105 protein-coding genes, 2 tRNA genes, 2 pseudogenes and 1 riboswitch (1 of these 110 cut by a window edge) are annotated in these 111986 nt (G+C 71.9%); of the genes and pseudogenes, 62 read left to right on the plus strand and 47 right to left on the minus strand.

Going from position 1 to position 111986, the window contains the following annotated elements; genetic code table 11:
• The first annotated feature begins 53 nt into the window (after positions 1-53).
• The 7 genes from ligA (at position 54) to gatB (ending at position 10145) form a co-directional block, all read left to right on the plus strand.
• Complete coding sequence (ligA, locus tag ACFOX0_RS03325; RefSeq protein ID WP_377541965.1) at positions 54-2192, plus strand: NAD-dependent DNA ligase LigA; 2139 nt, start codon at positions 54-56, stop codon at positions 2190-2192.
• A 177-nt stretch (positions 2193-2369) separates the two neighbouring features.
• Entirely contained in the window at positions 2370-4559 is a 2190-nt protein-coding gene (locus tag ACFOX0_RS03330) for a putative bifunctional diguanylate cyclase/phosphodiesterase (protein ID WP_377541967.1), read from the plus strand.
• A 181-nt stretch (positions 4560-4740) separates the two neighbouring features.
• Positions 4741-5046 carry an Asp-tRNA(Asn)/Glu-tRNA(Gln) amidotransferase subunit GatC gene (gene gatC / locus ACFOX0_RS03335; RefSeq protein WP_377541968.1) on the plus strand — a complete coding sequence of 102 codons (306 nt, stop codon included), beginning with the start codon at positions 4741-4743 and terminating at the stop codon, positions 5044-5046.
• On the plus strand, positions 5043-6518 hold the full coding sequence (gene gatA / locus ACFOX0_RS03340; protein ID WP_377541969.1) for an Asp-tRNA(Asn)/Glu-tRNA(Gln) amidotransferase subunit GatA: 1476 nt from the start codon (positions 5043-5045) through the stop codon (positions 6516-6518). Before gatC ends, gatA begins: the two co-directional genes overlap by 4 nt.
• Positions 6519-6527: 9 nt before the next feature.
• Positions 6528-7919, plus strand: a complete 1392-nt coding sequence (locus ACFOX0_RS03345) for an AAA family ATPase (protein ID WP_377541970.1) — start codon at positions 6528-6530, stop codon at positions 7917-7919.
• Positions 7919-8548, plus strand: coding sequence for a DUF4276 family protein (locus ACFOX0_RS03350; RefSeq protein WP_377541971.1), 630 nt, complete (start codon positions 7919-7921; stop codon positions 8546-8548). The genes ACFOX0_RS03345 and ACFOX0_RS03350 overlap by 1 nt, the downstream gene beginning before the upstream one ends.
• Positions 8549-8642: 94 nt before the next feature.
• Positions 8643-10145, plus strand: coding sequence for an Asp-tRNA(Asn)/Glu-tRNA(Gln) amidotransferase subunit GatB (gene gatB / locus ACFOX0_RS03355; protein WP_377541973.1), 1503 nt, complete (start codon positions 8643-8645; stop codon positions 10143-10145).
• Between the two features lie 28 nt (positions 10146-10173).
• Here gatB and ACFOX0_RS03360 read toward each other — a convergent pair whose 3' ends face one another.
• From ACFOX0_RS03360 to ACFOX0_RS03370, 3 genes are all read right to left on the minus strand, one after another.
• Positions 10174-11406, minus strand: a complete 1233-nt coding sequence (locus ACFOX0_RS03360) for a Clp protease N-terminal domain-containing protein (protein ID WP_377541974.1) — start codon at positions 11404-11406, stop codon at positions 10174-10176.
• Positions 11407-11581: 175 nt separating this feature from the next.
• Entirely contained in the window at positions 11582-13255 is a 1674-nt protein-coding gene (locus tag ACFOX0_RS03365; protein ID WP_377541975.1) for a metallophosphoesterase, read from the minus strand.
• Positions 13256-13309: 54 nt separating this feature from the next.
• Positions 13310-14494 carry a PQQ-dependent sugar dehydrogenase gene (locus ACFOX0_RS03370; protein ID WP_377541976.1) on the minus strand — a complete coding sequence of 395 codons (1185 nt, stop codon included), beginning with the start codon at positions 14492-14494 and terminating at the stop codon, positions 13310-13312.
• A gap of 100 nt (positions 14495-14594) precedes the next feature.
• Here ACFOX0_RS03370 and ACFOX0_RS03375 point away from each other — a divergent pair, with 100 nt between their 5' ends.
• Genes ACFOX0_RS03375 through ACFOX0_RS03385 form a run of 3 tightly spaced genes read left to right on the plus strand, consistent with a single transcriptional unit; the run spans position 14595 to position 16370 of the window.
• Positions 14595-15170 carry a hypothetical protein gene (locus ACFOX0_RS03375; protein ID WP_377541977.1) on the plus strand — a complete coding sequence of 192 codons (576 nt, stop codon included), beginning with the start codon at positions 14595-14597 and terminating at the stop codon, positions 15168-15170.
• Entirely contained in the window at positions 15167-15406 is a 240-nt protein-coding gene (locus tag ACFOX0_RS03380) for a hypothetical protein (protein WP_377541978.1), read from the plus strand. Before ACFOX0_RS03375 ends, ACFOX0_RS03380 begins: the two co-directional genes overlap by 4 nt.
• A 37-nt stretch (positions 15407-15443) precedes the next feature.
• On the plus strand, positions 15444-16370 hold the full coding sequence (locus tag ACFOX0_RS03385; RefSeq protein ID WP_377541979.1) for a 2-hydroxyacid dehydrogenase: 927 nt from the start codon (positions 15444-15446) through the stop codon (positions 16368-16370).
• A 45-nt stretch (positions 16371-16415) separates the two neighbouring features.
• Here the strand turns inward: ACFOX0_RS03385 and ACFOX0_RS03390 are convergent, their stop codons facing one another.
• Positions 16416-16784: a PH domain-containing protein gene (locus ACFOX0_RS03390; protein ID WP_377541980.1), complete on the minus strand. Its 369-nt coding sequence runs from the start codon at positions 16782-16784 to the stop codon at positions 16416-16418.
• 175 nt (positions 16785-16959) lie between these two features.
• Between ACFOX0_RS03390 and ACFOX0_RS03395 the strand changes: the two genes are divergently transcribed.
• Positions 16960-19605, plus strand: coding sequence for a putative bifunctional diguanylate cyclase/phosphodiesterase (locus tag ACFOX0_RS03395; RefSeq protein ID WP_377541982.1), 2646 nt, complete (start codon positions 16960-16962; stop codon positions 19603-19605).
• A gap of 87 nt (positions 19606-19692) precedes the next feature.
• Here the strand turns inward: ACFOX0_RS03395 and ACFOX0_RS03400 are convergent, their stop codons facing one another.
• Both ACFOX0_RS03400 and ACFOX0_RS03405 read right to left on the minus strand, forming a co-directional pair.
• Positions 19693-20961, minus strand: coding sequence for a serine hydroxymethyltransferase (locus tag ACFOX0_RS03400; protein ID WP_449288845.1), 1269 nt, complete (start codon positions 20959-20961; stop codon positions 19693-19695).
• Positions 20962-21067: 106 nt separating this feature from the next.
• A riboswitch (ZMP/ZTP riboswitch) is annotated at positions 21068-21152 on the minus strand.
• Between the two features lie 86 nt (positions 21153-21238).
• Entirely contained in the window at positions 21239-22267 is a 1029-nt protein-coding gene (locus ACFOX0_RS03405; protein WP_377541983.1) for a LacI family DNA-binding transcriptional regulator, read from the minus strand.
• 178 nt (positions 22268-22445) lie between these two features.
• Between ACFOX0_RS03405 and ACFOX0_RS03410 the strand changes: the two genes are divergently transcribed.
• Positions 22446-23828 carry a pyridoxal phosphate-dependent decarboxylase family protein gene (locus tag ACFOX0_RS03410; RefSeq protein WP_377541984.1) on the plus strand — a complete coding sequence of 461 codons (1383 nt, stop codon included), beginning with the start codon at positions 22446-22448 and terminating at the stop codon, positions 23826-23828.
• A gap of 37 nt (positions 23829-23865) precedes the next feature.
• Here the strand turns inward: ACFOX0_RS03410 and ilvD are convergent, their stop codons facing one another.
• The gene (gene ilvD / locus ACFOX0_RS03415) at positions 23866-25713 is read right to left on the minus strand and encodes a dihydroxy-acid dehydratase (protein ID WP_377541985.1); all 1848 of its coding nucleotides are present in this window, start codon (positions 25711-25713) and stop codon (positions 23866-23868) included.
• Between the two features lie 227 nt (positions 25714-25940).
• On the opposite strand from ilvD, the gene ACFOX0_RS03420 reads away from it, so the two are divergent.
• The 4 genes from ACFOX0_RS03420 to ilvC all read left to right on the plus strand — a co-directional run bounded on the left by ACFOX0_RS03420 (position 25941) and on the right by ilvC (position 31827).
• Positions 25941-28136 carry a putative bifunctional diguanylate cyclase/phosphodiesterase gene (locus ACFOX0_RS03420; protein WP_377542509.1) on the plus strand — a complete coding sequence of 732 codons (2196 nt, stop codon included), beginning with the start codon at positions 25941-25943 and terminating at the stop codon, positions 28134-28136.
• A 199-nt stretch (positions 28137-28335) separates the two neighbouring features.
• Positions 28336-30192 (plus strand): acetolactate synthase large subunit, encoded by a 1857-nt coding sequence (locus ACFOX0_RS03425; RefSeq protein ID WP_377541986.1) that lies wholly within the window; start codon positions 28336-28338, stop codon positions 30190-30192.
• Positions 30193-30253: 61 nt separating this feature from the next.
• Positions 30254-30769, plus strand: a complete 516-nt coding sequence (ilvN, locus tag ACFOX0_RS03430) for an acetolactate synthase small subunit (protein WP_377541987.1) — start codon at positions 30254-30256, stop codon at positions 30767-30769.
• Positions 30766-31827 carry a ketol-acid reductoisomerase gene (gene ilvC / locus ACFOX0_RS03435; protein WP_377541988.1) on the plus strand — a complete coding sequence of 354 codons (1062 nt, stop codon included), beginning with the start codon at positions 30766-30768 and terminating at the stop codon, positions 31825-31827. Before ilvN ends, ilvC begins: the two co-directional genes overlap by 4 nt.
• On the opposite strand, the gene ACFOX0_RS03440 is transcribed toward ilvC, so the two are convergent.
• Entirely contained in the window at positions 31811-32236 is a 426-nt protein-coding gene (locus tag ACFOX0_RS03440) for a YrhK family protein (protein WP_377541989.1), read from the minus strand. The two genes, ilvC and ACFOX0_RS03440, sit on opposite strands and share 17 nt — an antisense overlap.
• Before the next feature lie 307 nt (positions 32237-32543).
• Here ACFOX0_RS03440 and serA point away from each other — a divergent pair, with 307 nt between their 5' ends.
• A complete protein-coding gene (gene serA, locus ACFOX0_RS03445) occupies positions 32544-34145 on the plus strand; it encodes a phosphoglycerate dehydrogenase (RefSeq protein WP_377541990.1) in 1602 nt (533 codons plus the stop codon).
• 219 nt (positions 34146-34364) lie between these two features.
• Here the strand turns inward: serA and ACFOX0_RS03450 are convergent, their stop codons facing one another.
• Positions 34365-35405: a citrate/2-methylcitrate synthase gene (locus ACFOX0_RS03450; protein WP_377541991.1), complete on the minus strand. Its 1041-nt coding sequence runs from the start codon at positions 35403-35405 to the stop codon at positions 34365-34367.
• Here ACFOX0_RS03450 and ACFOX0_RS03455 point away from each other — a divergent pair.
• The gene (locus ACFOX0_RS03455) at positions 35395-36498 is read left to right on the plus strand and encodes a citrate/2-methylcitrate synthase (RefSeq protein WP_377541992.1); all 1104 of its coding nucleotides are present in this window, start codon (positions 35395-35397) and stop codon (positions 36496-36498) included. The genes ACFOX0_RS03450 and ACFOX0_RS03455 overlap by 11 nt on opposite strands.
• A gap of 409 nt (positions 36499-36907) precedes the next feature.
• On the opposite strand, the gene ACFOX0_RS03460 is transcribed toward ACFOX0_RS03455, so the two are convergent.
• Positions 36908-37756 (minus strand): FAD:protein FMN transferase, encoded by an 849-nt coding sequence (locus tag ACFOX0_RS03460; RefSeq protein ID WP_377541993.1) that lies wholly within the window; start codon positions 37754-37756, stop codon positions 36908-36910.
• Between the two features lie 181 nt (positions 37757-37937).
• Between ACFOX0_RS03460 and ACFOX0_RS03465 the strand changes: the two genes are divergently transcribed.
• Both ACFOX0_RS03465 and ACFOX0_RS03470 read left to right on the plus strand, forming a co-directional pair.
• A complete protein-coding gene (locus tag ACFOX0_RS03465) occupies positions 37938-38969 on the plus strand; it encodes a 3-isopropylmalate dehydrogenase (protein ID WP_377542510.1) in 1032 nt (343 codons plus the stop codon).
• A gap of 170 nt (positions 38970-39139) precedes the next feature.
• Positions 39140-40234: a branched-chain amino acid aminotransferase gene (locus ACFOX0_RS03470; RefSeq protein ID WP_377541995.1), complete on the plus strand. Its 1095-nt coding sequence runs from the start codon at positions 39140-39142 to the stop codon at positions 40232-40234.
• 52 nt (positions 40235-40286) lie between these two features.
• On the opposite strand, the gene ACFOX0_RS03475 is transcribed toward ACFOX0_RS03470, so the two are convergent.
• Together ACFOX0_RS03475 and ACFOX0_RS03480 are read right to left on the minus strand one after the other, a co-directional pair.
• Positions 40287-41051 (minus strand): tyrosine-protein phosphatase, encoded by a 765-nt coding sequence (locus tag ACFOX0_RS03475; RefSeq protein WP_377541996.1) that lies wholly within the window; start codon positions 41049-41051, stop codon positions 40287-40289.
• Positions 41052-41419: 368 nt separating this feature from the next.
• Positions 41420-41851, minus strand: a pseudogene (locus tag ACFOX0_RS03480) (PRC-barrel domain containing protein); the annotation flags it as partial.
• 556 nt (positions 41852-42407) lie between these two features.
• On the opposite strand from ACFOX0_RS03480, the gene cimA reads away from it, so the two are divergent.
• Positions 42408-43997, plus strand: a complete 1590-nt coding sequence (gene cimA, locus ACFOX0_RS03485) for a citramalate synthase (protein ID WP_377541997.1) — start codon at positions 42408-42410, stop codon at positions 43995-43997.
• 82 nt (positions 43998-44079) lie between these two features.
• On the opposite strand, the gene ACFOX0_RS03490 is transcribed toward cimA, so the two are convergent.
• The 3 genes from ACFOX0_RS03490 to ACFOX0_RS03500 are packed head-to-tail and all read right to left on the minus strand — an operon-like array spanning position 44080 to position 44764.
• A complete protein-coding gene (locus ACFOX0_RS03490; protein ID WP_377541998.1) occupies positions 44080-44238 on the minus strand; it encodes a hypothetical protein in 159 nt (52 codons plus the stop codon).
• Positions 44239-44288: 50 nt separating this feature from the next.
• Positions 44289-44615, minus strand: a complete 327-nt coding sequence (locus ACFOX0_RS03495; protein WP_377541999.1) for a helix-turn-helix domain-containing protein — start codon at positions 44613-44615, stop codon at positions 44289-44291.
• The gene (locus ACFOX0_RS03500) at positions 44612-44764 is read right to left on the minus strand and encodes a hypothetical protein (RefSeq protein WP_377542000.1); all 153 of its coding nucleotides are present in this window, start codon (positions 44762-44764) and stop codon (positions 44612-44614) included. The genes ACFOX0_RS03495 and ACFOX0_RS03500 overlap by 4 nt, the downstream gene beginning before the upstream one ends.
• 202 nt (positions 44765-44966) lie before the next feature.
• On the opposite strand from ACFOX0_RS03500, the gene ACFOX0_RS03505 reads away from it, so the two are divergent.
• Both ACFOX0_RS03505 and ACFOX0_RS03510 read left to right on the plus strand, forming a co-directional pair.
• On the plus strand, positions 44967-45830 hold the full coding sequence (locus tag ACFOX0_RS03505; protein WP_377542001.1) for a stomatin: 864 nt from the start codon (positions 44967-44969) through the stop codon (positions 45828-45830).
• A gap of 89 nt (positions 45831-45919) precedes the next feature.
• The gene (locus ACFOX0_RS03510) at positions 45920-46474 is read left to right on the plus strand and encodes a Uma2 family endonuclease (RefSeq protein ID WP_377542002.1); all 555 of its coding nucleotides are present in this window, start codon (positions 45920-45922) and stop codon (positions 46472-46474) included.
• 47 nt (positions 46475-46521) lie between these two features.
• Here ACFOX0_RS03510 and ACFOX0_RS03515 read toward each other — a convergent pair.
• Positions 46522-46653, minus strand: a pseudogene (locus tag ACFOX0_RS03515) (helix-turn-helix domain-containing protein); the annotation flags it as partial.
• Between the two features lie 81 nt (positions 46654-46734).
• The gene (locus tag ACFOX0_RS03520) at positions 46735-47751 is read right to left on the minus strand and encodes an endonuclease/exonuclease/phosphatase family protein (RefSeq protein WP_377542003.1); all 1017 of its coding nucleotides are present in this window, start codon (positions 47749-47751) and stop codon (positions 46735-46737) included.
• A 376-nt stretch (positions 47752-48127) separates the two neighbouring features.
• On the opposite strand from ACFOX0_RS03520, the gene ACFOX0_RS03525 reads away from it, so the two are divergent.
• The 5 genes from ACFOX0_RS03525 to ACFOX0_RS03545 all read left to right on the plus strand — a co-directional run bounded on the left by ACFOX0_RS03525 (position 48128) and on the right by ACFOX0_RS03545 (position 52666).
• Positions 48128-48646, plus strand: a complete 519-nt coding sequence (locus ACFOX0_RS03525) for a hypothetical protein (RefSeq protein WP_377542004.1) — start codon at positions 48128-48130, stop codon at positions 48644-48646.
• A 153-nt stretch (positions 48647-48799) separates the two neighbouring features.
• A complete protein-coding gene (locus ACFOX0_RS03530) occupies positions 48800-49870 on the plus strand; it encodes an AAA family ATPase (RefSeq protein WP_377542005.1) in 1071 nt (356 codons plus the stop codon).
• The gene (locus ACFOX0_RS03535) at positions 49867-50844 is read left to right on the plus strand and encodes a DUF58 domain-containing protein (protein ID WP_377542006.1); all 978 of its coding nucleotides are present in this window, start codon (positions 49867-49869) and stop codon (positions 50842-50844) included. The genes ACFOX0_RS03530 and ACFOX0_RS03535 overlap by 4 nt, the downstream gene beginning before the upstream one ends.
• The gene (locus tag ACFOX0_RS03540; protein WP_377542007.1) at positions 50841-51800 is read left to right on the plus strand and encodes a VWA domain-containing protein; all 960 of its coding nucleotides are present in this window, start codon (positions 50841-50843) and stop codon (positions 51798-51800) included. The genes ACFOX0_RS03535 and ACFOX0_RS03540 overlap by 4 nt, the downstream gene beginning before the upstream one ends.
• A gap of 11 nt (positions 51801-51811) precedes the next feature.
• A complete protein-coding gene (locus ACFOX0_RS03545; RefSeq protein ID WP_377542008.1) occupies positions 51812-52666 on the plus strand; it encodes a S1C family serine protease in 855 nt (284 codons plus the stop codon).
• A gap of 24 nt (positions 52667-52690) precedes the next feature.
• On the opposite strand, the gene ACFOX0_RS03550 is transcribed toward ACFOX0_RS03545, so the two are convergent.
• Positions 52691-52924 (minus strand): helix-turn-helix domain-containing protein, encoded by a 234-nt coding sequence (locus tag ACFOX0_RS03550; RefSeq protein ID WP_377542009.1) that lies wholly within the window; start codon positions 52922-52924, stop codon positions 52691-52693.
• Positions 52925-53175: 251 nt separating this feature from the next.
• On the opposite strand from ACFOX0_RS03550, the gene arfB reads away from it, so the two are divergent.
• On the plus strand, positions 53176-53601 hold the full coding sequence (gene arfB, locus ACFOX0_RS03555; protein WP_377542010.1) for an alternative ribosome rescue aminoacyl-tRNA hydrolase ArfB: 426 nt from the start codon (positions 53176-53178) through the stop codon (positions 53599-53601).
• Positions 53602-53829: 228 nt separating this feature from the next.
• Here arfB and ACFOX0_RS03560 read toward each other — a convergent pair whose 3' ends face one another.
• From ACFOX0_RS03560 to ACFOX0_RS03570, 3 genes are all read right to left on the minus strand, one after another.
• On the minus strand, positions 53830-54939 hold the full coding sequence (locus ACFOX0_RS03560) for an acetate kinase (protein WP_377542011.1): 1110 nt from the start codon (positions 54937-54939) through the stop codon (positions 53830-53832).
• Positions 54940-55015: 76 nt separating this feature from the next.
• On the minus strand, positions 55016-57091 hold the full coding sequence (gene pta / locus ACFOX0_RS03565; RefSeq protein ID WP_377542012.1) for a phosphate acetyltransferase: 2076 nt from the start codon (positions 57089-57091) through the stop codon (positions 55016-55018).
• 72 nt (positions 57092-57163) lie between these two features.
• Positions 57164-58516 carry an APC family permease gene (locus ACFOX0_RS03570; RefSeq protein WP_377542013.1) on the minus strand — a complete coding sequence of 451 codons (1353 nt, stop codon included), beginning with the start codon at positions 58514-58516 and terminating at the stop codon, positions 57164-57166.
• Positions 58517-58580: 64 nt separating this feature from the next.
• Between ACFOX0_RS03570 and ACFOX0_RS03575 the strand changes: the two genes are divergently transcribed.
• Both ACFOX0_RS03575 and ACFOX0_RS03580 read left to right on the plus strand, forming a co-directional pair.
• The gene (locus tag ACFOX0_RS03575) at positions 58581-59315 is read left to right on the plus strand and encodes an arsenate reductase/protein-tyrosine-phosphatase family protein (protein ID WP_377542014.1); all 735 of its coding nucleotides are present in this window, start codon (positions 58581-58583) and stop codon (positions 59313-59315) included.
• 10 nt (positions 59316-59325) lie between these two features.
• Complete coding sequence (locus tag ACFOX0_RS03580) at positions 59326-59721, plus strand: VOC family protein (protein WP_377542015.1); 396 nt, start codon at positions 59326-59328, stop codon at positions 59719-59721.
• A gap of 34 nt (positions 59722-59755) precedes the next feature.
• Here ACFOX0_RS03580 and ACFOX0_RS03585 read toward each other — a convergent pair whose 3' ends face one another.
• The 7 genes from ACFOX0_RS03585 to ACFOX0_RS03615 all read right to left on the minus strand — a co-directional run bounded on the left by ACFOX0_RS03585 (position 59756) and on the right by ACFOX0_RS03615 (position 66741).
• Positions 59756-60169, minus strand: a complete 414-nt coding sequence (locus tag ACFOX0_RS03585; RefSeq protein WP_377542016.1) for a PIN domain-containing protein — start codon at positions 60167-60169, stop codon at positions 59756-59758.
• Positions 60166-60429 (minus strand): hypothetical protein, encoded by a 264-nt coding sequence (locus ACFOX0_RS03590; protein WP_377542017.1) that lies wholly within the window; start codon positions 60427-60429, stop codon positions 60166-60168. The genes ACFOX0_RS03585 and ACFOX0_RS03590 overlap by 4 nt, the downstream gene beginning before the upstream one ends.
• 75 nt (positions 60430-60504) lie before the next feature.
• A complete protein-coding gene (locus ACFOX0_RS03595) occupies positions 60505-61635 on the minus strand; it encodes a hypothetical protein (protein WP_377542018.1) in 1131 nt (376 codons plus the stop codon).
• A 250-nt stretch (positions 61636-61885) separates the two neighbouring features.
• Positions 61886-63958 carry an amylo-alpha-1,6-glucosidase gene (locus ACFOX0_RS03600; protein ID WP_377542019.1) on the minus strand — a complete coding sequence of 691 codons (2073 nt, stop codon included), beginning with the start codon at positions 63956-63958 and terminating at the stop codon, positions 61886-61888.
• The gene (locus tag ACFOX0_RS03605; protein WP_377542020.1) at positions 63955-64371 is read right to left on the minus strand and encodes an SCP2 sterol-binding domain-containing protein; all 417 of its coding nucleotides are present in this window, start codon (positions 64369-64371) and stop codon (positions 63955-63957) included. Before ACFOX0_RS03605 ends, ACFOX0_RS03600 begins: the two co-directional genes overlap by 4 nt.
• Before the next feature lie 90 nt (positions 64372-64461).
• A complete protein-coding gene (locus tag ACFOX0_RS03610) occupies positions 64462-65352 on the minus strand; it encodes a 3-methyladenine DNA glycosylase (RefSeq protein WP_377542022.1) in 891 nt (296 codons plus the stop codon).
• Between the two features lie 75 nt (positions 65353-65427).
• The gene (locus ACFOX0_RS03615; protein WP_377542023.1) at positions 65428-66741 is read right to left on the minus strand and encodes a hypothetical protein; all 1314 of its coding nucleotides are present in this window, start codon (positions 66739-66741) and stop codon (positions 65428-65430) included.
• 182 nt (positions 66742-66923) lie between these two features.
• Between ACFOX0_RS03615 and ACFOX0_RS03620 the strand changes: the two genes are divergently transcribed.
• The 3 genes from ACFOX0_RS03620 to ACFOX0_RS03630 all read left to right on the plus strand — a co-directional run bounded on the left by ACFOX0_RS03620 (position 66924) and on the right by ACFOX0_RS03630 (position 68062).
• Positions 66924-67730, plus strand: coding sequence for a fumarylacetoacetate hydrolase family protein (locus ACFOX0_RS03620; RefSeq protein ID WP_377542024.1), 807 nt, complete (start codon positions 66924-66926; stop codon positions 67728-67730).
• Between the two features lie 99 nt (positions 67731-67829).
• Positions 67830-67901, plus strand: a tRNA-Gln gene (locus ACFOX0_RS03625).
• A gap of 88 nt (positions 67902-67989) precedes the next feature.
• Positions 67990-68062: transfer RNA gene (locus ACFOX0_RS03630), tRNA-Glu, on the plus strand.
• Positions 68063-68324: 262 nt separating this feature from the next.
• Here ACFOX0_RS03630 and ACFOX0_RS03635 read toward each other — a convergent pair.
• Entirely contained in the window at positions 68325-69011 is a 687-nt protein-coding gene (locus ACFOX0_RS03635) for an IclR family transcriptional regulator (protein ID WP_377542025.1), read from the minus strand.
• 49 nt (positions 69012-69060) lie between these two features.
• Between ACFOX0_RS03635 and leuC the strand changes: the two genes are divergently transcribed.
• The 3 genes from leuC (at position 69061) to ACFOX0_RS03650 (ending at position 71933) form a co-directional block, all read left to right on the plus strand.
• Positions 69061-70515 (plus strand): 3-isopropylmalate dehydratase large subunit, encoded by a 1455-nt coding sequence (leuC, locus tag ACFOX0_RS03640; RefSeq protein ID WP_377542027.1) that lies wholly within the window; start codon positions 69061-69063, stop codon positions 70513-70515.
• A gap of 17 nt (positions 70516-70532) precedes the next feature.
• Positions 70533-71120, plus strand: a complete 588-nt coding sequence (gene leuD / locus ACFOX0_RS03645; protein WP_377542029.1) for a 3-isopropylmalate dehydratase small subunit — start codon at positions 70533-70535, stop codon at positions 71118-71120.
• A gap of 210 nt (positions 71121-71330) precedes the next feature.
• On the plus strand, positions 71331-71933 hold the full coding sequence (locus ACFOX0_RS03650) for an HU family DNA-binding protein (RefSeq protein WP_377542030.1): 603 nt from the start codon (positions 71331-71333) through the stop codon (positions 71931-71933).
• Between the two features lie 102 nt (positions 71934-72035).
• Here ACFOX0_RS03650 and ACFOX0_RS03655 read toward each other — a convergent pair whose 3' ends face one another.
• The 5 genes from ACFOX0_RS03655 to cofC all read right to left on the minus strand — a co-directional run bounded on the left by ACFOX0_RS03655 (position 72036) and on the right by cofC (position 77900).
• Positions 72036-72941, minus strand: a complete 906-nt coding sequence (locus ACFOX0_RS03655; RefSeq protein ID WP_377542031.1) for an NUDIX hydrolase — start codon at positions 72939-72941, stop codon at positions 72036-72038.
• The gene (locus ACFOX0_RS03660; RefSeq protein WP_377542032.1) at positions 72929-74458 is read right to left on the minus strand and encodes a CYTH and CHAD domain-containing protein; all 1530 of its coding nucleotides are present in this window, start codon (positions 74456-74458) and stop codon (positions 72929-72931) included. The genes ACFOX0_RS03655 and ACFOX0_RS03660 overlap by 13 nt, the downstream gene beginning before the upstream one ends.
• Before the next feature lie 26 nt (positions 74459-74484).
• Complete coding sequence (locus ACFOX0_RS03665; protein ID WP_377542511.1) at positions 74485-76671, minus strand: RNA degradosome polyphosphate kinase; 2187 nt, start codon at positions 76669-76671, stop codon at positions 74485-74487.
• Positions 76672-76919: 248 nt separating this feature from the next.
• Positions 76920-77117 (minus strand): cold-shock protein, encoded by a 198-nt coding sequence (locus tag ACFOX0_RS03670; protein WP_377542034.1) that lies wholly within the window; start codon positions 77115-77117, stop codon positions 76920-76922.
• Between the two features lie 132 nt (positions 77118-77249).
• Entirely contained in the window at positions 77250-77900 is a 651-nt protein-coding gene (gene cofC / locus ACFOX0_RS03675) for a 2-phospho-L-lactate guanylyltransferase (RefSeq protein WP_377542035.1), read from the minus strand.
• A gap of 170 nt (positions 77901-78070) precedes the next feature.
• Here cofC and ACFOX0_RS03680 point away from each other — a divergent pair, with 170 nt between their 5' ends.
• The 5 genes from ACFOX0_RS03680 to ACFOX0_RS03700 all read left to right on the plus strand — a co-directional run bounded on the left by ACFOX0_RS03680 (position 78071) and on the right by ACFOX0_RS03700 (position 83015).
• Positions 78071-78817 carry a lysophospholipid acyltransferase family protein gene (locus ACFOX0_RS03680; protein ID WP_377542036.1) on the plus strand — a complete coding sequence of 249 codons (747 nt, stop codon included), beginning with the start codon at positions 78071-78073 and terminating at the stop codon, positions 78815-78817.
• A complete protein-coding gene (locus ACFOX0_RS03685; RefSeq protein ID WP_377542037.1) occupies positions 78814-79812 on the plus strand; it encodes an NAD(P)H-dependent glycerol-3-phosphate dehydrogenase in 999 nt (332 codons plus the stop codon). Before ACFOX0_RS03680 ends, ACFOX0_RS03685 begins: the two co-directional genes overlap by 4 nt.
• Before the next feature lie 10 nt (positions 79813-79822).
• A complete protein-coding gene (locus ACFOX0_RS03690) occupies positions 79823-81013 on the plus strand; it encodes a cystathionine gamma-lyase (RefSeq protein ID WP_377542038.1) in 1191 nt (396 codons plus the stop codon).
• A 14-nt stretch (positions 81014-81027) separates the two neighbouring features.
• Positions 81028-81828: a putative protein N(5)-glutamine methyltransferase gene (locus ACFOX0_RS03695; protein WP_377542039.1), complete on the plus strand. Its 801-nt coding sequence runs from the start codon at positions 81028-81030 to the stop codon at positions 81826-81828.
• 158 nt (positions 81829-81986) lie between these two features.
• Positions 81987-83015, plus strand: a complete 1029-nt coding sequence (locus ACFOX0_RS03700) for an ROK family protein (protein WP_377542040.1) — start codon at positions 81987-81989, stop codon at positions 83013-83015.
• Positions 83016-83128: 113 nt separating this feature from the next.
• Here the strand turns inward: ACFOX0_RS03700 and ACFOX0_RS03705 are convergent, their stop codons facing one another.
• Both ACFOX0_RS03705 and ACFOX0_RS03710 read right to left on the minus strand, forming a co-directional pair.
• Positions 83129-83341: a DUF397 domain-containing protein gene (locus tag ACFOX0_RS03705; RefSeq protein ID WP_377542041.1), complete on the minus strand. Its 213-nt coding sequence runs from the start codon at positions 83339-83341 to the stop codon at positions 83129-83131.
• Position 83342: 1 nt separating this feature from the next.
• Positions 83343-84191, minus strand: a complete 849-nt coding sequence (locus ACFOX0_RS03710; protein WP_377542042.1) for a helix-turn-helix domain-containing protein — start codon at positions 84189-84191, stop codon at positions 83343-83345.
• A gap of 243 nt (positions 84192-84434) precedes the next feature.
• Here ACFOX0_RS03710 and ACFOX0_RS03715 point away from each other — a divergent pair, with 243 nt between their 5' ends.
• The 3 genes from ACFOX0_RS03715 to ACFOX0_RS03725 all read left to right on the plus strand — a co-directional run bounded on the left by ACFOX0_RS03715 (position 84435) and on the right by ACFOX0_RS03725 (position 86817).
• Positions 84435-84662, plus strand: coding sequence for a hypothetical protein (locus ACFOX0_RS03715; protein WP_377542512.1), 228 nt, complete (start codon positions 84435-84437; stop codon positions 84660-84662).
• Between the two features lie 149 nt (positions 84663-84811).
• Entirely contained in the window at positions 84812-86374 is a 1563-nt protein-coding gene (locus tag ACFOX0_RS03720; RefSeq protein ID WP_377542043.1) for an O-antigen ligase family protein, read from the plus strand.
• Positions 86371-86817: a hypothetical protein gene (locus ACFOX0_RS03725; protein ID WP_377542044.1), complete on the plus strand. Its 447-nt coding sequence runs from the start codon at positions 86371-86373 to the stop codon at positions 86815-86817. Before ACFOX0_RS03720 ends, ACFOX0_RS03725 begins: the two co-directional genes overlap by 4 nt.
• Positions 86818-86902: 85 nt before the next feature.
• On the opposite strand, the gene ACFOX0_RS03730 is transcribed toward ACFOX0_RS03725, so the two are convergent.
• Both ACFOX0_RS03730 and ACFOX0_RS03735 read right to left on the minus strand, forming a co-directional pair.
• A complete protein-coding gene (locus ACFOX0_RS03730; RefSeq protein ID WP_377542045.1) occupies positions 86903-87541 on the minus strand; it encodes a DUF3515 family protein in 639 nt (212 codons plus the stop codon).
• A complete protein-coding gene (locus tag ACFOX0_RS03735) occupies positions 87542-87775 on the minus strand; it encodes an Lrp/AsnC ligand binding domain-containing protein (RefSeq protein ID WP_377542046.1) in 234 nt (77 codons plus the stop codon).
• 118 nt (positions 87776-87893) lie between these two features.
• On the opposite strand from ACFOX0_RS03735, the gene ACFOX0_RS03740 reads away from it, so the two are divergent.
• Positions 87894-88832, plus strand: a complete 939-nt coding sequence (locus ACFOX0_RS03740) for a thiamine-phosphate kinase (RefSeq protein ID WP_377542047.1) — start codon at positions 87894-87896, stop codon at positions 88830-88832.
• 23 nt (positions 88833-88855) lie between these two features.
• Positions 88856-89335, plus strand: coding sequence for a GNAT family N-acetyltransferase (locus ACFOX0_RS03745; protein WP_377542048.1), 480 nt, complete (start codon positions 88856-88858; stop codon positions 89333-89335).
• Between the two features lie 84 nt (positions 89336-89419).
• Here ACFOX0_RS03745 and rpmB read toward each other — a convergent pair whose 3' ends face one another.
• Positions 89420-89611 (minus strand): 50S ribosomal protein L28, encoded by a 192-nt coding sequence (gene rpmB, locus ACFOX0_RS03750; RefSeq protein ID WP_377542049.1) that lies wholly within the window; start codon positions 89609-89611, stop codon positions 89420-89422.
• Between the two features lie 188 nt (positions 89612-89799).
• Here rpmB and ACFOX0_RS03755 point away from each other — a divergent pair, with 188 nt between their 5' ends.
• Together ACFOX0_RS03755 and recG are read left to right on the plus strand one after the other, a co-directional pair.
• Positions 89800-91599 (plus strand): DAK2 domain-containing protein, encoded by a 1800-nt coding sequence (locus tag ACFOX0_RS03755; protein ID WP_377542050.1) that lies wholly within the window; start codon positions 89800-89802, stop codon positions 91597-91599.
• A complete protein-coding gene (recG, locus tag ACFOX0_RS03760) occupies positions 91596-93803 on the plus strand; it encodes an ATP-dependent DNA helicase RecG (RefSeq protein WP_377542051.1) in 2208 nt (735 codons plus the stop codon). Before ACFOX0_RS03755 ends, recG begins: the two co-directional genes overlap by 4 nt.
• A 158-nt stretch (positions 93804-93961) precedes the next feature.
• Here recG and ACFOX0_RS03765 read toward each other — a convergent pair whose 3' ends face one another.
• Positions 93962-94816 (minus strand): hypothetical protein, encoded by an 855-nt coding sequence (locus ACFOX0_RS03765; protein WP_377542052.1) that lies wholly within the window; start codon positions 94814-94816, stop codon positions 93962-93964.
• Positions 94817-95106: 290 nt separating this feature from the next.
• Between ACFOX0_RS03765 and ACFOX0_RS03770 the strand changes: the two genes are divergently transcribed.
• Positions 95107-95259: a hypothetical protein gene (locus tag ACFOX0_RS03770; RefSeq protein ID WP_377542053.1), complete on the plus strand. Its 153-nt coding sequence runs from the start codon at positions 95107-95109 to the stop codon at positions 95257-95259.
• 96 nt (positions 95260-95355) lie between these two features.
• Here ACFOX0_RS03770 and ACFOX0_RS03775 read toward each other — a convergent pair whose 3' ends face one another.
• Positions 95356-96090, minus strand: coding sequence for an AfsR/SARP family transcriptional regulator (locus tag ACFOX0_RS03775; RefSeq protein WP_377542054.1), 735 nt, complete (start codon positions 96088-96090; stop codon positions 95356-95358).
• Between the two features lie 18 nt (positions 96091-96108).
• Here ACFOX0_RS03775 and ACFOX0_RS03780 point away from each other — a divergent pair, with 18 nt between their 5' ends.
• From ACFOX0_RS03780 to nfi, 3 genes are read left to right on the plus strand one after another with little or no spacing between them, the layout of a single operon-like run.
• Positions 96109-100884, plus strand: a complete 4776-nt coding sequence (locus ACFOX0_RS03780) for an RHS repeat-associated core domain-containing protein (RefSeq protein ID WP_377542055.1) — start codon at positions 96109-96111, stop codon at positions 100882-100884.
• Positions 100885-100899: 15 nt separating this feature from the next.
• Positions 100900-101316, plus strand: a complete 417-nt coding sequence (locus tag ACFOX0_RS03785; RefSeq protein ID WP_377542056.1) for a toxin-antitoxin system YwqK family antitoxin — start codon at positions 100900-100902, stop codon at positions 101314-101316.
• A 1-nt stretch (position 101317) separates the two neighbouring features.
• Positions 101318-102025 (plus strand): deoxyribonuclease V, encoded by a 708-nt coding sequence (gene nfi / locus ACFOX0_RS03790; protein ID WP_377542513.1) that lies wholly within the window; start codon positions 101318-101320, stop codon positions 102023-102025.
• On the opposite strand, the gene ACFOX0_RS03795 is transcribed toward nfi, so the two are convergent.
• The 4 genes from ACFOX0_RS03795 to ACFOX0_RS03810 all read right to left on the minus strand — a co-directional run bounded on the left by ACFOX0_RS03795 (position 102020) and on the right by ACFOX0_RS03810 (position 104957).
• Complete coding sequence (locus ACFOX0_RS03795) at positions 102020-102436, minus strand: NUDIX hydrolase (protein ID WP_377542058.1); 417 nt, start codon at positions 102434-102436, stop codon at positions 102020-102022. The genes nfi and ACFOX0_RS03795 overlap by 6 nt on opposite strands.
• Before the next feature lie 20 nt (positions 102437-102456).
• Positions 102457-103269, minus strand: coding sequence for a hypothetical protein (locus ACFOX0_RS03800; RefSeq protein WP_377542059.1), 813 nt, complete (start codon positions 103267-103269; stop codon positions 102457-102459).
• Between the two features lie 67 nt (positions 103270-103336).
• Positions 103337-103537 carry a DUF397 domain-containing protein gene (locus ACFOX0_RS03805; RefSeq protein WP_377542060.1) on the minus strand — a complete coding sequence of 67 codons (201 nt, stop codon included), beginning with the start codon at positions 103535-103537 and terminating at the stop codon, positions 103337-103339.
• Between the two features lie 40 nt (positions 103538-103577).
• Positions 103578-104957: a hypothetical protein gene (locus tag ACFOX0_RS03810; protein WP_377542061.1), complete on the minus strand. Its 1380-nt coding sequence runs from the start codon at positions 104955-104957 to the stop codon at positions 103578-103580.
• Positions 104958-105170: 213 nt separating this feature from the next.
• On the opposite strand from ACFOX0_RS03810, the gene ACFOX0_RS03815 reads away from it, so the two are divergent.
• Positions 105171-106415, plus strand: a complete 1245-nt coding sequence (locus ACFOX0_RS03815) for a helix-turn-helix domain-containing protein (protein WP_377542062.1) — start codon at positions 105171-105173, stop codon at positions 106413-106415.
• 51 nt (positions 106416-106466) lie between these two features.
• On the opposite strand, the gene ACFOX0_RS03820 is transcribed toward ACFOX0_RS03815, so the two are convergent.
• Entirely contained in the window at positions 106467-106712 is a 246-nt protein-coding gene (locus tag ACFOX0_RS03820; protein ID WP_377542064.1) for a winged helix-turn-helix domain-containing protein, read from the minus strand.
• On the opposite strand from ACFOX0_RS03820, the gene ACFOX0_RS03825 reads away from it, so the two are divergent.
• Complete coding sequence (locus tag ACFOX0_RS03825; RefSeq protein ID WP_377542065.1) at positions 106711-107121, plus strand: hypothetical protein; 411 nt, start codon at positions 106711-106713, stop codon at positions 107119-107121. The genes ACFOX0_RS03820 and ACFOX0_RS03825 overlap by 2 nt on opposite strands.
• A 136-nt stretch (positions 107122-107257) precedes the next feature.
• On the plus strand, positions 107258-107491 hold the full coding sequence (locus ACFOX0_RS03830; protein WP_377542066.1) for a hypothetical protein: 234 nt from the start codon (positions 107258-107260) through the stop codon (positions 107489-107491).
• A 110-nt stretch (positions 107492-107601) separates the two neighbouring features.
• On the opposite strand, the gene ACFOX0_RS03835 is transcribed toward ACFOX0_RS03830, so the two are convergent.
• The gene (locus ACFOX0_RS03835) at positions 107602-108621 is read right to left on the minus strand and encodes a cell wall anchor protein (RefSeq protein WP_377542067.1); all 1020 of its coding nucleotides are present in this window, start codon (positions 108619-108621) and stop codon (positions 107602-107604) included.
• A gap of 397 nt (positions 108622-109018) precedes the next feature.
• Between ACFOX0_RS03835 and rsmD the strand changes: the two genes are divergently transcribed.
• The 6 genes from rsmD to ACFOX0_RS03865 all read left to right on the plus strand — a co-directional run.
• Positions 109019-109582, plus strand: a complete 564-nt coding sequence (rsmD, locus tag ACFOX0_RS03840) for a 16S rRNA (guanine(966)-N(2))-methyltransferase RsmD (protein ID WP_377542069.1) — start codon at positions 109019-109021, stop codon at positions 109580-109582.
• A complete protein-coding gene (gene coaD, locus ACFOX0_RS03845; protein WP_377542070.1) occupies positions 109579-110070 on the plus strand; it encodes a pantetheine-phosphate adenylyltransferase in 492 nt (163 codons plus the stop codon). Before rsmD ends, coaD begins: the two co-directional genes overlap by 4 nt.
• Positions 110071-110314: 244 nt before the next feature.
• Positions 110315-110812 carry a hypothetical protein gene (locus tag ACFOX0_RS03850; protein ID WP_377542071.1) on the plus strand — a complete coding sequence of 166 codons (498 nt, stop codon included), beginning with the start codon at positions 110315-110317 and terminating at the stop codon, positions 110810-110812.
• Positions 110813-110956: 144 nt separating this feature from the next.
• The gene (locus ACFOX0_RS03855) at positions 110957-111520 is read left to right on the plus strand and encodes a YceD family protein (protein ID WP_377542072.1); all 564 of its coding nucleotides are present in this window, start codon (positions 110957-110959) and stop codon (positions 111518-111520) included.
• Between the two features lie 5 nt (positions 111521-111525).
• A complete protein-coding gene (rpmF, locus tag ACFOX0_RS03860) occupies positions 111526-111699 on the plus strand; it encodes a 50S ribosomal protein L32 (protein ID WP_377542073.1) in 174 nt (57 codons plus the stop codon).
• A 116-nt stretch (positions 111700-111815) separates the two neighbouring features.
• A protein-coding gene (locus ACFOX0_RS03865; RefSeq protein WP_377542514.1) for a phosphate acyltransferase PlsX crosses the window boundary here: on the plus strand, positions 111816-111986 show its 5' portion. It continues 837 nt past the right edge of the window; only the first 171 of its 1008 coding nucleotides appear in the window; its start codon is at positions 111816-111818; the stop codon falls past the right edge of the window.

Below are 111986 nucleotides of genomic sequence, written 5' to 3' on the forward strand. Positions count from 1 at the left end.
CGTACCGGCGGGATAACGTGCACCGGTAGCGTGCACCGGGGAGGTCGCCAGCCATGTCCGAGGAAGCCATTCCGCAGCAGGTCAGCGCCGCGCAGGAGGCGGCGGCCGGTGCCGAGCCGACGGCCGCCGCCCGGGAGCGGCACGCCACCCTGAGTGCCGACCTGACCGACCACCAGTACCGCTACTACGTGCTGGACTCGCCGGTCATCTCGGACGCCGAGTTCGACACGTTGCTGCGGGAGCTGGCCGCGCTGGAGGAGGAGTTCCCCTCCCTGCGCACCCCGGAGTCGCCCACCCAGCGGGTCGGTGGCACCTTCTCCACGCTGTTCACCCCGGTCGAGCACGCCGAGCGGATGATGTCGCTGGACAACGCCTTCGACCCGGACGAGCTGGCCGCCTGGGCCGAGCGGGTGGAGCGGGACGCCGGCGGCCCGGTGCCGTACCTGTGCGAGCTGAAGGTCGACGGGCTGGCGATCAACCTGACCTACGAGAAGGGCCGGCTGGTCCGGGCGGCGACCCGGGGCGACGGGCGCACCGGCGAGGACGTCACCGCCAACGTCCGCACCATCCGCACCATCCCCGAGCGGCTGACCGGCGGCAAGGGTGCGCCCAAGGTGCCAGAGCTGCTGGAGGTGCGCGGCGAGATCTACTTCCCGGTGTCCGACTTCGCCGGGCTGAACGCGTCCCTGGTCGAGCAGGGCAAGGCGCCGTTCGCCAATCCGCGCAACGCCGCCGCCGGCAGCCTGCGGCAGAAGGATCCCCGGATCACCGCGAGCCGCCCGTTGCGGATGGTGGTGCACGGCATCGGCGCCCGCAGGGGCTACCGCCCAACGGCCCAGTCCGAGTCGTACGCGGCGTTGCGGGCCTGGGGGCTGCCGACCAGCGACCGCTGGCGGGTGGTGCCCGACCTGGCCGGCGTCCGGGACTACATCGACCACTACGCCGCGCACCGGCACGACGTCGAGCACGAGATCGACGGGGTGGTGGTCAAGGTCGACCCGGTGGCCATCCAGGGCCGGCTCGGCTCGACCAGCCGGGCACCCCGGTGGGCGATCGCCTTCAAATATCCCCCTGAAGAGGTGACCACCAAGCTGATCGACGTCGACGTGAACGTGGGGCGGACCGGCCGGGTCACCCCGTTCGCCGTGCTCGAACCGGTGAAGGTCGCCGGTTCGACGGTCGCCTTCGCCACCCTGCACAACGCCCGCGAGGTGGAACGCAAGGGCGTGCTGATCGGCGACACGGTCACCATCCGCAAGGCCGGCGACGTGATCCCGGAGGTGCTCGGCCCGGTCGTCGACCTGCGCCCGGCCGACGCCCGGCCGTTCCGGATGCCGGACCGCTGCCCGGCCTGCGGCACCGCGTTGGCGCCCGCCAAGGAGGGCGACGTCGACATCCGGTGTCCCAACTCCCGGACCTGCCCGGCGCAGTTGCGCGAGCGGGTGTTCCACCTGGCCGGACGCGGTGCGCTGGACATCGAGGTGCTCGGCTACAAGGCGGCCGGCGCGCTGCTCGACTCGAAGGCGATCACCGACGAGGGCGACCTGTTCGACCTGGACGCCGAGCGGCTGGCCGCGGTGCCGTTCTTCGTCAACAAGGACGGCAGCCTGGGCAGCAACGCGGTCAAGCTGCTGGAGAATCTGGACGAGGTGAAACAGCGGCCGCTCTGGCGGGTGCTGGTCGCGCTGTCGATCCGGCACGTCGGGCCGACCGCGGCGCAGGCGTTGGCCCGACACTTCGGGTCGATGCCGGCCATCGAGGCCGCCGGGGAGGAGGAACTCTCCTCGGTGGACGGGGTCGGGCCGACCATCGCGGTGAGCCTGCGCGAGTGGTTCGCCGTCGACTGGCACCGCGACGTGGTGCGCAAGTGGACCAAGGCCGGGGTACGGATGGCCGAGGAGCGCCGGGACGAGGGCCCGCGCCCGCTGGAGGGGCTGACCGTGGTGGTGACCGGCACGCTGTCCGGCTACACCCGGGACGAGGCGGCGGAGGCGATCCAGTCGCTCGGCGGCAAGGTCTCCGGCTCGGTGTCGAAGAAGACCGGCTTCGTCGTGGTGGGGGAGAATCCGGGTTCCAAGGCCGACAAGGCGGCCACGCTGAAGGTGCCGACGCTGGACGAGGCGGGCTTCGGGGTGCTGCTCTCGGCCGGCCCGGACGCCGCCCGCGAGGTGGCGCAGCGTAGCGAAGAATGAGGCGACGGTAACTCTCCGTATCGTCCGGTGTCGGAGCGAGATGTGCCGTATTCCAAGTTAGTCACGACTGACCGTTTCCCGGCTGTCGGGCTCCTGAGCAGGGACTATTCGGGCGTTTGATGGATGCAGGCGCCTGCGGGAGGTAGCGGGCGCCCCGGAACGTCGGGAGGTCGTCTGATGGAGGCCGCGGCCCTGCGGAACTCCGTTCCTCCTGGCCGGGCGGGAACCTTCCTCGGCTTCGTCGCGACGGTGGTGGCGCTGGCCGTCCTGGTCTCCGCCGTACCGCTCGGTGCGCTGCCCGGCCAGACCCCGCACCTGCCGGTGGCCTTCTGGGTCATGGTGGTGCTCGCCGTGGGCTGCGACGCGCGGCCGTTCACCCCACCCGGCCGGCGGCAGAGCCCGGCCGTGTTCCCGTCGGTCTGCTTCACCTTCGCGATCCTGGTCGGTTGGGGCCTCGGGCCGGCGATCGCGGTGCAGGCCGCGGCGGTGCTGGTGTCCGGCGCCCGGATGCGGCACGCCGCCTGGCGGACCGCGTTCAACATCGCCCAGTACGCCTGCGCGCTGGCCGCCGCCGCGGCGGTGACCCGGCTGGGCGGCTACCCGGACTTCGCCGGTGGGCGGGCGCCGGGCTGGCCGGACGTGGCGGTCCTGACCGCCGCCGTGGCGGCCTGGTTCGTGGTCTCGTACGGCCTGGTCACACTGGCCATCCGGTTCCGGTTCGGCACCGGCTGGTGGCGGGTGGTCCGCCAGGGGTTGGTCTTCGAACTGCTCGCCACCGGCTCGCTGCTGCTGCTCGGCCCGGTGCTGCTGGCCGCGGCGCGGCAGAGCGCGGCGCTGATTCCGTTGGTCCTGGTGCCGCTGTTCGCGGTGTCCCGGATGTCCCGGCTCTCCGGCGAGCAGGAGCGGGTGGCCCGGCTGGACCCGCTGACCGGACTGGCCAACCGGAAGGCCCTGGTCACCGAGATCGTGGAACAGCTCCCGCTGCACAACGAGCAGGTGCCGGTGACGGTCCGGGTCCCGGCCCCGGCCGGTCGGGCCGGCTCCGGCGGCGCGGAGCGCACCGGCCGGCGGTTGGCGCTGCTGCTGCTCGACCTGGACCGGTTCAAGAACGTCAACGACGCGCTCGGGCACGCCGTGGGCGACCGGTTGTTGATCGAGGTCGGTCGGCGGCTCACCGAGGTGGTCCGCCCCGGCGACCTGGTGGCCCGGCTCGGCGGTGACGAGTTCGCCATCGTGGCGCCCCGGTTGGCCGACGCCGAACACGCCCGCGAGCTGGCCGACCAGGTGGTCGCCGCGCTGGCCGAGCCGGTGCCGCTGGACGGCCTGCCGCTGGACGTCGGCGGTTCCATCGGCGTGGCGCTCTATCCCGACCACGGACGGGACTTCGAGACCTTGATGCGGCACGCGGACGTGGCGATGTACGACGCCAAGCACCGCGGCGACACCGTCGCGGTGTACGCGCCGGAGTCCGACCACAATTCGCCGGAGCGGCTCAGCCTGCTGGCCGACCTGCGCCGGGTCCTGGAGACGCCGGGCGGCGGGCCGGGGGCGGGGTCGGGCGGTGCCCCGGGCGACGACGCCGGTGAGATTACCATGTACTACCAACCGCAGGTCGCCATCGACACCGGCGAGGTGGTCGGGGTCGAGGCGTTGCTGCGCTGGCGGCACCCGGCGCGCGGCATGGTCGACCCGGAGGAGCTGATCCGGGTCGCCGAGCAGAGCGCGGTGATGCGGCTGCTCACCCGGCGGGTGATCGACGACGTGGTGGAGCAACTGGCCAAGTGGACGGCGGCCGGGCTCGACCTGCGCGCGGCGGTCAACGTCAGCGTCCGGGACCTGCACACCGGTGAGATCGTCGAGCAGATCGCCGACCGGCTGGCCCGGTACGGCGTACCCACGGCGAGCCTCCAGTTGGAGATCACCGAGGGGGCGCTGATGGCCGACCCGCGGCGGGTGCTGGCCACCATCTCCCGGCTGGACAAGCTCGGGGTGGCCATCTCGCTGGACGACTTCGGTACCGGGTACTCGTCCATGCAGCACCTGCGCCGGCTGCCGCTGTCCGAGGTCAAGGTCGACCGGTCGTTCGTGCTCGGGATGGCGGTCGACGCCGACGACGCCGCCATCGTCCGCTCCATGATCGAGCTGGCCGGCGCGCTCGGGCTGCGGGTGGTCGCCGAGGGGGTGGAGGACGAGCGCACCTGGCGGCTGCTGCGGGAGGTCGGCTGCGACGTCGCCCAGGGCTGGTTCTACGCCCGGCCGATGCCGGCCGACGACCTGATCGCCTGGCTGGCCCGGTACCGCCCGCTGCCCGGCCCGGCGAACCCGACCGGCGCCCGGCACGGCCGGCCGAGCGGGCCGGGGGACTGAGCGGCCCGGCGCCCGACACGGCCGGCCGAGCGGCGCCGGGGGCCGAGCGGACCGGACCGGGGAGGGTGGGGCGGGACGCGGCAGGGGACACAAATAGACTCGCTCCGGTCACGGCGCGCACGGCAGGCTGTGCCGGGACCCGGTGGAAGAAGACCGTTCAGCACGAACCGAAGGGGGCACGATGGCCGCCATCTCCCGCGAAGAGGTAGCGCACCTGGCGCGCCTGTCGCGGCTCGCCGTCACCGAGGAGGAGTTGGACACGTTCGCCGGCCAGCTCGACGTGATCCTGCAGTCGGTGGCCCGGGTCGGCGAGGTGGCCGCCGCGGACATCCCGCCGACCTCGCACTCCGTGCCGCTGAGCAACGTGCTGCGCGAGGACGTCGTGGTCCCCGGACTGAGCCGGGACGAGGCGCTGTCCGGCGCCCCGGACGCCGACCAGGACCGGTTCCGCGTACCCCGAATCCTGGACGAGGATGTGGCGTCGTGACCGATGTGACCAGAATGACCGCCGCGGACATCGCGGCCGGCGTCGCGGGCGGCGAGCTTTCCGCCGTCGAGGTGACCCGGGCCCACCTGGACCGGATCGCCGCGGTGGACGACCGGGTGCACGCCTTCCTGCACGTCGACGCCGACGGCGCGTTGGCCGCAGCGGCCGACGTGGACCGGCGGCGGGCCGCCGGCGAGCCGCTCGGCCCGCTGGCCGGCGTCCCGGTCGCGGTCAAGGACGTACTCGCCACCAAGGGCGTGCCGACCACCGTCGGGTCGAAGATCCTGGAGGGCTGGCGCCCGCCGTACGACTCGACCATCGTGCGGCGGCTGCGCGAGGCCGGCTCGGTGATGCTGGGCAAGACCAACATGGACGAGTTCGCGATGGGTTCGTCCACGGAATACTCGGCCTACGGGCCGACCCGCAACCCGTGGGACCTGACCCGCATCCCGGGCGGCTCCGGCGGCGGCAGCTCGGCCGCGCTGGCCGCGTACGAGGCGCCGCTGGCGATCGGTTCGGACACCGGCGGGTCGATCCGCCAGCCGGGCGCGGTCACCGGCACGGTGGGCGCCAAGCCCACCTACGGCGGCACCTCCCGGTACGGCCTGGTGGCGTTCTCCTCGTCGCTGGACACCCCCGGCCCGTGCGCCCGGACGGTGCTGGACGCCGCGCTGCTGCACGAGGTGATCGCGGGGCACGATCCGCGCGACTCGACCTCCATCCCGCAGCCGGTCCCGGACGTGGTCGCGGCGGCCCGGGCCGGCGCCGGTGGCGACCTGACCGGGGTGAAGCTCGGCCTGGTCACCGAGTTCTCCGGCGAGGGCGCCGAGCCGGGTGTGCTGGCCGCCTTCCGGGAGGCCGTCGACGCCCTCACCAAGCTGGGCGCCGAGGTGGTCGAGGTGTCCTGCCCGCACTTCCAGTACGCGCTGCCGGCCTACTACCTGATCGCGCCGAGCGAGTGCTCGTCCAACCTGGCCCGGTTCGACGGCGTCCGGTTCGGGCTGCGCACCGGGGACGACGGCAACCGGTCGCTGGAGGAGGTCATGTCGCTGACCCGGGAGGCCGGCTTCGGCCCCGAGGTCAAGCGGCGGATCATGATCGGCACGTACGCCCTGTCGTCGGGCTACTACGACGCCTACTACGGGCAGGCGCAGAAGGTGCGTACGCTGATCACCCGCGACTTCACCAGTGCGTTCGAGCAGGTCGACGTGCTGGTCTCGCCGACCACGCCGTTCGTGGCGTTCCCGTTCGGCTCGCGCACCGGCGACCCGTACCAGATGTACCTGGCGGACCTGTTCACCATCCCGACCAACCTGTACGGCGGGCCGGGCATCTCGGTGCCGTGCGGCCTGTCCGACGGGCTGCCGGTGGGTCTGCAGATCATGGCCCCGACGATGGCCGACGACCGGATGTACCGGGTCGCCGCCGCGCTGGAGTCGACCGTCGGCACCCTCACCCCACCGGCACTGTGAGGTGGTGGGATGTTGACGCGGATCGAAATCGACGGCTTCAAGTCGTTTCGTGGCTTCGCGCTGGACATTCAACCTTTTCTAGTAATCATCGGGAAAAATGCGGCAGGCAAGTCGAATCTCTTCGATGCGATTCAGTTTCTTAGCCGCCTAGCGGGAGATGGAGTGCTGGAAGCGGCTCAGCACATGCGGGGGGATGTGGTGGATCTTTTCCATCGGCACACTGACGGCAGCTCTGTCGACGTTATGACTTTTGCTGCAGAGGTGTTGCTGGATGGATGGGTTACTGACGCCTTCGGTGACACTGCTGAAGTCAATCACTCAAGGCTAAGGTACGAGCTGACGATTCAGCTGCGGCCGAGTGGACAAAGCGGGTCGAAACGTCCGTTCGTGGTCCGAGAGGTGGTTCGCCGCATCCGCCGCACCGACGACAGATGGATACAGCGATTCAGCTCCAGTCAACGAAAGCGGTTAGTTGCCTATCGGTCAGGTGCAGACCCTCTCGAGACTGAAGAGGATGAGCAGGGGCGCCCAGTCTTTAGCATTCGACAGCAGGGAAATCAGGGGCGTAAGCGTAAACTTCCGGCGACGGCTGCAACGGCGACCGTGTTATCCAGCCTGACGACCGCCACCGATTTTCCTCTTCTCTATGCTCTGAAGCGCGAGATGCAATCTTGGCGCTTGCTGCATCTAGATCCAAGTGCGCTTCGCGCGCCAGATTCGTATGACGATCCAGATAGCCTTGCCGCGAATGGTGGGCATCTGGCTAACACGTTGCGAAGGCTTGCCGACGAAACCGGTAACGATGATCGTCCGGAGGGCGTACTGAACGATCTCTCCGCGGACCTGGCCGCCGTGATTCCCGGGATCATCCGGGTCCAGCTGGCCGAAGATGATGCGCGAAGGCAGCGTCAGGTGGAGGTACTAACTCGAGAGGAAGCACCATTCTCGGCGCGAGTCGCGAGCGACGGGACTCTTCGTGCTATTGCGCTGCTCGCGGCATTGTATGATCCGCGTGGTGCTGGCCTTATTTGCTTCGAAGAGCCAGAAAACGGAATCTTTCCTCAACGGCTCGCGCAATTTGTTCGATATCTGCGGAATCTTGTTGATGCTGCGCTCGATGCCGATGTCGAGCGTACTTCATTAACGCAGCTAATCCTCAGCAGTCATTCGCCTGCGATTCTTCGAGCATTAGAGCCGGCAAACACGCAGCTTCGTGCGGATGCCGTTTTCATGGACGTTGTTAGTCGGGTGGCGCGGGGCGAGCCACGGAGTCGTGTTAGTCGATGGCGCTCCATTGCGGGAGCGCAGCAACTGACTATTGATGATGCCATTGACATCGGCAAGGTTGTCTCCCCTCGCGAAATTGCCGAATTTGAAGTTCTCGCAGAGCTGGGAACCTGATGCGGTATTTGACGTCTGCGCTTGTGTCTGAAGGTGTAACCGACGATCAGTTTCTACCGAGGCTACTTGCTCGGGCACTGGCCGAGATTTGTGTTACTGAGTTTGAAGATTCCGTCGAAGTCGCAGACGTTCAACCTTTACGCGACAGGCGGGGGCCATGTTCGGTCGGAGAAGTCATTGAACTTGTCGAACAAAATTCTGCAAGCTTCTTGATCATCTTCTTCCATCACGACCAAGGGGGGAGTGCCGAGCGTGTGGAACGCGAATGGTTGCAGCCATTACGGAACCAATGGGGAAGTCGGCCCGAACGGTTGGTGACTGTGATTCCTGTGCGAGAGACGGAGGCGTGGCTCCTTGCGGACGGAGAGGCGTTGCGTAACACACTCGGCGTTCGATGGTCGGATGCTGACCTGGGCCTTCCCCGGCGTGCGCGGGACGTGGAGCAAATTTCCGATCCAAAGAAGGTGCTTGATCAAATCATGTGCCGGGTAAGTCGGCCTGTCAGAAGCCATTACGGGCAGCTCGGTGAACTCATCTCATTGGAAAAGCTGCGTGAGGTGCCGGCATATCGGCGTTGGTGGGATGACAGTCGAGTAGCACTCGAGGCCCTCGGCTTTCGCCCGATCTGACCTGCTGCTACGGAGTGCGCGGCCTGCATGCAGGCCGCGGTATCTATAGGACTAGTCTGGTGAGCGTCTACTGAACGCCTTGGGGCTGGAGCTTATGACCACCACACTGCCCGCGTACGACGACGTCGTGGCGCGCTACGAGCCGGTGATCGGCCTGGAGACCCACGTCGAGCTGGGTACGAACACCAAGATGTTCTGCGGCTGCCCGACCGACTTCGGCGGCGAGCCGAACACCCGGGTCTGCCCGGTCTGCCTCGGCCTGCCCGGCTCGCTGCCGGTGGCGAACAAGGCGGCCATCGAGGCGATCATCCGGATCGGCCTGGCGCTGAACTGCTCCATCGCGGAATGGTGCCGGTTCGCCCGGAAGAACTACTTCTACCCCGACATGCCGAAGAACTTCCAGATCAGCCAGTACGACGAGCCGATCTGCGTGGACGGGTACCTGGACGTCGAGGTGGACGGCGAGCTGGTCCGGATCGAGATCGAGCGGGTGCACCTGGAGGAGGACACCGGCAAGTCGCTGCACGTCGGCGGCGCCACCGGTCGGATCCACGGCGCGACCGAGTCGCTTGTCGACTACAACCGGGCCGGCATCCCGCTGGTCGAGATCGTCACCAAGCCGATCACCGGCACCGGGGACAAGGCCCCGGCGGTGGCCCGGGCGTACGTCACCGAGCTGCGGGACGTCCTCCGCACGCTCGGCGTCTCCGACGTGCGGATGGAGGAGGGTTCGCTGCGTTGCGACGTGAACACGTCGCTGATGCCGGCCGGCGGCACCGAGTGGGGCACCCGGACCGAGACCAAGAACGTCAACTCGCTGCGTTCGGTGGAGCGGGCGGTCCGCTCGGAAATGCTCCGGCAGGCCGCGGTGCTGGACGGCGGCGGCCGGATCACCCAGGAGACCCGGCACTTCCACGAGGACACCGGGGACACCACGCCGGGCCGGTCCAAGGAGACCGCCACCGACTACCGGTACTTCCCGGAGCCGGATCTGGTGCCGCTGGCGCCGGACCCGGCCTGGGTGGCCGAGCTGAAGGCCGGCCTGCCCGAGCTGCCCCGGCTGCACCGCAAGCGGCTGCAGACCGAGTGGGGCCTGTCCGACCTGGACATGCAGTCGGTGCTGAACGCCGGAGCGGTCGAGCTGATCGAGCGGACGATCGCCGCCGGCAGCACCCCGGCCGGGGCCCGCAAGTGGTGGCTGGGTGAGTTGTCCCGGCGGTCCAACGAGGCCGGCGTCGAGCTGTCCGAGGTGGGCGCCACCCCGGTCCAGGTGGCCGAGCTGCAGCGGCTGGTCGACGAGGGCCGGCTCAATGACAAGCTGGCCCGTACCGTGCTGGAGGGGGTCGTCGCGGGCGAGGGCTCGCCGGCCGAGATCATGGCCGCCCGGGGACTGGAGGTGGTCTCGGACACCGGCGCGCTGACCACCGCCGTGGACGAGGCGATCGCCGCCAACCCGGCCATCGCCGACAAGGTGCGCAGCGGCAAGGTGGCCGCCGCGGGCGCGCTGGTCGGCGCCGTCATGAAGAGCACCCGCGGCCAGGCCGACGCCAAGACCGTCCGGGAGCTGGTGCTGGCCCGACTCGGCGTCGAGGGCTGACCGAGAACACTGACGCCTGCGCCGGGGCTCAGCCGGACCACACGGCGGAGAGTTCGGCGAGCTGCCGTTCGGCCCGGTCGCGGACCGCGACCGGGTCGACGCTTACCCGACGCAACAGTTCACCGGCCTCCGCGTCAGGCTGCTCGACCAGCGCGTAGAGCAGGTGGGTGGTCCCGGAGCCCGGATGACGCCGTTCCAGTGCGATCTCGTCGGCCCGGGCGAACGCCTTCGCGGTGGCCGCGCTGAGCAGCGGGTCGCCCGGCCGCGCCGATTCCAGCGCCTCGACCAGGATGGCCGGATCGGCGAGTTCCACCGGCCGGATGACCGTAGCATCGGCCAGCACCGCGACGGCGCGGACGCCGAGCTCGACCAGAATCCGTGCCCCGGCATTGGCCGCCTGGTATTCCGGCAACAGGTGCCGCCCCATTGCCCGGAGTTGTTCGTCCACCCACAGAACGGCGAGGACGGTGTGCTGGACAGTGACGGTCGGGTCGTCGAGCCGAACCGCCTGTCGCCGTTGCTCCGCCACGATCGGCTCGTACAACGGCCCCTGGCGGGAGACCCGCAGCAGCCACCGCCCGGCTTCCCGCCGCCACCGCTTCCGCCGGTCGATACTGCTGGACCGGCCGTCGTCGAGTGCCGACTCGAAGACGACCGGCTCGCGTTCGGCGCCGGACCGGTTCAGGTTGGGATCGGCGTCCAGCTGATCGCGCAGGCGCACGAGGTCGATTCCCTGCCGGCCCAGCTGCGCGACGGCGCGATTGCTGGGATCGTCGACGAGCCCGAGCATCAGGTGCAGCGCGTTGGCGACAGGCACCGCCGCCGTGTAGGCGCGCAGCAGCGTGGCGGCCAAGGCGGCACGCACTCCCGGGGCCCAGTCCGGTCGGCCGAGTTCCCGCCCGGCTCGGGAGGATCCGAGGAGAAGACGTAACGGCTGGTGATGGGTCCGGATCACCCGCCAGCGGGCCTCCCGCAACGCCGCGTCGATTTCGAACTCGAGCCCGGGCACCAGGATGGTCGGGAGCCGGCTGTCGTCGCCGGTCGCCGGATCACCGCGGAAGTGGATCCGTTCTCTGGCGTACCGCTCCGGCCACCGGAACTTCTCGAAGCCTTCCAGGCCCCGCAACGCCTGCCACAGGTGGTGCGTACCGATCTGCCGATCTGGGCTGAGTGCAACCGCCGAGTAGGCATAAGACAGCGCCTGGTGGGCGACGTGGCCCAGCCTGACCGCGCCGACCCGACCGAGCGGCTGATTGACCATCCTGGACCTCCGGTGGGGCGACCCGTCGACGACCCGGCCCGGTGTGGACGGCCCGCGGCGCGGGTGCCGTACACGGTAGTCCTGGGGATCAACCGGAGTCGACGCTCAACCTCGGGGCGCCGTACGCGCTCGGCCCGGCGGCGCGGGCGTTCGGCCCTCACCGGCCGACAGCCGGTCAGCGGGTGGGCGATGCCGAGCCGGTCGGACTGGTCGGCGTGGCCGGGCCGGGCGGCGCGGTCGATGGGCCGCGGGTCGGCGTCGGCGTCACCGGGGCCTTCAGATCACCCTTGGCCGGGTCGTTGATCACGTGCCGTTCCAGGCTGACCTGGGACTGGCCGGTCCCACCGACCTGGATGTCGTCGTACGCCTGGAGCATCTTCTTCTGGTCGAAGTAGAGCACCGACATGGTCAGCGGGGTCGGCTTCTCGCCCTCCAGGCCGCGCAGCCCGGCGCCCCCGGTGGAACCCTGCACCATCAGTTGGGTCGGCTGCCCGCCGGGCACCTCCGGCAGCCGCAGCACCTGCCGGGCGTGGGTGTGCCCGGCCAGCACCAACGGACAGGTCCCGCTGAGTGGACCGGCGGTCGCCGGGTCGTGCACCAACGCGATGTTGACCGGCGGTCGGGTGGCCCGCACGGTGGCCGCCAGCTTCTCGCCCGAGCCGATCAACTGGTCGGCCACCTGGCCGGTCAGCCCGGACCCGGCCGGTGAGGTCTCCTTGTCCGGGGTGAACCGCGGGTCGCCGATGCCGGCGATGGTCAGGCCGGCAACGGTGGTGGCCGAGTTGTCCAGCACGATCGCGTTGGGTTGCTTCCGCACCGCCGCCGCGGTGGTCGGCGAGTCGTGGTTGCCGCGAATGTAGACGTACGGCTTCTTGAGCAGGCCGATCGAGCCGACGAAGGACGCCTCCGGCTCGCTGCCCCAGTCGGTGATGTCGCCGGTGTCGATCACGACGTCGATGTTGAACTGCTCGACCACGGTCCGGATGAGCTGCCACGCCGACGGGTTGAGGTGCATGTCGGAGATGTGCAGCACCCGGGTGGTGCCCGGGGTGGGCTCGTACACCGGCAGCGCGGAGAGCGTGGTGTAGAGCTTGCTGACGTTGCCGACCAGGCGTTGGAGCTGTTCGGCGTACCGGCTGTAGTTGCTGCTGATCTGCCGCGCGTCGCCGATGATCGCCGGCGCGTTGACCAGCAGCCCCTCGTAGCGCGGTTCCTCGATCGCCTGGGGGTGCACGGTGGCTCCGGCGATGCCCAGGCTGCCGCCGGTGACGAGCAGCGCGAGCAGGCCCGACCAGGCCACCCGGCGGCTGTTCCGGAACACCAGGGCGGCCAGCACCAGGGTGGCCAGCAGCGCGGCGGCGACGGTCCGCAGGCCGAGCCGGATGGTCGCGCTGGTGACGTCCTGCACCGCCGTCTGGCTGACCTGGTTGATCGCGTCCGGATTGTTGATCAGCGCCTCGGTGCGCCGCTGGTCGAGCGCGCCGAGCTGGATCGTCAGGTGGGCCGGCCCGTCGTGGCTGTCGAGCTGCAGCGCGCCGAGCGGCGGGATCCGGACGGTGGTCCCCCCGCCGATGGTCGGGGTGATCGCCAGCTCGGCCCGGAACGGCCCGATGTCGGACTCCACCCGACCGCCGAGCAGCGCGCCGGTCACCACCCCGACCAGCGTCACGAGCAGGACGGCCAGGCCGATCCGGACGCGCCGGCCGTGGGTCGAGACGACCGCCCGGCCGACGGCGCGACCGCCGCCGCCCAGGGCTCCCGTGGCGCGGTCCAGCGCCCGGCGCACGCGCCGACCGGCGGGGTCCGGTGCGGCCCCGCCGGTCTGCTGGTCGTTCCGGCGCTCGTCCATGTGTAAATTCTGACCTGCCCCCGTTGAGATCTTGGCAAACGTCGAGAACCGGTGTCAGCTCTTGCCGGCGCCGCCGCCGGAGAGGACCAGCCGGATGATCCGGTCGTCGTCGGACCGGGGCTTGCCCCGGCCGTCGTGGTTCGAGGTGGTGATCCACAGCGAGCCGTCCGGCGCGACGACGACGGTGCGCAGCCGACCGTACTGGTTGGTGAACAGCGCGCGGGGTTTGCCGAGGACGCTACCGCTGGCGGTCAGGTCCACCAGCCACAGCCGCTCGCCGCGCAGGCAGGCGGTGACCACCGTCCGGTCCACGACGGCCACTCCGGAGCAGGACGCCTCGGTGGTCCGCCACACCTGCAACGGCTTGACGAACTTCGCGTCGCCGCCGGGTCCGGTCGCTGTCTCGTCGTTGCCCTCGACCTCCGGCCAGCCGTAGTTCTTCCCCGGCTCGATCAGATTGATCTCGTCCCAGGCGTTCTGGCCGAACTCCGAGGCGTACAGCCGTTTCTGCGCGTCCCAGGCGATGCCCTGCACGTTGCGGTGGCCCAGCGACCAGACCAGCGAGTTGGAGAACGGGTTGCCCGGCGCCGGCCTGCCGTCCGGCCGCATCCGCAGGATCTTGCCGCCGAGGCTCTTCGGGTCCTGGGCGTTGCCCCGCTGTGAGGCGTCCCCGGTGGTGGCGTAGAGGAAGCCGTCCGGCCCGAACGCCAGCCGGCCCCCGTTGTGGATGCCGGACAGCGGGATGCCGGTCACGATCGGGGTCGGCGGGGCGCCGAGGGTGAGCTTGGCGATCCGGTTGTCGGTGCCGGTGGAGTAGTAGACGAAGACGGTCCGGTCGGTCTGGTAGGCGGGCGAGACGGCGATCCCCATCAACCCGCCCTCGCCGTCCGCGTCGACCTCGGTGAGGGTCTGCACGGTGCTGACCTTCAGGCCGTCCGGGCCGGACTCCGGACCGACCTTGAGGATCTTGGCGCTGTCCCGCTCGGTGACCAGCGCGCCGCCGTCCGGCAGGAAAGCCACCCCCCACGGCACGCGCAGCCCTTTGGCCAGCACCGACGCCACCACCTGCTGGTCGGCGCCGGTGGTCGCGGACGGGGTGGGGAAGCGGGGCGGTTCGCCCGCCGGGTCCGGCGGGGGCCTACCGAACGAACAACCGGAGACGGCCAACACGGCCGCCGCGCACAGCGCGACGGCCGCACGCGTCCGGCCGGAGCGAGGGTACGGGGGACGAGCCTTCACACCGTTCACCCTAGTCGCCCCCACCGTTCCCCGACGTCACCCAGCGGTCACTTGTCGAGTAACTGAGTAATGGTGTAATCATGTAATTAGGAGGTGGATGATGAGAGAGAAGCACTTCGCAGGGCCTGGATGGGGACGGCCGGCGGGAGGGCGTGCCGAGCCGCCGCCGGCCGACGACGTCGCCGGTTGGGTCGCCGGTGCCGTCCCGGACGGCTGGTTCGCCGAACCGCCCCGGGTGGTGGTGGACCGGGACGAGATCCTGATCGTGGGTCGGCTCGGCGCGCCGACGCTGGCCGAGGACGCGACCGCTGCCGACCGGTCCGCGGCCGAGGCCGGCCGGATCAGCCAGCACCGGGAGGACACCCGGGAGCAACGCATCAAGATCGCTCAGCAGCTCGAACACCGCTACCAGCGCAAGGTCGCCTGGGGCGCCGAGTGCGGCGACAGCCGGGAGCTGTTCACGAACCTGTCCGTGCCGGTGATGACCCGACTGCGGCAACCCGAGCGGCAGGTGCTGGACACCCTGGTCGACGCCGGGGTGGCCCGGTCCCGGTCGGACGCGCTGGCCTGGTGCGTACGCCTGGTCGGTGAGCACACCGGCGACTGGCTGACCGAGCTGCGCGGCGCCCTCGGCGCGGTCGACGAACTGCGCCGCCGCGGCCCCGACGTCGGTTGAGACGCCGGCCGGCCGGCGACACGTACGCCGGCCGGCCGGCGCCCAGCCGGTGGTGGCCGGCGGGTGGCGCGTCAGCCGTGCCGGCCGGACCGGTTGACGGGCGTCCGGGGCCGCATGACCTGGAGACCGTCGAGCTGGACGAAGGTTTCCCGCTTGGCCACCTCCGCGAGCGGGGACTGGTCTACACCGTGCCGCAGCGCGGGACGTACGTCGGGCGGGAAGCCCTCACCACCTGAACGCGGCGGCGCGGCGCAGTGGCTATCGTCGGTCGGCGTGAAGGTATGGATTCCGCACGAGACGGGCCGGGAACTGCTCGGCGACATCCCCGACGGTGTCCTGGTGGAGGTCGCCGAGGACCCGACCAGGCCGCCGTCCGATCCGGCCGGGGTGCAGTTCTGGGTGCCGCCGTTCCTGGCCCAGGCGGACGCGGCCGATCTGGCCGTCGGGCTGCCCGACCTGCGGCTGGTCCAGTTGCTCTCGGCCGGGGCGGACGCCTGGATCGGTCGGCTGCCGGCCGGGGTCACCCTCTGCGACGCGCGCGGCGTGCACGACTCGTCCACCGCGGAGTGGGTGGTCACCGCGATCCTGGCCCACCTGCGGTCCTTCCCGGACTTCGCCCGGGCCCAGGCCCGGCACGAATGGGCCGACGTCGACTTCCTGCCCACCGACGAACTGGCCGGCAAGCGGATCCTGATCGTCGGCGCCGGGTCGATCGGGGCGGCGCTGGCCGCCCGGCTGACGCCGTTCGAGGTGGAACTGACCCGGGTGGCCCGCACCGCCCGGCCGGCCGAGGGCGTGTACGGCGTCGACGACCTGCCCGGGCTGCTGCCCGCCGCCGACGTGGTGGTGCTGATCGTGCCGCTCACCGACCGGACCCGCGGCCTGGTGGACGCCCGGTTCCTGGCCGCGATGCGGGACGGCGCGCTGCTGGTCAACGGCGCGCGGGGGCCGGTGGTGGACACCGACGCACTGGTGGCCGAGACCTCGTCGGGCCGGCTCGGCGCCGCTGTCGACGTCACCGATCCCGAGCCGCTACCGGCCGGGCATCCGCTCTGGGACCTGCCGAACGTGCTGATCACCCCGCACGTCGGCGGCGCGGTACGCGGGCTGCTGCCCCGTGCCTACCGGCTCGTCGGGCGGCAACTGCGCCGGTACGTGGCCGGCGAACCGGCGCTCAACGAGGTCGTCGACGGCTACTGAGCCGGTCGGCCGCGAATCCGTCGGGCACCCACGCGCCAGGTTCCGCTAACGGTCCAGGTTGCGGCCGCTCGCGGCGACCAGGCGGGGCAGGTCGGCGACCCGGACCGCGGGCAGCGGGGTGCGTCGGCCGTCGGTGAGCAACGCCACCGCGCGGCCCTGCTCGTCGCCGGCCAACTCGCGTACCTCCGGCCAGCCGATCCGGCGCTGCGCGAACAGGGCCCGGACGCGCAGGCCGGTCCCGTCCGCGTCGGTGCCCGCCCGCCAGGACCAGACCCCGATCGCGACCGGGATGAGCAGGATCGGGGTGAGGAACCAACGGACACTGGCCAACGGCAGGGCACCCAGGAAGGCGATGATCGCGGCCACCCAGATCGCCTGGCTGTGCCGGAAACGGACGAGATCGGCGCTGCTCACCTGGCAATTTTCGCATCCGGTCCGACCGTCGGAGCCGCGGGTGGTGCGCCGCCCGCCCTGGAGGCGGAAGAATCACTGTTGCGTAACCGAAACCCCGATCGATCGTTGAGGTGGTGGCCCGGTTCTCGGCCGGTGTCGCCCGTACCGTCCGTGAACCCCTCACAAAGGCCCCTTCGTGTCCGGAGCGCAGCACCCCGAGGCGCCGGCCCGCTGGTTCCTGCCGCGGCCGTTGGATGTCGTCACCGTCGTGGTGGCGGCCGTCGGGGTGCCCGTCGCCGCACTGGTCGGGCTGTCGGCGTACCGGGTGGTGGCCGGCACGGTCGGCGTGGCCGCCGGGATCGCCACCGTCCGGCTGGTCCGGCTGGCGCTGGCCATCCACGCCGACCAACGCAGCTTCGGCCCGTGCCGGGGCGCCGGCTACCTCGGGATGGGCGCGCTGGCCACCGCCCTGACCGCCGGCGCGCTGCCGCTGGTCGCGCCCGGCGGCCGGGCCTCGCTGGCCTTCGTCGGACTGTCCGCCGCCGTCGCCATGTATTTGCTGGGCATGCTGTTGCTGCCCGGCGCCGCCCGTACCGTGGCGACCCGGCTGCGTCGGGGGTTCGACGGTCTCAGCCTGGCCGCGAGCCTGGCCTTCGCCGGCTGGGTGGTGCTCCCGCCGGTGGCCCGCCCACCGCTGGTGCTGGCCGCCGCGTTGATCGCGGCCGGGGCGCTGTCGATCTTCACGGTCACCGCGCTGCGCGCCTTCGCGCACCGGCCGGCCGCCTGGCTGTGCGGGTCGGGTGCCGGCGTCGCCGTGCTCGGCCTGACCGGCCTGGTGACGGCGTCGGCGCTGGGTCGCCCCGGCTGGTTGCCGCCGGTCGCGGCGGTGGCGATGTGCCTCGGCCCGGCGCTGACCGTCGTCGGCGCCCGGGCCGCCGAACCGGTGGGCCGTCCGGTGCCACCCGACGCGCCGGAGGTGCAGCTGGCGGCGTACCCGCTGCTCACCGGCCCGGCGGTGGTGGCGACACTGGCGGCGGTCTACCACCTGACCCGGTACGGCGGCTTCGACCGCACCGCCAGTCTGATCGGGCTCGCCGCCATCCCGGCCCTGGTGGTCCGGGAGATCCTCGCCGTCCTGGACGTGCGCCGGTACGCCCGGCGGCTGGCCGCGCAGGAGGCGCACTTCCGGTCGCTGGTGTCCGGCGCGAACGACCTGATCCTGATGGTCGGCGACGACCTGCTGGTGCGCTGGCAGTCACCGGCCGCCGCCCGACTCTTCGGGCTCTCCGACGCCGAGGTGGTCGGCCGACCGTTCGCCGACCTGATGCACCCCGACGACGCCGGGGACGTCACCGCCGCGTTCACCCGGGTGCTGGCCCGCCGGCCCGGCGCGGCGCCCACGCCTCCGCTGGTCACCGCCCGACTGCGGGACGGCCACGGCGACCTGCGGCAGACCGAGTCGACGATCAGCGACCAGCGGCAGGTGCCGGAGGTGGCCGCGCTGGTGGTGCACGTCCGCGACGTCGGCGAACGGCACCGGCTGGCACACACCCTGCACCAGCTCTCCTTCACCGACCAGCTCACCGGGCTGGCCAACCGTCGGGAGCTGATGCGGGCCATCGTCACCCAGCGGGCGGTCGCCGGGCACACCGGCGCGGTGCTCGTGATCGAACTGCACGGGCTGGCCGGCATCAACGACGTCCGGGGCCGGACCGTGGGGGACACCGTGCTGGTCGAGGCGGGTCGACGGCTGCGGGCGGTGGCCGGCCGGGACGACGTGCTGGCCCGGCTGACCGGTGACGAGTTCGCGGTGTTGACGGTGGACGGGCCGATGCCGGCGTACGCCCTGGGCACCCGGCTGGTCGGCGCGCTGACCGAGCCGTACCGGTTGCCCGGCGCCACCGTGCACCTCCAGGCCAGCATCGGCCTGGCCGAGCTGTCCGGCGGCGACGACGTGGAGAACGTGCTGCGCCGCGCCGGCCTGGCCCGCCGACGGGCCGGCCAGCTCGGTCGCAACCGGGTCGAGTGGTACGACGCCTACCTGGAGCAGGAACTGGTCCGCCGGCTGGACGTCGAACGGGAACTGCCCGGCGCGGTGGCCCGGGGCGAGTTCGATCTGGCCTACCAACCGATCGTCGAGCTGCGGGACGGGCAACCTGCCGGCGTCGAGGCGTTGTTGCGTTGGCGCAGTCCGGTCTTGGGTACGGTGCTGCCCGCCGAGATCTTCTCGTCGGCCCGGGACCTCGGCATCACCGAGGAGATCGGGCAGTGGGTCCTGCATACCGCCTGCCGGCAGCTCGCCCGCTGGTCGGCCGGCGGCCGAACCCTGTGGATGTCGGTCAACGTGCTGCCCGAGGAACTGGTCGCGCCGGGTTTCGTCAGCCGGGTGACCGAGACGCTGGCCGCGCACCGGCTGGCGCCCGAACGCCTGGTGGTGGAACTCGCCGAACCGCGACTGACCGATCATCCGCAATCCGTGGTCAGCCAGCTCGCCGGGCTGCGCGCGCTGGGCGTACGGACCGCGCTGGACGACTTCGGCAGCGGCCAGGCGTCGCTGGTGCACCTGCGCCGGCTGCCGGCGGACTTCGTCAAGATCGACAGACGGCTGGTGACGGACCACACCAGCTGGCAGGGCTCCGACCGGCCGTTGATCGACGTGGTGGTCAGCCTGGGCCGTCGACTCGGCCTGGAGATCGTCGCGGAGGGACTGGAGTCGACCGCCCAGGTCGACCAGGCGCGGGCGGCGGGATGCCGCTACGGGCAGGGCTTCGCCCTCTCCCACCCGGCCCCGCCGGAACGGGTGGAGGCGTACCTGGAGGAATTTCCCACCGCGTCCCGCTGACGGACCCTCGTGATCGCGCCGAGCCCGACCGGAGCGGGCCGGAATCCGGCCGGCCGGTACGGGCCCGGCGCGATCGACGACGGGGACTCAGTCGCGGGCGAAGCCCGGCATCGGGTAATCCGCCAGCAGGTCGGCGACCTCACCGGCGATGCGGTCGAGGCCCGCCTCGTCGTCCTTGATCGCCGCGTCGATGGCGGCGTCCATCCAGGCCGCCACCTGCGGCATCCGCTCCTCGGTGAGGCCGCGGGTGGTCAGCGCGGCGGTGCCGAGCCGGATCCCGGACGGGTCGAACGGCTTGCGGGTGTCGTACGGGACGGTGTTGTAGTTCAGTTCGATGCCGGCCCGGTCCAGCGCCTGCGCGGCCGGCTTGCCGCCGATCCCCTTGCCGGTCAGGTCGGCCAGGATGAGGTGGTTGTCGGTGCCGCCGGAGGAGAGGGCGAAGCCGCGTTCGGTCAACGCGGTGGCCAGCGCCTTCGAGTTGGCGACGATCTGGTGGGCGTACTCCCGGAAGGCCGGCTCGGCCGCCTCGCGCAACGCGACCGCGATGCCGGCGGTGGTGTGGTTGTGCGGGCCGCCCTGCAGGCCGGGGAAGACCGCCTTGTCGACGGCGGCGGCGTGCTCGGCGGTGGTCATGATCATCGCACCGCGCGGGCCGCGCAGGGTCTTGTGCGTCGTGGTGGTGATCACGTCGGCGTGCCCCACCGGCGACGGGTGCGCGCCACCGGCGACCAGACCGGCGATGTGCGCGATGTCGGCCACCAGCACCGCGCCGATCTCCCGGGCGATCTCCGCGAAGCCGGCGAAGTCGATGATCCGGGGCACCGCCGTACCACCACAGAAGATCACCTTGGGCCGCTCCCGGAGCGCGGTGTCCCGCACCTCGTCCAGGTCGATCCGGCCGGTCTCCTTCGAGACGTTGTACCGCACCGGGGTGAACCACTTGCCGGTGGCCGAGACCGACCAGCCGTGGGTGAGGTGACCGCCCATCGGCAGCGACATCCCCATCACCTTGTCACCGGGGGAGAGGAACGCCAGGTAGACGGCCAGGTTGGCGGGCGAACCGGAGTACGGCTGGACGTTGGCGTGGTCGACGCCGAACAGCTCCCGGGCCCGCTCGATCGCCAGCGTCTCGATCTGGTCGACGAACTGCTGACCCTCGTAGTACCGGCGGCCGGCGTAGCCCTCCGAGTACTTGTTGGTCAACACGGTGCCGCTCGCCTCCAGCACCGCCTGCGAGACGTAGTTCTCCGAGGCGATCATCCGCAGCTTGTCGTGCTGGCGCCGCGCCTCACCCTCGATCAGGGCGGCCAGTTGCGGGTCCGCGGCGGTCAGGCCGGGCATCGGGGGTACGTGCACGAGGTCTCCTCCTGGCTTGTCGACACTTGCCGGCGGCGAGCATAGGCCCGCCGCGCGGGAGCGGAACGCCGGCCGGTGTCCGCCGGACGGCCTGGTCATGCTGGTCGACGTGCACCCAGGCGCGCGGTGCACGCTTCCGGTCGCTCCCCGGTGGTCGCTTCCACCTCGCCGCGCCAGTCGCGAGTACGCCGCCGATGCTATCCGGTCCGCCCCGCGCCGTCCGGCCCGGCACGGCACGGGGCGACCGGCGTGTCCGCCCGGCGGGGCGGCGGGGTGGTCAGCCGGGGTGCGGGCGGCGGGGTGGGGCGGTGCTGCCGCGCGGGCTCAGCCGCGCGGTCTCGTCCTGGTACGGGCCGACCGGCTCGCCGGCGATCGCGGCCAGCAGACGGCGGGCGGCGTGCGCGCCGTACGCCGGGATGTCCCGGCCCAGGGCGGTCAGCGGCGGGTGCACCAGCCGGCACAGCGGCGAGTCGTCCCAGGCGACGATGGACAGGTCGGTCGGCACCACGATGCCCATCTCCTGCGCGACCGACAGGCCGGCGACCGCCATGACGTCGTTGTCGTAGATCACCGCGGTCGGGCGGTCGGCGGAGCTGAGCAACCGGCGGGTGGCCCGGGCGCCCTCCTCCCCGGTGTAGTCCGACGGCACGGAGACCGCGTCGGCGACGCCGAGGCGTTCGCAGATGACGGTGAACGCTGCCGACCGGATCTCGGTGTGCAACAGGCCGGCCAGGCCGCCGACCCGGGCGATCCGCCGGTGTCCGAGCGCGATCAGGTAGCGGACCGCCTCCTCCAGCGCGGCCGCGTCGTCGGACCACACGTTGGCCAGCCCGCCGCTGTGTCCCGGACCGCCGATCACCACCGCGGGCAGGCCCAGCTCTTCCAGCACCGGCACCCGCCGGTCGTCGATCCGCAGGTCGCAGACGAGTACGCCGTCCACCCGACGCTCGCCCCACCACCGGCGGTAGACGGCGATCTCCGCGTCCGGGTCGGCGACCACCTGGAGGGTCAACGCGTAACCCCGGTCCGACAGGGTCGCCTCCACGCCGCTGATCAGCTCCATGAAGAACGGCTCGATGCCGAGGACCCGGGCCGGTCGGCACAGGGTCAACCCGACCGCGTTGGCCGAGGCGCCGGAGAGCGCCCGGGCGGCGCTGCTGGGGTTGAAGCCGATCTCCCGCGCGATGGCCTGGATCCGTCGCCGGGTGGCCTCGGAGACCCCCGGTTGCCCGTTCAGGGCGTACGAGACCGCACCCTTGGAGACCCCGGCCCGCCGGGCCACATCCGCGATCGTGGGCCGCTTCAACGATGCTCCTTCGCTCGGTGCGCGACGTCCGGCCGGTTCTGACTCCCGCACGGTACCGAGGCCCGGATGTCGGGGCGCACCTACCTGTTCGGTCAAGGGTAGGCAGACCGGCGGGCCGGGGCCACGATGCCCGTATTGGCCACCGCCGGTACCCGGCCGTGCTGGCTAGCCTCCGACCATGCACCCACTACTCGCCGACGACCTGGCGTCCCTGCCGGACCTGCTGGAAACCACCCGCGGCGTCGCCGAACGGGCACTCGCCGGACTGGACACCCGCCCGGTGGTGGGCGACCCGCAGGCTCCGCCCGCGGATCCGCTGCCACGCGAGGGTGTCGGGCTGGCCGGCGCCCTGGCGCGGTTCACCCGGCGGTGGGAGCCGGGCTTCTCCGCCAGCGCCGGCCCGCGGTACCTCGGTTTCGTCACCGGCGGCGCCACCCCGGCCGCCGTCGCGGGGGACTGGCTCACCAGCGCCTACGACCAGAACGCCGCCTCCGGCGAGGACTCCTCGGCCGCGGCGCTGGAACGGGAGACGGTCCGTTGGCTGGCGGAGATCGTCGGTCTCGGCGACCGGCACGTCGGCAGTTTCGTCACCGGCGCGACGATGTCCACCTTCGTCGGCCTGGCGATCGCCCGGGAGTGGCTCGGTGAGCGGCTCGGCGTCCCGGTGGCGGAGGCGGGCGTGTCGGCGTTGGGTTCGGTCCCGGTGCTCTCCGGCACCCCGCACTCGAGCGTCTACAAGGCGCTGTCGATGCTCGGCCTCGGCCGCCGCAGCGTACGGCTGGTGCCCGTACCGGCCGGGCGGGAGGCGGTCGACGTCGACGCGCTCGGCGAGGCGCTGGCGGCGCTGGACGGGCGGCCGGCCGTCGTCGTGGCCAACGCCGGCACGGTGAACACGGTCGACTTCGACGACCTGCGGGCGATCGCCGCGCTGCGCGAACACCACCCGTTCTGGCTGCACGTGGACGCCGCGTTCGGCGGTCTCGCGGGACTGTCCCCGGCGTACGCGTCGTTGCTGGACGGGATCGCCGAGGCCGACTCGGTCTGCGTCGACCTGCACAAGTGGCTCAACGTGCCGTACGACGCGGCGGTGCAGTTCACCCGGCACCGCGACCTGCAGACGCGGGTCTTCCAGAACACCGCCGCGTACCTGGGCGAGCTGACCGACGAGCCGGACTTCCTGCACCTGACCCCGGAGAACTCCCGGCGGTTGCGCGCGCTGCCGGCGTGGTTCTCGCTGACCGCGTACGGGGCGGACGGGCATCGCGACATCGTCGAGCGCAACGTCGCCTCGGCGCGCCGGCTCGGCGAGCGGCTGGCGGCGCTGCCCGGCGTGCGGCTGCTGGCGCCGGTGCGGCTCAACGTGGTCTGCTTCGCGCCGTCCGGCGACCCGGCCGCCGTGGTGCGGGCCGTGGCAGAGTCCGGGGAGACGTTCCTGACCCCCACCGTGTACGCCGGCACGCCCGCGCTGCGGGTCGCGTTCAGCAACTGGCGCACCGACGAGGCCGACGACGACCGGATCTTCGAGGCCCTGCGGGCCGCGCTGGCGAAGGCCGCGGCATGACGGTACGGCTGGGCCGGGTCGGCTCGGGCGCCGCTGCTCAGTCCGGGACGCGGCGGTAGGCGCCGTCGCTGGCCGAGGTGGCCATCGACGCGTACGCCCGCAGCGCCGCGGAGACCGGCCGCTCTCGGTCCACCGGCGTGTACGGGCGGTCCCGCTTCTCCTGGGCCACCCGGCGGGCGGCGAGGGCCTCGTCCGGCACGTTCAGCCCGATGGACCGGGCCGGGATGTCGATGACGATCTCGTCACCGTCCTCGACCAGGGCGATCAACCCGCCGGCGGCCGCCTCGGGGGAGGCGTGCCCGATCGACAGGCCGGAGGTACCGCCGGAGAACCGGCCGTCGGTGACCAGCGCGCAGGCCTGGCCGAGTCCGCGGCCCTTGAGGAACGACGTCGGGTAGAGCATCTCCTGCATGCCCGGGCCGCCCTTCGGGCCCTCGTAGCGGATCACCACCACGTCCCCGGCGACCACCCGCTTGCCCAGGATGGCGTCCACGGACGCCTCCTGCGACTCGAAGACCTTGGCCGGGCCGCGGAAGGTGAGGCACTCGGCGGGCACCCCGGCGGTCTTCACCACGGCGCCGTCCGGGGCCAGGTTGCCGTACAGGATGGCCAGGCCGCCGTCGGCGGAGTAGGCGTGCTCGCGGTCCCGGACGCAGCCGTCGGCGGCGTCGGTGTCCAGGCTCGCCCACCGGTTGGTGGTGGAGAACGGCTCGACGGTGCGCACCCCGCCCGGGGCGGCGTGGAACAGCTCGACGGCCTCCGGCCGGGCGGCGCCGCCGCGGACGTCCCAGTCGGCCAGCCAGGTCGCCAGCGAGTCGGCGTGCACGGCGCGCACGTCCCGGTTCAGCAGCCCGGCCCGGTCCAGCTCGCCCAGGATGGCCGGGATGCCGCCGGCCCGGTGCACGTCCTCCATGTGGTACTTCGGCGAGTTCGGCGCGACCTTGGCCAGGCACGGCACCCGGCGGGAGATGGCGTCGATGTCGGCCACGGTGAAGTCCAGTTCGGCCTCCCGGGCCGCGGCCAGCAGGTGCAGCACGGTGTTGGTGGAACCGCCCATCGCCACGTCCAGGGCCACCGCGTTCTCGAACGCGGCCCGGGAGGCGATCGAGCGGGGCAGCACCGAGGCGTCGTCCTCGCCGTACCAGCGGTTGGCGATCGCCACGGCGGTGCGGCCGGCCTCGACGAACAGCGACCGGCGCGCGGCGTGGGTGGCCAGCGTCGAGCCGTTCCCGGGCAGCGCCAGGCCGATCGCCTCGGTCAGGCAGTTCATCGAGTTGGCGGTGAACATGCCCGAGCACGACCCGCAGGTCGGACAGGCGGAGCGCTCGATCTCGTCGAGCTGGTCGGCGGTGACCGCCTCGTTCGACGAAGCGATCATGGCGTCGATCAGATCGATCTTGTCGTGCACGACGCCCTCGACCGCGACCGTCTTACCCGCCTCCATCGGGCCGCCGGAGACGAACACGGTGGGGATGTTCAGCCGCAGCGCGGCCAGCAGCATCCCCGGCGTGATCTTGTCGCAGTTGGAGATGCAGACCAGCGCGTCGGCGCAGTGCGCGTTGACCATGTACTCGACCGCGTCGGCGATCAGCTCCCGGCTGGGCAGCGAGTAGAGCATGCCGCCGTGCCCCATGGCGATGCCGTCGTCGACCGCGATGGTGTTGAACTCACGACCCACCCCGCCGGCCTCGGCCACCGCCCCGGCGACCAGGCCGCCCATGTCCTTGAGGTGCACATGCCCCGGCACGAACTGGGTGAAGCTGTTGGCGATGGCCACGATCGGCTTGCCGAAATCGTCGTCGGTCATCCCGGTGGCCCGCCAGAGCGCCCGGGCGCCGGCCATCGTCCGGCCGTGGGTGGAGGTCTTCGACCGCAGGTCAGGCATGACACCCAGTCTTGCACCGTCGACGCCGCGCGGACCACCGCCGCGGCCGGGCTTCCACCACTCGGGACGCGGCCGGCCCGCGGCCGGGTCCGGGGCACGGCATGGACCCCGGCCCGGTGCGGCGCGGCTGGAGCCGATCGGGCACAGTTGATGTCGTGCGGCTCCCCTCGGTGGTGGCGATCTTCGCGGCGGTGGGTGGGCTGGCGGCCGGTGCCGGGACGGTGCTCATGATCGTCGCCGCGGTCCGGCAGGCCGGCCCGCGCCGCCGGGCCCAGCTGTGGTTGGCGGCCGGCGCGGCGCTGGCCACGGTCAGCCTGATCGTGGGGCTGGCCGGGCTGGCCACCGTCGCCACCGACTGGCAGCACCACCCGACGCAGCGGATGACGCTGGCCAGCCTGGTCGCGCTCGGCTTCGCGGCCGGCGGCGTCGCGCTCTGCCTGGGCCAGCTGCGGCTGCCCGGGGTCGGCGACACCGGCGTGGCGACCATGCACCTGCTGCTCGACGCGCTGGTCATCGCGGCGGCGCTGTGGTTCGTCGGGTGGGTGCTGGTCAGCGAGCCGACCCGGCTGCTCGGCGCGGACACCCCGACCGGCTGCCCCCCGATCCTGCTGGCCACGATGAGCGCGGCGGGTGCGGTCGGGCTGACCGGCATCGTCGGGATCCGGGCACCGCGGCCCCGGCGCCGACTGCTGTTGACCGGCTGCGGCACCACCGCCGCGGCCGTCGGCGGGCTGGCCCTGGCCGCCGGCATCTGCCAGCTCGGTCCGGTGGTCGCCCTGGCCGGCGTACCACCGGTGGCGGCCGGCCTGCTGGTGGTGGCCTGGGCCAGCCGTACGCCCCGGGTGGCCGGCGTGCCGGACATCGACCTGATCTGGCGCGGCAGCGTGTACGCGTTCTTCCCGATGACGGCGATGGTCGGCGCCGGCCTGCTGTACCTGCTGCGCGACGGTGCCTTCACCCTGCCGGGGGTGGCCGCGGCCGCGGTGGAGGGGTTCGCCCTGGTGGCCCGGCAGTCGTTGGCCCTGCGGGACGTGCGTGGCTACGCCGGCCGGCTGGTCGAGCGGGAGGCGCACTTCCGGGAGCTGGCGCACACCGACCCGCTGACCGGGTTGGCCAACCGCCGCGGGCTGCTGCGGGCCCTGCACGAGGACACCTCGGAGCAGCCCCGGGTCCTGCTCGGGCTGGATCTGGACGGTTTCAAGACCGTGAACGACCTGCGCGGGCACGACGTCGGGGACGCCGTACTGGTCGAGGTCGGTCGGCGGCTGCGGGCCAACCTGCGCCCCGGTGACGTGGCCGCCCGGCTGGGTGGGGACGAGTTCGCCGTGCTGATGCGGGCCGGTCCGGCGGAGGCGGGCCGGGTCGCCGAGCGGCTGCTCGGGGTGCTCGGCGGGGCGTACCCGCATCCGGACGGCCAGCTCTACCTGTCGGCCAGCATCGGGGTGGCGGACCAGTCGACCGGGCCGGACGTCGAGGCCCTGCTGCGCCACGCCGACCTCGCCCTGCGCCGGGCCAAGCAGTGCGGCAAGAACCGGGTCGAGCGGTACGACGTGAGCTACGACCAGTTGCTGCGCCGGCGTACCCGGTTGGAGCAGGAGTTGCGCGGCGCGGTGGCCCGGGACGAGCTGCGGCTGGCGTTCCAGCCGGTGGTGGCCATCCCCTCGGTCCGCCCGGTCGGCGCCGAGGCGCTGCTCCGCTGGCACCACCCCGAGCTGGGCAACGTCCGGCCGGACGAGTTCATCCCGCTGGCCGAGGAGTGCGGCGTGATCGCCGAACTCGGCGCCTGGGTGCTGCACCGGGCCTGCCACCAGCTCTCCCGCTGGCTGGCCGACGGGCACGACGTGTGGGTGTCGGTCAACGTCTCGCCGCGCGAGCTGCACGCCCCGGAGTACGTGGTCCAGGTGGCCGAGGCGCTGCGCGCGCACCGGGTGCCGCCGCAGCGGTTGGTGCTGGAGGTCACCGAGCACGCCGTGGCCACCGACCTGGACGAGTTGATCCGCCGGCTGACGGCGCTGCGGCTGACCGGCGTACGGATCGCGCTGGACGACTTCGGCGCCGGCTACTCGTCGCTGGGGCAACTGCGCCGGCTGCCGATCGACATCCTCAAGATCGACCACAGCCTGGTCGCCGAGGAGGAGCCGGCCCGGGCCGACGGCCGGCCGGACCGGCCGTTCGCGCCGATGGTGGACGTGGTGATGCGGCTCGGCCACCAGTTGGGGCTGGAGGTGATCGCGGAGGGGGTGACCAACCCGCGGGAACTGGCCGCGGTGGTGGCGGCGGGCTGCCGGTTCGGCCAGGGCCACCTGTTCGGCTGGGGAGTGCCGGCCGAGCACCTGGAGGCCCGGTTGGAGGCGGTCACCGCCAGCCTTCCGGCTCAGAATGTGAGATCAGTTGACTCATCGCGTGAGATGCGGCAGGCTTGACCCATGCCTGGCACCAGCTCGTTCCGAGTACTTACCTGAGCGCACTCTCGCTGACGAGAGTGCGCTGGCCCCGTGCAATCTGCACGAGGGCTTTTTTGTTGCCGTCACACCCGTAGCCCGCCGCCGTCACCTACCACCGACGTCGACCGTTTGAGCACCGCCGGACATCGTCGAACCCGAGCCGAAGGCCTGAACCGCCATGACGCGACCAACGCCAGAGACCCTCGCCCAACGGGCGCACCACGGGACCCACCCGCCCGCGCCGACCCCCGCCGCCGTCGCGCCGGCCGCGGCCGTACGCGCCACCGCGCCGGTGCAGGTCTCCGGGGCCGGTTCGCTCGTGAAGTCCCTCGAGGCGCTCGGGGTCGAGGTGGCGTTCGGCATCCCCGGCGGCGCGATCCTGCCGGCGTACGACCCGCTCTACGACTCCACCGTGCGGCACATCCTGGTCCGCCACGAGCAGGGGGCCGGACACGCCGCCACCGGCTACGCGCAGGCCACCGGCCGGGTGGGCGTCTGCATCGCCACCTCCGGGCCGGGCGCCACCAACCTGGTCACCCCGATCGCCGACGCGTACATGGACTCGGTGCCGATCGTCGCGATCACCGGCCAGGTGGCCAGCCCGACGATCGGCTCGGACGCCTTCCAGGAGGCGGACATCCAGGGCATCACCCTGCCGATCACCAAGCACAACTACCTCGTGCAGACCGCCGAGGAGATCCCGCAGGTGCTGGCCGAGGCGTTCCACCTGGCCGCGACCGGCCGGCCCGGCCCGGTCCTGGTGGACATCCCCAAGGACATCCTCCAGGCGCAGACGACGTTCAGCTGGCCGCCGACGCTGGACCTGCCGGGCTACCGGCCGACCCTGCACCCGCACGGCAAGCAGATCCGCGAGGCCGCCCGGCTGATGACCACCGCCCGCCGCCCGGTGCTGTACGTCGGCGGCGGCGTGCTCAAGGCCGGCGCCACCGAGGCGCTGCGCAAGCTGGCCGAGCTGACCGGCATCCCGGTGGTGACCACCCTGATGGCCCGCGGCGCGTTCCCCGACTCGCACCCGCAGCACCTGGGCATGCCGGGCATGCACGGCACCGTCGCCGCCGTCTACGCCCTGCAGAAGGCGGACCTGATCGTCGCGCTGGGGGCCCGGTTCGACGACCGGGTGACCGGCAAGCTCGACTCGTTCGCCCCCGGCGCGGCGGTGGTGCACGCCGACATCGACCCGGCCGAGATCGGCAAGAACCGGCACGCCGACGTGCCGATCGTCGGCGACGCGCGGCACGTCATCGACGAGCTGATCGCGGCCAGCGCCAGCGAGCAGGCCGCCGGCCGGATCGGTGACCGCACCGACTGGTGGGCGCAGCTGGACGACCTGCGCAACCGCTACCCGCTGGGCTACGACGAGCCGGCCGACGGCACCCTCGCCCCGCAGTACGTGATCAAGCGGCTGGGCGAGCTGGTCGGCCCGGACGCCGTCTACGTGGCCGGCGTCGGCCAGCACCAGATGTGGGCCTCGCAGTTCATCTCCTACGAGAAGCCGCAGACCTGGCTGAACTCCGGTGGTCTCGGCACGATGGGCTACGCGGTGCCGGCGGCGATGGGCGCCAAGGTCGGACTGCCGGGCACCACCGTGTGGGCGATCGACGGCGACGGCTGCTTCCAGATGACCAACCAGGAGTTGGCCACCTGTGCCCTGGAGGGCATCCCGATCAAGGTCGCCGTGATCAACAACGGCAACCTCGGCATGGTCCGGCAGTGGCAGACGCTGTTCTACGGCGAGCGCTACTCCAACACCGACCTGGGCACCCACAAGCACCGCATCCCGGACTTCGTGAAGCTCGCCGAGGCGCTCGGCTGCGTGGGGCTGCGCTGCGAGAACGCCGACGACGTGGACAAGACCATCGAGGCCGCGATGGCCATCGACGACGCGCCCGTGGTGGTCGACTTCGTGGTCGGCAAGGACGCGATGGTGTGGCCGATGGTGGCCGCCGGCACCAGCAACGACGAGATCATGTTCGCCCGGGGCGTCCGCCCCACCTTCGACGAGGACGAAATTTAGTCATGACCGAATGCACCGAGCGCAGCGAGGGCCATGAGGGCATGACGAAGGAGACTCAGCCATGACTATCCATACCTTGTCCGTCCTCGTGGAGAACAAGCCGGGGGTGCTGGCCCGGGTGGCCGGGCTGTTCTCCCGCCGCGGATTCAACATCGACTCGCTCGCCGTCGGCGAGACGGAGAACCCGGACGTCTCCCGGATCACCATCGTGGTCAACGCCGAGTCCTCGCCGCTGGAGCAGGTCACCAAGCAGCTCAACAAGCTGGTCAACGTACTGAAGATCGTGGAGTTGGATCCGGCGGTGTCGGTGGCCCGCGAGTTGCTGCTGGTCAAGGTCCGGGCCGACCGGGCGGCCCGGTCGCAGGTGATGGAGACGGCCAGCCTGTTCCGGGCCCGGGTCGTCGACGTCGCGCCGGACACCCTCACCATCGAGGCCACCGGCACCGCCGACAAGCTCGACGCGTTGCTGCGCGATCTCGAACCGTTCGGGATCAAGGAAATGGTGCAGTCCGGCCTGGTGGCCATCGGACGGGGATCCCGTTCGATCACCGCCGGCCCGGCGCTGCGTGCCGCATGACCGCGACGGCCGCGACGGCCGTCGTACGAGAGGGAATGAGTCAGATGACCGCTGAGGTGTTCTACGACGACGACGCCGACCTGGCCGTGATCCAGGCGAAGCGGGTCGCGGTGCTGGGCTACGGCAGTCAGGGCCACGCGCACGCGCTGTCGCTGCGCGATTCCGGTGTCGACGTGGTGATCGGCCTGCCGGAGGGCTCGAAGAGCCGGGCCAAGGCGCAGGAGGAGGGGCTGCGGGTGCTCAGCCCGGCCGAGGCCAGCGCCGAGGCCGACGTGATCATGGTGCTCGCGCCGGACACGGCGCAGCGGTCGGTCTACGCCGAGGCGATCGCGCCGCACCTGACCGCGGGCAAGGCGCTGTTCTTCGGCCACGGCCTCAACATCCGGTACGGCTTCATCGAGCCGCCGGCCGACGTGGACGTGGCGATGGTCGCCCCGAAGGGCCCAGGTCACCTGGTCCGCCGCCAGTACGTGGACGGCAAGGGCGTGCCCTGCCTGGTCGCCGTCGAGCAGGACGCCACCGGTCAGGCGCTCGCGCTGGCGCTGTCCTACGCCAAGGCGATCGGCGGCACCCGGGCCGGCGTGATCAGGACCACCTTCAAGGAGGAGACGGAGACCGACCTGTTCGGCGAGCAAGCGGTGCTCTGCGGCGGCGCGTCGGCGCTGGTGCAGACCGGCTTCGAGGTGCTCACCGAGGCCGGCTACGCCCCGGAGATCGCCTACTTCGAGTGCCTGCACGAGCTGAAGCTGATCGTCGACCTGATGTACGAGGGTGGCATCGCCCGGATGCGCTACAGCATCTCCGACACCGCCGAGTACGGCGACTACTCGCGTGGCCCGCGGGTGATCGACGGCCGGGTCAAGGAGGAGATGCGCAAGATCCTCGGGGAGATCCAGTCGGGCGAGTTCGCCCGCGAGTGGATCGCCGAGGACGACGCGGGCCGGCCCAACTTCACCAAGCTGCGGGCCGAGGGTGCGGCGCACCCCATCGAGGAGACCGGTCGCCAGCTGCGCGGCATGATGAGCTGGGTGGATCGCCCGATCACCGAGACGGCCTGACCGTTCGCCCGGACGGACCGTGCCCGGCGCTGCCACCGCGCGGGGCACGGTCGGCCGGCCGGCCGACGGGTCGGCGTGGCACGGCCCGCACCGTGTGCCCGGTCCGCCCCGGTGGGCCGGGTAGCGGTTCGCGGTTGGCACCCCCGGTCGCCGGGTCGATGTCGTGCCGCTGGAGGGTTCGCCGGCCCACGGCCCTGGCCATGTCGCCCAGGGCTCCGAGGAACATGGCGGAGCTGCCGACAAGGAAGAGATAGCGGGCGACGGGTGTGGCGTCCAGCACGTACAGCAGGCTGCCGAGGATGAAGAGGACGTTCCCGGCCAGGCCGATGACCAGGTGGACGGTCGGGTAGCGACGGACGAACGCGAGCAGCTTGCGACGCCGTCCGGTGGTCAGGTTTTGTTGTGGCATACCGAATCCTCGGCGCTCCTTCGACGGTCGGTAGGGGACTGTTCCGCGGCCGGAATCTGTGCCGCTACCCGGGTGTGGGACGGTCAAACGCGCGCTGGATTCACGTGTCCTGAGCTCATATGGGGGACACCGGGCCGATTTGTGAGGGCACTCACGGCCGCTGTCCCGTCGAGGGGTTCCGGCGGCGGCCTACGATCGCGGATAGGCGCGCCGGCCGGAGTCGACCGCCGAGTGGCATGGATCACCAAGGGGCGCAGAGCGGCGCTCCGCCGCCCGAGAACCTTTCTGACGACATCTACGAGGACCAATGACTCCTGTCGTACTGATCGCCGAAGAACTCGCTCCCGCCGCCATCGAGGTACTGGCGCACGACTTCGACGTACGACACGTCGACGGCACCGACCGGCCGGCGCTGCTCGCCGCGCTCGCCGAGGCCGACGCCGTCATCGTGCGCAGCGCCACCCAGATCGACGCCGAGGCGGTGGCCGCGGCACCCCGCCTCAAGGTGGTCGCCCGGGCCGGCGTGGGTCTGGACAACGTCGAGGTGCCCGCCGCCACCGCTCGCGGCGTGATGGTGGTCAACGCGCCGACCTCCAACATCGTCTCGGCCGCCGAGCAGGCGGTCGCGCTGCTGCTCGCGGTGGCCCGCAACACGGCCAGCGCCAGCGCCGCGCTGAAGGCCGGGGAGTGGAAGCGGTCCAAGTACACCGGCGTGGAGATCCAGGGCAAGACCGTCGGCGTGGTCGGCCTCGGCCGCATCGGGGTGCTGTTCGCCCAGCGGATCGCCGCCTTCGGCACCCGGCTGATCGCCTACGACCCGTACATCCAGCCGGCCCGCGCGGCGCAGCTCGGGGTCCGCCTGGTCGGCCTGGACGAGCTGCTGCGAGAGAGTGACTTCATCTCGATCCACCTGCCCAAGACCCCGGAGACGGTGGGCCTGATCGGGGCGAAGGAACTGGCCCTGGTCAAGCCGGAGGTGCGGATCGTCAACGCCGCCCGCGGCGGCCTGGTCGACGAGCAGGCGCTGGCCGACGCGATCGCCGAGGGCCGGGTCGCCGGCGCCGGGGTCGACGTCTACGCCAAGGAGCCGTGCACCGCCTCGCCGCTGTTCGCGTTCGACAACGTGGTGGCCACCCCGCACCTGGGCGCCTCCACCGCCGAGGCGCAGGACAAGGCGGGTCTGGCCGTGGCCAAGAGCGTCAAGCTGGCGTTGCAGGGCGAGTTCGTCCCGGACGCGGTCAACGTACAGGCCGGCGGGGTCGTCGCCGAGGACGTGCGGCCGTTGCTGCCGCTGGCCGAGAAGCTCGGCAAGGTGTTCACCGCGGTGGCGGGTGGGGTCGCCGCCAGCGTGACCGTCGAGGTCCGCGGCGAGATCGTCGCGAACGAGGTGTCGGTGCTGAAGCTCGCCGCGACCAAGGGCCTGTTCACCTCGGTGGTCGAGGAGCAGGTGACCTACGTGAACGCACCGCACCTGGCCGCCGACCGGGGGGTCGAGCTGGCGCTGGCCGTGCTGGCCGACACCGTCGAGCAGCCCACCCTGGTGACGGTCCGCGGCGCGCTGCCGGACGGCCGGACGGTCAGCGTCTCCGGCACGGTGGTGGCCGGTGGAGCCCGCGACGTCGTCAAGCTGACCGAGGTGGACGGCTTCGACCTGGAGCTCGGCGCCGAGGGCGTGCTGCTGTTCCTCCGGTACGCGGACCGGCCGGGCGTGGTCGGCGCCGTGGGGTCGATCCTGGGCGAGTCCGGGGTCAACATCGCCGCGATGCAGGTGGCCCGGCGGGAGGCCGGCGGCGAGGCGCTGATGACCCTGACCGTGGACTCGGCGGTGGCGGTCGACCTGCTCGACTCGGCCGCCGGTTCGATCGGCGCGGTCGCGGCCAGCGCGGTGGACCTGCGCGACGAGTACTGAGCGACGAATCGGGGACCCCGTCGCCCGCTGGCCGGGTGGCGGGGGCCCGCGCGTCCGGAACCCTACTGTCCTAGGATGCCGTAGGGCTGGTGATGGGGAAGTCGCGGTACCGCCGCAGCGGCGACCCCGGCGGCGGGTCCGCGACAATCTCGGCCGGACCCGGGGACGGGCTCCCGCTCGGCGCTGTCTGCCGCACCGGGAGCCCGTTTCCGCATCCCGTCAGGCCAGGGCGGGGACCGGTTGCGGCGGAACCGGGCCGACGTAGCGCGCCGCCGGGCGGATGATCTTGCTGTCGGCAGCCTGCTCCAGGATGTTCGCGCACCAGCCGATCACCCGGCTGGACGCGAAGGTCGGGGTGAACATCTCGCGGGGCAGGCCGCACAGCTCCATCACCACGCCGGCGTAGAACTCCACATTGGTGTGCAGTTCCCGGCCCGGCTTGAGTTCGGCGAGCAGTTCCACCACCCGGCGCTCGACCTGGACGGCGAAGTCGACCAGGTCCCCGCCCAGCGACCGGGCGATGTCGCGCAGCAGCACCGAGCGCGGGTCCTCGGTGCGGTAGACCGGGTGGCCGAACCCCATGATGCGGTCGCCGGCCAGCACCCGCTCGCGGATCCACCCGTCGATCCGGTCCGGTGTGCCGATCGCGTCCAGCGTGTCCAGGGCCCGGCTGGGCGCGCCGCCGTGCAGCGGTCCGGACAGCGAGCTGAGCGCACCGCAGACGGCGCCGACCAGGTCGGCGCCGGTGGAGGCGATCACCCGGGCGGTGAACGTCGAGGCGTTGAAGCCGTGGTCGATCGTCGAGATCAGATACTGCTCGACGGCGCGGGCGTGCGCCGGCCGGGGTTCCTCGCCGGTCAGCATGTAGAGGTAGTTCGCGGCGTACGACAGGTCCTCGCGCGGCTCGACCGGTTCCCGGCCGGTGCGCAGCCGGTGCAGGGCGGTGAGCAGAGTGGGGGTCAGCGCGCAGGCGAACAGCGCGTCGGCCCGGCGAGCCTCGGGGGTGAGGTCCAGCACCGGGCGTACGCCCCGGGCCGCCCCGGCCAGCGTCAGGGCGGTCCGCAGCCCTTCCAGCGGCGCCGGCCGGGCGCCGGCCCGGGCGATCGGCCCGAGCAGCGAGCGTACGGCGTCCGGGATCCGGCGCAGCGGGGCGATCGGCGACGGTCGGGGGAGTTGGTTCGACCCGGCGGAGGTGGAGCGGCTGGCCTCCCGGGGAGCCGGCCGTCGGGCCCCCCGGGCCGCCGACCCGGTGATCCGCACTGCGGTGACGCTGATCCGGGACGGCCTCCACTACCGTGGCCGGGACGCCACCGAGTTGGCCCGGTCGGCGAGCTTCGAAACGGTCGCGCACTGGCTGTGGGTGGGCCAGTGGCGGCCGGACCTCCGGTTCACCGCCCCGCCCGAGGCGGTCGAGCAGGCCCGGACCGCCCTCGCGGCGCTGCCCGACGCGACGCGCGTCACCGATCGACTCCGGGTGATCGCCGGCGTCGTCGCGTCGACCGACCCGATGCGGTTCAACACCGAACCGGACGCGGTCGCCGCCACCGGCGGTGCGCTACTGGCGGCACTGGTCGACGCCCTACCGCCGGTGGAGCCGGCAACCGCACGGTCCTGGACCGCAGGGCATGGCCGAACGCGCACCGGCGTCCGCCGGGCCGCTGGTGCTCCGCCCGACACCGACACGCCCTCTCTGGTCGGCGGGTTGGCCACCCGGCTGTGGCCCCGGCTCACCGCCGAGTCGCCGACGCCCCCGGCCGTGGCCGTGCTCAACGCCGCTCTCGTGCTGCTCGCCGACCACGATCTCGCGGCGTCCACGGTGGCCGCCCGGGTGGCCGCCTCCACCCGGGCCCATCCGTACGCGGTGGTGGCCGCCGGCCTCAGCGCCTTCGAGGGGCCGTTGCACGGTGCCGCGGCCAGCCACGCGTACCGGTTGCTCGGTGCCGCCATCGTCAGCGGCGACCCGGTCGGCGTCTACTCGGAGGCGCTGCGCACCGACGGGCGGGTGGACGGATTCGCCCAACCCGCGCACCCGCTCTACCCCGACGGTGACGTCCGCGCCCGGACCCTGCTGGCGATGCTCGACGCGGTACCGGCCGCCGCCGAGGTCCGGGCGGCGATCGACGGGCTGCTCGATGCCGCCACCCGTCGGTCACCCCGACAGCCCACGGTGGAGTTCGCCCTGGCCGCGCTGGTGCACAGTTGCGGGATGACGCCGGACGCCGGCGAGGGCATCTTCGCCGTGGCCCGGACCGCCGGCTGGCTCGCGCACGCGATGGAGGAATACCGGGAACCGGGCCTGCGGTTCCGGTTCCACGGCACCTACACCGGTGATCGGCCGTCGCCGGGCTCGTGACCTGCCCGAACGTCCATTCGGGAGGACCGGGGGCGGGACCGGTGGCCCGCCGCACCGGCGAGGGCGGCGCACCGGCCCGGCGGCCGTCGGCGGGTGTGCGGAATGGACGCCACGCGACACGCGAAACCCGGTATCTCTTGCGTAGAGTTGCGTCGATTCGATAGCGTATCGACAAGGTTACCCGGTGAGTTCTCCGGCGCGGAACTCGTCTTCGGGTGACGGTGCGCCGCGTCGAGGCGCAACCCGGGAGCCACCGAGTGCGCGAGCCACGCGCACTGGTCGCTGATCGACCCTCACGTTCGTTGCCGAGACCGTGGGGGTCGATCGCGGTCCCGCCGGGTCCGCCGCCGGTTGCCGGGCCGCCCCGACACCGGTTGTCGGGACCGCCGCCGGTGTCGGAGATGAGCGGTCAGCGGGGGCCGGCGAACAGTGCCCGGTAGCCGTCCGCGGTGGGAAACCAGTCCAGTCCGGCCGGCCCCGCGGCGAACAGGGCGGTCGCGTAACCGTCGGCGACGGCCAGATCCGGCCCGGCCACCGTCGCGGCCGACAGCCGGGCCACCGGCTCGCCGGTGTGCGGGTCGACCACATGATTCCGCCGGCCGGCCACGCCCGAGGTGCCCACGGCGCCGGCGGTCATCTCCAGCAGCATCGGCGAGCGCCGGCCGCCGGTCGGGTGGTGGACGGCGACCCGCCACGGGCCCCCGTGCGGCGCGTGCCCCCGGACTACCAGATCCGCGCCGCTGACCACGGCGTAGTCCTGGACCCCGGCGGCCCGCAGCCGGCTGGCGGCCCGCTCGACGGCCCAGCCACCCAGCAGTCCGCCCGGGTCGAAACCGCCGGGCACCGCCCAGGCGTCGAACCACCCGTCGGTGGCCGCCCGCATCGCGGCGCAGCGGGCCACGATGTCGGCCAGCGGGGGATAGGAGTCGGCGGAGATCTCGCCCCGGCGCAGCCGGGACACCAGGCTGTCCGGGTGCAGCGGGCTGTAGGTGACGTCGATGGCCCGCAGTTCGGCGACCGCGTCGGCGATCGCCTCGCCGGTGCCGCGTCGGCCCAGGTCGGCCGGGGCGTTCAGGACCAGCAGGTACTGGGCGGTCGAGGTCTGCAGGCTGTGCCGGGCCACGATCCGGTCGGCCGAGTTCGGCAGCGGGATCAGGCTCTCGGCGGGGCGGCCACCGGTGCCGGCACCCAGCCGCAGGTCGGGCCGGTCGTTCGCCGGTGCTTCCCGCAGACCGGTCCTGGCTCGCTGGATCAGCATCGCTCGCCCCCTCTGGCAACGGTCCCACCGTAGGCGGCGAACATGACCGGAGGGTGGAGTGCCGCTGTGAAACTCCTGTACACCGAACCGTCGTCCAGATGATGGGAGGCGCGTACCGTTCTTCGGGAGGGCCGGCTACGGTGTCGGGACGGTGAACGGCGGCGAGGGAGACGACGTGGCGGTGGCGCGGATCGCGGTGGTGGCCGGCGACGGCATCGGTCCCGAAGTGATCTCCCAGGCGCGCAAGGTGATCGACGCCGTGCTGCCCGGCGTGGAGACCACCGACTACGACCTGGGAGCGGCCCGCTACCACCGGACCGGCGAGGTGCTGCCCGACCAGGTGCTCGCCGAGTTGGCCGGGCACGACGCGATCCTGCTCGGCGCGGTGGGCGACCCCACCGTCCCGCCGGGCGTGCTGGAGCGTGGCCTGCTGCTCAAGCTGCGGTTCGCCTTCGACCAGTACGTCAACCTCCGTCCCTCCCGGCTCTGGCCCGGCACGACCAGCCCGCTCGCCGGCCTCAAGCCCGGCGAGATCGACCTCGTGGTGGTCCGCGAGGGCACCGAGGGGCTCTACACCGGCGCGGGCGGCGCCCTGCACCGCGACACGCCCGCCGAGGTGGCCACCGAGGAGAGCCTGAACACCCGGCACGGCGTCGAGCGGGTGATCCGCGACGCGTTCGCCCGGGCCGGCCGCCGCGAGCGGCGCAAGGTGACCCTGGTGCACAAGACCAACGTGCTGACCCACGCCGGTTCGCTGTGGCGGCGGGCCTTCGAGGCGGTCGCGGCCGAGCACCCGGACGTGGAGACGGAGTACCAGCACGTCGACGCGGCGGCGATGTTCCTGGTCACCCGCCCCCAGCGGTACGACGTGGTGGTCACCGACAACCTGTTCGGCGACATCCTCACCGACATCGCCGCGGCCGTGACCGGGGGCATCGGGCTGGCCGCCAGCGGGTGCATCAACCCGGAGCGGACTTATCCGTCGATGTTCGAGCCGGTACACGGTTCGGCGCCGGACATCGCCGGCCAGGGCGTGGCCGACCCGGCCGCCGCCGTACTCTCGGCGGCGCTGCTGCTGGACCACCTCGGGCACCCCGAGGCGGCCGAGCGGGTGTCCCGGGCCGTCGCGGCCGAGCTCGCCGGTCGTACGCCCGGCGCGGCACTGCGTACCGCCGAGGTGGGCGACCGGCTCGCGGCGGCCGCGGCGGGCTGAGCCCGTCCCGGTCGATCCGCGCGGTCCCGGCGGTGCGGGTGGGTCAATCGACGGATGTCATTCCGTCGACCGGAGGCTGCCGCTGAACGAGCGTTCGGGGTAAGTTTCAGGCACCAGTCCGTCCGGTGTGCCGGTGACGCATGCCGGTTTCCCTCAGGGAGGTCAGCGCAATGAGCGGTGGTGACAAGCTCGACTTCGAGATTCGTCCGAATCCTCAGCCGGTAGCCGCCGCCGAACGGGCCGCCCTGATGGCCAATCCGGGCTTCGGCCGGGTGTTCACCGACCACATGGTGACCATCCGCTACGCCGAGGGCAAGGGCTGGTACGACGCCCGGGTCGAGGCCCGCGGCCCGATCCCGATGGACCCGGCAACCGCGGTGCTGCACTACGCGCAGGAAATCTTCGAGGGGCTGAAGGCGTACCAGGCGGTGGACGGTGGGATCACCATGTTCCGCCCCGACGCCAACGCGGCGCGGTTCGCCGACTCGGCACAGCGGATGGCCATGGCGCCGCTGCCGGAGCAGGTCTTCCTCGACTCGCTGCACCACCTGATCGACATCGACCGGGCCTGGATCCCGTCCGGCGAGGGCGGCAGCCTCTACCTGCGGCCGTTCATGTTCGGCAGCGAGGTGTTCCTCGGGGTGCGGCCCGCCAACGAGTACCTCTACGTGGTGATCGCCTCGCCGGTGGAGTCGTACTTCTCCAGCGGGGTCAAGCCGCTCACCGTCTGGGCCTCGCCGACCTACACCCGGGCTGCGCCCGGTGGCACCGGGGCGGCCAAGTGCGGCGGCAACTACGCCAGCTCGCTGATCGCCAAGGCGCAGGCGGCCGAGAACGACTGCGACGACGTGATCTTCCTCGACGCGGTGGAGCGCCGGTACGTCGACGAGATGAGCGGGATGAACATCTTCTTCGTCTACGACGACGGCACCCTGGCCACCCCGACGCTCGGCACGATCCTGCCCGGCATCACCCGCGAATCCGTGCTGACCCTGGCGAGGGAGGCCGGCCACCAGGTGGTCGAGCGCCAGGTCGGCTTCGACGAGTGGCGGGCCGACGCGGCGAGCGGTCGGCTGCGCGAGGTCTTCGCCTGCGGTACCGCCGCGGTGATCACCCCGATCGGTACGGTGCGCCACCCCGGCGGCGAGTTCGCCATCGCCGGCGGCGAACCCGGCAGCGTCACGATGGGCCTGCGGCAGACCCTGGTGGACATCCAGCGCGGCCGGACCGAGGACACCCACGGCTGGGTGCACCGGATCGCCTGACCCGACCACTCGACCGGCCCGCGCCACCCGGCGCGGGCCGGTGGCGTCCGGCTCAGTCCAGCAGGTGGGTCCGCAGGTCGGTGAGCTGTTGCCGGGTCAGGCCCGCGTCGAGCAGGTAGCTCTCGACCGAGCCGTGCCGCCGGCGCAGGCCGGCGAGGAACAGCGTCATCGCCTCGGCCGGCGAGGCCAGGAACGGCTGCGGGGGCGGGACGCTGTCCGGCAGGTTGTCCCGCAGCCAGGCGCTGAACCGTTCCGACGCGGCGGTGCTGCGCGCGTAGTCGTCGGCGATGTCGATGTCGTCGACGCCGAGCAGGGACAGGGTCAGGCCGCAGACGATGCCGGTGCGGTCCTTGCCGGCCACGCAGTGCACCACCACCGGCGCGCGCTCGGGGTCGGCGATGATGCCCACCGCCCGCGCGATCCCGGCGTACCCGGTCTCGGCCATGTCCAGGTAGCGGTCGGCGAGGTAGTGGGCCAGGCTCGACCCCTCGTCGTACGGGGTGTCCTCCCACTGCGCGTGCTCGGGGTGGATGTGCCGGTAGGCCAGCCCGTCGTAGGCGGGCACCCGGCCGTCCCGGTCGACCTCCGTCGGCCGGCGCAGGTCGATGACGGTACGGATGCCCAGCGCGGCGAACGCGTCCCGGTCCTCGTCGACCCGGTGCAACGAGTCCGACCGGTACAACCGCCGCCACCGCACCCGCCGACCGTCGAGGCCGGGATAGCCGCCGACGTCGCGGAAGTTGAACAGGGCCGAGAAGGGGAGGCTGCGGTCCGCCGTCGTGTCCACCCGGACAGGGTAGCGGCCCGCCGCAGCCAAAGCCGATCATCGATGTCCGGACACGTTCGTGGCGCCGGACGGACCAGCAGGGGAAACCTGGTCCGACCGGCGCCACGCTCAGTGAACCGTTTTCAACCTGGACCGCGCGGCGCGCAAGCGGCTGAGGACGGTCCGCAAGGGGAGGTTGAAAAAGGTTCAGTTGGGTGGGGACAGGGTCACATACGGGGCGGGGGGATCGGGGAACCGGGCTGGCCGTACGTGTCGCCAGGAGTGAGCGACTCGCCGCGGCCCACGGTAGGGTCCCCGGGCTGGGGCACCCCGTCCCGGTACTCGGTGGTCCCGTGGGCCGGCTGCGACTGTCCCGGCACGGCCGTGCCGCTGCTGCCGTAGCTGGTCGAGCCCTGGCCGTAGGTGTCGCCGTAGTAGCCGCCGAGCCGGTCCCGGTACGCCGGGTCGCTGTGGCTGGTCTCGTCGAACTCCGGAGCGGCCTTGATCTGGTCCTTGGTCCGGTCGACGTACACCCTCTCCTCGTCGTGGTCCACCCGGTCGATCACGCCGGCGGGCAGCATGACCTTTCGACCGAAGATCCACGGTCCGGTGTCGACCACCAGGTAGCTGCTGCCGACCTCGCGGCTGTCGCTGTCGATCTTGCCGATCGAACCGTCGGTGGCCTCGACCTTGTAGCCGACCAGCTCGGCGCCGGTGGCCGTGGCCTCGTCCCGGAAGTTCCACGCCTGGAACCCGGCCGTCCCGCCGGACGGGTAGCCGCCCTCGGACGTGCCATGGCCGACCAGCGGGTCGCCGTGCACCGGCTGGTCAGCGGCGGGGTCGCCGGACAGTGCGCGGTGGTGGGTCGAGTCGCCGACGACCGCCGGCTCGGTGGTGGGGTTACCGGAGATGGTCGGGTCGGTGATGCTCTCCGGGGTGTGCCCCGAGTGGCCGTGCTGCGCGTTCTCGTGCTGCGGGTCGAGCCTGTCCATGGGCGCTCACTTCCTTATGGGTCGCCTGCCGTCCAGCGGGTCCATTGCTTGCTGTTCAGCAAAGACGTACCCAGGCGCCCGGTTTCCATACCAACTCGACCCGTCCGTGCCCCGCCGTCCGGCCCGGCCCGAGTGGACGTCCTGCTCGCGTCCCGGAATGTGGATTTCTGTCCCGCACAGCGGTAGGGCGTGGCAGAGTACCGATCGTGACCCACCGCGTACTCATTATTGGCAGCTAGCGCGCCCGGCCCTCCGCCCGCCGAGCGCGCAGACCTCCCGCATCGCGGGGGGTCTTTTGTTTGTCCGGCTCCCGGCGGTGGGTGACGGATCGGCGGACCGGTCGTTCGCGTTGCGGACCTCGGCCACCCGGTGGCCACGAGATCTCGGCCGCCCCGGCGGCATGAAAGGAACCTCGATGTCATTCCAGGTCTACGACACGACGCTGCGCGACGGTGCTCAGCGCGAGGGGATCAGCTATTCCGTCGTCGACAAGCTGGCCGTCGCCCGGCTGCTGGACGACTTCGGGGTCGGCTTCATCGAGGGCGGCTGGCCCGGGGCGATGCCCAAGGACACCGAGTTCTTCCGCCGGGCCCGCACCGAGCTGCAGCTGCGGCACGCCGTACTGGTGGCCTTCGGCGCCACCCGTAAGGCCGGCGTCGCCGTCGCCGCCGACCCCCAGGTCCGGGCGCTGCTGGACGCCGAGACCCCGGCCGTCTGTCTGGTCGCCAAGTCCGACATCCGGCACGTCGAGCGGGCGCTGCGCACCACCGGCGAGGAGAACCTGGCCATGGTCGCCGACACCGTCGCGCACTTCGTGGCCGAGGGACGGCGGGTCTTCCTGGACTGCGAGCACTTCTTCGACGGCTACCGGTACGACCCGACGTACACCGCGGCGGTGGTCGGCGCCGCGCTGGAGGCCGGCGCCGAGGTGGTGGTCATGTGCGACACCAACGGCGGGATGCTGCCCTCCCGGGTGACCGCGACCATCGGCGAACTGGTCGACCGGCTCGGCGTGACGCCCGACCGGCTCGGCATCCACTGCCAGAACGACACCTCCTGCGCGGTGGCCAACACCGTCGCCGCGGTGGAGGCCGGCGTGCGGCACTTCCAGTGCACCGCCAACGGCTACGGCGAACGGCCCGGCAACGCCGACCTGTTCGCCGTGGTGGCCAACCTGCAACTCAAGCTCGGGCTGCCGGTCCTACCGGACGGCTGCCTGGAACAGATGGTGCGCGTCTCGCACGCCATCGCGGAGATCGCCAACATCGCCCCCGAAACCCACCAGGCGTACGTCGGGGCCGCCGCCTTCGCCCACAAGGCGGGGTTGCACGCGAGCGCGATCAAGGTGGATCCGGTGCTCTACAACCACGTCGACCCGTCGGTGGTGGGCAACGACATGCGGATCCTGGTGACCGAGATGGCCGGCCGGGCCAGCATCGAGCTGAAGAGCCGGGAACTCGGCCTCGACCTGGCCGGCCATCCGGAGGCACTGTCCCGGGTCACCAAGCGGGTCAAGGAACTGGAGGCCGGCGGCTGGTCGTTCGAGGCCGCCGACGCGTCGTTCGAGCTGCTGGTCCGCTCCGAACTCCCGGACGCCGCGCTGCCGCTGCCGTTCGCGCTGGAGTCGTACCGGGTGCTGGTCGAGCACCGCGAGGACGGCGCGGTGGTCTCCGAGGCCACCGTCAAGATCCGGGTACGTGGCGAGCGGGTGATCGCCACCGCCGAGGGCAACGGCCCGATCAACGCCCTGGACGAGGCGCTGCGGGTCGGCCTGGCCCGGCACTACCCGCAACTGCGGGACTTCGAGCTGGCCGACTACAAGGTGCGCATTCTGGAGGGCAGCCACGGCACCGGTGCGGTGACCCGGGTGCTGGTGGAGACCGCCGGCAGCGGCGGCCGGGACTGGACCACGGTGGGCGTGCACCCGAACGTGGTCGAGGCGAGCTGGCACGCCCTGGTCGATGCCCTCACCTACGGCCTGGCCCCCCAACCGGCGCAGCTCTGACCGTGACCGTGGGGCCGCTCCGACGTGTTGGTCGCGGCGGAGCGGCCTCCGGCGGTGTGCCGATGAAGCTGTCGGGCGACGTTCAATGCGCGATCGTCGCGAACGGTGTCCAACGGGCCTGGTGATCCTCGGCCATCGCGGACCGAACTCGGGTGGTGAATTCTGCGCGGACTGCTTCTGAATGGGCCGCCAGCGGTGCGCCGGCCGCGATCATCTTCAGTTCGCGGACGTCGCGGAGCACGGGCCAGTCGGAGTCTCGGGTGACGTCGTGCTCACGTCGGCCCGGTCAGGTCAGGCGACGTTCAACTGGATGTTGCCGATCCGGGCCACGACGTCGAGATGCCCCCCAAGCCCGGTGACGTACGCGCGCAGCGTCTCGAGGTTGGTGACCCCGCCGTTCTCGATCTGGCTGATCCTGGCCTGCGAGAGTCCGGCCGCTTCCGCCAGTTGTGTCTGGGTCATGCCGAGCCCTTTGCGGATGTCCGCCAGTTGCGCGCCGCTGATCGAGGCGAGCATCCGCTCTCGCACCGCTGCCCGCCGGGAGATCCGCTCGGCCGTGTCCCAGGTCGGGTCGACCGCTCGCGCCTTGGCCTTGACGTCGCGCCAGCTCGTGCTCATGCCTGTGCTTCCTTCAGCTTGGTCAGGTGCTCCTCGAACCGACTGTCGGCCAACGGCACAGCTGTCTGATACCAGGAATTCCACTGCCCGGCCTTGTCTCCCGCCACCAAGAAGATCGCCTCGCGCATTGGATCGAACGCGAAGAGCATCCGGACCGTTCGCAGTATAAGCATCGCTAATATTTGAGGCGAGCTTGTCCTGGCATTGCTCTCGGAGCTGGTGACGCATATCTACGGCACGCGACCTACAGCCAGCGCGGCTCTGATCCCCACCGCAGGCCGAATCGATCTCTGCTTGACCGGCGCCCGTACGATGCGAGCCGCACATGAACATGAAACATGAGGAGACACCGTGCCACCTCTGTTCTGGCTCGCCCTCGTCGTCGCAGTGGCCGGGGTCATCGCCCTGGCCGCCTCGCTGGTCAGCCGCCAGCGCGGGCTGACCCTGCTGTCCCGGCCCGCCGCGGTCGCCCTGCTGGCGCTGGCGGCGCTGCTGACGGTCTTCGCCTCGGCCAACACCGTCCCGGTACGCAACGTCGGCATCGTGACCTCGTTCAACAAGCCGACCGGGGAGGTCACCGGCAGCGGGCTCAAGTGGGTGGCTCCCTGGAAGAAGGTCGGCGAGTGGGACGCCAGTCGGCAGAAGTACGACCACATCGGCGCGGACAAGTGCGTGAACGTTCGGACCGGCACCCTGGCCAACGCCTGCGTGGAGGCCCTGGTCGAGTGGCAGGTGCGGGCCGCCAACGCCCCCGAGCAGTTCATGGACTACAAGGGTGACTTCACGGCGTTCCGCAACCAGCGGGTCGGTGTGCAGCTCGACAGCGCCTTCAACGACGCGTTCAAGACCTACAACCCGCTGGAGAAGATCGACCTCAAGACCGGCAACCTGAACGTCGACCTCCAGCCGTTCATGGACTCGGTGAAGCAGTTCGCCACGAACCGGCTGGGGGAGGACGTCGAGATCCTGACGGTGACCATCATCCGGGTCAACCACGACGACAAGACCGAGGCGAACATCAAGGTCTTCCAGGACAAGCTCGCCCAGGCCCGGAACCTCGAACAGGACAGGAAGAACGCGGAACTGCAGAAGCAGGTGACCGAGACCAACGCCAAGGTCGACAAGGTGACCCGCTGCCTGGAGATCGCCGAGAAGACCAACCAGTCGCCCGGCCTGTGCCTCAACCCCGGCATCGTCATGGGCGCCGGCAAGTAGGCAGCGGGCGCATCCCCGGCCGAAGGTCATGCCGGGAGACGGCCGTCCGTGAGAAGGTTGGGGCTGATGTCTGTGCGGAGGCGGTCCGAATGAGTGCAGCGGTGCTTGAGCATGTGGGGCCGTGGAGCGAGGCTGACTATCTGGCTCTCGGCGAGACAACCGACCGGATCGAGCTCATCGATGGGAGCCTGCTGGTGAGCCCAGCGCCCAGCAAACGCCACCAGCATCTCTCACGCCGGCTCGCCAACGCCCTCGACGCGTCTTCCGCCGAGACGGGTCAGTGGGTGTATGAGGCGGTCAACGTCCGTCTGCGCACGGGTCGAATCGTCATTCCGGATGTCGTTGTCGCGGACACCGATGACGAGGGCGTCGTGATTGACGCGGTCGATGTACTGCTCATCGCGGAGATCGTCTCGCCCGGCAACGCCGCGGCCGACCGCCTGGTGAAGATGCACCTGTACGCGGCCGCCGGCATCGGGTGGTACATGCTGATCGAGCAGGACCCGGACGGGCTGACCCTGCGCCTGTACCGCCTGGACGGCTCTCACTACATCGAGCACATGATCGCCAAGAGCGGTGGGGAGCTCGTGTCGGATCTCCCCTTCCCGATCCGCCTGGCTCCCGCGGCCCTTCTCCGACGTTAGTCACAACCTTCGCCGCGTGCGGCGTTCCGGTCCGCCGTCGCGGCTCAGGAGCGCCGGACGCGGCGAAGCGCCGGCACGCTCGCGAGCAGCTCCTGCTTCCCGGCCTCGACGGCCTGCTCACCCCCGGCCCGCTCGACGTGGCCGCTGCGGATGTCCTTCCAGCGGACGTAGCTGCTCATGCCTCCTCCTCGGCGCGTTCCTTCAGGTCGTTCTCATGGCGTTGTTCCGCCAAGGGGAATCGCCTCGGCGTACCTAGTCTCTCAGCCGGCGGGCAGGGGCAGTTCGGCGTAGACCGGGCGGTGGTCGGAGCGTGGCAGTGCGTGCACCGACACCGCCCGGACCGCGATCCGCCGGTCGACCAGCACGTGGTCGATGGTGACCGGCGGGATCAGGTCCCCGTCGTACGGGCCCCAGGTGCCGGTCAGGCCGGCGCCGAGCGAGTCGGCCGCGTCGACGTACCCGGTGGCGATCAGGTCGCGCAGCGGCTTGTGGTCCAGCGTCGAGTTGAAGTCGCCGGCCAGGATGCGCAGCGGCCCGTCCGGGGTGGCGGGCGGCTCGGCGTACAGGTCGGCCCGCCAGGCGCCCAGCGCGGACAACGCGTACGGCGCCGTCGGGTGCGCCGACTCGACCAGCACCGGCGGCGCACCGGGCACGCCGACCGTCGCGTACGCCTGGGTGAAGTTGAAGCCGCCGACGTGCTGGCGGATCCCGACGGCGCTCAGCGGGTAGCGGCTGTAGAGGCCGGAACCGGCGACGCCGGGGATGGGGTTGAGCTGCCGGTGCGGCAGCAGGCCGGCCAGGCCGGCGCGGTCGAGCGCGGCCTGCGCGTCCGGGGTGAACTCCTGCACGGCCAGCAGGTCCACCCGCAGCTCGCGGACCAGGGCCACCAGGGCGTCCGGGTCGGCACCGCCGACCAGCAGGTTGGCGGTGAGCACCCGCACGGTCGGCCCGCCGGCCGGCGGCTGGTCGTCCGGCAGCGCCCGCGGCAGCACCGCCGCGATCAGCGCCGCGGCGGCCAGCAACGCGACGCCCGCGGCGGCCCAGCGCCGCAGCGCGAGCGCCAGCACCAGCGGCACCAGCGCCCACCCCGCCACGTACGGGGTGAAGGCCAGCAACTGCACCAGGCCGCCCCGTTCCAGCCCGCCGATCCGGATCACCGCCCAGCCGAAACCGGGTGCCACCAGCAGCCAGCACAGGACGGCCGGTACGGTCCGGCGCCACCGTCCCCCGGCCGGCGGCGCGGTCCCGTGCGCCGGCTCGATCACGTCCACGCTCATGTCGGTGAACGTAGTCGAGAAGTGTGTGGGTTTCGTGTAGGCGCGGTGTCCGTCCCGTGCGAGCCTCCGGAAAACGGTGCGCGAAAAACGAATTCAATACGCTTCCCTCGGCCCGGACCGTCTCTTTTCGTGGGCGGGTCGAGCCGCGATTTGTTGTCGTTGACGTGCTTCTTTGCCGGTGTTATGTTCAGCCTCGACTCCAGGTTGGAAACCCTTCCTGAGCTGCTGCTTCACCCGTTCGCCGCGACGCGGCCTTCACAATTTCCCGTGCTTTCCGGCTGGCCTGGCGCATTTCTCGCCGACCGTGTGAACAAAACTCCGAAAATTGTTCCGGCGACTGGTCGTCCGGATCGGGTGCAGAAGGAGGGTCTGATTGATGCGTACATTCTTCCGTCGCAGGTCGGTCGCGGTGGCGGTCGGGGTGCTGGTGCTCGCGCTGACGGGTGGCGGTGTCGCCGTGGCCTCGGCCAGCGAAACCAGCCAGCCCGCGTCCGGAGCTCCCGCGCCGCCGCCGCTGACCCCCCAGAAGGCCCTGCAACTCCAGCCACCCGAGTTCGGGACGAGTGGCCCGACGCTCCGCCGTCCGTTCCACCCGCAGCCCAGGGGGGCGACCCTGTCCGCCCTGGTCGACCGGGACGGCACCCTGGTCCGGGGCTTCCACGCGGTCTCGGCGGTCCGGGTCGGGGTCGGCCAGTACCAGGTCAGATTCGACCGGGACGTGAGCGTTGCGGTGTACGTCGCGACGCTCGGCCTGCCCGGCAACCAGTTCGTCCCGCCACCGGGCGAGGTCGGCGTCACCGGTCGGGTCAACGACGTGAAGGGGGTCTTCGTGCAGACGTACAGTTCCGTCGGAGTGGCCTCCGACCTGGCGTTCCATCTCGTCGTCGTCGCCTGACGACGGCACCGGTCCGTCGTCGGTCCGGCCCCACGGCCCGGACCGACGGCGGATCGCCGTCTTCGGGGCCTCGTCGGCACCGGGGGCCGACGACGGGAGGGCAAGCCGACAAGTTCTCATGTTTGCTCACCGTCAGGGCGGGAAGGTTGCGCCGTGACGGACATCTCGGACACCTTGGCCAGCCCGCCCAACCCGACCGAGACCGAACCGCCCCCGGCCGGGCCCGGGGCGCCGGCCACCGACCTGGAACAGGCCCTGTTCGAGGTCAAACGGGTCATCGTCGGACAGGACCGGCTGGTCGAACGCCTGTTCACCGCCCTGCTCGCGGACGGACACTGCCTGCTGGAGGGCGTACCCGGGGTGGCCAAGACCCTCGCGGCGCAGACCCTCGCCACGGTGGTCGGCGGCACCTTCGCCCGGATCCAGTTCACCCCGGATCTGGTGCCCTCGGACATCGTCGGCACCCGGATCTACCGCGCGTCGAAGGAGGACTTCGACGTGGAACTGGGCCCGGTGATGGCGAACCTGGTGCTCGCCGACGAGATCAACCGGGCGCCGGCCAAGGTGCAGTCCGCCCTGCTGGAGGCGATGGCCGAGCGACAGGTCTCGATCGGTGGCCGCAGCTACCGGGTGCCGGACCCGTTCCTGGTGCTGGCCACCCAGAACCCGATCGAGTCCGAGGGCGTCTACCAGCTCCCGGAGGCGCAGCGCGACCGGTTCCTCATGAAGATCACCGTCGACTACCCGTCCGACGTGGACGAGTTGGCCATTCTCTACCGGATGAGCGCCGACCGGCCGACCGCCCGCGCCGTGCTCGACCCACGCCGGCTGCGCGCCCTGCAGGACCGGGCCAGCCAGGTCTTCGTCCACCACGCCCTCGCCGAGTACGTGGTCCGCCTGGTGCTCGCCAGCCGCGACCCGGTCCGGTTCGGCGTCGGCGACATCGCGCCCCTGCTGGCGTACGGGGCGAGCCCGCGGGCCACCCTGGGCCTGGTGTCGGCCGCCCGGGCACAGGCCCTGCTGCGCGGTCGGGACTACGTGTTGCCGGAGGACATCCGGGATCTCGCGGCGGACGTGATGGCGCACCGGCTGGTGCTCTCCTTCGACGCCGTCGCCGACGGGGTGTCGCCGGACTCGGTGGTCCGGCGGCTGGTCGAGGCGGTGCCGCCGCCGCAGATCGCGCCCGCCCAGGACGCCTCCGTACCCGACCTGGTGGTCGCGTGACCGGCGACCCGACCCTGCGCGATCTCGTCCCCGAGCGGCAGGTGCGCCGGCTCGAACTGACCGTCAGCCGCCGACTCGACGGGCTGCTGCACGGCCAGTATCTCGGGCTGCTGCCCGGCTCCGGCAGTGAGATCGCCGGCAGCCGGGAGTACCGGCCGGGCGAGGACGAGGTGCGCCGGATGGACTGGGCGGTCACCGCCCGTACCCAGCTGCCGCACGTGCGCGAGGTGGACGCCGACCGGGAACTGTCCACCTGGCTGCTGGTCGACGCCACCCCGAGCATGGACTTCGGCACCGCCGACCTGGAGAAGCGGGAACTCGCCGTGGCCGCCGTCGCCGCCGTCGGTTTCCTCACCGCCGGTGCCGGCAACCGGCTCGGCGCGTACGTCATCGGCGCCGGCGGGGTACGCCGCCACCCGGCCCGTACCGGCCGGTCGTACCTGCTGGGGTTGTTGCGGACGCTGCTCGCCGCGCCGCGTGGCGCGCCCGGCGGGCGGACCCCCGGGTTGGCCGACGCGATCGACCAGTTGCTGCGCGGCACCCCGCGCCGCGGCCTCGCCGTCGTCGTTTCCGACTTCCTGGACGGGCTGCCGGACGACGGCGTGTCGCCGCCCGGCTGGGAGGCGGCGATGCGCCGGCTCGCCGTCCGGCACCAGGTGCTGGCCGTCGAGATCAGCGACCCACGGGAATGGGAACTCCCGGACGTCGGGGTGATCACCCTGGTCGACCCGGAGACCGGCGAACGGCGCGAGGTGTCCACCGGCGACCCGCGGCTGCGGGACCGGTACGCCGAGGCGGCCGCCGCCCAGCGCGAGCTGGTCCGGCGGGCGCTGCGCCGGGCCGGCGCCACACACCTGCCGCTGCGCACCGACCGGGACTGGGCGGCGGACATCGTCCGGCACGTACACACCCAGCGGCGGCTGACCGTCGCCGGCCGTGGCCATTCGGTGGGCGTTCCGGGAGGGCGGCGATGACCTGGCAGTCGCCGGAACGGCTCTGGCTGCTGCTCGGCGTGGCCGGCCTGATCGCCGTATACCTGATCCTGCAACGCCGGCGCAGCCGGTACGCGGTCCGGTTCAGCAACCTGCGGCTGCTCGGCCGGGTCGCCCCGCACCGACCGGCCTGGCGCCGGCACCTGCCGGCCGGGCTGTTCCTGGCCATGCTGGCGTTGCTGGTGGTCGGCTTCGCCCGGCCCACCGCCGACGTGCGGGTGCCCCGGGAGCGGGCCACCGTGATGGTGGCGGTGGACGTCTCCACCTCGATGCTGGCCGGCGACGTCGAACCGGACCGGCTCAGCGCCGCCAAGTCCGCCGCGCAACGCTTCGTCGACCTGCTGCCCGACGAGTTCAACGTGGGCCTGGTGGCGTTCGCCGGCAGCGCCGCCGTGCTGGTGCCGCCCGGCACCGACCGGCAGGCGCTGCACGACGGGATCAAGCGGTTGGAGGAGGGCAGCACCGGCGTCCAGGGCACCGCGATCGGTGACGCCATCCAGACCAGTCTGGAGGCGATCCACGGGCTGGACGCGCAAGCCGCCCAGCAGCCGCCGCCGGCCCGGATCGTGCTGCTCTCCGACGGCGCCAACACCTCCGGCCGCGACCCGCAGGAGGCGGGAGCCGACGCGGTCAAGGCCAAGGTGCCCGTCTACACCATCTCGTTCGGTACGCCCGGCGGCTTCATCGACCGGGGTGGGCGACCGATCCGGGTGCCGGTGGACGGGGAGACCCTGCACGCCGTCGCCGAGCAGACCGGTGGCGCCTACCACGAGGCGGCGTCCCGCAGCGAACTGAAGGACGTGTACGAGGACATCGGCACGTCGGTCGGCTACCGGATCCAGAAGCAGGACATCTCGGCCCGGTTCATCGGCCTGGCCCTGCTGCTGGCGATGGCCGCCGGGACCGGCTCGATGGTGTGGTTCTCCCGCCTGCCCTAAAGGAGTGACCGATGGCAGTGCAGACCGGACTCGGCGAACCCAGAGGCCCCTGGTTCATCTCACCGGACCTCGACCAGCACGGCAACGTCCGGTGTCCCGTACCGGATCCCGGTTCCCGGGGTCGGCGGTGGCGCCGACGGCTGCTGTTCGCGCTCGCCGTGGTCGCCCTGTCCACCGTCTCCGGCGGGCTGGCCGGCGGCTACGTCGCCCAGCAGAACCACACCCCCGGCCCGGCCGCCTCGGCCGCCGCCCCGGTGCCGCCGGATCTGGTCAACGCCGCCGCCAAGGTGACCCCGGGCGTGGTGTCGGTGCTGGTGAACGGGCCCGGCGGCGCGGCCACCGGCTCCGGCTTCGCCATCGACGACCTGCAGCACATCATCACCAACGACCACATCGTGGCCCGTGGCAACGGTTCCGCGGTGACCGTGGAGACCCCGGACGGCCGGCGGATGGAAGCCACCGTGGTCGGCCGGGACGCGAACAGCGACATCGCCGTGCTGAAGGTGCCACCGGACGCCCACCTGAGTCCGTTGCAGTTGGCGAAGCCCGGTGGCACCCGGGTGGGCGAGTCGGTGCTGGCGGTGGGTTCGCCGCTGGGCCTGCCCGGCACGGTGACCGCCGGCATCGTCAGCGCCCTGGACCGGCCGGTGAAGCTGGGCAACGCCCGGCACACGGCGGTGCAGACCGACGCCTCGATCAATCCGGGCAACTCGGGCGGCCCGCTGGTCAACGCGCGCGGCGAGGTGGTCGGGGTGAACACGGCCATCGCCACCATCGACGGCAACGGTTCGATCGGGATCGGCTTCGCCATCCCGATCGAACAGGCTCAGCAGGTCGCCGACGGCATCATCGGCAAGGGCGGCTGAACCCCGGGTACGCACCGGGACGGGCTACGCCACCTTCAACTGTTCGTCACCGAAGTCGGCGATGAGCTTGAGCGTCCCGCCCAGGGCTGCTACGTAACGGTTGAGAACTTCCTGGGTGGACACGTGCCCACCCTCGATCTGGGAGACCCGGGCCACCGAGATGCCCATCCGGGCGGCAACCTGGTCTTGCGTCAGCCCTCGCCGCTTGCGCATGTCCGCCAGGCGCCAGCCCCGGGCCTCATCCAGCATCTGCCTCATCGCCGCGTCGAACGCCTCCCGACCGCACTCCCTCGCGTCCGACCGATGACCGCCGGCCGCTAGTGAAGCAGCAACGTCGGGGACTTTGCTGCCTCGCTCGCAGGACGAAGCAGCAATGCCGGGGATTCTGTCGCTTCGAGCGCGGCGTGGCGCGCCGCCGTGCGCGCGGCGCAGTGCAGTGCGGGGTGCGGGAGGGCGGCGGGGAGTCGGTGGGCCGGAGGAGAGGCCACCCGTTCGGTTAGCCTGGCGGTGTGGCGGATGATCTGCGGGTGAGTGACCGGCTGGTCATCCCGGCTGCCGAGCTGCGGGAGCGGTTCTCCCGGTCGTCCGGGCCGGGCGGCCAGGGGGTGAACACCACCGACTCCCGGGTGGAGCTGAGCTTCGACGTCGGTTCGTCGCCGACTCTGCCGGACTGGCTGCGGGACCGGATCCGGGAGCGCCTCGCCGGCCGGCTGGTCGACGGGGTCGTCACCATCACCGCCAGCGAGCACCGGGCGCAGCTGGCCAACCGGGAGGCGGCCCGGGAACGGCTGGCCGCCCTGCTGCGCGAGGCGACCGCCCCGCCCCCGCCACCCCGCCGGCCCACCAAGCCGAGCCGGGGCGCCAAGCAGCGCCGACTGGACGACAAGAAACGCCAGTCACTGCGCAAGCAACAACGCCGCGTCGACGGCGACTGACGCCCTCTCGCGCCCGTGGCCACCGGGTTTCATGATCGCTGACAGTTTTTCGGTTGCCACCCCGGCGTGTCGTACCGGAAATCCGTCAGTGATCAGGAGCTGCATTCGCCGGGCGGTCAGAGCAGGCCGTCGGGGCGGACCCAGGCGAGGAAACGGGAGCGGAATCGGACCGGTTCGTCGGCCGTCGACGGTCGGGACGAGCGGCCACTCACCCCGGGGGCTGGCCGCCTACCGGAGTGCCTGCCGGGCCTGCTCGGCAATCTCCAACTCCTCGTCGGTGTGCACCACGCAGACGGTTACCGGTGAGTGCGGCGGGGAGATGACAGACTCGCCCCGCGCGTTGCGGTCCGGGTCCACGGCGATGCCGAGCCCGGTCAGGCCGTCCAGGGCGGCGGCCCGCACGGCGGGGGAGTTCTCCCCGACGCCGGCGGTGAACGAGATCGCGTTGAGCCGACCGAGCAGCGCCAGGTACCCGCCGACGTACTCCTTGACGCGGGTGACGTACACGTCGAAGGCCAGCGCGGCGGCCCGGTCCCCGGCCTTGCGGCGGCGCAGGATCGCCCGCATGTCGTTCTCGCCGGTCAGGCCGCGCAGCCCGCCCTCGTGGTTGAGCAGGTCGTCGATCTCGTCGACGGACAGGCCACCGACCCGGTGCAGGTGGAACACCACCGCCGGGTCGATGTCGCCGCTGCGGGTGCCCATCACCAGGCCGGGCAGCGGGGACATGCCCATCGAGGTGGCCACGCTGCGCCCGCCGCGCACCGCGCAGGCGCTGGCACCGTTGCCCAGGTGCAAGCTGATCACGTTGATTTCGGCCGGCGGGCGGCCGAGCAGCAGAGCGGTACGCCGGGAGACGTACGCGTGCGAGGTGCCGTGGAAGCCGTACCGGCGGATGCGCCACCGCCGCGCCACCTCGACGTCGATCGCGTAGCTGGCCACCGCCTCGGGCATGGTGGCGTGGAAGGCGGTGTCGAAGACGGCCACCTGCGGTACGTCCGGCAGCAGTTCGCGGGCCACCTCGATGCCGGCCAGGTTGGCCGGATTGTGCAGCGGGGCGAGCGGGATCAGCCGGCGCACCGCAGCACACACCGCGTCGTCGACCACCGTCGGGGCGGTGAACTCGGCGCCGCCGTGCACCACCCGGTGGCCGACCGCGGCCAACCCGGACAGGTCCAGCCCGGACAGTACGGCCCGCAGCGCGGCGGCGTGATCGGCCGCGTCGCCGCCCGGCTCGCCGATCCGTTCGACCAGGCCGTGCGTGACGGGATCGGTCCCGTCGAAGAGGCGGTACTTCAGTGACGACGAACCGGCGTTGAGGACGAGCACCCGGTCGGTCACGCCGGTCCTCCGCTGCGCTGCGGACCGCCGCGAGACACCGACGCACCGCGCCTGATGGTTCGCTCCCTACGGTCGCTCACGCCGTCGCCGCCTGGATCGCCGTGATGGCCACCGTGTTGACGATGTCCTTGACGGTGGCGCCCCGGGACAGGTCGTTCACCGGCCGGCGCAGCCCCTGCATGACCGGGCCGACGGCGACCGCCCCGGCCGAGCGCTGCACCGCCTTGTAGGTGTTGTTGCCGGTGTTCAGGTCCGGAAAGACGAACACGGTGGCCCGGCCGGCGACCGTGTCGCCGGGCAGCTTGGCGGCCGCCACCGCGGGGTCGATCGCGGCGTCGTACTGGATCGGGCCGGCCACCGGCAGGTCGGGCCGGCGCTGCCGGACCAGTTCGGTGGCCGCGGCGACCTTCTCCACGTCGGCACCGGCGCCGGAGCTGCCGGTCGAGTACGACAGCATCGCCAACCGCGGCTCGATGCCGAACCGGGCCGCCGTGTCGGCCGAGGAGACGGCGATGTCGGCCAGCGCGGCGGCGTCCGGGTCCGGGTTCACCGCGCAGTCGCCGTACACCAGCACCCGGTCGGCGAGCAGCATGAAGAAGACGCTGGAGGCCACCGAGACGCCCGGCACGGTCCGGATGATCTCGAACGCGGGACGGATCGTCGCCGCGGTGGTGTGCGCGGCGCCGGAGACCATCCCGTCGGCGTGTCCGGCGGCGACCATCAGCGTGCCGAAGTAGTTCACGTCGCGGATCACGTCGCGCGCCAGGTCCAGGCTGACCTGACGGTGTTTGCGGGCCTCGGCGTACGCGGCGGCGAAGTCGTCCCGCCAGGGGCTGGTGGCCGGGTTCACCAGCCGCGCCGACGCCACGTCGACGCCGAGTTCCCGGGCCCGACGGGTGATCTCGTCGGGGTCGCCGAGCAGGGTCAGGTCGGCCACCTGGCGGCGCAGGATCGTCTCGGCGGCCCACAGGATCCGTTCCTCGGTCCCCTCGGGCAGGACCAGGTGTCGCCGGTCGGCCCGGGCCCGGTCGATCAGGTCGTTGGAGAACATCAGCGGGGTGACCCGGTTCGAGCGGGTGACCTCCAGCCGGCGGGCCAGTTCGGCGGTGTCCACCGCCGCCTCGAACGCGCCCAGCGCGGCCTCCACCTTGCGCGGGTTCGCCGCGCTCAGCCGGCTCTCGATGCGGCTGGCCGCGGCGATCGTCTGGTAGCTGTCCGTGTCGGTCAGCAGGGTCGCCAGCCCGGTGTTCAACCGCTCGATGACCCGGACCGCGCGCCGGTCCGGCGGCTCGCCGAGGGTGAGCACCAGGCCGGCGAGGGTGACCTGGCCGGCGGCGTGCGCGGCGCTGGCGGCCACCAGCAGGTCGGCCCGGTCCCCCGGGGTGATCATCAGCGCGCCGTCGGTCAGGTGGTCGAGCAGGACCGGCACGTGGGCGGCGCCGACGACGAAGCCCCGCACGTCCCGGTCCAACGCGGCGGGCCCGCCGGTCAGCACCGTCGCGTCCAGGGCCGCGGCCACCTCGGCCACCGTCGGCGCGGACACCGCCGGCACCTCCGGGATCGCGTACACCGGCACCGGTAGCCCGTCCGGCACCGGGACGCCGGGGCCGACCCGGTTGGCGACCACGGCCAGGACGGTGGCGTCCAGGTCCACCAGGGAGTGGTAGGCGCTGCGGACGCCGGCCGCGACGGAGCCGGCCGGTTGGTCCAGCCCGTCCACCACGGCCACCACGACGCTGCCGAGCTCGGTCGCCAGCCGGGCGTTGAAGGCCAGCTCGCGGGGCAGCTCACCGGGATGGTCGCCGCCCGCGCCGTCGGCGAAGTCGCTGCCGACCACGACCACCGCGGCGCAGTGGCGTTCCAGGGCCCGGTACCGCTCGACGATGCGGCCGATCAGCTCCTCCCGACGCCCGTCGGCCACCATCGCGGCCGCCTCGGCGTCGGTCACCCCGTACGCGTCGGCGTACGGAACGGGTGTCGGGTACCGGTCGATCAGCAGTCGCAGCAGCGGGTCGACGCCCTCGGCGGGCGCCAGCGGCCGGAAGACCCCGATCCGGGCGGTCCGACGCGACAACAGCTCGGTCAGCCCGAGCGCGATCGTCCCCTTGCCGCCACCTGGGCCCAGACCGGCGACGTAGACTCCGCGTGCCACTCGATCAACCTACCCGAGAACGGTTGGCGAGGACCGGGACCATCCGGACGGCACGCCCGCGGAGGCACCCGCTCATGAGCCATCTTCTGAGATATCCCGCGCGGCTCCGGGCGGGCCGTCGGCAGGTGATCGAGATGCGCCCGCCACGTCGCGGGACAGGATGACGGCGCGGCCGGTGAGGCCGACGGCGAACATGGCGAGGCCGGCGGCGACCGATTGCCAGGGCAGGGTGGCGACCAGGGTCAGGCAGCCGGCCACGCCGAGCACGTTGAGCCAACGCGGCCAGCGCCGCTGGTCGGCCGGTTGGGTGAACGCGGCGGCGTTGGCGATGGCGTAGTAGACCAGCACCCCGAACGACGAGAAGCCGATCGCGCCGCGCAGGTCCACTGTGGCCACCAGCGCACCGACCACCACGGCGAGGGCCACCTCGGCGTGGTGTGGCACCCGGTGGCGCGGGTGGACGGCGGCCAGCCAGCGCGGTAGGTCACCCTGGCGGGCCATCGCCAGACCGGTCCGCCCGATGCCGGCGATCAGGGCCAGCAGCGCGCCGAGGGCGGCGAGCGCACCCCCGACGCGTACGACCGGGGTCAGCGCGCCGGCGCCGGCGGCCTGTACGGCGGTGGCCAGCGGCGCGGCGGCGGTGGCCAGCCGGTGCGGGCCGGCGGCCAGCAGGGCGGCGGTCCCGACGACGAGGTAGACGGCCATGGTGATGAACAGGGCGAGCGGGATGGCCCGGGGGATGGTGCGGCGCGGGTCGTGGACCTCCTCGCCCATGGTGGCGATGCGGGCGTACCCGGCGAAGGCGAAGAAGAGCAGGCCGGCGGCCTGGAAAATGCCGTAGGCGCCGCCGCTGCCCAGGGCCGGCCAGCCGGCCAGGTTCGCCGTGCTCGCCCGGCCGCCCACCGCGATGCCGACCACCACGACGGTCAGGGCGGTCAGGCTCGCGGCGACCAGCACCCGGGTCAGCGCGGCGGTCCGGGTGACGCCCCGGTAGTTCAGCGCCGCCAGGCCCACCACGCCCGCGACCGCCACGGCCCGCTGCGCCCACCACGGGCCGGGCACCGCGTACGAGGCGAAGGTGAGCGCCATCGCCGTACACGACGCGGTCTTGCCCACGACGAAGCCCCAGCCGGCGGTGAAACCCCACCAGTGGCCGAGACGTTCCCGCCCGTAGACGTAGGTGCCGCCGGAGGTCGGGTAGGTGGTCGCCAACTGCGCCGAGGCGACCGCGTTGCAGTAGGCGATGACCGCGGCGATCACCAGCCCGATCAACAGGCCGGTGCCGGCCACCCGGGCCGCCGGCCCGAACGCGGCGAAGACGCCGGCTCCGATCATCGAGCCCAGTCCGATGACCACCGCGTCGCCTGTGCCCAGCCGACGCGCCAACCGGTCCCTGGCACCCGGCCGGGACTGCGACTCGGCCATCCCGCTCCCATCCCCGCTTCCGGTACCGCTATTCCATCAAAATGATTTGATGTAGTCTGCTGCCATGACGTCGACGGGTCAAGCAACTCCGACGTTCCTGCGGCTCGCCGCGCACCCGCTGCGCTGGCGGTTGCTGGCCGCGCTCGCGGGCGGCGACCATCGGGTACGGGAGTTGGTGACGCTGGTCGGCGAGCCGCAGAACCTGGTCTCCTACCACCTGCGGCTGTTGCGCGAGGGTGGCCTGGTCACCGGCACGCGCAGCAGCTTCGACGGTCGGGACAGCTACTACCACCTCGACCTGGACCGGTGCGCGGCCGCGCTGGCCGAGACCGGCGCCGCGCTGCACCCGGCGCTGCGCCCGCCCGCCTCCGCCTCCGTCCCGGCCCGGGCCGCCGTGCTCTTCGTCTGCACCGGCAACAGCGCCCGCTCGCCGATCGCCGAGGCGCTGCTGCGCCACCACACCGGCGGCCGGGCCGAGGTGACCAGCGCCGGCAGTCGGCCCAAGGACCGCCTGCATGCCGAGGCGGTCCGGGTGCTCCGCGACGGGTACGGCATCGACCTCACCGCCCAGCGCCCCCGGCACCTGGACTCGGTCGCCCGCCGCCGGTTCGACTACGTGATCACCCTCTGCGACAAGGCCCGCGAGGCCTGCCCCGACTTCCCCGGCCGTCCCCGACGGGTGCACTGGAGCGTCGCGGACCCCGCCACCGCCGCCGGGACGGACTTCCGGCGCACCGCGACCGACATCGACACCCGGATCCGGCACCTGGTGCCCGTCCTGGGCGCAACCGTTCAGTGAGGAGAAGGCCATGACGGAGACCGACCGGTACGCCAGTGTCCGCTACCTCGTCGACGACGTCCAGGCGGCCGTCGACTTCTACACCACCCACCTCGGCTTCACGGTGAACACCAACGCCGTACCCGCGTTCGCCGACGTGGTCCGCGGTCCGCTGCGGCTGCTGCTGTCCGGGCCGGCCAGTTCGGGTGCCCGGGCCACCCCCGAGGACGCCACCGGCGCCGGCCGGAACCGGATCCACCTGATCGTCGACGACCTGGCCACCGAGGTCGACCGGCTGCGCGGCGCGGGACTGGCGTTCCGCAGCGAACTGGTCTCCGGCCCCGGCGGACGGCAGATCCTGCTCGCCGACCCGGCCGGCAACCTCGTCGAACTGTTCCAACCCGCCCACCGGACCGCCATACCCTGACCGGAGCAGCGGCACGAGCGGGTCCGGCCTCGCGTCAGATCTTGACGACGGTGACGCGGCTACCGCACAGCGCGCGGAGGTCGTCCGGGTCTGAGGTAACGATTGTGGCTGGCTCGGGGGCGGCGAGGGCCGTGGCGCCGAGCATGGCGTCGATGGCGTACTTGTGGCCGTGCAGACCGGCGTTGGCGAGCAGGGCAGCCGCGTGGCGGGCGATGGGTTCGGTGACCGGCTCGACTATGAGGCGGGACAGGGTCCAGTCCAGCGCCGGTCGGTTGATCCGCGGGTGGACCACCTCAACGAGGGTGGCCGCTGACGTGATCACGCGTAGGTCGTCGGCGCGGGCAAGAGCAAGCCAGCCGGTGATCGTACGGTTGCGCAGGACAGCTTGGGCCAGGCCTTCGCTGTCAAGGACGAGGGTGCCTCCGGGAACGGCGGGGGACCGGGTCACGCGGCGTCTGCCGTGTTGCGTGGCTGCTGGCGGCGAGCCTGCAGGAGTTGGTCGCGCAGAGCCTGGATCTCGTCGTCCGTGATGGGACCGTGTTCGGCCTCGGCCACGGCGACGAGTTCGTTGAGGTTGTCCCGTTCAATTTGGCGGGCGACGGCGGCGGTGACGTAGGCGGACAGTCCCGAAGGACCGCTCCGGGCCTTGGCGGCGTCCGCGATGTCACGCGGCATGGTGATCGAATATTTGCTGGTGGGATCAGTCATGCCACTAATCCTACCGCGCATCCTCCCCGTTGTTGCATGATCGCGGCGGATGCGGAACTCCCCGGCGCGCCGGAGTCAGGCGAACAGCAGGACGGACTTGCGGGTGGCGCCGCCGAAGGTGAGGGTCCGGGCCGGGTTGCCCGCTCCGGCGGTGACCGCCGCGGCGAACGTGATGCTCGTCCCGGCCACCATCTGGTGGTTCTCGTTCGGGCTGGCCACCACGAACTGTCCGCCGTAGTTGGCCGGGTCCACGCTCACCGTCAGTTGCGCCAACAGTTGCCGGTACGGCGCGGGATTGCCGGGGTACTCGTAGACCGCCTCGATCCGGACCAGGTCCCCGGGCAGCAGCCCGCGCAGGTCGAGCTTGACCTGGTGGGCCACGTAACCACTGCCCGGCAGCGAGTACGCGTAGTTGCCGTCGCTCCAGCGCAGGTTGTGGAAGGCGCCGTCGGTCGGGATGGTGAAACCGCGGGCCGCGGTGACGAGATTGGCTGCTTTCACGTCGAGTTCCCCTGGTGCCGAAGTTCCGATCATGGTGGCGAAGTCGGCGGCGGTGCCACGGAAGGCGTTGGCGTCGCAGGTCCGCTGCGCCCCGATCCGCGCGGTGCTGGTGTACTGCCAGATCCGGGGCAGGGTGAGCGGGCTGCCGTACGCCGTCCAGCCGGGCCCGGTGTCGCCGCCGGCCCGTTGGTAGGCCGTCGTGAAGTTCTCGTCCAGGTTGTACGGATAGTTGGCGTTCCACCGGGGGAAGTCGCCGAGCGGGCTGGTGCCGTACTGGCCCTTCGAGGCGTACATCAGGGCGGTCTTGGCCGTCCGGGCCTCCAGCTCGTTGGCGACCTGGACCCCGACGGACGGGGAGACCTGGTCGTACGGCCAGCGTTCCAGGTCGACCTGCCAGAAGAAGCCGGGGAAGGCGGACCACCACGGCACCTGGCTGTTGGCGTAGCTGACGAGCGTCCCCGCCTGCGTCGCGGCCGGCACCCCGGAGCGGACGACGACGTACATGCCGAGGAACGGGATCCGGGCGTCGCGGGCGGTGGCCAGGATCCAGCCGCAGTGCTGACTGCGGAACACCGCGGACGGCGACTGTTCGGTGCCCTTGCAGGTCAGGAACGTGATGCCGAGTCCGGCGGCGTCGGTCACCCGGGCCCGGGTCAGGCCCCTGCCGACGTCGTAGTCGCTGGTGTCCCAGCCGAAGAGCGTCACCGCGCACACCTCCGGCGCAGGTCGCGAACGAGTGGGGTGTCGACAGGCCCCGTCGCCGGTCGTGCGCCGTCCACCACCGGTCGGCCGGTAACTGGTGGCCGGTGGCCCGTGGCCGGTGGCCGGTGGCCGGTGGCCCGGTCGGTGGAACGTGTAAACGAACCATACGCGTCCAGGTCACGCGACATAACCCCTGGTCAGGGGGTTTTCATTGTCCGCGTGACGACACCGCGGCGTCCGCGCCGGGGACGCCTCAACGCAACACCGGTACGCCCTCGCGGCGGCGACCCAGGTCCGCCTGACCCCGGCCGAGCGCGTCGGCGAGCCCCCACCGACCGGGAATGTTGAGCAGGTCGATCCGGTCGATGCTGGCGGGCACCGCGGGCTGGGTCACCAGGTATTCCTCGACCGGTTTCAGCCCGAGCAGGGTCCGCAGGAACATGAGCGTCGCACCGGTCGACCAGGCCTGCGGGCTGCACGCGCTCGGGTACTCGACCGGGTGCTTGGTATCGGACCGCTCGTAGCCGCCGAAGCACTCCGGCAGCCGACCGCCGAAGGTGTAACCCGCCTCCAGCACGCTCTCGGTGACCAGGGCGGCCTCGGCGGTGAAACCGTACCGGCGCATGCCCAGGGTGATGAACGAGTTGTCCCACGGCCAGACCGCGCCGGTCTGGTAGCCGATCGGGTTGTACCGCGCCGCGCTGGTGGCCAGGCTGCGGATCCCCCAGCCGGTAAACATCCGCGGCCCGACCAGATGCTCGACGATCCGGCCGGCCCGGGATTCGTCGACGATGCCGCTCCACAACAGGTGCCCGATGTTCGAGGCGAGCGCGTCGACCTGCCGGCCGTCGGAGTCCAGCGCGACCGCGTAGTAGCCCAGCCGCCCGATCCAGAAGTCCTCGTTGAACCGTTCCTTCAGCGCCTCCGCCTGCTTCTCCAACCGGTCGGCCATCGTCGGGTCGCCCCAGAACAGCCGGGCCATCCGGGCCGCCCGCATCCGGGCGTCGTACGCGTAACCCTGCAGTTCGCAGGTGGCCCGGGGCAGTCCGGGCAGCGACCCGTCGGCGTAGCTGATGGCGTCCGGTGCCTCCTTCCACCCCTGGTTGATCAGGCCGGCCCGGCCGCGCGGCTGGTACGCCAGGTAGCCGTTGCCGAGCAGGTCGCCGAACTCGTCGAGCCAGTGCAGCGCGGCACGTGCCTCCGGCTCGAGTTCCCGGACCAGGTCCGCGTCGCCGGTCCACCGCTCGTACTCGTCCAGCAGGATCAGCCACAGCGGCGTGGTGTCCGCGCTGCCGAAGTACGGCGACAGCGGCCGTTCCTCGAACGCGGCGGTCTCGCCGTACCGGAACTCGCGTTGGATCTTGCCCGGTTCCTCGTCCCGGAAGTCGTCGAGGTTGTTGCCCTGCACGATGCCGAGGAACGTCAGCGTGCTCTTGGCCATCTCGGGTACGAACGGCAGGGCCTGGAAACTGGTGATGATGCTGTCCCGGCCGGTGATGGTCATCGCCCAGGGCAGGCCGCCGGCGGGGAAGGCCGCGTTCGGGTTGGTCAGGGCACGGAACCGCAGCGCCGCGAGGTCGACGACGCTGCGCTGGTAGGTGACCGTCAACGGCTTCCAGTCGCAGTCCAGCCGGGGCATCTGCCGCACCCACTCGTCGAGTTCCTGGCGCAGCTGGTCGTTGGACCGGTCCCGCCGCGCGCCGAGCAGGTCCCGGATGTCCCGCCCGCCCGGGGCGAGCGCGAAGGTGACGACGCGGAGCTTGAAGCTGGTCTTGGCGTGCGCCTCCAGGTGCACCGGGATGCTGAGCCCGCGCCGGTCCGGCTGGTTCTGGGCCGAACACGCGACGTTCGCCTCGCGGCGGAACCGGCCCCGCTGGTAGCCCAGCGTCAGCCGGCCGTTCTCCACCCGGGCGTAGTGCTCACCGACCTGCGGGTTGCCGTCCCGGATCCGGGCCAGGTCGCGGAAGTCCGCCGCCACCTCGACGCGCACGTCCAGGTCGACCGGTTTCCGGTCGTGGTTGAAGATGGTCACCTTCTCCAAAAAGCCGCCGCCGATGGAGCGTTCCCGGATCACCGAGACCTTCGCGTCGACGTAGTGCGTCGGCGCGCCGGGCACCAGGAAGAACCGGCTCTCGAAGTACGTCGTGTCGTCGACCGACAGCGAGTTCAGGGGTTCGCCGTTGATTCGCAGCAGCCAGCGGGACAGGTAGCGGGTGTCGAAGGTGAACAACCCGGTGGCCGTGCTGGGCGAGGCGTCGATGTCGCCGTTGCAGTCGCTGACCACGAAGGTCTGACCGTCCAGGATGCTGATCCTGTCCGCCATCATCGTGGCCGCCCCTGGCTCCGGACCAGCTCCCGGTCCCGTCGGTTCGGCGGCGCGGTGCGCGGCACGTCGCGCGGGTGCCGCGAGCCGGGCGGGCCCGGTAGCAACCGCTCGAGCAGGACGAGGAACCGCAGCTGCCCCTCCAGGAGCAGGTCGTTGCGCAGCCACGCGGCAAGTGGTTTCACCTCGCCGAGGGCGATCCGGTCCATCACGGCCGGTTCGATGCGGATCACGGCGTTGGCGTCGACGTGCTCCTGGCTCACCCGTACGTCACCTTTGTCGATCGTGACCAGCCAATGGTTGCTGCGTTCACCGTCGGTGATGTCGAACCGGACAGTGCCGGTGGTCTTCTTCAACCGCGGCACGTTTCCCCACCGGCTGAGCCGGTCGAAGAACTCACCGGTGGTGTCGTTCATCGCACCGCCCTTCCATCCCGAATGGCCCGGACGGCAGGGCGGGTTCCCGTTCGACGGCGGATTCCACCTCCACCGGGCACGCCGGTTCGGTCAGTCGATCCCGACCAGAGCCGCGCACACCTCGATCAGCCGGCCGCGGAGCCGGCCGGCGCGCGCCGCGAACTCCCGTTGACCGGCGACGTACTCGGCCTTGCCCTCCGGCGTCTCGATGGCCACCGGTCGTTCCCCGTAGGAGGAGAAGTCGTACGGGGACGCCCGCATGTCGAGCAACCGGATGTCCCTGGCCAACTCGAAGCAGTCGAGTGCCAGTTCCCCGGGAACCGCGGGACCCAGCTTGGTCGCCCACTTGTGGCAGTCCATCGAGGCGTGCAGGCAGCCCGGCTGGTCGAGTTCCACCTGGCTCTCCCTGGTGGGCCGGAGCCGGTTGAGACCGACCGCTTCCGGCGTGAAGAACCGGAACGCGTCGAAGTGCGTACAGCGGATCTGGTGCGACTCGACCACCGCGTCGGTGCCCTCCTGGCCGAGTCGCAGGGGGAGCGGGTGCCGGTGCTCACGCTGGCGGTACACCATCGCCCACTCGTGCAGGCCGAAGCAGCCGGTGAAGGCCGGCCGCGAGGCGATCGCGGACAGCAGTCGACGGATGAAGCGCACCGACTCGGCCCGGTCGGCGAGGAACGCCTCGACGTCGAGGCGCACGACGCCGTCCGCGTCGGTGGCGTACCAGCGCCACCGGCGGTGTGCGGCGGGACCGTCCGGCCCGGGCGCCAGGGCGAGGCCCACGCCCGGGTGCCAACGTCGGAGCACGGCGGGGCGGGTGCCGTAGTAGTCGTACAGGAAGTCGTCGATCGCGTGCCGCTCGCCCGTCGCCCGGCGGGCCCGATGGCCGGCGGTGAGGGCGTCGGCCCGCTCGGCGTGCGCGGCCTGCCGGGCCCGCCAGGCCGCGGCGTCGAGCACGACGGTCGGTGCGGGCGCGGTGGTCACCCCACCAGCGTAGAGCCGTCCTCCCGCCGGTCACCGGACCGGTGCTGGGCGCGGAACGGCGGATGGCGGGGTGGTTCAGGTCAGGTTGACCCGGACCCCGGCGGAGAAGACCTCGCTGCGCAGTTCGATCCAGGTCGGTTGTCGGCCGGCGACCGGGAACACCACCGGCACCACGTACCGGTCGCCGGGCGGGACGGTCTCGGCGAACAGGTCCCGGCCACCGTTGACGGCCCGGGTGGCCGCCTCGTCGGCGGTGACCCAGTCGCCGGTGGGCAGGTAGGCCCGCTGCATCGGGGCGTACCACTGCTGTCCGCGCGGCGAGACGTTGCGCAGGCCGACGGTGGCCACGCACTGCCGTGCCCCGGGCGGGCAGCTCATCCGGTAGACGGTGAACTCGAATCCGGTCTCCCGCAGTGGTGCGCCGACCGGGCCGGACACCGCCGAGCCGACCCAGGCGCCGCTGGATGGTTGCCGGTTGGCGTTCATCGCGGTGACCCGGCTGGTGGCGGTCCACAGCGCGGCCACCGAGGCACCGACCAGCAGCACCAACGCCACCGCCATCATCGCCCACAGCGGCGGGCGGCGGCGGGGTGTGGGCGCGCGCGGCGCCGGATCGCGCGGCTTCGGATAGACGTTCGGCTCGACGTGGGCGAGCAGTTCGTTCGCCGCCGCCCGGTCGTGCCGCTGCCGCCGGCGTCGGGCCCGCAGGGTCAACGCGACGGCGGCGGCCAGCAGCACCAGGATCGCCGCCACCCCGGCCGCCGTCGTGCCGCGCCACCACGGCGTCGAGGCGGTCCGGACCGCCGTCGGCGCGCTCCAGGTGGCGGTCGCGCAGTCGTCCGGCACCAGCCCGAACCCGGTGAAGGCACAGGCCGGCGCGGTCACCGCCGGGGTCGCCGCGGCGTTCATGGTGGCGCTGACCGTGGTGGCGGTGAACGGCGGGATCCGCAGCCGCCAGCTCAGCTCGGTGACCCCGGGCCGGACGGCCGAGTCGGTGGCCCGGCCGTCGTCGCTGATCGCCAGCGGGGTCACCCCTGGCGGCAGTTCCTGCCGGACCGTGGCCCACACCGGCGCGACGCCGCCGTTGCGGACCTCGATCTCGTACCCGGGAAGCGACCGGCCGGCCGGCGTCACCGCGACGGTGACGTTCGTCGGAGGCGGCGGCGGGGCCGCCGACGCGACCGGGCTGGGCGGGGCCGGCGCGCCGGCCGAGGACGCCGGCGCGGTCGGCTGGTCCGTCGGGGTGGCGGGCACCACCGCCGCCGCCGGCGCCGCGGGCGCCAGCAGCGTCACCGCCGCGACCACCGCCGCCACCAGCGCCGTCAGCGCCGGCCGGCCGGCGGTGCCCGGCGCGATCGTCGGTACGCGTCGCCTGCTCGACCTGGACATCTCGCGACCTCCCCTTCGCGACCTTTGCGACGCCGACGCTAGGCGCCGGCCGTCGGGCCTCGCGGGGGAAGGCGGGAAACCGGGCCACGGGCGCGCGGCCGGGGGTATGGTCCCGGGCGCCACCGCGCCCGCCGGGCCGTGGCCAGGCCGACTTCCGACCCGGGTACGACTAGATTGGCCAGGTGCGATTCTCACGTTTTGTTCACTCCGGCGGAGTGTCTTTCGGTGTGGTCGAGGGCGAGCGTTCCGCCACCGGCCTGGGCGGGCTCACGGTGGCGGAGGTCGCCAGCACGCCGTTCGAGGACGTCCGGTTCACCGGTCAACGGTGGGCCCTGGCGGACGTACGGCTGCTCGCCCCGATCTTCTCCAGCAAGGTGATCGGGGTCGGCCGCAACTACGCCGAGCACGCCGCCGAGCACGGTGCCGAGGTGCCGAAGGAACCGCTGATCTTCCTCAAGCCGTCCACGGCGGTGATCGGCCCGAACGACGCCATCCGGCTGCCCGTGCAGTCCAAGCAGGTCGAGCACGAGGCGGAACTCGCCGTGGTGATCGGACTCACCCCGGGCCGGCGGCTGAACCGGGCCGAGGCGGCCAAGGCGGTCTTCGGCTACACCTGCGCCAACGACGTCACGGCCCGCGACCTGCAACGCTCGGACGGGCAGTGGACCCGGGCCAAGGGCTTCGACTCGTTCTGCCCGATCGGTCCGTGGATCGAGACCGAGCTGGACGTCGCCGATCTCGAGGTGCGCTGCGAGGTGGGCCGCGACCCGGAGCAGATGGAGACCCGACAGCTCGGCCGGACCCGGGACATGGTCTTCGACGTGCCCGGCCTGGTGTCGTACGTCTCGCACGTGATGACGCTGCTGCCCGGTGACCTGATCCTCACCGGCACCCCGGCCGGGGTCAGCCCGCTGGCCGCCGGGGACATGGTGACGGTGAGTGTCGAGGGTATCGGTGAGCTGTCAAACCCGGTGGTCGCGCTGGACTGAACGGGCGGTGACGGGCGGGGCCGAGGGGGTCGGTGGTAACCCGATTTGGCCTCGCCCACCGGGTCCGGTAAAGTTCATCCTCGGTGCGACAAGCACCGATGGGGTATGGGGTAATTGGCAGCCCAACTGATTCTGGTTCAGTTAGTCTAGGTTCGAGTCCTGGTACCCCAGCTTCCGGAGCCCTCACAGGGGCCCCGGGTGCTGGCTCTGGTAGAGTTCGGCAGCGTTGATCGAGAGATCAACGAGCAGGAAAAGTTCTGGCCCCGTCGTCTAGTGGCCCAGGACGCCGCCCTCTCAAGGCGGTAGCGCCGGTTCGAATCCGGTCGGGGCTACAGGTTCCAAGCCCGCGTCACTCACGTGACGCGGGCTTTTTCATGATGCACCCCGATAACTCTCATGATGCACCCCGGTAACTCTCCGTGTCCGGAGAACACCAAATTGTTGTTCCCAAACGCGGGCGGCGAGGCTCGGCAGCACGCTGACCAGGTCAGGGGTTGGCGGCAGGGTGACCCGCGTCGGGATCAAGCCTGACCGCCCAGAGCGGGTCACCCTGCCGCCAACCCCACCCGAAGACCAGGGCGAGCAGAGAAAAGATCAGAGACCACTAAGACGCTGCCCCGCCCGCACCACAGCCATCGCGTGCCGCTCACCCGGCCGGCGGCCGAGCCGTTCGATCGGTCCGGAGACGCTGACCGCCGCGATGACCCGACCGGTACGGTCCCGGATCGGCGCCGAGACGCTCGCCACACCGGCCTCCCGTTCGGCGACGCTCTGCGCCCAGCCGCGTCGGCGTACCTCGGCCAGGGTGCGGCCGGTGAACTTGCACCGGGGCAGCAGCGGCATGACCGCCTCGGGCGGCTCCCAGGCGAGCAGCACCTGAGCCGCGGAGCCGGCCGTCATCGGGAGCACCGAGCCGACCGGCACGGTGTCCCGCAGGCCACTGGAGCGCTCGGCGGCGGCCACGCAGAGCCGCTCGTCCGCGCGCCGCAGGTACAGCTGCGCGCTTTCGCCGGTGGCGTCCCGCAGCGCGGCCAGCAGCGGCTCGGCCGCGGTGAGCAGCACGTCCGGGGCGGCGTTCGCCAGCTCGCCCAACCGGGGGCCGGGGCGCCAGCGGCCCTGGCTGTCCCGGACCAGCATCCGGTGGATCTCCAGCGCCTGCGCCAGCCGGTGCGCGGTGGCCCGGGGCAGCTTGGTGCGATCGACGAGTTCGGCCAGGCTGGCGCCGTCGACGCAGGCGGCCAGGATGACCACCGCCTTGTCGAGAACGCCGACACCGCTCATACTGTGTCCCACGAACCGAAACATACCTCCCAGAATTTAGGATGTCCAGATGGTGGGAGTCACTCCACAGCCGTCCTCGCCGAGGACTTTGGCCGAGAAGGTCTGGGACGCGCACGTCGTCCGGTCCGCCGAGGGTGAGCCGGACCTGCTCTACGTCGACCTGCACCTGCTGCACGAGGTGACCAGTCCGCAGGCGTTCGACGGGCTCCGGTTGGCCGGCCGGACGGTCCGGCGTACCGACCTGACCGTGGCGACCGAGGACCACAACACCCCGACCGGGTACGCCGACCGGTCCGCCGAGGGACGCCGGGGGGACCTGCTGACCGTGCAGGACCCGACCTCGCGTACCCAGTTGGAGACGCTGCGCCGCAACTGCGCGGAGTTCGGCGTCAAGCTGCACGCCCTGGGCGACGACCGGCAGGGAATCGTGCACGTCATCGGCCCGCAGCTCGGACTGACCCAGCCCGGTATGACCATCGTCTGCGGCGACTCGCACACCTCCACCCACGGCGCCTTCGGGGCACTGGCGTTCGGGATCGGCACCAGCGAGGTCGAGCACGTCCTGGCGACCCAGACCCTGCCGCAGATCCGGCCGAAGACGATGGCCGTGACGGTGACCGGCGAACTGGGCCCCGGCGTCACTCCGAAGGACCTGGTGCTGGCGCTGATCGCCCAGGTCGGCACCGGCGCGGGCCGGGGCCACATCGTGGAGTACCGGGGGGAGGCGATCCGCCGGCTCTCCATGGAGGGGCGGATGACCATCGCCAACATGTCGATCGAGTGGGGCGCCAAGGCGGGCATGATCGCGCCGGACGAGACCACCTTCGAATACCTCAAGGGCCGGCCGCACGTCCCCGCCGGGGCCGACTGGGACGCGGCGGTGGAACACTGGCGCGGCCTGGTCACCGACCCGGACGCCCGGTTCGACGCCGAGGTTCACCTGGACGCGAGCCGGATCACCCCGTTCGTCACCTGGGGCACCAACCCGGGCCAGGGCAGCGCGCTGGCCGACACCGTGCCGGACCCGGAGTCGTTCGCCACCGAGGCGGAACGCACCGCCGCGCGGCGGGCGTTGGAGTACATGGCGTTGCGGCCCGGCACCCGGCTCCGGGACGTACCGGTGGACGTGGTGTTCCTCGGCTCGTGCACCAACGGGCGGCTGGAGGACCTGCGGGCCGCCGCCGACGTGCTGCGCGGTCATCGAATCGCCGACGGGGTACGGATGCTGGTGGTGCCCGGCTCGGCGGCCGTCCGGGAGGCGGCCGTGCAGGAGGGCCTGGACAAGGTCTTCACCGATGCCGGGGCGGAATGGCGGTTCGCCGGCTGCTCGATGTGTCTGGGCATGAACCCGGACACCCTGCGGCCCGGCGAGCGCTCCGCCTCCACCTCCAACCGGAACTTCGAGGGCCGGCAGGGCCGGGGCGGGCGCACCCATCTGGTGTCGCCGCCGGTCGCCGCCGCCACCGCCGTGGCCGGCCGGCTGGCCGCCCCCGCCGACCTGTAGACAGGGAGCCACAGACGATGGAGAAGTTCACCGTGCACACCGGTACGGCGGTCCCGCTGCGCCGGTCCAACGTGGATACGGATCAGATCATCCCGGCCGTGTACCTCAAGCGGGTCACCCGGACCGGATTCGCCGACGGGTTGTTCAGCGCCTGGCGGGAGGACCCCGAATTCGTGCTGAACGATCAAGCGTATTCGGGTGCCTCGATTCTGGTGGCCGGCCCGGAGTTCGGCGTCGGGTCGTCCCGGGAGCACGCCGTCTGGGCATTGAAGGACTGGGGATTCCGGGCCGTGCTGGCGCCCGGCTTCGGCGACATCTTCCGCGGCAACTCGCTCAAGGAAGGGCTCCTGCCGGTCGAGCTGCCATTGACGGCGATTGAGGAACTCTGGGACCGGGTGGCGGCCGATCCGACCCTGCCGATCGAGGTGGACCTGTCCGCCCGCGAGGTCCGGGCCGCCGGGTCGACCTGGCCCTTCCCGCTGGACGACTTCAGCCGCTGGCGGTTGCTGGAGGGCCTCGATGACATTGGACTGACCCTGCGCCACGAGGCGGCGATCGCCGCCTTCGAACAGCGTCGGTCGGCTCTGCTGCCGGTGGTGGGATAGCCGCCCGGATCGGGCCCGGGATACCTCCCGGGCCCGCCGGATTTCCTTGCCAACCCACACCTTCCGGCGCTCTCCCCAACACCGGCACGAACGAATCCGTTACGACACAACGGATTTTTTCGAGCAGATGTTTGTGTCTGGGTGTCATAGGGCATACCGTGCGCGCAGAATGGCTCGCGTTGAGTCCAGTTGCACATTGGGAGGGAAGTCGTGAACAAGGCCGAGCTCATCGAGGCGCTCTCGGAGCGTCTCGGGGACCGGAAGACGGCAATGTCGGCGCTCGACGCGGTTCTCGCGGAGGTTCAGGCCGCGGTCACCAAGGGCGACCGTGTGGCGATCACCGGCTTCGGAGTGTTCGAAAAGCGCGTCCGAGGCGCGCGAACAGCGCGCAACCCGCGTACCGGTGAGGCGGTGAAGGTCAAGAAGACATCCGTGCCGGCCTTCCGGCCCGGCGCCGGCTTCAAGGAGATGGTCGCCAGCGGCAAGGTGCCGAAGGCCACCGCCGCCGCGAAGAAGACCGCGACGGCCGCGAAGGCGACCAAGACGACCGCCGCCAAGAGCACGGCGGCCAAGAAGACCACCACGAAGGCGGCGCCGAGCAAGACGGCGGCCGCGAAGAAGACCACGGCCAAGAAGACCACCACCAAGGCCACCGCCGCCAAGAAGACCGCGGCGGCCAAGAAGACCACGGCGGCCAAGAAGACCACCACCAAGGCCACCACGGCGAAGAAGACCACGGCGGCCAAGAAGGCCCCCGCCAAGAAGGCCCCCGCCAGGAAGGCGCCGGCCAAGAAGTCAGCCGCCCGTCGCTGACCCGGCCCTCGGAAAGGGCGTCCACCGGCCCGGTGGACGCCCTTTCCGTGTCCGGCCACCCCTCCGGGTGGACACGGCGGCCCGAAGGCCGCACAGCGGACGTCAGACGGGCGTGAGGCGGTCGGCGGCCACCAGCCGCTGCCCCGAGTACGCCAACAGCCAGCCGGCGCCCTTGCCGGTGGCGTGGTCGTCGCCGGCCGGTCCCAGCCGGTCCAACGCCTGCGGCATCACCTTGCCCTGGCTGCAGATCGCCACCCGCACCCCGGTCGCGGTCAACTCCACCAACCGGGCGGCGGCGGACAGCGCGTTCTCCTCGACGTCCTGGCCCGGCTTCGGCTCGTCGAAGCAGGAGTCCACCTCGATCGGCAGGTCCAGCAGTTCGGCCAACGGGTCCAGGGTCTGCACGCAGCGCAGCGCCGAGGCGGAGACCAACCGCTGCGGCCGGACCACCGCCAGCAACGGCGCCACCGCCCGGGCCTGGGCCCACCCGGCCGCGTCCAGCGGCCGGGCGGTGTCCGGCCCGGTCCAGGCGCCGCGCCGGTGCGCGCTGGCGTGCCGGACCAACGCCTGCACCGAGGTGACCGGCGGCAGCGCGGCGAACGCCCGCAGCACCCGGGCGTCGTGCGGGTACGTCACCAGGTCGACGGCCGCCCCGACCGGCAGCCACCGGACCTCGTCGACCTCGGTCTGTGGTTGGAAACCACCGTCACCCACGGCCGCCATCGACCAGTAGTCGACGACCTTCGGCCGGCCGAGACTGAAGTACCGCGCCTCGGGCAGCCGTACCTGGGGCACCGCCCGGACGTCGGCCTCCTCGGCCACCTCCCGGACGGCGGCCAGCAACGGGTGCTCGCCGGGATCCAGCTTGCCCTTGGGCAGCGACCAGTCGTCGTAGCGGGGCCGGTGCACCAGGCACACCTCGACGGAGCCGGTCGGCGGGTCGACACCGGGCGGACCCGGGCGCCACACCACACCGCCGGCCGCCCGGACCGGGGTCACCGCAACCACCTCGTCCGCCCCTTCTTCGTCGCCCGGCGCCAGGCGTCGGGAAAGGCCGCCCGGGCCGAGCGGACCGCGTTCCGTTCCCGCTCGTACAGCCGCCCGGCGGTGACCGCGAGTTCGTGGTCCGCCGGATGTTCCCGGGCGACGTCCAGCCAGGCCTGCGCCGCCACCACCGCGTCCTGGTGCTCACCGAGCAGGTTCTGTACCCGGGACAACGACCTGGCCAGCTTGGCGGCACCGCCGCCGACGAGCGGGGCCACCGCGTCCACCGCGTACCGGGCCTTCTTGCCGTTGATCCGCACCGCGTGCCAGTCGGTGTCCGGAGCGAGCGGGTCCAGCGAGCCGGCACCGGGCCCGTCGGCCCGGCCGGCGGCCAGCCCGCGCCAGGGCTTGGCGACCAGCCGGGGCAGCACCTCGGCCGCCGGACCGCCGGCGGCCGCGGTGAGTTCGGGCGCCCGGGCGGCCGCGACCAGCGTCTCGACCAGGGCGAGGTAACGGGCCGAGCGGAGCGCCTCGGCCACGGCCGCCGCCGCCCGGTCCTGCCGGGCCACCAGCGCCGCGTCGATCCGGTCCACCGCCGCCGGGTCCAGCGGGCAGGCCGGGTCGGCCGCCGCGGTGCGTCGCAACCGGGCCCGCAGCACCTCGGCGTCCCGGGCCGCGCCCAGCACGTCGGCCAGCCACTTCAGCTCGTCGCGCAGCGACCGGGCCCAGTCGGTACGCAGCAGCGGCCCGAAGGTACGCAGGTCGCTGCGCAGCCGTCGGCAGCCCACCCGCATCTGGTGCACGGCCGTGTCGTCGTCGCCGACCGGGGCGCGCAACCGGACCAGCGGGTCGTGCGCCAGCAACCGACCGACCGACCGGCGTACCGCCGCCGTCACCACCTGCGCGGCGGTCGGCTCGGCCGGTGGGTCGGCGGGCGCGACCAGCTCCGGCTCGCCGGCCGCGGCCGGACCGAGCGCCCGGACGTGCTTCGGGGTGAAACCGCCGGCCCGGGCACCGGCTCCGGTCAGCGCCGCCGCCACCGCGTCGAGCAGGTCCCGGTCGCCACCCTTGCGTTCCACCTCGATCTCCCGGAACCGGCGGACCACCCGCCGACCGGACAGCACCGACACGGCGTCGTCGGCGATCTCGGCGAGCACCCGGTCGTCGGGGTCCCGGATCTCGTACGCGTGCCGCTCGGTGCGCACCACCGCGGCCGGTTCCAGCGCGGCGCCCCGCGAGAACACGGTGACCAGTTCCACCAACTCCGCCGGCGGCGTCGACCGACGGCCGGTGCGGGAGATCTCGTGCCGTACGCCGACCGGGCCGGCGGGCAGCTTGACCGTCCACGGCTCGGCGTCGCCCCTGCGGTGCCGCAACGACACCCCGGCCCGAGCCAGTCGTAGGTCGGCGGTGTCGTAGTAGGTGGCGGTCAGGGTCACCGCCGGCAGGCCGGCCAGGCTGCCACCCGGGGGGAGGCAACCGCTCAGGTCCGGCAGGGTGAAGTCCGGCCCGACCTGGTACTTGCGTTCCTCCTCCACCATCGCGCCAGCCTACCCGCGCCGCCGGGTCAGCCGGTCCGGCCGACGACGCGGCGCAGCAGGGCCTCCTGCAGGTGCGGCAGCGGCTGCTCGGGCGGGCCGGTCCGGTGCCGCCAACCGCCGTCCCCGGCCAGCTCGAACGCCTCGACGTCCGGGCTCATCGCGGTCGTCATCAGATGGTCGAGTTCGGCCCGGGCGACCGGGTCGGTGACCTGGACCAGGGCCTCGACCCGGCGGTCCAGGTTGCGGTGCATCAGGTCGGCCGACCCGATCCAGAACTCGTCCTCGCCGTCGTTGCCGAACCGGAACACCCGGGAGTGCTCCAGGAAGCGGCCGAGGATCGAGCGCACCCGGATGTTCTCCGACAGGCCGTCCACCCCGGGCCGCAGCGTGCACATCCCCCGGATCAGCAGATCCACCCGCACCCCGGCCCGGGAGGCCCGGTAGAGCGCGTCGATGACGTCCTCGTCCACCAACGAGTTGACCTTGATCTGGACCAGCCCGGGTACGCCCCGCCGGGCGTTCGTGATCTCCCGCTCGATCCGTTCGACCAGCCCCCGCCGTACGCCGTGCGGGGCGACCAGCAGCCGGCGGTAGACGGTCTGCCGGCTGTAGCCGGTCAGCACGTTGAACAGGTCGGTCAGGTCGGCGCCGATCGCCGGATCGGCGGTGAGCATGCCGAAGTCCTCGTACAGCCGGGCCGTCTTGGTGTGGTAGTTGCCGGTGCCGATGTGGCAGTAGCGGCGGATCTGGTTGCCCTCCTGGCGGACCACCAGCGCGGTCTTGCAGTGCGTCTTCAGCCCGACCAGGCCGTAGACCACGTGACAGCCGGCCCGCTCCAGCATCCGCGCCCAGCCGATGTTGGCCTGCTCGTCGAACCGCGCCTTGACCTCGACCAGCACCACCACCTGCTTCCCGGCCGCGGCGGCCTCGATCAGCGCGTCGACGATCGGGGAGTCCCCGCTGGTGCGGTAGAGGGTCTGCTTGATGGCCAGCACCTGCGGGTCGGCGGCGGCCTGCTCGATGAACCGCTGCACGCTGGTGGAGAACGAGTGGTACGGGTGGTGCACCAGGATGTCCGCGTCCCGCAGGGTGGCGAAGACGCTGCGCGGCACCTCCCCCTCCACCAGCCGGGGATGGGTGGCCGGCACGAACGGCCGGTCGGCGAGGTCCGGCCGGTCGGACTCCTCGTACACCTGCCACAGCGACGACAGGTCCAGCAGTCCGGGCACCCGCAGCACGTCGTGGCTGTCCATGTCCAGCTCGCGGACCAACAGTTCGAGCACGTGGTCGGAGATGGACGAGTCGACCTCCAGGCGTACCGGCGGGCCGAACCGGCGTCGGGCCAGCTCCCGTTCCAGGGCCTGGAGCAGATCCTCGTCCCGGTCCTCGTCCACCTCCACCTCGGCGTTGCGGGTGACCCGGAACAGGTGGCACTCGACCACCTGCATCCCGGAGAAGAGTTGGCCCAGGTGGGTGGCGATGAGGTCCTCGACCGGCAGGAAGCGCGCGCCGGGCGCCTCCCGCTCCACCTGGACGAACCGGGGCACGTTGTTGGGCACCTTGACCCGGGCGAAGAACTCCGGCCCGCCGCCCGGGTCGCGCACCGCCACCGCCAAGTTGAGCGACCGGCTGGAGATGTACGGGAACGGGTGCGCCGGGTCGACGGCGAGCGGGGTCAACACCGGAAAGATGTGCTCGCGGAAGTAGGTGCGCAGCCGCTCCCGCTCGGCCGGCGCCAGGTCACCCCAGCGCAGCAGGTGGATGTCCTCGGCGGCCAGCGCGGGCTGCACCTCGTCGACGAAGCAGCGGGCGTGCCGGGCGACCAGTTCGGCGGCCTTCTCCGAGACCAGCTCCAACTGGGTCCGCAACGGCATCTGGTCACCACCGCGGACCGGCAGGCCGGCCTGCCGGCGGCGCTTCAGCCCGGCCACCCGGACCATGTAGAACTCGTCCAGGTTGCTGGCGAAGATGGCCAGGAACTTGGCCCGTTCCAGCAGCGGCGTGCCGGGATCCTCGGCCAGGGCCAGCACCCGGGCGTTGAAGTCGAGCCAGGACAGCTCCCGGTTGAGGAACCGGTCGGCCGGCAACGGCTCCGGCTCGGCCTCCTCGGCCCGGTCCTCGAAGTCCTCCTCCAGGCCGGAGCTGGCGTCCGCTCCCGGCGCCTCGGCCGGTTGCCCGGCCGGCGGGGCGGGTCGCTGCGGCGGGTCGGGCAGCGACGCCGGGTCGGGCAGCGGCGCCGGGTCGTCGCCGTTCGCGCTGGCGGACCCGGCCGCGGACCGGCCGTTCGGCGGTGCGGGGTCGGCGGGTGTCGGGCGGGCGGGGCGGCGGCGCGGCGGGGTCACCCGCCCATCATCACCCAACCAGGGTGAACGGAAAATGAACTCGGGCTCGATAGATCGATCAACCGTCGTCTGGGTCGCGCGGCCGGGGCCGGCGGGGGCGGCCGCGGGCGAACCGCCGGTCAGCGGAACGTGGGCAGCGTGATCCTGGTTACCGTGCCGTCCGGGTCGCGTTCGATCCGGACCCGCTGGCCGAGCCGGAGCAGTCGCAGGCCGGAGGCGTCGAAGGCGGCGGCCGGGAAGGCGAGTTCGGCGCCGTCGTCCAGCAGCAGCGTGCCGGAACGGGTCTGCTCGTCGTACGTCGCCACGGTGCCCTGCATGCGCAGCACCGTACACCGTCGGCCGCCCGCCGGGGCGGCGTCAGTGAACCTTTTTCAACCCCCCTTGCGCTCCGGCATCGGCCGAGGTCGAAGACGCGGCTTGCGCACCGCGCGGTTCAGGTTGAAAAAGGTTCAGTGGTCGACCGCGCGGACCGGGGCGAGCCGGCGGGCCAGCGCGGCGGTGTGCCGGCCGAGGCCGAGTACCGCGGCCGCCGCGAGATCGGCCGGGACGTCGACGTCCCGGCGCAGGGTCGGCCAGGGTCCGGCCAACGCGACGGCGCCCGACTCGGCGTGCGCGGTGGCTGAGTCCTCGCCGAAGCGGGGCTCCAGCGGCACCCCCTCGGGTGCGGTGAGCAGCACCGTGCCGGTGCCCGGGGTGTCGGTCACGAACCGGCGTACCCCGGCCGGGCCGTCGGCGGCGGCCCGCAGCGCCGCCGCCAGCTCCAACGGGCGCAGCGCCGGCAGGTCCGCGGTGAGCGCGGCCACCGGCCCGTCGGTGACCAGCGATCCACCGAGCGTGAAGGTCTCGTTGAGCCCGCCGCCGGGCGGGTCCGCGTGCACCTGCGCGCCGAGCGCCGACAGCGCCTCCGTCGCCTCCGCGTCGTCCGTCAGCACCAGCACCGCCGCGACCTGCGGACAGGCGCGTGCCGCCGCCACGGTGTCCTGCGCCAGCGCCAGGGCCAGGGCCTGATGGGGTACGTCGTCGAGGGTGCCGCGCAGCCGACTCTTGGCCACGTCGAGCCGCTTGACCGGCACCAGCACCGTCCAGTTCTGCTCGCCCACCCGGCCAATCCTGCCAGTCCCGTCCGACGCCGGCCGCCCGCGCCCGGCTCCGGCGGGCCGCCCACCCGCGCCCGGGCCGGCCCTGCGCTGGCCGTACCGGGAGCGAACAGGCATGATTTCGCTGCGGGCCGTCCCGGTCCGCGCGGGCGGCGGTACGTGGAGGAGGAACGGTGGTAAGGCGCAGGCTGGGGTTCTGGCGGCGGCTGGCCGTGGTGGTGGTCAAGCCGGTGCTCACCGTGTGGACCCGCCGTGCCTGGACCGGCATGGAGCACCTGCCCGCCGAGGGTGGGGTGATCATCGTGCCGAACCACATCTCGCACGCGGATCCGCTGACGTCGGCGCACTACATCTACGACGCGGGCCGGTGGCCGCGGTTCCTGGGCAAGGCGAGCATCTTCCGGGTGCCGGTGATCGGCTGGATCATCCACAAGTGCGAGCAGATCCCGGTGGAGCGCGGCACGGTGGACGCCGCCCGGTCACTGGACCGGCTGGTCGAGGCGATCAACGCCGGCGGGGCGGTGGTCATCTACCCCGAGGGCACGACCACCCGGGAGCCGGACCTGTGGCCGATGCGGGGGAAGACGGGGGCCGCCCGGCTGGCGCTGGCCACCGGCGCGCCGGTGATCCCGGTGGCCCAGTGGGGCGCGCAGGACCTGTTCGACCCGCGGACCAAGAAGATCGGCCTGCGGCCGAGGATCCCGGTGACGGTGCAGGCCGGGCCGCCGGTCGACCTCAGTCGGTGGATGGGCGCGGCACCGACCAGGACCACCCTGGACGAGATGACCGACACGATCATGCTCCGGCTGCGGGACATGGTCGCCGAGATCCGCGGCGGTACGCCGCCGCCGTTGTGGTCCCGCCCGACCCACGCCGCCGAGAGCGGAGAGGGCTCGCAGCGGAGCGGAGAGGCGGCATGAGCGGGCAGGTGGCCGTCCTCGGGGCTGGGTCGTGGGGGACCGCGTTCGCCAAGGTGCTCGCCGACGCGGGCCGGGACGTGGTCATCTGGGCCCGCCGGGACCAGGTCGCGCAGGAGATCCGGACGGACCGCCGCAACTCGCAGTACCTGCCGGACCTGGTCCTGCCCGAGCGGGTGACCGCCACCGACGACCCCGGTAAGGCGATCACCGGTTCGGACCTGGTGGTGCTCGCCGTACCGGCGCAGACGTTGCGCGGCAACCTGGCCGAGTGGGTCGGGTTCATCGCCCCGGACGCCACGCTGGTCTCCCTGATGAAGGGCATCGAGCTGGGCACCACCAAGCGGATGAGCGAGGTGATCGTCGAGACGGCCGGGGTCGCGGCGGACCGGGTGGCCGTGGTCTCCGGGCCGAACCTGGCACCGGAGATCGCCGCGGAGCAGATCGCCACCACCGTGGTGGCCTGTCCGGACATGGACCGGGCCCGGTTCGTGCAGAACGCCATCACCACGCCCTACTTCCGGCCGTACACCAACGACGACGTGATCGGGGTGGAACTGGGCGGCGCGGTCAAGAACGTCATCGCCCTGGCGTACGGGATCGCCGCCGGGATGGGGTTGGGCGACAACACCCGCGCCTCGCTGATCACCCGTGGCCTGGCCGAGACCGCCCGGCTGGGAGTCGCGCTCGGCGCCGACCCGCTCACCTTCGCCGGCCTGGCCGGAATGGGTGACCTGGTCGCCAGCTGCTCGTCCCCGCTGGCCCGCAACCGCACCTTCGGCGAGCACCTGGGCCGGGGCGAGACCCTGGAACAGGCCCAGACCGCCACCCGGCAGACCGCCGAGGGGGTCAAGAGTTCGCTGGCGGTCCGGGACCTGGCCCGGGCGCACCGGGTGGAGATGCCGATCACCGAACAGGTCGAGCTGGTCTGCCACGAGGGGCTCGACCCGCGGATAGCGGTGTCCGCGCTGATGAGCCGCACCACCAAGCCGGAGTGACGGGACCACGATGACCGGACCGGACGAGCGAACCCCGGCCGCCGCACCGGCCGGGCCGACCCCGGCCGCGGCGACCGGACCGACGACCGCCCCCGACGGGTACGGCGACGGCACCCGGTGCGTACACGCCGGGTTGCCCGCGCCGGAGCCCGGGCAGCCGTTCCTGCCCGGACCGGTGTTCGCCGCGCCGTACCACCTCGGCCCGGCCGGACCGCCACCGCCCGGCGGCAACGGATACGGCCGGCCGGACAACCCGACCCGGCGGCTGTTGGAGGCGGCGATCGGGGAGCTGGAGGGCGGCGACTGTCTCGCCTTCGCCTCCGGCCAGGCGGCGGTCACGGCCGCCCTGCTGTCGGTGCTACGCGCCGGGGACACGGTGGTGCTCCCCGCCGACGGTTACTTCGAGGTACGCCGGTTCGCCGCCAGCACGCTGACCGCGCTGGGCGTACGGGTGCTGCACGCGCCGACCGTCGGGCCGTATCCGGAGCTGTCCGGCGTACGGCTGCTCCTGCTCGAGACGCCGGCCAACCCCGGCCTGGACGTCTGCGACGTGGCCGGGTTGGCGCGGCGGGCCCACGCGGCCGGCGCGCTGGTCGCGGTCGACAACACCACCGCGACCCCGCTCGGCCAGCGTCCCCTGGACCTGGGCGCCGACCTGGTCGTGGCCTCCGGGACGAAGGCGCTGACCGGCCACTCGGACCTGCTGCTCGGCTACCTGGCCACCCGCGAACCGGCGCTGCTGGACGCGGCCCGGGCCTGGCGGTCCGGCAGCGGCGCGGTCCCCGGTGCGTTCGACGCCTGGCTCGCCCACCGGTCGCTGGCCACCCTGGACCTGCGACTGGCCCGCCAGTCGGCCAACGCGGGCGCCGTGGCGGCCCTGCTGTCCGGTCGGCCCGACGTGGCCGCGGTGCGCTGGCCCGGCCTGCCCGGTGATCCCGCGTACCCGGTGGCGGCGGCGCAGATGCGCCGGATTCCCGGGATCGTCTCGTTCGACCTGGGTTCCGCCGACCGGGTCGCCCGGTTCCTGGACCGGTCCCGCCTGGTGTTCGCGGCGACCTCGTTCGGCGGGCTGCACACCACCGCCGACCGGCGGGCGCAGTGGGGGGACGACACCCCGCCCGGGTTCGTCCGGTTGTCCTGCGGCGTCGAGGACACCGCGGACCTGGTCGCCGACCTGACCGCGGCGCTGGAGACCGGCTGACCGCGGGGGCGCCCGTGGGCGCCAACCCCACGGACACCGGGACATCGCACCGGGCCGACGTCGTGGCCCGGCTGCGGGCGGCCGGTTGCGTCTTCGCCGAGGACGAGGCCGAACTGCTGCTGGCGGCGGCCGGTGGCCCGGCGGAGCTGGCCGACATGGTGCAGCGGCGGGTCGCCGGGCTGCCGTTGGAACACATCGTCGGCTTCGTCGAGTTCTGCGGCCGACGGGTCGGCGTGGAGCCGGGCGTGTTCGTACCGCGGCAACGCACCGCGCTGCTGGTCTCCGCCGCGGTCGCGGTGGCCGGCGACCGGCCGGCCGTGGTGGAACTCTGCTGCGGCTCCGGCGCCGTCGCCTGCGCGGTGGCCGACCGCGTCGCCCCGAGCTGGCTGGCCGCCGTCGACCTCGACCCGGTCGCGGTCGGTTGCGCCCGGCGCAACCTGGCCGCCGTCGGCGGTCAGGTCTTCCAGGGCGACCTGTTCGACCCGCTGCCGGCCGACCGCCGGGGTCGCGTCGACCTGGCGCTGGCGGTCGCCCCGTACGTGCCGTCGGCGGCGATCGCGTTGCTGCCGCCCGAGGCCCGGCTGCACGAACCGGCCCTGGCGCTCGACGGCGGCGCGGACGGGCTCGACGTGCTGCGCCGCATCGTGGGCCGGGCGCCGGACTGGCTCGCCCCGGGCGGGTGGCTCGCGGTGGAGGTGGGCGACAGCCAGGTCGAGCCGCTCGGCACGCTGCTGCGTCGCACCGGGCTGGAACCGACAGTGGTACGGGAACCCGACGGCGTCGGCGTGGTCGTCACCGCCCGCCTGCCCGGCTAGGACTCGGCCCGGTGGCCCACCGCGCCGATGACCCGGTCGAACCCGTTCGTCAGGGAGTGGCCTGGGACCGGGCAGTGGGCCGGTCGGGCCGTTACGATGCGGGTCTCGGCGCGGATCCGCCCCTGGCCGCGGCGGACGGCGCAGTGGAGGACGCGACGATGGGCAGCGTGGAACCACCGGTGGTGGTGGGCTTGGACAACGGCGGTACCAGCAACAACGCCACGGTGCTCGACATGTCGGGCCGGTTCCTGGTGGACCGGCTGGTGGAGCGGCCGAGTCGGGTGCTGGACGGGCCGGCGGCGGCCGTCGAAGCGCTGGCCGACGCGCTGGAGCAGGTGCTCGCGGTCACCGGGACGGACCGGTCCCGGGTGGCCGCCGTGGGACTGGACTCGCCCGGTCCGGCCAGCGCCACCGGCGTGATCTCCTCCAAGGGGTCGACCAACTTCTCGGAGCCGGCCTGGCGCGGCTTCGACTTCCGGGGCGCGCTGCAGAAGCGCCTCGGCATCCCGGTCGTCTACCACAACGACGGGAACGCGGCGGCGTTGTACGCCCACCACGTCCACTTCGGAACCGACGCCGCCGCGCGGTCGTCGGTCTCCGCCATCGTCGGCACCGGGCTCGGCGGCGGGCTGGTCGAGCAGGGCCGGGTGGTCCGGGGCGCCGCCGGGATGGCCGGCGAGCTGGGCCACGTCACCATCCCGATGGAGGGTCTGCTCGACGAGGGCCAGCCGGTGCCGGTCTGCGCCTGTGGCAACGCCGGGGACGTGGAGAGCGTGGCGTCACTGGCCGGCATCACCCGCAACCTGCTGCCGTACTGGCTCGGCCGTTTCCCGGGGCATCCGCTCGCACAGGCCCGGTCAGTGGTCGAGGCCGCCCGGCTGGTCCGGTCGTACGGCGTCGACGGGGATCCGCTGGCCGTCCGGATCTTCGAGCAGCAGGCGATGGCGCTCGGCCGGCTGTTCACCATCGCCGCCAACTTCACCGACCCGCACGCCTACTTCGTCGGCGGCGGTGTCGTGGAGGCCACCCCGCGGTTCGGCGAGTGGTTCCTCGGCACCGTCCGGGAGAACACCGCGCTGCGCGCCGAACAGGCCGCGTCGGCCGTTTTCGCCCTGGTGCCGGACCTGGACATGGCCGGTGCCCGGGGCGCGGCCATCGCCGCGCTGGAGTCCCTCGGCGCGGCCTGACGGTCCGCGCCGCAGCCTGGCCCGGCGTGGACGCCCCCGACCATTGCGGCGGGAGTCCCGGAGGGTTCGACGCCCTGGAATCGCCGTACCCTCCGGGACCGTCATCGGGCCGCTCAGCCGCCGGTCCGGGTCGGCGGGGCCGCGGCGAAGGCCGCCCAGGCGGCGGGGGAGAAGCACAACCGGTGACCGTGCGGGTCCTTGGAGTCCCGGACCCCGACGATCTCGGGTGCCCGGGCCACCTCCACGCAGGCGCCCGCGTCGCCGCTGTGGCGGCTCTTGCGCCAACCGGCGCCGGCCAGCGCCGCTGCTTGCGTTGTTGTCGACACCTCAGTGTCCCTTCCGCAGGAGACGGGATATCAGGTCACGGGTCGCGTCGGGGCTCAGTGCGACGGCCCGCAACTGTTCCATGACCTTCGTGCAGGTACGCAGGTCCGCCGGTCGGTCGAGGGTGAGCTGTCCGGCGACCGTTTCGACGGAGGCGAGAATGGGATCCTCCGGGTCGGCGAATTCGAGAATGTGCAGCGAGCCGCCGGTGCCCCGGTAGTAACCGGCCGACAGCGGCACCACCTGGATCGTGACGTTGGGCAGCTCGGACGCCTTGAGCAGGTGGTTGAGCTGAGCCGTCAGCACGTCCGCACCGCCGACCGGGCGCAACAGCGCGCCCTCGTCGATGATCGCCTCGAAAATGGGTGGCTCGCTTTCGACGAGCCGTTGCTGCCGGCTCAACCGGGCCTGCACCCGCTGTTCGACGTCGGGATCGGTCAAAATGTGCGGGGCTCCCCGCATCACCGCCCGGATGTAATCGGCGGTCTGCAGCAGTCCCGGAATCACCGACGGTTCGAAATTCGCTATTCCAGTGGCATCGGCCTCCAATGCGATGAAATCCAGCGTGCGTCGGTCGAGGACGTACGAGTACGACTGCCACCAGCCCGGAATACGTGCGTCCTTGGCCAGTTGTACGGCCGTGGCCACCTCGTCCTGGGCGACCCGGTAGAGCGTGAGCAGGGCGCGTACGGTGGCCGGACTGATCAGGGTCTGCGCGTTCTCGTAGCGGGAGAGAGTGCTACGGGTGCTGTTGATTTCGTCCGCCGCCTCCTCGAGGGTCAGCCCGGCGGCCTCTCGAAAGGCGCGCAGCGCGAAACCGAGGCGGCGAGCACGAGCGGTTTTGGGTGCCATGTGGCGATCCTGACACAAGTCAATGGGATAAGCCGCATGAGAGAAAGGTCGTGAGAGTTGCGTTCACGTTTTCACGAGTGCGAATCTGTCACCACATCCGCACCTCCGGTGGTCGAGTGACGGCGGCGGTGGGCGATGGAGGAGAGGCGCACGGCGATCGGGGCTTCCCCCGTACCCGATCGTCGTGCTCGCCCCGGACGACCGGGAGGGCGGCACGATGACCGAGGCCAGCACGGGCGTCCGATCGTGACCCGTTTCCTCGTGGTGCTCACCGACGTGCGCCCGCTGACGCCGGCCGGCCGCAACGAGCGGGTCGCACCCGAGCGACGGCGTCAGGTCGTCGGCGCCACCAACCGGGAGGCCGCCGACCGGATCGCCGGCGCGTTCATGGCGCTCGGCATGGTCCGGGCCGGCCGGCAGCGGGTCAAGGTGCTGGCCGTGGGCCGCCGCAAGCCGGACCAGACCGACTGACCACCGGTCCGCGAAACGGCCGCCGGTCGGCGAAGCGGGCCAATCCGTCGCCGGAAAAAAACTCCGACCGTCACCGCAACGCGACTCTCCGGTCACGCGTCTAGACACCGTCACAACCACGCACACGCTGATCGACGGGGGATACAGACGTGCGTTCGACGGGTCGTACCACCGTGCCGCCGCAGGCCACGCCGCCGCCGCTCGCGGCCGGGCCGTCGGGCCAGGTCGGGGCGCTGCCGACCGACCTCGTCGTACTGATCGTCGCCGTCGCGGCCGGTGTGGTCGCCCAGGGCGGCTACTACCGCCCCGGCCGGCTGCTGCTGACCGCGCTGGTCTGCGCCGCCCCGATCGTCGCGCTGGCCCGGGCCGCGCTGGGCCGGGCCGGGCACGCGCCCGGCCCGGCTCGGACCGGGTCGTACGGCGTCGTCGCGCCGCCGTCGGCCGACCGCCGGTGGCCCACCCCGGTACGCCTGCTCGCGCCGGCCTGTGCCGCGTTGGCCGGCTGGGCGTTGACCCGGGCGGCGGTGACCGGCGAGTACCCGGTGGCGCTGGGCTACCTCGCCACCCTCGGGACGGTGGCGGTGGCGGTGCCGCTGGTCGTCCGGGCCGGCCCGGCGGCGCGCGAGCGGCTGGCCGAGGCGTTGATCGCGATCGGCGCCGGGGTGGCGGTGACCTCCTGGGTCGGCGTTGCCTGGCGGTTGCCCCGTTTCGCCGTACCGGTGGAGCACCGGCTGTGGCGGGGCGGCTCGACGCTGACCTACCCGAACGCCGCGGCGGCACTGCTCGCCATGCTCGCCCTGCTCGGGCTGGCCCTGCTGGTCGGCCGGCCCCGGTCGGTGCCGCTCGGCGCGGCCGGCTACCTGATGGTGGTCGGCGTCGGAGCGGCGCTGAGCCGGGCCGGCCTGCTCGCCCTGCTGGCCGGCTACCTGGTGCTCGTGCTGGCCGCCGGGGTACGACGGACGCTGGCCCGGACGTCACCGGCGCTGCTCGGCGCGGCGGTCGCCGTGGCCGCCCTCGCGCCGTCGTTCCCGGTCGGCTGGCCACCCCGGCCGACCCTGGCGGTGGCCGGCCTGCTGGCCGGCGCGGCCGTCGCGCTCGGCGTGCCCCGGCTGCCGGCGCGGATCCGGCCGGCCGCACTGGCCGGGAGCCTGTCGCTGGTTGCCGCGGCGGTCGTCGGGCGGCTCGGTTCCGGCCCGGTGGCCGCGGTTCTGGCAAGCCGCGGCACGGCCGCCTCGTCCGGTCGCAGCGGCGCGGCCGGCGCGGCCCTCGACCTGGTCGCCCGGTATCCGCTGGCCGGCACCGGACCCGGCCTGGCCCGGTTCTTCTGGCACTCGCCCGACGGGCGGGGTGCCGTGGCGCTGTACGCCCACGACGAATACCTGCAACTGCTGGTCGACCTCGGCGCGATCGGCGCGGCGCTGCTGCTGGTCCTGATCGCGACGATCTGGTCCACGGCGCGGCGCGCGCCGGCCGGGCGCCACCGGCCCCTCTGGGCCGGCGCCGTGGCCGCGCTGGTGGCGCTCGCCGTGCACAGCGGCTTCGACTTCCTCTGGCACATCGCGGTGCTACCGCTGGTCGGCGGTCTGCTCGTCGGGATCGCCGGCCCTGCCAGAAACGGACCCCCTCCGGTCGCCGGCGTACCGGCGCCGCGCGCTCGGGCGGGGTTCTCGGAAGAACCATCCGTTCCAGATCCGGTGAAGGAGTTCAGATGAACATGTCCAGGTCCCGGCTCGTGGCGCTGGCGGCGGTGGCCGCCGGGGTCGCGACGGCGGCGGTCGCGGTGCCGGCCGGCGCCGCGGTCAGCCTCCAGTCCGAGTCGCCGCCCGCGGCGACCCTCAACCTCGGCGGCAAGGCGAGGCTCGACGCGAACGGCGCGGTGGTCTTCACGTCGGTCAGCCTCACCTGCCCGCGCCGGGCGGAGGGCTACCTGCGGGTGCGGGTCACCCAGGCCGTCGGCAACGCCATCGCCAGCGGCGAGAGCGACACCGTCACGGTCCGCTGCACCGGCTCGGAGCAGCGATTCAGCCTGTCGGTGAGCCCGACCCAACGGCCGTTCCGCAAGGGCGTGGCGTTCGGGCGGGCGGTCGCCGACGTCTGCCCGGGGCCGTGCGAGACGACCGTTGACGAGCACAACATCCAGATCGTGACGAAGTAGTCCTCACCCGGTCGGCCCGCATCGTGGCCGGCCCGGACCCGCCGCCGGCCACGATGCGGGTGGCCGGCGGCGGGAACCCGAGGCGTCAGCCCCGACAGCCCGACGGTACGGGCGTCGTGGCCGACGGCACCGACTCGACCGCGGCCGTCGAGATCGGGGCGACCCACTGCAACGGTGGCGCGTACCGGCCCGGCACGGTGACGGTGATCGGGATCTCGCGGTCGACCGTGGTCAGCACCACGGCATCCGGCTGCTGCACCGGATGCCAGCAGACCGAGTTGACCGCCCAGACGTCGTCGGTGGGTGGGAAGGCCGGCGCCGGCCGGCCGCACCCGACCGTCAGCGCCGGATCGCCGTACGCGGCGTTCTGCTCCGGTCCGGTGGTGACCGGACGCTGGGCCAGGTCGCGGATGGTGGCGGGCAGCCGCGAGATCAGCGCCCGGCACACGGTGGCGGCCCGGTCCGACAACGGCGGTGCGGCCATCGGCACCGGACTGGTCGACCGGGGACCCGCCGTCGCCGTCGACGGGCCGACCGAGGCCGTCGGCGCGGGTGCGGCGGCCGGCTCGTCCGGCCCGAGCCCGGTGATCGCCAGCACCGCCACCAGCGCCGCCACCGGAACGGCGACCACCGTCGCCCAGATCGCGGCCTGTCGGGTCGTCCGGTCGGATCCGGTACCGGCCGGGTCGGTCCGGCCGGTCCGGGTCGAAGTGATCTGGCCCACCTACAGTCGCACCACCGAACATGTGAGGGTGCGGGTTATCCCCGGCACCATCTGGATCTTGCTGACGATCATCTTTCCCAGCTCGTCGACCGTGTGCGCCTCGGTGAGCACGACCACGTCGTACGGGCCGGTGACCGCGTCGACGCGGACGACGCCCGGGGTTTCCCCGATCGCACCGGCCACGTCACGTGCCCTGCCGACCTCGGTCTGGATGAGGATGTACGCCTGAACCATGACCCGACTCCCGTCCGCCGCCGAGCGGCTCAGTGAGTGAAAATACCGCACGGATCAGGTCGGATCGCTACCGGTTGCTACGGAGGCACAGCGTGCTCAACGTGATCAAGGTGAACTCGTGACTGTCTCGGCGGCCGGCGAGTTCGGCCTGATCGATCGGATCACCGCCCGGCTGGGCGCCGCACCGGCCTGTCTGCTCGGGCCGGGGGACGACGCGGCCGTGGTGGCCGCGCCGGACGGGCGGGTGGTCGCCTCCACCGACGTGCTGGTGGAGGGGCGGCACTTCCGTCGGGACTGGTCCAGCGCGGTCGACGTCGGGCACCGGGCCGCCGCGGCCAATCTGGCGGACATCGCGGCCATGGGAGCGGCGCCCACGGCGCTGCTGGTGGCCCTCTGCGTCCCGCCGGACCTGGAACTCGGCTGGGCCGAAGGGCTGGCCGACGGGTTGTCCGCCGAGGCGGCCTCGGTCGGGGCGGGCGTGGTGGGCGGGGACGTGTCGGCCAGCCCCACGCTGACCGTCGCGGTCACCGCCCTCGGCGACCTCGGCGGTCGGCCGCCGGTGCTGCGGGACGGTGCCCGGGCGGGCGACGTGATCGCGTTGGCCGGCCGCACCGGGTACGCGGCGGCCGGCTACACCGTGCTGTCCCGTGGCTTCCGGACGCCCAAGCTGCTGGTCGACGCGTACCGCCGGCCGGTGGTGCCGTACGCGGCCGGGCCGACCGCCGCGGTGCGGGGGGTCACCGCCATGGTCGACGTGTCGGACGGGCTGCTGGCCGATCTGGGGCACCTGGCGGCCGCCAGCCGGGTGGCGATCGATCTGCGCCGGTCCGCCTTCGACGTACCGGACCAGATGCGGGACGCGGCGGCGGCGCTCGGGGTCGACCCGTACGCCTGGTTGCTGGCCGGGGGCGACGACCACGCGCTGGCCGCGGCCTTCCCCGAGGACGTGCCGCTGCCGGACGGCTGGCGGGCCGTCGGCCACGTGGTGCACGGCAGCGGGGTGACCGTGGACGGCCGCCCGTTCACCGGCCCGGCCGGCTGGGACCACTTCCGCTGACCGGCCGGTCGTACCCTTGCCGGGTGCGTGATCTCGACATCGAGCTGGACATCCGGCCGGTCCGGTACGACCACCCCGACGCCCGGCTGCTGGTCGCGGCGGCCCTGGCCGACCTCGGCGAGCGCTACGGCGGCGGCGGCGACGAGACGCCGGTCGACGGGGCGGAGTTCGACCCGCCGGCCGGCGCCTTCCTGGTCGCCTACCTGGCCGGCGAGCCGGTCGGTTGCGGCGGCTGGCGCAGTCACGGCGCGGCCGGCGACACGGCCGAGCTGAAGCGGATGTTCACGGCGGCCCGGGCCCGGGGTCGGGGCGTGGCCCGGGCGGTGCTGACCGCCGTCGAGGCGTCCGTCCGGGCGCACGGCCGGGAACGGCTCATCCTGGAGTGCGGCGACAAGCAGCCGGAGGCCATCGCCATGTACGTCTCGGCCGGCTATCAGCGGATCGCGAACTTCGGCTACTACCGCGACGAACCGGGTTGCCTGTCCTTCGGCCGGACGCTCTGAGCGCGGTCCCGGGGAACGAAATCAACCGCCGGGTCAGCCTGACCCGGCGGTTGATTCACGATGTGGTGCGGCGGCGCGCCGACGTCAGGCGCGCACCACCTTGCCGGCCTTGATGCACGAGGTGCAGACCTTCAGCTTCTTGGTGGTGCCACCGCCGGCCGGGGTACGCACGGACTGGATGTTCGGATTCCAGCGGCGGTTGGTCTTCTTCTTCGACCACGGCACGTTGTGGCCGAAGCCCGGCCCCTTGCCACAGACGTCGCACACGCTAGCCACGGGATACTCCTGATATTGATGCGTTCATGAAGTCGCCGCCAGGCGTTGCCCGGGCAACCTGGCCAGGGTACCCGATGCCCCGTCGCCCCGGCCAATCGCTCCGCCACCGGCGACCGGCTGGTCCACCCGTACCGTACCCGGCGCGGTGCGCCGGGCGGGTGTCGGTCGGCGCCAGTAGGCTTCTGGCCGTGCTGGAAACCCTCGACGCCGCCGCCGTGAACCGGTGGTGCACGGACGGGTTGGCCGCGCTCAAACGGCACCAGCGGGAGATCGACGACCTCAACGTCTACCCCGTTCCGGACGGCGACACCGGCACCAACATGGTGCTCACCCTGAACTCCGCCGACCAGGCCCGGACGCTCGGCCTGGACCGGTCGGCCGGCGCGGACGGCACCGGCCACGGGCACGTGCTGCGGCTGATGGCGCGCGGGGCGCTGCTCGGCGCCCGGGGCAATTCCGGCGTGATCCTGGCGCAGATCCTGCGCGGGTTCGCCGACTCGGTGCGGGAGGTGCCGGCGGTGCGCGGGCGGGCCGTCGCCCGGGCCCTGCGGGCGGCCACTGAGGCCGCCTACGCCGCGGTCGCCGACCCGGTCGAGGGCACCCTGCTCACCGTGGTCGCCGCCGCGGCGACGGCGGCCGAACGCGCCGACACCGACGAGTTGGGCACGGTGGTCCGGGCCGCCGCGACGGCCGCCGCCGAGGCGTTGACCCGTACCCCCGAGCAACTGCCGGCGCTGGCCGACGCCGGCGTGGTCGACGCCGGCGGGCGCGGCCTCTGCCTGCTGCTGGAGGCGCTGGTCGAGGTGGTGGCGGGCGCCGCCGGCCAGCGCCCGACCCGCGCCGCGCCGGCCGCGCCGCAGGCGGCGGCCGCCGCGCCGGAACCGGCCCGCCCGGCGCCGGCGACCTCCTCCGGGTACGCCTACGAGGTGCAGTTCCTGCTGGCCGCCGAGCCGGCGGCGGTGCGCCGAATGCGGGCCACGCTGAGCGGGCTCGGCGACTCGCTGGTGGTGGTCGGCGACGACGACGCCGGTCCGGACGGATCGTCCACCTGGAACGTGCACGTCCACGTCGACGACGTCGGCGCCGCGCTGGAGGCCGCGATCGAGGCCGGCCGCCCGTACCGGATCTCGGTGACCCGGTTCGACGACCAACGCGCCGCGCGGACGGGCCACGCCCACGACGGTCCGATGGGCCACGCCCACGCCCTCGGCGCGCGCGCCGACCACGCGCACGGCGACGGCGGACGTCCCGATGCGGTGGCACCGTCCCCGGCGGCCGGACCGGTCGACCGGGGGCCCGACGGACGCCCCGGCGGCGCCGTCGCGCCGCCGGAACCAAACGACCGGGCGGCCGTGGTGGTCGCGGCCGGGGACGGCCTGGCCGAGCTGTTCGCGGCCGAGGGCGCGGTCGTGGTGGGCGGCAACCCGTCCACCGGCGAACTCCTCGACGCGGTACGCGCCACCGGGGCGGCCCGGGTGGTGGTGCTGCCGAACGACCCGGACACCCGGGCGGTGGCCGGCGCCGCGGCCCGGGAGGCGGACCCGCTCGGCGTGCAGGTGCGCGTGGTGCCGACCCGGTCGCCGGTGCAGGCGTTGGCCGCGCTCGCCGTCCGGGATCCGGCCCGCCGGTTCGAGGACGACGTGATCGCGATGGCCGAGGCGGCCGGGGCCTGCCGGTACGCCGAGGTCTGCCACGCCGGCCGGGAGGCGCTGACCGTGGCCGGCCGGTGCCAGCCGGGCGACGTGCTCGCGCTGGTGGAGGGCGAGGTCAACCTGATCGGCACGGACCTGGTCGAGACCTGCGCGGCGCTGCTGGACCGGATGCTCGGCGGCGGCGGTGAGCTGGTCACCCTGCTGCTCGGCGCGGACGCCCCGGCCGGCCTGGCCGACGCGGTCCGGGCGCACGTCGCGCAGCGGTGGCCGTTCGTGGAGGTGCACGTCTATCCCGGTGGTCAACCGCACTACCCGTTGCTCGTGGGGGTCGAGTGAGCGAGTCGTCGTCTTCGTCCACGGTGGACACTCCGCTGACGAAGCTGGTGGGGGACAAGACGGCCAAGGCGTTGGCCAAACACCTCGACCTGCACACCGCCGGCGACCTGATCTACCACTTCCCGCGCCGCTACGACGAGCGCGGCGAGCACACCGACATCCGCGCGCTGGAGGTGGGCGAGCAGGTCACCGTGCTCGGTCAGGTGCGCAACACCACCGTACGGCCGATGCGGCAGCGGCGCGGCAACCTGCTGGAGGTGACCGTCGCGGACGGTTCGGGTGGCACGCTCACCCTGACCTTCTTCGGCAACCAGGCGTGGCGGGAACGGGACCTGCGGCCCGGCCGGTGGGGACTGTTCGCCGGGAAGGTCACCGAGTTCCGCGGCAAGCGCCAGCTCAACGGCCCGGAGTACGTCCTGCTCGGCGACGGTCCGGCGGACGGCGAGACGGCCGCCAGCGAGGAGATCGAGGAGTTCGCCGGTGCGCTGATCCCGGTCTACCCGGCCGCCGCGGCCGTGCCGACCTGGGTGATCGCCCGCTGCGTCCGGGTGGTGCTGGACACCTTCACCCCGCCCGAGGACCCGCTGCCGGCGACCGTGCGCGCCGGCCGCAAGCTGGTCGGCCTCGCCACCGCCCTGCGGGAGATCCACCGACCGTCCACCAAGGAGGACCTCTACCGGGCCCGGCACCGGTTGAAGTGGGACGAGGCGTTCGCCGTCCAGCTGACCCTGGTGCAGCGCAAGCACCGGGCCGCGTCCTGGCCGGCGCGACCCCGGCCGCGCCGCGACGACGGCCTGCTGGCCACGTTCGACGGCCGACTGCCGTACGAGCTGACCGCCGGGCAGCGGCAGGTCGGCGACGAGGTGGCCGCCGACCTGGCCACCGCCCACCCGATGCACCGGCTGCTGCAGGGGGAGGTGGGTTCCGGCAAGACGGTCTGCGCGCTGCGGGCCATGCTGCAGGTGGTCGACGCGGGCGGGCAGGCGGTCATGCTGGCGCCGACCGAGGTGCTGGCCGCCCAGCACCACCGCGGGATCCTCGGTCTGCTCGGCCCGCTCGGTCGGGCCGGCGAGCTGGACGGTGACCCGGACGGCACCCGGGTCGCCCTGGTCACCGGCTCGCTCGGCGCGGCGGCCCGGCGGCGGGCGTTGGAGGAGGTGGCCGACGGCCGGGCCGGCATCGTGATCGGCACCCACGCCCTGCTGTACGAGGGCGTCGACTTCGCCGACCTCGGCATGATCGTCGTCGACGAGCAGCACCGGTTCGGGGTGGAGCAGCGCGACGCGTTACGGGCCAAGGCCGAACAACCCCCGCACGTGCTGGTGATGACCGCGACCCCGATCCCGCGCACGGTGGCCATGACGGTCTACGGGGACCTGGAGATCTCCACCCTGTCCCAGTTGCCGCGCGGGCGGTCGCCGATCGCGTCGCACGTCGTACCGGCCAGCGAGAAACCGGCCTTCCTGGACCGGGCCTGGCGCCGGCTGCGCGAGGAGGTCGCGGCCGGCCACCAGGCGTACGTGGTGTGCCCGCGGATCGGCGACGGCGCCGGGTCGGAGGAGGAACCGCCACCGGACGAGGCGACCCGCCGGCCGCCGATGGCGGTGACCGAGGTGGCCCCGCTGCTGGCCGAGGGGCCGCTGCACGGGCTGCGGATCGGGGTGCTGCACGGTCGGCTGCCGGCCGACGAGAAGGACACCGTGATGCGGTCGTTCGCGGCCGGCGACATCGACGTGCTGGTGGCCACCACGGTGGTCGAGGTCGGGGTGGACGTACCCAACGCCACCGTGATGATCGTCCTGGACGCCGACCGGTTCGGGGTGTCCCAGCTGCACCAGTTGCGTGGCCGGGTGGGCCGGGGTGCGGCGGCCGGGCTCTGCCTGCTGGTGACCGAGGCCCTGGAGGGCACGCCGGCCCGGGAACGGCTGGCCGCGGTCGCCTCCACCACGGATGGGTTCCGGCTGGCCGAACTCGACCTGGAGCAGCGTCGGGAGGGCGACGTGCTGGGCGCCACCCAGTCCGGTCGACGTTCGCACCTGCGGCTGCTGTCGCTGCTGCGGGACAGCAACCTGATCCGGGACGCCCGGACCGAGGCGATCACGCTGATCGAGGACGACCCGGGGCTGGACCGCCAGCCGGCCCTGGCCGCCTCGGTGGCAGCCCTGGTCGACGCCGAACGCGCCGAATACCTGGAAAAGGGCTGAGCCGGAGTCCTGGTCACCGGACCGTCGGGACGGCGCCCGGCGCTGGGTGCCGGTGTCAATTTCGGGCTCACATCACAAACGTTGTAGCTACTACATATTCGATGTGAGCCCGAAACGGGCACCCCCTCCCGTACGTCGTGGGCGTTCCGTTCGTGCGGTCAGTCGGTGAGCCGGACCCGGCGCCGCCGGGTCAGCAGGATCAGGGCCACACCGACGGCCAGCGACAGCGTCGCCCCGGTGAGGAGGACACCGACGGCCGGGCCGGTGACTGGTAGCGCCTCCCCGTCATGGGCACCGTCGCCGGGGGAACCGCCCGCCCCACCGCAGTTGCCGGGTCTGGTCCACCGGCCCCTCCAGACGAAGCGGCTCTCGCTGGTCTCCTTGACGGTGACCCGGCCCGCGTCGGCGGGCCAACTGATGACGAAGCTCTTTCCGGGTCCGACAAACTTCTGCGCCGTGTACTTCGGGTTGTCGGCGGTGACCACGAAGTAGGCCATGTTGTTGGTCTGGCCGCCGTTGGCCAGCGTGATGAGGAGGATCCGGTCGCACCGGGAGGTGAAGGTGACGTTCGGGAGGGCCGGGTCCCTCGGCAGGCAGTCCTGGCGTAGGTCGACGGAACCGGTCAGCTGCCTGGTGGTCACGCCGTTGTCCCGCTTCCAGGAGACCTCGACGGTCAGCCGTGCGTTCGCCCGGCCAACCCCGCCGCGCGTCTTCTGGATACCTGTCAGGCTGCTTCCGACGCCGGCGGGAAGGACGGTGCCGGCGGCGAGGTCGTACATCCGGCTGTCCGGTGGGGTCGGCTTCACCTTCGTGACCGTGCCGGCGACGTCCTCGCCGTTGGTGAGCGTCCAGAAGATGGACCATTGACCGGACTCGCACACCGCGAAGCCGCGCAGGGTCGTTTCCGAGGCGGCGTGCGCCGGTACGACACCGGCCAGGACGGCGACGACTGCGGCTATCGCGGCGCCGAGTGCGGCGAGCGGCCGCCGCGACGATCGGATGAGGCGGGTCATGGGTCGCTCCTTCTGCCCGTTGCCCAGTGATGTGCGGCGGCTGAGGCTCCCGCGACGTGGGGCGAGGCCGGTCAACCGGCGCGGACGAGGACGCGCGAACCGGGTGCCGGGTTGCGACCCCTCGGAAGGTAGAAGCTGCACTCGTACGACTCGTACGAGTCGTACAACTCCGGTATGAGTGACCCTGCGGCTGAACTCCCGATCTCCGATGCCCGTGACAGCCTCGCGGACGTTGTCTCCCGTGCCACTACGTCGGTCGGATCACCTACGTGACCCGACGAGGGCAGCGCTTGGCTGCCATCGTCCCGGCCGAGCTGGCCGAGGCGATCGAGCGGGCCGAGGACGCCGCCGACGTCGCCGCAGCTCGCGACGCCCTGGCCCGCATCGAGGCGGGCGACGCCCCGATCTCGCTGACCGACCTGCGTAGCGAGCTTGGCCTATGACCGACCAGGACCCGCCGACGTACAGGGTTCAGGTCGACCGCGCCGCCGCCAAGCTGCTACGCAAGCTCGACCATCCCGTGCGCGCCCGCCTTGTCGTCAGGATTCCGGGCCCGCGGCGAGGGTGACGTCGTCGCGTCGGAGGATCGCGCCCTGGAGGAGTTGGAGGCGCCGGGACGGCTCGATGCCCAGGCTCTCGCCGAAGCACTGACGGGCCTTCTGGTAGGCGTCCAGCGCCCCGGCCGGGTCGACGGCGAGGTAGAGAGTCCGCATGAGCTGTTCCCGGGGACGGTCGCGCAGCGGTTGGTCGAGGACGAGGGCGCGGACGTCCTGCAGGAGGCCGGCGGTGGCCCCGACCGCGAGACGGGCGTCGAACAGGTCCTCGGTGGCGATGACGCGTTGCTCGTCGAGGTCGGCGAACTGCTGGGCCAGCGTCCCGGTGGCGGTGACGTCCTGGCCCGCGGGGCCGCGCCAGAGCGTCAGCGCGTCGTGCAGCGTCGCGGCGGCGGCGGTGTGCTCGCCGGCCCGCAGCTGCGCCTGGCCGCGCCGGGCCAGGTCGGCGAAGACAGGTACGTCCAGTTCACCGGCCGTCAGCGGGAAGAGGTAACCACCGCTGTCGGGCAGGGTGACCAGCCGTGTGGCCAGGTGTGGGCTGCCCGCGCGCAGGGTCGCGCGCAGCCGGGCCAGGTAGGTGCGGAGGTTGGACATCGCGGACTTCGGCGGGGTGGCCCAGAGCGCCTGGGCGATCCGGCCGGTGGTGATTCGCTGGCCCTCGCCGAGCAGGAGGACGGCCAGGACGGCCCTGATCATGGCGACGTCCAGGCCGAGGACCACGCCGTCGACGGTCGGGACGTGGAGCGGTGGACGCTCACGCACTCGTACCCGGTTCCGCAGGACGGCACCCGGGCCGGGCTGTGGCTGAGCCGGATCGGGCACGTCGGCCTGGTCGGCGGTACGACGGCGCTGCCGGACGTGACCTTCGTCGGCAGGCCGCTGGCCAACCGGGTCGACGCGGTCGACGCCTCGCCGCCGATGAACTGGATGCGGCTGACCGACATCAACAGCGAGACCGGCGCGATCGTCCACGTCGACTACCTGGACACCGACTGCGTCGCCGGGCAGACCACGTCGATCAAGCCGGAGAACAACAACAAACGGTGCTACCCGGTCCGCTGGACGCCGCCGGGCTTCAGCGAGGTCACCGACTACTTCAACCGGTACGTCGTCAACGAGGTCACCGAGACCGACCGGACCGGCGGGTCGACGCGGGTGCTGCACCACTACAGCTACTGGGGCGACCCGGCCTGGCACTACACCGACGACGACGGGCTGATCTCCGACGAGGCGAAGACCTGGTCGCAGTGGCGCGGCTACGGCAAGGTCGGGGTGACGACCGGCGACCCGGGCGGCCAGACCTACACCGAGACCACCTACTACCGCGGCATGAACGGCGACCACCTGCCGAAGGGCGGCTCCCGGTCGGTGTCGGTGCCCGACTCGCAGGGCGGCTCGGTGCCGGACGAGGACGCGTACGCCGGGATGGAGCGCGAGACGCGGACCCTGCTCGGGCCCGGCGGCGCGGAGGTCTCCGGTGAGATCAGCGACGCCTGGCAGTCGGCGGCCACCGCGACCCGCAGCATCAACGGCAGCACGGTCTACGCCCGGTTCGTCAACACCGAGGGCACCCACTCGCGGGTCACGCTCGACCACGCGCCGGGCGTCCGCAAGACCTACACGAAGAACACCTTCGACGCGTACGGCATGGTCGTCAAGCAGGACGACTACGGCGACGAGACGGTCACCGGCGACGAGCAGTGCACCCTCACCACGTACGAGCCGCGGAACACGACGGCCTGGCTGTTGACGTCGCCGCACCGGGTGCAGACCTTCGCGGTGGACTGCGGCGCGGCCGCCGGGACGGTCACCGAGGCCGACGTGATCGGCGACGCCCGCACCCTGTACGACGGGCACGCCTACGGGGTCGCGCCGACCAAGGGCGACGTCACCGAGACCGACCAGATGGACGCGTACAACGCCGGCAGCCCGACGTACGTCCAGGTCACTCGGACCGGGTACGACGCGCTGGGCCGGGCGAAGGACTCCTGGGACGCGCTGGACCGGCACTCGGGAACCACCTATACGCCGGCGTCGACCGGCCCGGTGACCCAGACGGTGGACACCAACCCGCTGGACTGGACCACGACCACCGTCGTCGAGCCGGCCTGGGGGCTGGCCACCAAGACGACCGACGTCAACCTGCTGACCACCAATCTCGGCTACGACGCCCTGGGCCGGCTCACCAAGGTCTGGCTGCCCGGCCGCAATCCCGCCACGGACACCCCCGACTCCGCGTACGACTACCTCATCCGCACCGACGGCGTGAACGCGGTGACGACCAGCCACCTGAACCCCAAGGGTGGCGTCACGAAGTCGTACACCCTGTATGACGGACTGCTGCGGACCCGGCAGACCCAGACGGCCTCGCCGGCCGGCGGTCGGATCCTCACCGACACCTTCTACGACGCGGCCGGCCGGCAGGTGCTGGACTACGGCGCCTACTACGACCGGACCGGCGCCCCCGGCACCGACCTGGTCCGGCCCCTCGCGCAGCAGGACGTGCCGAACCAGACCGCCGTCCGGTACGACGGCGCCGGCCGCCCGGTCGCCTCGATCTTCCAGCCGAAGGGCACCGAACGCTGGCGGACCAGCACGATCTACGGCGGCGACCACACCGACGTCGAACCGCCCAACGGCGCGACCGCCAGCTCCACCTGGACCGACGCCCGGGGCCGCAAGACCCAACTGCGGCAGTACCCGACCCGGTCGGCCACCGGCACCGACTACGACCACACCGACTACGCCTACAACCGCAAGGGCCTGCTCGACTCGGTCACCACCCCCGACGGCAGCAGGTGGACCTACGGCTACGACCTGCGTGGCCGGCAGACCAGCAGCACCGACCCGGACGCCGGCACGACGACCAAGCGGTACGACAAGGCCAGCCGGCTGACCAACAGCTCCGACGGCAACGGGCAGTGGCTCACCTACACCTACGACGCGTTGGACCGTAAGACCGCCCTCTACAAGGGCACCTCGCCGACCTCCACCGGCCAGCTCGCCCAGTGGGACTACGACCAGGCGACCTTCACCGACGGCGTGACGCAGGTGAAGGGCCAGCTCTTCCAGTCCAGCCGGATCGACTCGAACCGCCGCTACGTCAAGGCGGTGAAGCAGTACGACAAGCGCTACCAGCCGCTGTTCACCAGCGTCACCATCCCCAACGCGGAGACCGGGCTCGGCGGCAGCTACACCTACGAGACGGGCTACAACCCCGACGGCAGCATCAGCGGGCAGAGCTACCCCAAGACCGGTGACCTGCTGTCGGAGAGCGTGCTGTACGGCTACACCGACACCGACCAGCCGCTCAACCTGATGGACCTGTACGGCACCGAGGCGGAAACCAGCATCGTCACGGACAGCCAGTACGACGCGCTGGCGCACGCCACCCAGTACACGCTCTACACCGGCTGGTTCAGCAGCTTGGGCTCGCGGGCGTACCTGTCCTACGAGACCGACCAGAGCACCGGCCGGCTCAACGAGATCAGCGTGCACCGCGACGGCGTCGCCCCGAACACCGTCACCGACGCGCACTACACGTACGACGACGCCGGCAACGTCACCAAGATCGCCGACACCCCGACCAACGGCGGCTACACCGACATCCAGTGCTTCACCTACGACCGCTACCAGCGGCTCACCGAAGCCTGGACGCCGCAGGCCGACGACTGCGACAGCGCGCCGACGGCGGCCGGGCTCGGCGGCCCGGCACCGTACTGGCAGAGCTACAGCTTGACCCTCGGCGGCGCGCGCAAGCAGCTCGTCGACCACGCCACCACCAAGGGCGACGTCAGCACCGACTACCAGTTCACCGACAGCACCCCCGCCGACCCGACCACCGGCCAACCGCACGCGCTGCGCGGCACCACCACGACCGACAACAGCGGTACGCGCACCGCCGCCTACACGTACGACAAGGCCGGCAACACCAAGACCCGGCCCGGCCCGAACGGCAACCAGACCCTGGTCTGGGACGCCGAGGGCCACCTGCAGAGCGTCACCGACACCACGGGCAGCGTCAGCTACCTGTACGACGCCGACGGCAACCGCCTGATCAGCCGGGACACCACCGGCCGGACGCTCTTCCTGCCGAACCAGGAACTGCGCTACACCAACGCCACCGCCACCTCGGCCTGCACCCGCTACTACCCGTTCGGCGGCGGCACGGTCGCGCAGCGTACGTCGAAGGGGTTGGCCTGGCTGGCCAGCGACCACCAGGGCACCCAGGACGTCACCCTCGACGAGAAGACGCAGGCGGAGACCATCCGCCGGCAGACCCCGTTCGGCACGCCGCGCGGCACCCCGGCGCCGTGGGTCAACACCAAAGGCTTCGTCGGCGGCACCATCGACCCGACCGGCCTGACGCACGTCGGCGCCCGGGAGTACGACGCTCCGCTGGGCCGCTTCATCTCGGTCGATCCCGTGCTGGACACCGGTGACCCGCAGTCCATGGAGGGCTACGCGTACGGGGACAACAGTCCGGTCGTGAAGTCGGACCCGTCCGGCACGATGATCATCAACGACGGGGGAGGAATACAGACCCAGGCGCCGGCGCCCGAAAAGCCCAAGGAAGAAAACACGGGCGGGGGAGGCGGCCACGAGAAAAAGGGCGGCGGAAAGTGCCGCGGTTGGCTCTGCAGGGCGGCCAACTGGGTCGATGACCACAAGGCGGCGATCGCGGGCGCGGCCGTGGGCATCGTCGTCGGCATCGGTTGCGGCGCGGCGATCGGAGTAACCGGTGTGGGCGCGGTCGCCTGCGGCGCTCTCGCCGGCGCGGCCGCGAGCATGGTCCAGTACGCGATCGAGACAAAGGTCGAACACAAGGGCAACTTCAGTCTCGGCGGGATGCTCGTACAGGGTGCGGTCGGTGCCGTGGTCGGCGGGGTGATGGGCGGCTTGGGCTCGATCGTCGGGCAGGGCGTCAAGGCCGGAGTGTCATCGCTGTTGTCGGGGGCGGGCGCCAAAGCGGCGGCTGCGGCAGGCAAGGCCGCGCTGAAGAAGGAAGCCGCAGCCATCGGCAACGGCCTCACCCGCGGCGCGTTCCGGAAATCCGCCGGCCAGGCCGCCGAGGGAGCCGCCGGCAAGGCGGTGGGCTGCCGTAAATGCGATGGAGACTTGGTTGCGGCTGTTGGAGATGAATACTCGCGTATTACTACGCCGGGATCAGCTGGTTATCTTTCAATCAATCAGCGCGGGCCGGTTCTGACCGGGGTTAAGGATCGGATAACCGGAAGCATAGTTACTTCGCTTAATCACGGAACCTCGATTGAAAATCTCCATCCAAGTTTGGCGGCGAGGCTGAGCGGTTCGGGTCTGGACAGCCTTTACCCAGGGCGTTCTGGCGTGCATGGAGAGGTTCACGGCCTCAATGAGTTGCTATGGCGACGTGAAGCGGCTGGGATGAGTACGGCTATCGACGACAGCTTCGGCTTCTACAGTGTTAGACTGCGCGGTGCGCAGCAGGGCTCACAGATCCCTGCATGTGCCGTCTGTACTATGCTAACTTCCTGATGAGGCGTATTTGTGATGAGTCGCGACGAAGCGGCACCCCCCTCCATTCCAGATGAGTTGTTGGATTACGACGAGGATTTGGTCTATACGTACAAAGGGGAAAGGTTCACGGGTACCGGCTACTCGGATGTGTCTGGTCATGGCCGCTCTGAGATATCGTATGTCGATGGTATGCAACACGGGGTTGCCCGCGACTGGTATCCGTCAGGGGTTCTGAAATATGAGGCGAGTTATAGGAAAAATGCTCGTCACGGAGCTAGTCGAGAGTACCGTGAAGATGGATCTTTGTCGGTGGAAACGATATACGAGCACGGGATATTGGTAAGCTCGACCAGCTATGATGAAAGTGGTGTTGTTGTTGATTTCCATGCGATAGAAGAATGTGATCCAAATTTCGGTTATCTTCAGCAACTCCGGAAGCGATTTGGCTAGCCTGGCGGTACGGGGCCGTTTTGGTCAGAGTCAGGAATTTCCTCGGACTGAAGTTGAGGCCGAAGAGCTTCAGCGTCGGCTGCGGGGCGAGGTGGATCTTTCAAGTCGACTCACAAGCCGGCCCAGATCTGTAGTAGGCCTTGATGTGTCATATGACACCGGGACTAATGGGATATGTGCGGCAGCTGTTGTGATTGAGCTGAAATCGTTAGAGGTGGTAGAGACGGTTCATGTGTTTGGTGAAGCCGCCTTTCCGTATATTCCCGGTCTGCTCGCTTTTCGTGAGGTGCCAATCTTACTGGAAGTGCTCCAGCAGCTTACAAGCGACCCTGAGGTGCTTATCTGTGACGGTTATGGCATTGCTCACCCGAGGCGCTTCGGCCTTGCTTGTCATGTCGGCGTATTGACTGGGTTGCCATCCTTTGGGGTGGCCAAAAATCCCTATGTCGCCAAATTTGAGAACCTTGATGCCCGTCGAGGTGCTTGGTCGCCTCTATATGAGGACGGGGAGTTGCTCGGCCGGGCGTTGCGAACCAAAGAGAGAGTAAAGCCAGTTTTTGTTTCTGTTGGTCATAAAATAGGACTTGATGAAGCATGCAATATTACGTTGAGGTTGTGTCCTCGTTATCGGATCCCTGAACCAATTCGTCAGGCAGACATTATATCGAGGCGTGCATTGCGCGAGTCGACTCGATCAGAAGGGTTATGACGACCGACTGGTCAATTGTGTTCCGTCATGATGGCGGACGGTGGGCACCAAGCCGCTGTTCATGGCGTCGAGGACCCGGACGGCGAACGTCTCGTTCATCTCCGCGGCCACCCGCTCCTTCGTCCACCAGTCGACCGCAGCGGACTCCTCAGTGGGTTGCGGAACGCCATGGACGAGGCGTGCGCGGAAGACCAGTGCGACGACGCCAAGTTTCATGTTCTTGTATATGCCGGTCAGGCGTTCGGGCTCGACTGAAATGCCGGTCTCTTCGGCGACCTCACGGCGGACGCCGTCTTCGATCTTCTCCTCCAACTCCAACACGCCGCCGGGGATCTGCCACGCGCCGTTGTCTCGTCGTTGGATGACGAGGACCCGGCTATCTTCGTCGATCACGACGGCGGCGACGCTCACCGAGTGGCATGATGTGGGCATTAGCCACTCCCAAAGGTGCAGAGGACGGCGGTTGCGTCATCGTGGCGTTTGTAGCGGGGTTGCTTCGCGGTGTCCTCTGCTTCGCGTACCCGGCGGATCAGCTCGGTCGGGCCGTCTTCGGTCAGGATATCGAGCAAGTCTTGCCATCCCATGAGCCCGAAATCGTCAACCGCGCGTGATGCGCCATCGGTGAGCAGCGCCGCCCGTCGGACTCTCGTAGCCCCGTGCAGGTCCAGTACGCCGGTGACCGCCTGCCGAGCGGCCTCCGGATTGGCCGCCGCGATCCAGTAGCCGTCCGGCTGGTTCGTGAGTGCATACTTGCCCGGAACGGGAGTGCCCGCGGGCACCTCGGAGCCGCCTTTGGCCAACGCTTCCCGACGCAGCCGGGCAACAGCATCGCCGAAGCGCTGGTCGGTCAGCGCGCTCACCCCATCAGCCCCGTCGATGACGAGGGTGCAGTCGGCGAGGATCAGGTACTCAGCATGCCGGTCATCGGCTCGAAGCAGGCAGACTGTGGCCGCCGGAGTCGCGGGATTGCCGAGATCGCAAGATCCATCATGGTCGCGGCGCACTCGTTCGATCGCCTCCGCCAACATGACGGACAGGCTCGCGGCTGGTTGCGCCTCGGCGACCTGAGCGAGCCGAGCCGTGAGGCGCTGGACGTACCAGGCGGGGCCGTGAATGCAGCCGGTGTCGATGCCGACGGGCGCGGTCACGCCGTCGAAAACGCCGACAAGCGACCCGAGGTGGATCGCGGCATCCTCGTTCACCGCCTGGCCGGGTGCGGGCTCCGAAGCGATCCGGACCCGCATCACTGCCGATCCTTCTTACCGCCCTGGCCCAGCTGCGCCAGACCTTGACGTCTCCGCGCGAGCGACGTCAGGCGGTCAAGCGGTTGGCTTTGACGGCGGCGAGGAAGGTCGACCATGGCTCCAGTTTGAAGACCAGAGCGCCGGCCTCGATGTTCTTCGAGTCGCGTACGCCGATCGTGTCGTTCAAGGTGGCGACCTCGACGCAATTGCCGCCGTTTCCGCCGCTGCGGGTGCTCTTGCGCCAGTTGGCGTTGCTCAGCTCAGGCATGGCTGACCTTCCAGATCAGGGACTCGCCGTACTCGTACGGTCAGGCGGTGGATTCGGTGACGAGCGTCCGGGCGTCATCGCAGAAGCGGCGGACGGCGGGGTTGCGCCGGTACGGGCCCAGCGCGCCGACCAGGTTGTGAACGTGCTTGCCGCACCTGGCCGAGGTGACCTGTCCGGTGAGGGTCTGGACGGCCTGGTCGCCGAGGGCGATCGCCTTGTCCAGGTCGGGGTGGCTCTGCCGGACGTAGGTCGTGGCGAGCAACGTCTTGCGCAACGCACCCTCGCGGCTGCACTGGTCTCCCTGTAACCGCAGCGCCGTACGCAGGTGGTCGCGGGCGCGGGGCCAGTCTCCGAGTCTGACGTGGCAGTAGCCGGCCTGGGCGTGGGCCTGCGCCTCGTCGATCCAGTAGGACCAGTCCGGATCGCCGTGTTCGGATCGGTTGTCGGTGAGCCGGTCGAAGGCGTTGTCGAGCGCGCGCCGGGTCTCGGGGACCGACCGTTCGTTCGCGTACGCCTCGGCGGCCCGCAGGTCGAGAATGGCCGTCACCTTCGGACTGGTCGCCGGGTAGCTGGCGCGGGCGGTTTCCGCGAGCGTCACGGCCTGCCGGACCTGGCCGAGGTCCTTGGCCTGGCAGGACATGAATCCGAGGATGTTCGCGCCGAGCCCACGGTCGCCGGCCGCGTTCGCCTGGTAGAGCCCGGCGATCCAGAACCGCTGGGCCCGGCTGTGGTGCCCGTCGTCGAACGACAACCAGCCGGCGAGGCGGAGCAGTTCACCAGCGGCGGCGTGCAGCCGTCGTCCGACGGCGTCGGAGTAGCTGCGCTCCCGCAGCATCCCCACCACAGTGGCAAGGTGCTGCCGGACCAGCCCCAGGGTCTGGCCGCCACCGAGGTTGTCGTCCATCCGCCGCAGGCTGGCGGTCACCGCGTCCAGGTGGTCGACAACTTCCTCGGTGAGCGGACGGCCTCCGGTCGAGGTGACATCGGACGGTGACCGGGCGAGCAGCCATTCGTGTGCCGGTGAGGTCAGTGCGGAACCGAGCAGAGTGAGAAACATCCGTCGGTGCGTCATCCCGTCAGCGTCGCTGACGACATCGACCGCGCGCAAGGCTCCGGCGGACGACCAGGGCAGTTCCAGACCGGCGGATGCAGGAGTCGCCTCGCACCCGTCGTCGGGCCAACCCAGCTCTTCCAACGTGATCGTCTGCTGCGCGTGCTCGGACAACACGGCGGCGACCAGGGACGGCCACGGGCTGCGGGGCACGTCGCCCCGCTTCCACTTGTACGGCGTCTTGGCGTGCAGCCGTTCCGCGCGGCCGTGACGTTCCGCGCACTCGTTGAGCAGCCGGGCGAGCTGTTCGGGCGGTAAGCCGACCTCGGCGAGCAGCCGGCCGAACGCCTCCCCGCTGGATGCCGCCATCTTGGCCCTCCGCGTGTATCGGACTGTCATACGGACCGTAACGGAAGTGACGTTGAACAGGGAACTCTCGGCACCGATCCGCACCCGGAGGCACCCCGCGCACCCGCCTATACCGATGCCTCCCTGAGGTCGACTGGACACGCCGGAGCGAAGGACGACCGAGCCAGGACCGGCGTCCACGCTCGAAGATCACGACGTCCAGGAGGTGCGATCATGGCGAGCGGCATCGTGGGTGACGGCACGTTGCCGATCGGGCGGCGGGTAGCCCAACTACGGACCCGGCTCGGGATGAGCCAGCAGGTCTTCGCCGACCGCGTCGGCCGATCCACGAGCTGGGTCGACAAGGTCGAACGTGGAGTGCGGTCACTCGACCGGCTGTCCGTCATCGGAACCGTCGCCGACGCCCTCGGCGTCGCCCCCACAGTCCTGCTCGACCAGAACACCCGGGGCGAGTCGGCAACCACCATCGCCCCCGCCCTGGAACGGGTACGCGCGGTCCTGGCCTGCTACGACACCCCCATCGCAGACGGGCGCTCGCCGACGAAGGAACTCGTCACCCGCATCGGATACGCCTGGGCGGCCTACGCGCACGCCCAACACCAACAGGTTCTCGCCACGCTGCCCGACCTGCTCACCGAAGCCCGCCACGCCCGACCCGTCGCGGTACCGGCCGGTCCGGAGCCGGCCGCGGACCTCCTCGGCCGGGTGTACCGACTCGCCGCCCGACTACTGGTCAAGCTCGGCGAACCGGAGCTGGCCTGGCTCGCCGCCGACCGTGCCATCGCCACCAGCGCCGGCGACCCACGCCGGACGGCCCTCGCGGTGATCCCCATGGCTCAAGCTCTCCGCGCCCTCGACCGGGGACGGCTGGCGATGACGGCCACCATCACCGCCGTACACCGTCTCGCACCGCATCCGTCGCGCGAGCCCGCGCCGACCGACGCAGCCCTCGCCGGAACCCTGCTCGTCCAGGCCGCGCTCGCCGCCGCCGGCTGCGGCGACGCCAGCACCGCACACGACCTCACCGACCGCGCCACCGACCTCACCCGGCCGTACGGCGATCAGCCCCACGCTGGCGACGACGAAGTCGCCTTCGGACCGGCCGCGGTCGACCTCGCCCGAGCCCTCGTCGCCGTCGAACTCGGCGACAACGACCACGCCATCGGTACGCACGTGCGCGTGACCGGCGGCGAGGCGTGGTCCCGCCTGCCCGCCGAGCACCGCGCCGCGCACCTGATCGACATCACCCGCGCCTACCTGAACACCGGCGACCACCGCGCCGCCGGCCGGGCCCTGGTCACCGCCGACCGGCTCGCACCGGCCGAGACCCGACTACGGCCCGCCGCCCGCACCGCCTTGACCGCCGTCCTACGGGCCGGACCACCCCTCGCCGACGTCACCGGCCTCGCCACCACCATCGGCCTCATCCGAGCCGGAAGCGGGGCTGCCGCTGGCTGATGTCAGACCATCAAACGCCTGGCCTTGACCGCGGTGCTCATGGCGTGGAGATCAAGCCCTGGGACGTGTCCACCAGCGATCCTTGGTCGCCACAAAGATGCCCTTGCCCTGCTTGCGGTAGATCAGGCCCCTAGCCTCCAGCCAGGTCATGGCGTACTTCAACACCGTGTCGCTGACGCCGTGGATCTCGCGCAGCTCGGACAGGCTGGGCAGCTTGGAACCGGGCTCCCGCCTCCCCGACCTGATCTCCTTCTCGATCTCTGCGGAGATCCGTGAGTAGTCCGACTGTTCGGGCATGAAAAGCAACCTCAGTCTTGCTCTCGACTCTCAGGAATTTCATTTTCCCCCATTAACCCCAGGAGGTGCGGTGCAGCCGGAAGCCACAACCACTGACGAAGAACAACCACCCGTCACCGAACTCGAACTCCGACAGACCCACGTACCCAGGCGCCCGGAGTGGACCTGCCGGCGGTGCGAACAGGACTGGCCATGCCGGGTGCAGAGGGCCCATCTCATCCTGCTGTTCGACGGCGTGGCCGGCGCGAGCCTCATGAGATACATGGCGGTCTACCTGGCCGAAGCACACCAGGACCGACCCGAGATCAGCGAGCTGGACCTGGCGAAGCGGTTCTTGGCCTGGTGTCCGGTCGAACCGGAAGCCCGAGAAACCACGCACCCGCCCGAGTGGCGCCAGGGGCGGGTATGACGGAGAACGGCTTTCGACCGGTGGGCCCGCCTGCCATCCGGGACGGTTGCGGCGGCACCATCTACCGGGCCGAACGGTCCGGGCGGTTGGGACCACGCCAGATCCGCGGTGCCCGCTTCACCGTACGCCGGTTCGGGTGGCGTGGCGTCGATCCGGACGAGGTGCGCCGCTTTCTCGCCCGGTCGCGGACGAGGTAAGCGAGCTGCACGTCGAACTGGCTTCCGCCCGGGAGGAGGCGAGCCGGTTACGGTTCGCGCTACACGAGTGGCGGGCCGGCTTCCCGTACGGCAACGAACGCTTCACGGGCTACGACCGCAAGCGGCGGTCGGACATCGTGCCGCGTCAACCCCGACGGTACGGCGGCGCCTGACCATCCGCCGACCCGTGACCGGTGGCGGCCTCTGTGGACGAACCGGACAACGGCTGAGGGCGCGCCGACCGTTACCGGTCGACGCGCCCTCAACGGACTAGCTCAGTGGATCAGGCGGTGAAGCGGAGCCGGCGGCGACGAGCCACCAGGAACAGCGCCACACCAGCGGCCAGCAGCAGCGCGGCACCACCAACGATGGCACCAGCGGCCGGACCGGTCACCGGGAGGGACGGGCCGGCCGGCGGGGTGGCCGGCGGCGTGCAGTCAGCCGGCTTCTCCCACGCGATCGGCTCGCCACTGCCTTCCATGCCCTCGCCCGTCGGAGTAACCGTCAGGCCCTCGGAGGCCGGGAACGTGGCCGACTTGGTCTCACCCGGCTGGACAACCAGGGTCTGGGCCTCGCCCTTGTTCGGGGTGAAGGTGACCGTGACGGTCTTGCCGTCCTTCGGGTTCTCGATCGTGAAGACCATCTCGGTGCAGGAGACCTCGATGCTGCCCTTGGGCTCGCTCGGCTTGGTGCAGTTCTTCGGCTCGGTCCACTCACCGGTCTTGACCGGCTCGCGCTTGCCCTTCTCCCGCACAACGATCTTGCCGGCGTTCTTGGCCGGCACGGTGACGGTGTCGTCCTTGCCGGGGGCGACGGTCTTCGTCTCGCTGAATCCGCCCTCGCCGGTCACGGTGAACTCGGCGTTCTTGGTCGCGTTCTGCGCGTTGACGAGAGTGACCACGACGGTGCCGTCACAGGCCGACGCGAAGGTGGCATCCGGAGCCGATTCCTTGGGCGTCTCGCAGGTGCCCTTGAAGGCGACCGAGCCACTGGCCGACGCGGTGATGGTCCTGTCGCGCTTCCAGCTTGCCTCGACCTTCAGGCTCGCACCAGTCGCCTTGCTGTTCCCCGGCACCACCTGCCGGCCCTTCAGCGGGCCATCGGGCGACTTGGGCAGCGTGGCGTCGGGCGCGATGTTGGAAACGGTGGTTCCGTCGGGCGTCACCTCGACCTTGGTGATCTTGCCGTCCAGGTCACGCTCGCTGTTGGTGACTGTCCAGTCGACGTTCCAGTTACCGGTCGCGGTGTCGCATTCCGCCGACCCGAAGACAATGGGGTGGTGCGCGCTCGCGGGGGCGGCCATCGCTACGACCGCCGTGAGGCCGACCGCAGCGGCTCCGAGGACGGCGAGCGGTCGCCGCAGCGACAGCTTGGGGAGGATCACACGGACTCCTGAGAAGAGGGGAGGCGTTGGGGCACGGCGCGGGGGCCCGACGGTCCAGGTCGCTGCGTGTGCTCGCGCGACCGCTGACCCGCCTTCCCCACGTCGTAGCCGGCGGAAAAGCAGCCGGCACAGCGCCAGACCTTATCGATTGCGGTGGTACCGAAACAGCCTTCAGATCGCGCTAAGAATGATGATGCTGATTCGTGATGTTTGATACACGAACAGTCCTCGGCCAACTCCCACTGGTGTATCTTGCGGCCTCAACTCACGACACCTTTCACTCCCGTACCGTCGGCAACATGACAGGAGAGCGGGGATGACCCGGATCGTGGCGGGCGCGCTCGGCGGGCGGCGGATCGCCGCGCCGCCCGGTGAGGGCACCCGGCCGACCGCCGATCGGGTACGGGAGGCGCTGTTCAGCGCGCTGGAGTCGATGGTCGGGCTCGAAGGGGCGCGGGTGGCCGACCTGTACGCCGGTTCCGGTGCCGTCGGCCTGGAGGCGCTGTCCCGGGGCGCCGAGCACGTGCTGCTGGTCGAGTCCGACGCGCGGGCCGCCCGGGTGATCCGGGGCAACATCGCCAGCCTGGACGCCGCCCCGGCGGCCCGCCTGGTGGTCGGCAAGGTGGCCCAGGTGCTCGCCGCCGGCCCCGAGGGCGACCCGTACGACGTGGTCTTCGCCGACCCGCCGTACGCCGTACCCGGGGAGGAGATCACCGCGATGGTGGCCGCGCTGGTCGACGGCGGGTGGCTGGCGGCGGACGCCGTGGTCGTGGTCGAGCGGGCCACCCGGACCGGGCCGGTCACCTGGGTGGAAGGCGTCACTGCCCAGCGCAGTCGCCGGTACGGCGAGTCCACCCTTTGGTACGGTCGCCGATCATGAGACGTGCGGTCTGTCCGGGCTCGTTCGACCCGGTCACCAACGGGCACCTGGACATCATCGGCCGGGCCAGCCGGCTGTTCGACGAGGTGATCGTCGTGGTGTCGGTCAACCAGACCAAGAGTTCCCTGTTTACGGTCGACGAGCGGGTCACCATGCTGCGGGAGGTGACCGCCACCTTCGGCAACGTGCGGGTCGAGTGGTTCCGTGGGCTGCTCGTCGACTTCTGCCGGGCGCAGCAGGCGGACGTGCTGGTCAAGGGGCTGCGCGCGGTCAGCGACTTCGACTACGAGCTGCAGATGGCGCACATGAACATCGGGCTGGCGGGGGTGGAGACGCTGTTCATGCCGACCAACCCGCTCTACTCGTTCCTGTCGTCGAGCCTGGTCAAGGACGTGGCCAAGTGGGGCGGTGACGTGTCGTCGCACGTACCGGACCTGGTCGGCCGGGCGCTCGCCGACCGGCTCGGCCCGCCGCCGCGCGACGGCTGACCCCGGCCGGCCTGGTCCGGGCGGACCGCCGGCGTCCGGGCGGCGCGGTACGAGCCGGAGTCGGTCGGACGCCGAGCCCGATAAAGGGACAAATGCGACGCGCCGTGCCGGGCGGGTCGGACCCTCGGTTCGTCCCGGACCGCATCATTGGGTGAGTGGACCGCATCGTTAGGTTGAGCAGTAACCGGACCGGACACCGCATGATGGAGGTCCGGCCGTACGAACGACGAGGAGTGAGGTACCGGTGGACCCGCTCGACCGCATCGACGAGATCATCGCAATGGTGGAGACGGCGCGATCCGTCCCCATGTCGCGCAACAACTGCATGGTCGACCGCGGCGAGATGATCGGCGCCCTCGACGAGCTGCGCGCCGAGCTCCCCGCCGACCTGCGCCGGGCGGCCGCCCTGCTGGAGGAGCGCGACAAGATCATGGACGCGGGCAAGCGGGAGGCCGACCGGATCATCAGCGAGGGTGAGGCGGAACACGCCCGCCTGGTCTCGGTGAACGAGATCACCGTCTCGGCCGAGCACGAGGGCGCCCGGATCGTCGCGGAGGCGCGGGCCGAGGCCCAGCGCCTGCGCGAGGAGGTGGACGACTACGTCGACACCGCGCTGGCCAACTTCGAGCAGTTCCTCACCCGGGCGCTGGCCTCGATAGAGCGCGGCCGGGACAAGATGCACGCGCTGCGCGAGATCGGTACCTTCGGCGGCGACGAGGCGGAACGCCCCCTGCCGTTCTGACCGCCGGCCCGCCCGCGCCGCCCGACCACCGCCGGTCGCCGGACCGGCCCCGCAAGCCCACCGCCGACGAAGCCCCCGGTTCGACGCCGGAGCCGCTGCTCAGGTAACCTGTTTCGTCGGCCTCGTACAGGCCGGAGTCTGACTATGCCCAAGCATCTGCCGACCCACCTCGACCCCAGGTCGCCGCTGGTCCTCGACACGAGGGAGCTACCGCGCCGACCTGGTGTTCTGCGTACGGTCAAGCGGGTGGTGCCGGCACCGGAGGACCTCGGCCTGGAGTTGATCGGCGTGCCGGTGGGCGCGGACCTGAGCCTCGACCTGAGACTCGAGTCGGTGTCCGAGGGCGTACTCGTCTCCGGGACCGTCTCCGGTCCCCTGCGGGGCGAGTGCGGCCGCTGTCTGCGCCAGATCGACGACTCGTTGACCGTCGAGATCCAGGAGCTGTACGCGTACGAGAACAGCACCACGGACGAGACGACCGAAGAGGACGAGGTGGGCCGGCTGCAGGGCGACCTGATCGACCTGGAGCCGGCGCTGCGGGACGCGGTGGTGCTCGCACTGCCGACGAACCCGCTGTGCCGAGACGACTGCCCAGGCCTGTGCCCCGAGTGCGGGGTGCACTGGGACGAACTGCCGGCTGACCACAGCCACCAGCAGATCGACCCGCGCTGGGCTGGCCTGTCGCAACTGACCCGTAAAGAGGAGTAGGAACCGTGGCCGTCCCCAAGCGCAAGATGTCGCGCAGCAACACCCGGTCGCGCCGGGCGAACTGGAAGGCTACGGCCGTTTCCACCGTTGCCTGCCCGCAGTGCAAGTCGCCGAAGCTGCCGCACGCCGCGTGCCACGTCTGCGGCACCTACAACGGCCGCCAAGTCATCGAGGTCTGAATCCTGGACGCCGAGTGACGCCACCGACCCCGGGTCGGACGGCGCACGCGCCCCGGCGGTTGCCCGGTGCACCGGCTCCCTTCGACGTCGACCGTTTACCCACGGTCGGCGTACCGGTGGAGCCGGGCACCGTGCGGATCGCCGTCGACCTCCTCGGCGGGGACGATGCTCCCGCCGTCGTGGTTGACGGCGCTCTGCGGGCGCTGAGCGCCGACCCGGACCTTCACCTGCTGCTCGTCGGCCCGCCCGAGGTGGCCGACGGGCTGCTTCGCGTACTCGAACCGGAC

The organism is Micromonospora zhanjiangensis (assembly GCF_042650605.1).
In the GTDB taxonomy this organism is placed as follows: Bacteria; Actinomycetota; Actinomycetes; order Mycobacteriales; family Micromonosporaceae; genus Micromonospora_J; species Micromonospora_J zhanjiangensis.

What these genes read in the sequence shown, in the direction of transcription:
- ligA (WP_377541965.1), top strand. Translation starts at nt 54, where the DNA reads ATGTCCGAGGAAGCCATTCCGCAGCAGGTCAGCGCCGCGCAGGAGGCG.
- ACFOX0_RS03330 (WP_377541967.1), top strand. Translation starts at nt 2,370, where the DNA reads ATGGAGGCCGCGGCCCTGCGGAACTCCGTTCCTCCTGGCCGGGCGGGA.
- gatC (WP_377541968.1), top strand. Translation starts at nt 4,741, where the DNA reads ATGGCCGCCATCTCCCGCGAAGAGGTAGCGCACCTGGCGCGCCTGTCG.
- ACFOX0_RS03345 (WP_377541970.1), top strand. Translation starts at nt 6,528, where the DNA reads ATGTTGACGCGGATCGAAATCGACGGCTTCAAGTCGTTTCGTGGCTTC.
- ACFOX0_RS03350 (WP_377541971.1), top strand. Translation starts at nt 7,919, where the DNA reads ATGCGGTATTTGACGTCTGCGCTTGTGTCTGAAGGTGTAACCGACGAT.
- gatB (WP_377541973.1), top strand. Translation starts at nt 8,643, where the DNA reads ATGACCACCACACTGCCCGCGTACGACGACGTCGTGGCGCGCTACGAG.
- ACFOX0_RS03360 (WP_377541974.1), bottom strand. Translation starts at nt 11,406, where the DNA reads ATGGTCAATCAGCCGCTCGGTCGGGTCGGCGCGGTCAGGCTGGGCCAC.
- ACFOX0_RS03365 (WP_377541975.1), bottom strand. Translation starts at nt 13,255, where the DNA reads ATGGACGAGCGCCGGAACGACCAGCAGACCGGCGGGGCCGCACCGGAC.
- ACFOX0_RS03375 (WP_377541977.1), top strand. Translation starts at nt 14,595, where the DNA reads ATGAGAGAGAAGCACTTCGCAGGGCCTGGATGGGGACGGCCGGCGGGA.
- ACFOX0_RS03410 (WP_377541984.1), top strand. Translation starts at nt 22,446, where the DNA reads ATGCACCCACTACTCGCCGACGACCTGGCGTCCCTGCCGGACCTGCTG.
- ilvD (WP_377541985.1), bottom strand. Translation starts at nt 25,713, where the DNA reads ATGCCTGACCTGCGGTCGAAGACCTCCACCCACGGCCGGACGATGGCC.
- ACFOX0_RS03420 (WP_377542509.1), top strand. Translation starts at nt 25,941, where the DNA reads ATGATCGTCGCCGCGGTCCGGCAGGCCGGCCCGCGCCGCCGGGCCCAG.
- ACFOX0_RS03425 (WP_377541986.1), top strand. Translation starts at nt 28,336, where the DNA reads ATGACGCGACCAACGCCAGAGACCCTCGCCCAACGGGCGCACCACGGG.
- ilvN (WP_377541987.1), top strand. Translation starts at nt 30,254, where the DNA reads ATGACTATCCATACCTTGTCCGTCCTCGTGGAGAACAAGCCGGGGGTG.
- ilvC (WP_377541988.1), top strand. Translation starts at nt 30,766, where the DNA reads ATGACCGCGACGGCCGCGACGGCCGTCGTACGAGAGGGAATGAGTCAG.
- ACFOX0_RS03440 (WP_377541989.1), bottom strand. Translation starts at nt 32,236, where the DNA reads ATGCCACAACAAAACCTGACCACCGGACGGCGTCGCAAGCTGCTCGCG.
- serA (WP_377541990.1), top strand. Translation starts at nt 32,544, where the DNA reads ATGACTCCTGTCGTACTGATCGCCGAAGAACTCGCTCCCGCCGCCATC.
- ACFOX0_RS03460 (WP_377541993.1), bottom strand. Translation starts at nt 37,756, where the DNA reads ATGCTGATCCAGCGAGCCAGGACCGGTCTGCGGGAAGCACCGGCGAAC.
- ACFOX0_RS03470 (WP_377541995.1), top strand. Translation starts at nt 39,140, where the DNA reads ATGAGCGGTGGTGACAAGCTCGACTTCGAGATTCGTCCGAATCCTCAG.
- cimA (WP_377541997.1), top strand. Translation starts at nt 42,408, where the DNA reads ATGTCATTCCAGGTCTACGACACGACGCTGCGCGACGGTGCTCAGCGC.
- ACFOX0_RS03495 (WP_377541999.1), bottom strand. Translation starts at nt 44,615, where the DNA reads ATGAGCACGAGCTGGCGCGACGTCAAGGCCAAGGCGCGAGCGGTCGAC.
- ACFOX0_RS03500 (WP_377542000.1), bottom strand. Translation starts at nt 44,764, where the DNA reads ATGCTCTTCGCGTTCGATCCAATGCGCGAGGCGATCTTCTTGGTGGCG.
- ACFOX0_RS03510 (WP_377542002.1), top strand. Translation starts at nt 45,920, where the DNA reads ATGAGTGCAGCGGTGCTTGAGCATGTGGGGCCGTGGAGCGAGGCTGAC.
- ACFOX0_RS03520 (WP_377542003.1), bottom strand. Translation starts at nt 47,751, where the DNA reads ATGAGCGTGGACGTGATCGAGCCGGCGCACGGGACCGCGCCGCCGGCC.
- ACFOX0_RS03525 (WP_377542004.1), top strand. Translation starts at nt 48,128, where the DNA reads ATGCGTACATTCTTCCGTCGCAGGTCGGTCGCGGTGGCGGTCGGGGTG.
- ACFOX0_RS03540 (WP_377542007.1), top strand. Translation starts at nt 50,841, where the DNA reads ATGACCTGGCAGTCGCCGGAACGGCTCTGGCTGCTGCTCGGCGTGGCC.
- ACFOX0_RS03545 (WP_377542008.1), top strand. Translation starts at nt 51,812, where the DNA reads ATGGCAGTGCAGACCGGACTCGGCGAACCCAGAGGCCCCTGGTTCATC.
- ACFOX0_RS03550 (WP_377542009.1), bottom strand. Translation starts at nt 52,924, where the DNA reads ATGAGGCAGATGCTGGATGAGGCCCGGGGCTGGCGCCTGGCGGACATG.
- ACFOX0_RS03570 (WP_377542013.1), bottom strand. Translation starts at nt 58,516, where the DNA reads ATGGCCGAGTCGCAGTCCCGGCCGGGTGCCAGGGACCGGTTGGCGCGT.
- ACFOX0_RS03575 (WP_377542014.1), top strand. Translation starts at nt 58,581, where the DNA reads ATGACGTCGACGGGTCAAGCAACTCCGACGTTCCTGCGGCTCGCCGCG.
- ACFOX0_RS03580 (WP_377542015.1), top strand. Translation starts at nt 59,326, where the DNA reads ATGACGGAGACCGACCGGTACGCCAGTGTCCGCTACCTCGTCGACGAC.
- ACFOX0_RS03590 (WP_377542017.1), bottom strand. Translation starts at nt 60,429, where the DNA reads ATGACTGATCCCACCAGCAAATATTCGATCACCATGCCGCGTGACATC.
- ACFOX0_RS03600 (WP_377542019.1), bottom strand. Translation starts at nt 63,958, where the DNA reads ATGATGGCGGACAGGATCAGCATCCTGGACGGTCAGACCTTCGTGGTC.
- ACFOX0_RS03605 (WP_377542020.1), bottom strand. Translation starts at nt 64,371, where the DNA reads ATGAACGACACCACCGGTGAGTTCTTCGACCGGCTCAGCCGGTGGGGA.
- ACFOX0_RS03615 (WP_377542023.1), bottom strand. Translation starts at nt 66,741, where the DNA reads ATGTCCAGGTCGAGCAGGCGACGCGTACCGACGATCGCGCCGGGCACC.
- ACFOX0_RS03635 (WP_377542025.1), bottom strand. Translation starts at nt 69,011, where the DNA reads ATGAGCGGTGTCGGCGTTCTCGACAAGGCGGTGGTCATCCTGGCCGCC.
- leuC (WP_377542027.1), top strand. Translation starts at nt 69,061, where the DNA reads ATGGTGGGAGTCACTCCACAGCCGTCCTCGCCGAGGACTTTGGCCGAG.
- leuD (WP_377542029.1), top strand. Translation starts at nt 70,533, where the DNA reads ATGGAGAAGTTCACCGTGCACACCGGTACGGCGGTCCCGCTGCGCCGG.
- ACFOX0_RS03660 (WP_377542032.1), bottom strand. Translation starts at nt 74,458, where the DNA reads ATGGTGGAGGAGGAACGCAAGTACCAGGTCGGGCCGGACTTCACCCTG.
- ACFOX0_RS03670 (WP_377542034.1), bottom strand. Translation starts at nt 77,117, where the DNA reads ATGCAGGGCACCGTGGCGACGTACGACGAGCAGACCCGTTCCGGCACG.
- ACFOX0_RS03685 (WP_377542037.1), top strand. Translation starts at nt 78,814, where the DNA reads ATGAGCGGGCAGGTGGCCGTCCTCGGGGCTGGGTCGTGGGGGACCGCG.
- ACFOX0_RS03690 (WP_377542038.1), top strand. Translation starts at nt 79,823, where the DNA reads ATGACCGGACCGGACGAGCGAACCCCGGCCGCCGCACCGGCCGGGCCG.
- ACFOX0_RS03700 (WP_377542040.1), top strand. Translation starts at nt 81,987, where the DNA reads ATGGGCAGCGTGGAACCACCGGTGGTGGTGGGCTTGGACAACGGCGGT.
- ACFOX0_RS03710 (WP_377542042.1), bottom strand. Translation starts at nt 84,191, where the DNA reads ATGGCACCCAAAACCGCTCGTGCTCGCCGCCTCGGTTTCGCGCTGCGC.
- ACFOX0_RS03725 (WP_377542044.1), top strand. Translation starts at nt 86,371, where the DNA reads ATGAACATGTCCAGGTCCCGGCTCGTGGCGCTGGCGGCGGTGGCCGCC.
- ACFOX0_RS03735 (WP_377542046.1), bottom strand. Translation starts at nt 87,775, where the DNA reads ATGGTTCAGGCGTACATCCTCATCCAGACCGAGGTCGGCAGGGCACGT.
- ACFOX0_RS03765 (WP_377542052.1), bottom strand. Translation starts at nt 94,816, where the DNA reads ATGACCCGCCTCATCCGATCGTCGCGGCGGCCGCTCGCCGCACTCGGC.
- ACFOX0_RS03785 (WP_377542056.1), top strand. Translation starts at nt 100,900, where the DNA reads ATGAGTCGCGACGAAGCGGCACCCCCCTCCATTCCAGATGAGTTGTTG.
- ACFOX0_RS03800 (WP_377542059.1), bottom strand. Translation starts at nt 103,269, where the DNA reads ATGCGGGTCCGGATCGCTTCGGAGCCCGCACCCGGCCAGGCGGTGAAC.
- ACFOX0_RS03805 (WP_377542060.1), bottom strand. Translation starts at nt 103,537, where the DNA reads ATGCCTGAGCTGAGCAACGCCAACTGGCGCAAGAGCACCCGCAGCGGC.
- ACFOX0_RS03810 (WP_377542061.1), bottom strand. Translation starts at nt 104,957, where the DNA reads ATGGCGGCATCCAGCGGGGAGGCGTTCGGCCGGCTGCTCGCCGAGGTC.
- ACFOX0_RS03815 (WP_377542062.1), top strand. Translation starts at nt 105,171, where the DNA reads ATGGCGAGCGGCATCGTGGGTGACGGCACGTTGCCGATCGGGCGGCGG.
- ACFOX0_RS03825 (WP_377542065.1), top strand. Translation starts at nt 106,711, where the DNA reads ATGAAAAGCAACCTCAGTCTTGCTCTCGACTCTCAGGAATTTCATTTT.
- ACFOX0_RS03820 (WP_377542064.1), bottom strand. Translation starts at nt 106,712, where the DNA reads ATGCCCGAACAGTCGGACTACTCACGGATCTCCGCAGAGATCGAGAAG.
- ACFOX0_RS03835 (WP_377542067.1), bottom strand. Translation starts at nt 108,621, where the DNA reads ATGGCCGCCCCCGCGAGCGCGCACCACCCCATTGTCTTCGGGTCGGCG.
- rsmD (WP_377542069.1), top strand. Translation starts at nt 109,019, where the DNA reads ATGACCCGGATCGTGGCGGGCGCGCTCGGCGGGCGGCGGATCGCCGCG.
- coaD (WP_377542070.1), top strand. Translation starts at nt 109,579, where the DNA reads ATGAGACGTGCGGTCTGTCCGGGCTCGTTCGACCCGGTCACCAACGGG.
- ACFOX0_RS03855 (WP_377542072.1), top strand. Translation starts at nt 110,957, where the DNA reads ATGCCCAAGCATCTGCCGACCCACCTCGACCCCAGGTCGCCGCTGGTC.